Origin of the sequence: Agrobacterium tumefaciens (assembly GCF_013337285.1) — a bacterium.
Classification (GTDB): Bacteria; Pseudomonadota; Alphaproteobacteria; order Rhizobiales; family Rhizobiaceae; genus Agrobacterium; species Agrobacterium burrii.
The window spans coordinates 170,608-285,950 of sequence record NZ_SUPW01000005.1 but is presented as its reverse complement, the minus strand read 5'-3'; the positions used below and the strand labels follow the sequence as shown (position 1 = coordinate 285,950).

The 115,343-nt window shown below is 59.2% G+C and carries 95 protein-coding genes and 2 riboswitches (2 of these 97 only partly in view); of the genes, 57 read left to right on the top strand and 38 right to left on the bottom strand.

What is annotated here, in order from left to right:
* The 4 genes in view from cobG to FCH38_RS15955 are tightly spaced (each overlapping or abutting the next) and all read left to right on the top strand, a layout consistent with a single transcriptional unit that may run on beyond the window.
* Window positions 1-1,212, top strand: the 3' portion of a protein-coding gene (gene cobG, locus FCH38_RS15970; protein WP_174374388.1) for a precorrin-3B synthase. Its footprint begins 147 nt before the window's first position; only the last 1,212 of its 1,359 coding nucleotides appear in the window; the start codon falls outside the window, past its left edge; the stop codon is at window positions 1,210-1,212.
* Complete coding sequence (locus FCH38_RS15965) at window positions 1,209-1,841, top strand: precorrin-8X methylmutase (protein ID WP_149900383.1); 633 nt, start codon at window positions 1,209-1,211, stop codon at window positions 1,839-1,841. The genes cobG and FCH38_RS15965 overlap by 4 nt, the downstream gene beginning before the upstream one ends.
* Window positions 1,838-2,605: a precorrin-2 C(20)-methyltransferase gene (locus FCH38_RS15960; protein WP_174374335.1), complete on the top strand. Its 768-nt coding sequence runs from the start codon at window positions 1,838-1,840 to the stop codon at window positions 2,603-2,605. Before FCH38_RS15965 ends, FCH38_RS15960 begins: the two co-directional genes overlap by 4 nt.
* Window positions 2,602-3,363, top strand: a complete 762-nt coding sequence (locus tag FCH38_RS15955; RefSeq protein ID WP_174374334.1) for a precorrin-3B C(17)-methyltransferase — start codon at window positions 2,602-2,604, stop codon at window positions 3,361-3,363. Before FCH38_RS15960 ends, FCH38_RS15955 begins: the two co-directional genes overlap by 4 nt.
* On the opposite strand, the gene FCH38_RS15950 is transcribed toward FCH38_RS15955, so the two are convergent.
* Entirely contained in the window at window positions 3,330-4,112 is a 783-nt protein-coding gene (locus tag FCH38_RS15950; protein WP_174374333.1) for a cobalt-precorrin-6A reductase, read from the bottom strand. The genes FCH38_RS15955 and FCH38_RS15950 overlap by 34 nt on opposite strands.
* Here FCH38_RS15950 and cbiE point away from each other — a divergent pair.
* The 3 genes from cbiE to cobM are packed head-to-tail and all read left to right on the top strand — an operon-like array spanning window position 4,111 to window position 6,571.
* Entirely contained in the window at window positions 4,111-5,388 is a 1,278-nt protein-coding gene (cbiE, locus tag FCH38_RS15945) for a precorrin-6y C5,15-methyltransferase (decarboxylating) subunit CbiE (protein WP_174374332.1), read from the top strand. The genes FCH38_RS15950 and cbiE overlap by 2 nt on opposite strands.
* Entirely contained in the window at window positions 5,382-5,801 is a 420-nt protein-coding gene (locus FCH38_RS15940; protein ID WP_174374387.1) for a cobalamin biosynthesis protein, read from the top strand. The genes cbiE and FCH38_RS15940 overlap by 7 nt, the downstream gene beginning before the upstream one ends.
* Complete coding sequence (gene cobM, locus FCH38_RS15935; RefSeq protein ID WP_174374331.1) at window positions 5,798-6,571, top strand: precorrin-4 C(11)-methyltransferase; 774 nt, start codon at window positions 5,798-5,800, stop codon at window positions 6,569-6,571. The genes FCH38_RS15940 and cobM overlap by 4 nt, the downstream gene beginning before the upstream one ends.
* Here the strand turns inward: cobM and FCH38_RS15930 are convergent.
* Entirely contained in the window at window positions 6,526-7,656 is a 1,131-nt protein-coding gene (locus tag FCH38_RS15930; RefSeq protein WP_174374330.1) for a cobalt-precorrin-5B (C(1))-methyltransferase, read from the bottom strand. The genes cobM and FCH38_RS15930 overlap by 46 nt on opposite strands.
* Before the next feature lie 57 nt (window positions 7,657-7,713).
* On the opposite strand from FCH38_RS15930, the gene cobA reads away from it, so the two are divergent.
* The 3 genes from cobA to FCH38_RS15915 all read left to right on the top strand — a co-directional run bounded on the left by cobA (window position 7,714) and on the right by FCH38_RS15915 (window position 11,282).
* Complete coding sequence (gene cobA / locus FCH38_RS15925; RefSeq protein WP_174374329.1) at window positions 7,714-8,502, top strand: uroporphyrinogen-III C-methyltransferase; 789 nt, start codon at window positions 7,714-7,716, stop codon at window positions 8,500-8,502.
* Window positions 8,499-9,815, top strand: a complete 1,317-nt coding sequence (locus FCH38_RS15920) for a cobyrinate a,c-diamide synthase (RefSeq protein ID WP_174374328.1) — start codon at window positions 8,499-8,501, stop codon at window positions 9,813-9,815. The genes cobA and FCH38_RS15920 overlap by 4 nt, the downstream gene beginning before the upstream one ends.
* Window positions 9,816-10,031: 216 nt before the next feature.
* The gene (locus FCH38_RS15915) at window positions 10,032-11,282 is read left to right on the top strand and encodes a cytochrome-c peroxidase (RefSeq protein ID WP_174374327.1); all 1,251 of its coding nucleotides are present in this window, start codon (window positions 10,032-10,034) and stop codon (window positions 11,280-11,282) included.
* On the opposite strand, the gene leuB is transcribed toward FCH38_RS15915, so the two are convergent.
* The 3 genes from leuB to FCH38_RS15900 all read right to left on the bottom strand — a co-directional run bounded on the left by leuB (window position 11,263) and on the right by FCH38_RS15900 (window position 13,593).
* Complete coding sequence (leuB, locus tag FCH38_RS15910) at window positions 11,263-12,375, bottom strand: 3-isopropylmalate dehydrogenase (RefSeq protein ID WP_153515444.1); 1,113 nt, start codon at window positions 12,373-12,375, stop codon at window positions 11,263-11,265. The two genes, FCH38_RS15915 and leuB, sit on opposite strands and share 20 nt — an antisense overlap.
* Window positions 12,376-12,593: 218 nt before the next feature.
* Entirely contained in the window at window positions 12,594-13,199 is a 606-nt protein-coding gene (gene leuD / locus FCH38_RS15905) for a 3-isopropylmalate dehydratase small subunit (RefSeq protein WP_149900394.1), read from the bottom strand.
* 163 nt (window positions 13,200-13,362) lie between these two features.
* Complete coding sequence (locus FCH38_RS15900; protein WP_065114389.1) at window positions 13,363-13,593, bottom strand: hypothetical protein; 231 nt, start codon at window positions 13,591-13,593, stop codon at window positions 13,363-13,365.
* Window positions 13,594-13,702: 109 nt separating this feature from the next.
* On the opposite strand from FCH38_RS15900, the gene FCH38_RS15895 reads away from it, so the two are divergent.
* Both FCH38_RS15895 and FCH38_RS15890 read left to right on the top strand, forming a co-directional pair.
* The gene (locus FCH38_RS15895; RefSeq protein ID WP_174374326.1) at window positions 13,703-14,614 is read left to right on the top strand and encodes an HpcH/HpaI aldolase/citrate lyase family protein; all 912 of its coding nucleotides are present in this window, start codon (window positions 13,703-13,705) and stop codon (window positions 14,612-14,614) included.
* A complete protein-coding gene (locus tag FCH38_RS15890) occupies window positions 14,611-14,817 on the top strand; it encodes a DUF1737 domain-containing protein (protein WP_045020366.1) in 207 nt (68 codons plus the stop codon). Before FCH38_RS15895 ends, FCH38_RS15890 begins: the two co-directional genes overlap by 4 nt.
* A gap of 18 nt (window positions 14,818-14,835) precedes the next feature.
* On the opposite strand, the gene FCH38_RS15885 is transcribed toward FCH38_RS15890, so the two are convergent.
* Window positions 14,836-15,276 (bottom strand): metallopeptidase family protein, encoded by a 441-nt coding sequence (locus FCH38_RS15885; protein WP_046799659.1) that lies wholly within the window; start codon window positions 15,274-15,276, stop codon window positions 14,836-14,838.
* Between the two features lie 331 nt (window positions 15,277-15,607).
* Here FCH38_RS15885 and rplU point away from each other — a divergent pair, with 331 nt between their 5' ends.
* The 14 genes from rplU to FCH38_RS15815 all read left to right on the top strand — a co-directional run bounded on the left by rplU (window position 15,608) and on the right by FCH38_RS15815 (window position 27,914).
* Window positions 15,608-15,922 carry a 50S ribosomal protein L21 gene (rplU, locus tag FCH38_RS15880; protein WP_149900396.1) on the top strand — a complete coding sequence of 105 codons (315 nt, stop codon included), beginning with the start codon at window positions 15,608-15,610 and terminating at the stop codon, window positions 15,920-15,922.
* Window positions 15,923-15,962: 40 nt separating this feature from the next.
* Window positions 15,963-16,232 (top strand): 50S ribosomal protein L27, encoded by a 270-nt coding sequence (rpmA, locus tag FCH38_RS15875; protein WP_149900397.1) that lies wholly within the window; start codon window positions 15,963-15,965, stop codon window positions 16,230-16,232.
* 131 nt (window positions 16,233-16,363) lie between these two features.
* Entirely contained in the window at window positions 16,364-16,996 is a 633-nt protein-coding gene (locus FCH38_RS15870; RefSeq protein ID WP_153515446.1) for a GNAT family N-acetyltransferase, read from the top strand.
* A complete protein-coding gene (locus FCH38_RS15865; protein ID WP_149900399.1) occupies window positions 16,993-17,583 on the top strand; it encodes a GNAT family N-acetyltransferase in 591 nt (196 codons plus the stop codon). The genes FCH38_RS15870 and FCH38_RS15865 overlap by 4 nt, the downstream gene beginning before the upstream one ends.
* A 200-nt stretch (window positions 17,584-17,783) precedes the next feature.
* On the top strand, window positions 17,784-18,854 hold the full coding sequence (gene obgE / locus FCH38_RS15860; RefSeq protein WP_149900400.1) for a GTPase ObgE: 1,071 nt from the start codon (window positions 17,784-17,786) through the stop codon (window positions 18,852-18,854).
* Complete coding sequence (proB, locus tag FCH38_RS15855; RefSeq protein WP_153515447.1) at window positions 18,851-20,020, top strand: glutamate 5-kinase; 1,170 nt, start codon at window positions 18,851-18,853, stop codon at window positions 20,018-20,020. The genes obgE and proB overlap by 4 nt, the downstream gene beginning before the upstream one ends.
* A complete protein-coding gene (locus FCH38_RS15850) occupies window positions 20,013-21,299 on the top strand; it encodes a glutamate-5-semialdehyde dehydrogenase (protein WP_174374325.1) in 1,287 nt (428 codons plus the stop codon). The genes proB and FCH38_RS15850 overlap by 8 nt, the downstream gene beginning before the upstream one ends.
* A gap of 2 nt (window positions 21,300-21,301) precedes the next feature.
* Window positions 21,302-21,925, top strand: coding sequence for a nicotinate-nucleotide adenylyltransferase (locus FCH38_RS15845; protein WP_174374324.1), 624 nt, complete (start codon window positions 21,302-21,304; stop codon window positions 21,923-21,925).
* 93 nt (window positions 21,926-22,018) lie between these two features.
* Window positions 22,019-22,465 carry a ribosome silencing factor gene (gene rsfS / locus FCH38_RS15840; RefSeq protein ID WP_174374386.1) on the top strand — a complete coding sequence of 149 codons (447 nt, stop codon included), beginning with the start codon at window positions 22,019-22,021 and terminating at the stop codon, window positions 22,463-22,465.
* A gap of 157 nt (window positions 22,466-22,622) precedes the next feature.
* Window positions 22,623-23,105, top strand: a complete 483-nt coding sequence (rlmH, locus tag FCH38_RS15835; RefSeq protein WP_149900403.1) for a 23S rRNA (pseudouridine(1915)-N(3))-methyltransferase RlmH — start codon at window positions 22,623-22,625, stop codon at window positions 23,103-23,105.
* Between the two features lie 159 nt (window positions 23,106-23,264).
* Window positions 23,265-24,662, top strand: a complete 1,398-nt coding sequence (locus FCH38_RS15830) for a murein hydrolase activator EnvC family protein (RefSeq protein ID WP_149900404.1) — start codon at window positions 23,265-23,267, stop codon at window positions 24,660-24,662.
* On the top strand, window positions 24,652-25,980 hold the full coding sequence (locus tag FCH38_RS15825) for a S41 family peptidase (RefSeq protein ID WP_153515449.1): 1,329 nt from the start codon (window positions 24,652-24,654) through the stop codon (window positions 25,978-25,980). The genes FCH38_RS15830 and FCH38_RS15825 overlap by 11 nt, the downstream gene beginning before the upstream one ends.
* 165 nt (window positions 25,981-26,145) lie before the next feature.
* Entirely contained in the window at window positions 26,146-27,345 is a 1,200-nt protein-coding gene (locus tag FCH38_RS15820; protein ID WP_174374323.1) for a divergent polysaccharide deacetylase family protein, read from the top strand.
* Between the two features lie 56 nt (window positions 27,346-27,401).
* Window positions 27,402-27,914, top strand: coding sequence for an RNA pyrophosphohydrolase (locus FCH38_RS15815; protein WP_174374322.1), 513 nt, complete (start codon window positions 27,402-27,404; stop codon window positions 27,912-27,914).
* Between the two features lie 48 nt (window positions 27,915-27,962).
* On the opposite strand, the gene bfr is transcribed toward FCH38_RS15815, so the two are convergent.
* From bfr to FCH38_RS15795, 4 genes are all read right to left on the bottom strand, one after another.
* Window positions 27,963-28,448 carry a bacterioferritin gene (gene bfr / locus FCH38_RS15810; protein WP_046799648.1) on the bottom strand — a complete coding sequence of 162 codons (486 nt, stop codon included), beginning with the start codon at window positions 28,446-28,448 and terminating at the stop codon, window positions 27,963-27,965.
* Complete coding sequence (locus FCH38_RS15805) at window positions 28,414-28,725, bottom strand: (2Fe-2S)-binding protein (protein WP_080600126.1); 312 nt, start codon at window positions 28,723-28,725, stop codon at window positions 28,414-28,416. The genes bfr and FCH38_RS15805 overlap by 35 nt, the downstream gene beginning before the upstream one ends.
* A gap of 266 nt (window positions 28,726-28,991) precedes the next feature.
* On the bottom strand, window positions 28,992-29,717 hold the full coding sequence (gene phbB / locus FCH38_RS15800) for an acetoacetyl-CoA reductase (protein ID WP_174374321.1): 726 nt from the start codon (window positions 29,715-29,717) through the stop codon (window positions 28,992-28,994).
* A gap of 127 nt (window positions 29,718-29,844) precedes the next feature.
* Window positions 29,845-31,026, bottom strand: a complete 1,182-nt coding sequence (locus tag FCH38_RS15795; protein WP_174374320.1) for an acetyl-CoA C-acetyltransferase — start codon at window positions 31,024-31,026, stop codon at window positions 29,845-29,847.
* Between the two features lie 242 nt (window positions 31,027-31,268).
* Here FCH38_RS15795 and phaR point away from each other — a divergent pair, with 242 nt between their 5' ends.
* The gene (phaR, locus tag FCH38_RS15790) at window positions 31,269-31,844 is read left to right on the top strand and encodes a polyhydroxyalkanoate synthesis repressor PhaR (protein WP_003520279.1); all 576 of its coding nucleotides are present in this window, start codon (window positions 31,269-31,271) and stop codon (window positions 31,842-31,844) included.
* A gap of 60 nt (window positions 31,845-31,904) precedes the next feature.
* Here phaR and FCH38_RS15785 read toward each other — a convergent pair whose 3' ends face one another.
* Window positions 31,905-33,281 (bottom strand): MFS transporter, encoded by a 1,377-nt coding sequence (locus FCH38_RS15785; RefSeq protein ID WP_153515453.1) that lies wholly within the window; start codon window positions 33,279-33,281, stop codon window positions 31,905-31,907.
* A 109-nt stretch (window positions 33,282-33,390) separates the two neighbouring features.
* Window positions 33,391-38,151, bottom strand: a complete 4,761-nt coding sequence (locus FCH38_RS15780; protein WP_174374319.1) for an NAD-glutamate dehydrogenase — start codon at window positions 38,149-38,151, stop codon at window positions 33,391-33,393.
* A gap of 541 nt (window positions 38,152-38,692) precedes the next feature.
* On the opposite strand from FCH38_RS15780, the gene FCH38_RS15775 reads away from it, so the two are divergent.
* Window positions 38,693-39,262, top strand: a complete 570-nt coding sequence (locus FCH38_RS15775; protein ID WP_004444078.1) for a CarD family transcriptional regulator — start codon at window positions 38,693-38,695, stop codon at window positions 39,260-39,262.
* A gap of 73 nt (window positions 39,263-39,335) precedes the next feature.
* Here the strand turns inward: FCH38_RS15775 and FCH38_RS15770 are convergent, their stop codons facing one another.
* The gene (locus tag FCH38_RS15770; RefSeq protein WP_174374318.1) at window positions 39,336-39,884 is read right to left on the bottom strand and encodes a L,D-transpeptidase family protein; all 549 of its coding nucleotides are present in this window, start codon (window positions 39,882-39,884) and stop codon (window positions 39,336-39,338) included.
* Window positions 39,885-40,126: 242 nt separating this feature from the next.
* Between FCH38_RS15770 and FCH38_RS15765 the strand changes: the two genes are divergently transcribed.
* Entirely contained in the window at window positions 40,127-40,810 is a 684-nt protein-coding gene (locus tag FCH38_RS15765; RefSeq protein ID WP_003492637.1) for a response regulator transcription factor, read from the top strand.
* 135 nt (window positions 40,811-40,945) lie between these two features.
* Window positions 40,946-41,401 (top strand): cyclic nucleotide-binding domain-containing protein, encoded by a 456-nt coding sequence (locus FCH38_RS15760; RefSeq protein WP_046799641.1) that lies wholly within the window; start codon window positions 40,946-40,948, stop codon window positions 41,399-41,401.
* 21 nt (window positions 41,402-41,422) lie between these two features.
* On the opposite strand, the gene FCH38_RS15755 is transcribed toward FCH38_RS15760, so the two are convergent.
* The 6 genes from FCH38_RS15755 to tesB form a co-directional block, all read right to left on the bottom strand.
* Window positions 41,423-42,226: an exodeoxyribonuclease III gene (locus tag FCH38_RS15755; RefSeq protein ID WP_052818693.1), complete on the bottom strand. Its 804-nt coding sequence runs from the start codon at window positions 42,224-42,226 to the stop codon at window positions 41,423-41,425.
* A gap of 163 nt (window positions 42,227-42,389) precedes the next feature.
* Entirely contained in the window at window positions 42,390-43,115 is a 726-nt protein-coding gene (locus FCH38_RS15750) for an outer membrane lipoprotein carrier protein LolA (RefSeq protein ID WP_174374317.1), read from the bottom strand.
* 117 nt (window positions 43,116-43,232) lie between these two features.
* Window positions 43,233-45,908, bottom strand: a complete 2,676-nt coding sequence (locus tag FCH38_RS15745; protein ID WP_174374316.1) for a DNA translocase FtsK — start codon at window positions 45,906-45,908, stop codon at window positions 43,233-43,235.
* Between the two features lie 217 nt (window positions 45,909-46,125).
* A complete protein-coding gene (locus FCH38_RS15740) occupies window positions 46,126-47,475 on the bottom strand; it encodes an ammonium transporter (RefSeq protein WP_149900417.1) in 1,350 nt (449 codons plus the stop codon).
* Window positions 47,476-47,504: 29 nt separating this feature from the next.
* Window positions 47,505-47,855 (bottom strand): P-II family nitrogen regulator, encoded by a 351-nt coding sequence (locus FCH38_RS15735; RefSeq protein WP_019565993.1) that lies wholly within the window; start codon window positions 47,853-47,855, stop codon window positions 47,505-47,507.
* Between the two features lie 213 nt (window positions 47,856-48,068).
* On the bottom strand, window positions 48,069-48,953 hold the full coding sequence (gene tesB, locus FCH38_RS15730) for an acyl-CoA thioesterase II (protein WP_046799637.1): 885 nt from the start codon (window positions 48,951-48,953) through the stop codon (window positions 48,069-48,071).
* A gap of 56 nt (window positions 48,954-49,009) precedes the next feature.
* Between tesB and FCH38_RS15725 the strand changes: the two genes are divergently transcribed.
* The 4 genes from FCH38_RS15725 to fdxA all read left to right on the top strand — a co-directional run bounded on the left by FCH38_RS15725 (window position 49,010) and on the right by fdxA (window position 54,748).
* Window positions 49,010-50,254 carry a ubiquinone biosynthesis hydroxylase gene (locus tag FCH38_RS15725; protein ID WP_174374385.1) on the top strand — a complete coding sequence of 415 codons (1,245 nt, stop codon included), beginning with the start codon at window positions 49,010-49,012 and terminating at the stop codon, window positions 50,252-50,254.
* Between the two features lie 460 nt (window positions 50,255-50,714).
* On the top strand, window positions 50,715-53,831 hold the full coding sequence (locus FCH38_RS15720) for a helicase-related protein (protein ID WP_174374315.1): 3,117 nt from the start codon (window positions 50,715-50,717) through the stop codon (window positions 53,829-53,831).
* 4 nt (window positions 53,832-53,835) lie between these two features.
* Window positions 53,836-54,252, top strand: a complete 417-nt coding sequence (locus tag FCH38_RS15715) for an RNA-binding S4 domain-containing protein (protein WP_149900420.1) — start codon at window positions 53,836-53,838, stop codon at window positions 54,250-54,252.
* Window positions 54,253-54,409: 157 nt separating this feature from the next.
* On the top strand, window positions 54,410-54,748 hold the full coding sequence (gene fdxA, locus FCH38_RS15710) for a ferredoxin FdxA (RefSeq protein ID WP_149900421.1): 339 nt from the start codon (window positions 54,410-54,412) through the stop codon (window positions 54,746-54,748).
* A gap of 86 nt (window positions 54,749-54,834) precedes the next feature.
* Here the strand turns inward: fdxA and holA are convergent, their stop codons facing one another.
* The 3 genes from holA to leuS are packed head-to-tail and all read right to left on the bottom strand — an operon-like array spanning window position 54,835 to window position 59,052.
* Window positions 54,835-55,872 carry a DNA polymerase III subunit delta gene (gene holA, locus FCH38_RS15705; RefSeq protein WP_149900422.1) on the bottom strand — a complete coding sequence of 346 codons (1,038 nt, stop codon included), beginning with the start codon at window positions 55,870-55,872 and terminating at the stop codon, window positions 54,835-54,837.
* A gap of 11 nt (window positions 55,873-55,883) precedes the next feature.
* Window positions 55,884-56,429 (bottom strand): LPS assembly lipoprotein LptE, encoded by a 546-nt coding sequence (gene lptE / locus FCH38_RS15700; protein ID WP_052818700.1) that lies wholly within the window; start codon window positions 56,427-56,429, stop codon window positions 55,884-55,886.
* Window positions 56,422-59,052, bottom strand: coding sequence for a leucine--tRNA ligase (leuS, locus tag FCH38_RS15695; protein ID WP_174374314.1), 2,631 nt, complete (start codon window positions 59,050-59,052; stop codon window positions 56,422-56,424). Before leuS ends, lptE begins: the two co-directional genes overlap by 8 nt.
* Window positions 59,053-59,244: 192 nt before the next feature.
* Between leuS and FCH38_RS15690 the strand changes: the two genes are divergently transcribed.
* A complete protein-coding gene (locus FCH38_RS15690; RefSeq protein WP_174374313.1) occupies window positions 59,245-59,904 on the top strand; it encodes a YggS family pyridoxal phosphate-dependent enzyme in 660 nt (219 codons plus the stop codon).
* Window positions 59,905-59,964: 60 nt separating this feature from the next.
* Here FCH38_RS15690 and FCH38_RS15685 read toward each other — a convergent pair whose 3' ends face one another.
* The gene (locus FCH38_RS15685; protein WP_174374312.1) at window positions 59,965-60,666 is read right to left on the bottom strand and encodes a DUF1013 domain-containing protein; all 702 of its coding nucleotides are present in this window, start codon (window positions 60,664-60,666) and stop codon (window positions 59,965-59,967) included.
* 234 nt (window positions 60,667-60,900) lie between these two features.
* Here FCH38_RS15685 and acs point away from each other — a divergent pair, with 234 nt between their 5' ends.
* Window positions 60,901-62,856: an acetate--CoA ligase gene (gene acs, locus FCH38_RS15680; RefSeq protein ID WP_111807162.1), complete on the top strand. Its 1,956-nt coding sequence runs from the start codon at window positions 60,901-60,903 to the stop codon at window positions 62,854-62,856.
* A 96-nt stretch (window positions 62,857-62,952) separates the two neighbouring features.
* Here the strand turns inward: acs and FCH38_RS15675 are convergent, their stop codons facing one another.
* The 6 genes from FCH38_RS15675 to FCH38_RS15650 all read right to left on the bottom strand — a co-directional run bounded on the left by FCH38_RS15675 (window position 62,953) and on the right by FCH38_RS15650 (window position 69,567).
* Window positions 62,953-63,960: a TRAP transporter substrate-binding protein gene (locus FCH38_RS15675; RefSeq protein ID WP_149900426.1), complete on the bottom strand. Its 1,008-nt coding sequence runs from the start codon at window positions 63,958-63,960 to the stop codon at window positions 62,953-62,955.
* 39 nt (window positions 63,961-63,999) lie between these two features.
* Complete coding sequence (locus tag FCH38_RS15670) at window positions 64,000-65,277, bottom strand: TRAP transporter large permease (RefSeq protein ID WP_174374311.1); 1,278 nt, start codon at window positions 65,275-65,277, stop codon at window positions 64,000-64,002.
* Window positions 65,278-65,281: 4 nt separating this feature from the next.
* Entirely contained in the window at window positions 65,282-65,812 is a 531-nt protein-coding gene (locus FCH38_RS15665) for a TRAP transporter small permease (RefSeq protein ID WP_149900428.1), read from the bottom strand.
* 104 nt (window positions 65,813-65,916) lie between these two features.
* A complete protein-coding gene (locus FCH38_RS15660) occupies window positions 65,917-67,077 on the bottom strand; it encodes a fumarylacetoacetate hydrolase family protein (RefSeq protein ID WP_174374310.1) in 1,161 nt (386 codons plus the stop codon).
* A gap of 209 nt (window positions 67,078-67,286) precedes the next feature.
* Window positions 67,287-68,003 (bottom strand): FadR/GntR family transcriptional regulator, encoded by a 717-nt coding sequence (locus FCH38_RS15655; RefSeq protein ID WP_174374309.1) that lies wholly within the window; start codon window positions 68,001-68,003, stop codon window positions 67,287-67,289.
* Window positions 68,004-68,121: 118 nt separating this feature from the next.
* Window positions 68,122-69,567 carry an FAD-binding oxidoreductase gene (locus tag FCH38_RS15650; RefSeq protein WP_174374308.1) on the bottom strand — a complete coding sequence of 482 codons (1,446 nt, stop codon included), beginning with the start codon at window positions 69,565-69,567 and terminating at the stop codon, window positions 68,122-68,124.
* 217 nt (window positions 69,568-69,784) lie between these two features.
* On the opposite strand from FCH38_RS15650, the gene denD reads away from it, so the two are divergent.
* The 4 genes from denD to FCH38_RS15630 all read left to right on the top strand — a co-directional run bounded on the left by denD (window position 69,785) and on the right by FCH38_RS15630 (window position 74,563).
* Window positions 69,785-70,771, top strand: a complete 987-nt coding sequence (gene denD, locus FCH38_RS15645) for a D-erythronate dehydrogenase (RefSeq protein WP_046799622.1) — start codon at window positions 69,785-69,787, stop codon at window positions 70,769-70,771.
* Window positions 70,768-71,670, top strand: coding sequence for an NAD(P)-dependent oxidoreductase (locus FCH38_RS15640; protein ID WP_174374307.1), 903 nt, complete (start codon window positions 70,768-70,770; stop codon window positions 71,668-71,670). The genes denD and FCH38_RS15640 overlap by 4 nt, the downstream gene beginning before the upstream one ends.
* Before the next feature lie 9 nt (window positions 71,671-71,679).
* Window positions 71,680-73,464, top strand: coding sequence for an IlvD/Edd family dehydratase (locus FCH38_RS15635; protein WP_149900433.1), 1,785 nt, complete (start codon window positions 71,680-71,682; stop codon window positions 73,462-73,464).
* A gap of 124 nt (window positions 73,465-73,588) precedes the next feature.
* Window positions 73,589-74,563, top strand: coding sequence for a threonine ammonia-lyase (locus tag FCH38_RS15630; protein WP_174374306.1), 975 nt, complete (start codon window positions 73,589-73,591; stop codon window positions 74,561-74,563).
* 15 nt (window positions 74,564-74,578) lie between these two features.
* Here the strand turns inward: FCH38_RS15630 and FCH38_RS15625 are convergent, their stop codons facing one another.
* Together FCH38_RS15625 and FCH38_RS15620 are read right to left on the bottom strand one after the other, a co-directional pair.
* The gene (locus FCH38_RS15625; RefSeq protein WP_174374305.1) at window positions 74,579-75,682 is read right to left on the bottom strand and encodes an NAD(P)/FAD-dependent oxidoreductase; all 1,104 of its coding nucleotides are present in this window, start codon (window positions 75,680-75,682) and stop codon (window positions 74,579-74,581) included.
* A 448-nt stretch (window positions 75,683-76,130) separates the two neighbouring features.
* The gene (locus FCH38_RS15620) at window positions 76,131-77,309 is read right to left on the bottom strand and encodes a M20 aminoacylase family protein (protein ID WP_174374304.1); all 1,179 of its coding nucleotides are present in this window, start codon (window positions 77,307-77,309) and stop codon (window positions 76,131-76,133) included.
* 575 nt (window positions 77,310-77,884) lie between these two features.
* Here FCH38_RS15620 and FCH38_RS15615 point away from each other — a divergent pair.
* Window positions 77,885-86,380, top strand: a complete 8,496-nt coding sequence (locus tag FCH38_RS15615; protein ID WP_174374303.1) for a GH36-type glycosyl hydrolase domain-containing protein — start codon at window positions 77,885-77,887, stop codon at window positions 86,378-86,380.
* Window positions 86,381-87,079: 699 nt separating this feature from the next.
* Here the strand turns inward: FCH38_RS15615 and FCH38_RS15610 are convergent.
* Window positions 87,080-88,843 (bottom strand): glucan ABC transporter ATP-binding protein/ permease, encoded by a 1,764-nt coding sequence (locus FCH38_RS15610; protein WP_142842208.1) that lies wholly within the window; start codon window positions 88,841-88,843, stop codon window positions 87,080-87,082.
* Between the two features lie 338 nt (window positions 88,844-89,181).
* Between FCH38_RS15610 and FCH38_RS15605 the strand changes: the two genes are divergently transcribed.
* The 6 genes from FCH38_RS15605 (at window position 89,182) to FCH38_RS15580 (ending at window position 97,717) form a co-directional block, all read left to right on the top strand.
* Window positions 89,182-89,919 carry an autoinducer binding domain-containing protein gene (locus FCH38_RS15605; RefSeq protein WP_174374302.1) on the top strand — a complete coding sequence of 246 codons (738 nt, stop codon included), beginning with the start codon at window positions 89,182-89,184 and terminating at the stop codon, window positions 89,917-89,919.
* Window positions 89,920-90,025: 106 nt separating this feature from the next.
* Window positions 90,026-93,487: a pyruvate carboxylase gene (gene pyc / locus FCH38_RS15600; RefSeq protein WP_174374301.1), complete on the top strand. Its 3,462-nt coding sequence runs from the start codon at window positions 90,026-90,028 to the stop codon at window positions 93,485-93,487.
* 126 nt (window positions 93,488-93,613) lie between these two features.
* Entirely contained in the window at window positions 93,614-94,414 is an 801-nt protein-coding gene (locus FCH38_RS15595) for a DeoR/GlpR family DNA-binding transcription regulator (RefSeq protein WP_174374300.1), read from the top strand.
* Between the two features lie 12 nt (window positions 94,415-94,426).
* A complete protein-coding gene (locus FCH38_RS15590; protein WP_174374299.1) occupies window positions 94,427-95,617 on the top strand; it encodes an MFS transporter in 1,191 nt (396 codons plus the stop codon).
* A gap of 120 nt (window positions 95,618-95,737) precedes the next feature.
* Entirely contained in the window at window positions 95,738-96,988 is a 1,251-nt protein-coding gene (gene ispG, locus FCH38_RS15585; RefSeq protein ID WP_153515478.1) for a flavodoxin-dependent (E)-4-hydroxy-3-methylbut-2-enyl-diphosphate synthase, read from the top strand.
* Between the two features lie 66 nt (window positions 96,989-97,054).
* Window positions 97,055-97,717, top strand: a complete 663-nt coding sequence (locus tag FCH38_RS15580) for an OmpA family protein (protein ID WP_149900444.1) — start codon at window positions 97,055-97,057, stop codon at window positions 97,715-97,717.
* 32 nt (window positions 97,718-97,749) lie between these two features.
* Here the strand turns inward: FCH38_RS15580 and FCH38_RS15575 are convergent, their stop codons facing one another.
* A complete protein-coding gene (locus FCH38_RS15575) occupies window positions 97,750-98,664 on the bottom strand; it encodes a polyprenyl synthetase family protein (protein WP_174374298.1) in 915 nt (304 codons plus the stop codon).
* Window positions 98,665-98,898: 234 nt separating this feature from the next.
* Here FCH38_RS15575 and mtgA point away from each other — a divergent pair, with 234 nt between their 5' ends.
* The gene (gene mtgA / locus FCH38_RS15570; protein ID WP_236776628.1) at window positions 98,899-99,546 is read left to right on the top strand and encodes a monofunctional biosynthetic peptidoglycan transglycosylase; all 648 of its coding nucleotides are present in this window, start codon (window positions 98,899-98,901) and stop codon (window positions 99,544-99,546) included.
* Between the two features lie 14 nt (window positions 99,547-99,560).
* Here the strand turns inward: mtgA and FCH38_RS15565 are convergent, their stop codons facing one another.
* A complete protein-coding gene (locus FCH38_RS15565; RefSeq protein WP_174374297.1) occupies window positions 99,561-100,580 on the bottom strand; it encodes an aldose epimerase family protein in 1,020 nt (339 codons plus the stop codon).
* A 75-nt stretch (window positions 100,581-100,655) separates the two neighbouring features.
* A complete protein-coding gene (gene metA, locus FCH38_RS15560) occupies window positions 100,656-101,582 on the bottom strand; it encodes a homoserine O-acetyltransferase MetA (RefSeq protein WP_153515482.1) in 927 nt (308 codons plus the stop codon).
* 82 nt (window positions 101,583-101,664) lie between these two features.
* Window positions 101,665-101,741: riboswitch (SAM riboswitch) on the bottom strand.
* 89 nt (window positions 101,742-101,830) lie between these two features.
* Between metA and FCH38_RS15555 the strand changes: the two genes are divergently transcribed.
* The 7 genes from FCH38_RS15555 to FCH38_RS15525 all read left to right on the top strand — a co-directional run bounded on the left by FCH38_RS15555 (window position 101,831) and on the right by FCH38_RS15525 (window position 110,126).
* Window positions 101,831-102,484, top strand: coding sequence for a thiamine diphosphokinase (locus FCH38_RS15555; RefSeq protein WP_174374296.1), 654 nt, complete (start codon window positions 101,831-101,833; stop codon window positions 102,482-102,484).
* 4 nt (window positions 102,485-102,488) lie between these two features.
* Entirely contained in the window at window positions 102,489-104,315 is a 1,827-nt protein-coding gene (locus FCH38_RS15550) for an ABC-F family ATP-binding cassette domain-containing protein (RefSeq protein WP_174374295.1), read from the top strand.
* A 91-nt stretch (window positions 104,316-104,406) separates the two neighbouring features.
* Entirely contained in the window at window positions 104,407-104,799 is a 393-nt protein-coding gene (locus tag FCH38_RS15545; protein WP_149900451.1) for a VOC family protein, read from the top strand.
* Between the two features lie 45 nt (window positions 104,800-104,844).
* Window positions 104,845-104,955: riboswitch (TPP riboswitch) on the top strand.
* Window positions 104,956-104,992: 37 nt separating this feature from the next.
* Window positions 104,993-106,006, top strand: coding sequence for a thiamine ABC transporter substrate binding subunit (gene thiB, locus FCH38_RS15540; protein WP_174374294.1), 1,014 nt, complete (start codon window positions 104,993-104,995; stop codon window positions 106,004-106,006).
* A gap of 19 nt (window positions 106,007-106,025) precedes the next feature.
* A complete protein-coding gene (thiP, locus tag FCH38_RS15535) occupies window positions 106,026-107,645 on the top strand; it encodes a thiamine/thiamine pyrophosphate ABC transporter permease ThiP (RefSeq protein WP_174374293.1) in 1,620 nt (539 codons plus the stop codon).
* A complete protein-coding gene (locus FCH38_RS15530) occupies window positions 107,642-108,358 on the top strand; it encodes a thiamine ABC transporter ATP-binding protein (protein ID WP_174374292.1) in 717 nt (238 codons plus the stop codon). The genes thiP and FCH38_RS15530 overlap by 4 nt, the downstream gene beginning before the upstream one ends.
* Before the next feature lie 307 nt (window positions 108,359-108,665).
* The gene (locus tag FCH38_RS15525) at window positions 108,666-110,126 is read left to right on the top strand and encodes a M48 family metalloprotease (protein WP_236776626.1); all 1,461 of its coding nucleotides are present in this window, start codon (window positions 108,666-108,668) and stop codon (window positions 110,124-110,126) included.
* A 4-nt stretch (window positions 110,127-110,130) separates the two neighbouring features.
* On the opposite strand, the gene FCH38_RS15520 is transcribed toward FCH38_RS15525, so the two are convergent.
* Window positions 110,131-110,727 (bottom strand): TetR/AcrR family transcriptional regulator, encoded by a 597-nt coding sequence (locus tag FCH38_RS15520; RefSeq protein WP_174374383.1) that lies wholly within the window; start codon window positions 110,725-110,727, stop codon window positions 110,131-110,133.
* 97 nt (window positions 110,728-110,824) lie between these two features.
* On the opposite strand from FCH38_RS15520, the gene FCH38_RS15515 reads away from it, so the two are divergent.
* Window positions 110,825-111,334, top strand: coding sequence for a DinB family protein (locus tag FCH38_RS15515; protein ID WP_174374290.1), 510 nt, complete (start codon window positions 110,825-110,827; stop codon window positions 111,332-111,334).
* A 59-nt stretch (window positions 111,335-111,393) separates the two neighbouring features.
* Here FCH38_RS15515 and leuC read toward each other — a convergent pair whose 3' ends face one another.
* Complete coding sequence (gene leuC, locus FCH38_RS15510) at window positions 111,394-112,803, bottom strand: 3-isopropylmalate dehydratase large subunit (RefSeq protein ID WP_149900458.1); 1,410 nt, start codon at window positions 112,801-112,803, stop codon at window positions 111,394-111,396.
* Window positions 112,804-113,220: 417 nt separating this feature from the next.
* Between leuC and FCH38_RS15505 the strand changes: the two genes are divergently transcribed.
* Complete coding sequence (locus FCH38_RS15505; RefSeq protein WP_174374289.1) at window positions 113,221-114,498, top strand: MFS transporter; 1,278 nt, start codon at window positions 113,221-113,223, stop codon at window positions 114,496-114,498.
* A gap of 48 nt (window positions 114,499-114,546) precedes the next feature.
* Here FCH38_RS15505 and FCH38_RS15500 read toward each other — a convergent pair whose 3' ends face one another.
* Window positions 114,547-115,343 carry the 3' portion of an amino acid ABC transporter permease gene (locus tag FCH38_RS15500; RefSeq protein WP_371418888.1) on the bottom strand. Its footprint extends 37 nt past the window's final position, so only the last 797 of its 834 coding nucleotides appear in the window; its start codon lies off the right edge, out of view — the gene reads right to left on this strand; it ends in the stop codon at window positions 114,547-114,549.

Genomic DNA, 115,343 nt, shown 5'->3' with positions numbered 1-115,343 from the left:
GACCTTGCCGAGCGGCACGGCAATGGCCTGCTCGACATCACCGCACGCGGCAGCCTCCAGTTCCGCGGCCTGACGCCGGAAAGCGCATGCGCCTTGGAAAAGGATGTTCTGGCACTTGGTCTGCCGCTGCGCGAAGGGCTGGCAGTCGAGACTTCGCCTCTTGCCGGCCGGGATGACACGGAAATCGCCGACGGGCGTTTTCTCGCCGAACAGATAAGGAAAGAGGCCGACCGGCTCGCTCTTCATGAAAAGCTCGCCGCCAAGATTTCTGTCGTCATTGATGGTGGCGGATATCTCTCCATGGGGGAATTGCTGGCAGATATTCGCCTCAAAGCGATCCGGCTGGACAGCCAGACTTTCTGGCAACTGCTTGTCGGCGGGCCGGAAAGCAAAGCACTGAACGCGGGGTTGGTCGAAACGGCTGCGGCGGCGGATGTGGTCCTTTCGCTTCTCCTTTATCTCGCCGGCAAGGGGCCATTTGCACGTGGCCGCGATCTGGACCGATCGGCCATCCAAGCGGTTTGTGGTGACCGGCTGCTGGATCGGCTGCTAAAGAGCGAGGCCGTTCGGGCACCTTCTTCGCCGCTTGGATTGATGGCAGCGGGCACGGGCCTTTTTGCTGCCGGAACCGCGCCTGCCTTCGGGCAGGTTCGAGGCTCGGATTTATCGCATCTCTGCCATGAGGCCGATATGCTCGGCATCTGGGCTTTGCGGCCGTCACCAAACCATAGCATGCTATTTTTCGGATCGAAATCCGCTTGCGATGCATTGCTTGAGGCTGCGGGGGCATGTGGTTTCGTTACCGAAGCCGGTGATGCGCGCTCTTCCATCGCTGTCTGTCCCGGCGCGCCGGGCTGTGCATCGGCTTTTCTTCCAACGCATGAACTGGCCGCTTTTGCTTCCCGGGAATGCGCCTCATTGCTCGACGGTTCTTTCACGCTGCATATTTCCGGCTGTGGCAAAGGCTGCGCGCACCCTGCCCCGTCGCTTCTGGCCTTTTGCGGCACGGCCGATGGGCTGGCCTTTTCCGTTTCCGGCCGCGCCGGCGACCCACCCGACGGGATTTTACCTTTCGCACAGCAGAGGACGGCGCTTTCGCGGCTTGCCCGTCTCTACGAAAAAGAACATAAGCCCGGGGAAAACGGCGCCACCCTGCTTGCCCGTCTTGGCAGGCAAGCGATTGGTGCGGCGCTTCGACAGGATGACCGATGACCGACTATGACTATATTCGCGACGGCAACGCGATCTATGAGCGCTCCTTCGCCATTATCCGTGAAGAAGCGGATTTATCCGGCTTTACCGAAGAGCAGGCGGATATCGCCATTCGCATGATCCATGCCTGCGGGCAGGTGGAGGCGGCCAGCCATTTCCGTTTCTCGCCCGATTTCGTTGCCGCGGCGCGGGGTGCGTTGCTGGCCGGAAAGCCCATCCTCTGTGATGCGCAAATGGTTGCCCATGGCGTAACCCACGCCCGGCTTCCGAATGACAATGCCGTCATCTGCACATTGCGTGATCCACGCACACCAGAGCTTGCGAAAAAGATCGGCAATACGCGTTCGGCCGCCGCACTCGATCTCTGGGCGGAAAAACTGGACGGCGCTCTTGTTGCCATCGGCAATGCGCCGACGGCGCTGTTCTATCTTCTCGAGATGCTGGAAAAGGGTGCGCCGCGTCCCGCCGCCATCATCGGCATGCCCGTCGGCTTCGTCGGCGCGGCGGAATCGAAGGATGCGCTGGAGGCAAGCGCGCTCGGCATTCCCTATGCCATCGTCAAGGGACGTATGGGCGGTTCGGCCATGACGGCCGCTGCCATCAATGCGGTTGCGAGGGCAGGCCTGTGAGTGCGGCTCTTTTTGAACAAGCCAAGGGTAAACTGGTTGGTGTCGGCACCGGCCCGGGCGATCCCGAGCTTCTGACACTGAAAGCGGTGCGCGCCATCGAAAATGCCGATGTGCTTGCTTTTTTCTGCAAGAAGGGCGGTAGCGGTAATGGTCGCGGCATCGTCGAAGCCTTCATCCGCCCCGGTACGCTGGAAATGCCGCTGGTCTATCCGGTGACCGTCGAAAGCGACAAGAACGGCGAGGATTATCGCGGCGCGATTGCCGCATTCTTCGACCAGTCGGCGAGGGACATTGCCGCCCATCTTGAGGCCGGGCGCAATGTGGCCGTGCTTTCGGAAGGCGATCCGCTGTTTTACGGCTCCTATATGCACCTTCATCTGCGGCTGTCTCCGTCCTACGATGCAGAGGTGGTTGCGGGTATCACGGCCATGTCCGGCTGCTGGTCCATGGCCGGGCTGCCGTTGGTACAGGGTGACGATATATTGAGCGTGCTCCCCGGAACGCTTGCGGAAGATATTCTCGCGGAACGACTTTCCGGTACCGATGGAGCCGTGATCATGAAGGTCGGGCGCAACCTGCCGAAAATCCGCCGGGCGCTGGAAAAGGCCGGTAAGCTCAGCGAGGCGCTCTATGTGGAGCGCGGCACCATGGCAAACAGCCATGCGGTGCCGCTTATCGAGCGTGACGCATCGCCGGCACCCTATTTTTCGCTGGTTCTGGTGCCCGGCTGGAAAACCAGACCGTCTGCAGGTGAAAAGCCATGACCGGCAGGCTCGTCGTCGTCGGCCTCGGCCCCGGCAGTATGGCGCAGGTAACGCCGGAAGCGCTGGCTGCCGTCGAGGCTTCGGAAGATTTCTTCGGTTATATTCCTTATCTCGACCGCCTGTCGCTTGGTCCCCACCAACGCCGCCACGCCTCCGACAATCGTGAGGAAATTTCCCGCGCCGAACAGGCGCTGCGGCTTGCAGCCGAAGGTGGCAAGGTCTGCGTGGTTTCCGGCGGCGATCCCGGCGTTTTCGCCATGGCGGCGGCCATCTGCGAGGCGATTGAAAATGGCCCGTCCGAATGGCGTGGCATCGATTTTTCCGTCGTACCGGGTGTGACCGCCATGCTGGCGGTTGCCGCAAAGGCTGGCGCGCCGCTAGGCCATGATTTCTGCGCCATTTCGCTGTCTGATAATCTCAAGCCCTGGGGCATCATCGAAAAGCGGCTGATCGCGGCGGCGGAAGCCGGCTTCGTGATGGCTTTTTATAACCCCGTCAGCAAGGCGCGGCCGCACCAGCTCGGCACCGCTTTTGATCTTTTGCGCGCGCATCTGCCCGGCTCGGTGCCGGTGATCTTCGGTCGCGCCGCGGGCCGTGCGGATGAGTGCATTCGGGTCGTGCCACTCTCGGAAGCATTGAGCGACATGGCTGACATGGCCACCTGCATCATCGTCGGTTCGGTGGAAACCCGTCTGATCGAGCGTTCCGGCAAGGAACCGATCGCTTATTCGCCGCGGTTTTCGAAAAGGGAGAGCTGATGGCGGATGGCGGTGAGCGCAGACGCTATGTCCGGCACCGTCGTGCCCTTCAGGGGCGCGTCGCCGAGAGATCGCGGCCGCTCGATCATGATGACCGGCAGGCCAAGCCGTCTCGCCGCTTCGATTTTGCCGTAACTGGCGCTGCCGCCGGAATTTTTCGAAACCACAGTCTCGATGCGGTTTTCCTCCAGCATGCGGATTTCGTCGTCCAGCGCAAAGGGGCCGCGTGCGGTGATGTAGCGCGCATGCGGTACGTTCAGTGGCGGCTCCACGGGGTCGACGCTGCGGATGAGATAGCTGTGCCGGGGGGCGGCTTCGAAGGGAAGAAGCTCCTGGCGGCCGAGAGCCAGAAATACACGCCTGCTTTCATCTCCAAGCGCGGCAACAGCCTGTTCGGCAGTGTCGGCGCTCTGCCATCGGTCACCTGGCTGTCGCTGCCAGGCGGGACGCGAAAGCGCCACAAGTGGAACGTCGGCCAGTCTTGCCGCTTCAACCGCGTTGGCGGAAATTTTTGCCGCATACGGATGGGTGGCATCGACCAGAATATCGAAACCCTCGGTGCGAATGAAATCCGCCAGCCCTGCTGCGCCGCCAAACCCGCCACTGCGCATCGGTACCGGCTGTTCGACCGGCGAGAGCGTGCGGCCCGCCATGGACAGCAGAATTCGGTAGCCGGAGTCTTCTGCCAGCCTGCCGGCCAGAATGCGGGCATCCGCCGTGCCGCCAAGGATGAGTATGGAGCCTGTCATGACGTCTGAATATTCCGGAACGGGTAAGGCTTCTACTGAAAAGAGTGCTTCCACCGAAAAGAAAGAAAAGCCATGGCTCTCGATCGTCGGTATCGGCGAAGACGGGCTTGAGGGGCTGGGCCGCAACGCGGTTGCGGCAATAGAGGTGGCCGAGGTGGTTTTCGGCGGCAAACGTCATCTGGAACTGGCGGAAGCAGCCATTCAGGGGGAGGCACGCCCGTGGCCAGTGCCCTTTGATGTGGGCATGAGCGATGTTCTGGCGTTGCGCGGCAGGCGGGTTTGTGTGCTGGCCTCCGGCGATCCGTTTTTCTACGGCGTCGGTGTTACGCTTCTGCGGCGGATCCCCTCCGGGGAGACTGTCTGCTATCCCTCGCCTTCCGCCTTTTCTCTGGCCGCGGCACGCCTTGGCTGGGCGTTGCAATCGGCCGAATGCGTTTCGCTGCATGGGCGCTCCATCGATCTTTTGCGGCCGTATCTGCATCCCGGCGCGCGGATCATTGCGCTGACCTCGGATGAGCGTGACCCGGCTTTGATTGCGGGGTTGCTGTCTGAGTCCGGTTTTGGTCGGTCGGAATTCATCCTGCTTGAAGCGTTGGGGGGAGCGCGTGAAAGGCGGCGGCAAGCCAGGGCGGCTGATTTTGCCTTTGAAGATATTGACCCGCTGAATGTGGTGGCGATTGATGTCGTGGCGGATGAGGATGCGCGTGTCCTGCCGTTTACGCAGGGGCTCGATGACAGTCTGTTCGAACATGACGGGCAGATAACCAAACGGGAAATCCGGGCTGTGACGCTCTCCTCACTGGCGCCTCGACGGGGCGAGTTGCTGTGGGACATAGGAGCAGGCTCCGGCTCGATCGGTATCGAATGGATGCTGTCGCATCCCTCGCTGCGCGCCATTGCCATAGAGCAGCATCCGGAAAGGGCGGAGCGGATCACCCGCAATGCCGATGCTTTTGGCGTTCCGGGGCTGGAGGTCATGATCGGTGTGGCCCCGGCAGCTTTTGAAGGCTTGCCCACGCCGGATGCTATTTTCATTGGCGGTGGCGGCAGTGAAGCAGGTGTGCTCGAGGCTGCCATGGAGGTTTTGAAACCCGGCGGGCGGCTGGTCGCCAATGCGGTGACGCTGGAAATGGAAGCGGTTTTGCTGGCCGCCTGTGCGCAGCTTGGCGGTTCGATGATCCGGCTGGAGGTTTCTCGCGTAGCGGCTGTCGGCTCCATGTCAGGCTGGCGGCCGGCCATGCCGGTGACGCAATGGAGCTGGGTCAAGCCATGGTGACCGTGGCCGGTATAGGCTGCCGTAAAGGTGCTGCTTCGGATGCGATCATCACGGCCATACGCACCGCCGAGCTGACCCTTGGCATGACGGTTGACTCTCTGGCGACTGCGTCGCTCAAGGCCGGGGAAGCTGGCCTCGCGGAAGCGGCAAAAGCCCTGTCGCTGTCGCTTGAAATCGTAACGCAGAAGCGGCTCGAGGCAGTTGCCGCTGAGACGATGACATTTTCACAGGCCAGCCTTGATCATGCCGGAACGCCAAGCGTCAGTGAAGCTTCGGCGCTTGCGGCGGCGGGAGAAAATGCACGGTTGGTTTCGCCACGCCTCGTCGTCGGTGATGTAACTGTGGCTATCGCAACGACGGGCAACGTGCCACGTGGTAACGACTGCGCCATTGAATACGGAGAAGAAGAATGACGGTTCATTTCATCGGCGCCGGTCCGGGTGCCGCAGATCTCATTACGGTGCGCGGGCGCGATCTCATCGCTGCCTGCCCTGTGTGTCTTTATGCCGGTTCGCTGGTTCCGAAGGCGCTGATCGATTATTGCCCGCCGGGGGCGCGCATCATCGATACGGCGGCGCTCTCGCTTGACGAGATCGAGGCGGAATTCGCGGCGGCGGCAAAGGCAGGCAAGGATGTCGCGCGGCTGCACTCCGGCGATCTTTCCGTCTGGAGCGCCATGGGCGAACAGATCCGCCGACTGGAGCGGCTGGGTCTGGATTATACCGTCACGCCTGGTGTGCCCTCCTTCGCCGCGGCTGCCGCCACCTTGCAGCGGGAGCTGACGGTGCCGGAAGTGGCGCAGAGCCTTGTGCTGACCCGCATTTCCGGTCGTGCATCGAAGATGCCTGACGGTGAGACGCTGAAGGCTTTCGGTGCGACTGGCACGACACTCGCCATCCACCTCGCCATCCATGCCATCGGCAAGGTGGTGGAGGAGCTGACGCCGCTTTATGGGTCCGATTGCCCCGTTGCCATCGTGGTGCGCGCCTCCTGGCCGGATGAGCGGGTCATTCGCGGCACACTGTTCGATGTTGAGGGCAAGCTTGCGGCCGAGCCGGTGGAGCGCACGGCGCTGATCTTTGTCGGTCGCGGGCTTGCCTCCACGGATTTTCGCGAGAGCGCGCTTTATAGTACCGACTATGTACGCCGGTTCCGTTCTCCGAAAGAAGATGCGGCGGGTTGATGCGACGGCGTGGAGGCGGTGCGCCCCTTGAGCGCGCCCTGACGATCGAAAACCACAATATCGAGCGCGATGGCCGGCGTGTTCAGCGCCGCCGCAGCGGTTACCCAGGCTTTTTCCGCAACGATTGCCCCGAGGTCTATCCCCGCGTCTTCGGCCAGCTGAAAGGCGTGCGCGACCATGTTGGCCTGACGGATGGCAATGGCGAGATCATCATCGCCTCCCGCCTCCGTGGCCAAAGCCGCCAATGCTTCAAGATCGGCAAGGCCCTTTTTGGAATGCACGTCGAGCATGCCCTGGGCGAGCTTGGTCATTTTGGCGACACCGCCGGCGATCGTCACCCGCTCGACCGGGTGGCTGCGCAGATATTTCAGCATGCCGCCGATGAAATCGCCCATGTCGATCAGGGCAGTTTCCGGCAGGTCATACAGCGCCTGCCCGGCCTTTTCGGAGGTGTTTCCGGTTGCGCCGAGCACGTGTGTGCAGCCGGTTGCCCGCGCCACATCGATGCCGCGCCAGATGGAGTGAATCCAGGCCGAGCAGGAAAAGGGAATGACGACACCTGTAGTGCCGAGAATGGAAATGCCGCCGAGAATGCCGAGCCTGCCATTCAGGGTTTTTTCGGCCAGTTTCTCGCCGTCTCGAACCGAGATTTCCACTTCGAAATCGGCATTCGCTCCCGCCACTTCGCGAATGGCGGTCTCGATCATCTTGCGCGGCACGGGGTTGATGGCGGGTTCTCCCGGCGGCAGTGGCAGGCCCGGCCGGGTAACGGTGCCGACGCCCTTGCCGGCCTTGAAAGTGATGCCGCTTCCTGGCTCACCCCGTCTGACCGTGCTTTCGATCAGCGCGCCATGGGTGACGTCAGGATCGTCGCCGGCATCCTTGACGACGCCGGCGCGGGCGAAGTTTTCACCTTTTTCTTCCGTTGCAAGGGAAAATGCCGGCCTCGCACCGCTTGGAAGTTCGACCTCGACGGGGTAAGGAAATTCGCCGGTCAGAAGGGCGGCACAGGCCGCCTTCGTGGCGGCTGCCGCGCAGGTGCCCGTGGTCCAGCCGCGGCGAAGGGTCTTTCCATCCGTTTCCATATCAATTCCTATAGCCGGGACGGCTTTTTCCGTCATCGTTAAAAAGCAGCCAAGAGAATGTCGATACCGCAGATTTTGAACAGCATTGCCGCAAAAGGCCCGGTCTTTGAGGCCGGTCACGTCTGGCTCGCGGGCGCAGGGCCGGGCGATGTACGTTATCTGACGCTGGAAGTGGTGCTGGCGCTTTCTCAGGCCGATATTATCGTGCGCGATGCACTGGTAAGCGATGACGTTGTGTCTCTTGGCCCACAGGCCGAAATCGTCTTTGCCGGGAAGCGGGGCGGCAAGCCCTCGACGACGCAGGACGATATTACCGCCTCCCTGATCGATTTTGCACGGCAGGGTAAGAAGGTGCTGCGGCTGAAAGGTGGCGATCCCTTCATTTTCGGGCGCGGTGGCGAAGAGGCGGAGGCGCTTGTCGGAGCCGGCATTCCCTTCCGGATCCTGCCGGGCATGACCTCTTCGCTCGCCGCGCTTGCTTCGGCTCGCATTCCCGCCACCATGCGCGGCATCAGCCGCGCTGTGACGCTTGCCACCGGCCATGCGGCGGGCACCGAAGAGGATCTCGACTGGCTGGCGCTGGCGAAAACACAGGAACCCATTGTCGTCTATATGGGGTTAAAGAATATTGGCGCGATTGCAGCACTTCTGGTGCAGGGCGGACGTTCGGGCACGACGCCGGTTGCGGTCATCATGTCGGCGACGACGGAGCAAGAGCGCATTTTCATTGGTACGCTGGAAAGCATAGCTGACGATGCAAAGCGGGAAAATTTTGAAGCACCGGCGTTGATCGTCATCGGGGAGATCGTTTCGATGCGAAGCCGTCTCGGTGGGGTCGGTTCATGACGGTTCGGGCGATCATCATCGGTGCGCCGCGTTCGGGGTCGGGCAAGACCAGCGTGACCATCGGCCTGCTCAGGGCCTTTGCCCGGCGTGGCATCAAGGTGCGGGGGATCAAGACCGGGCCGGATTATATCGATCCCGGTTTCCACGCCTTCGCCACCGGCACGCCCGGTCTCAATCTGGATAGCTGGGCCATGCAGCCGGATTTGCTGCGGCATCTGTTTTCACAGCAAACCGAGGATGCGGAACTCGTTCTGATCGAAAGCGCCATGGGTCTGTTCGACGGCATTCCGGTGGCGGAAAACCGCACCGGTTCGGCGGCGGATCTGGCGCGGCTGTTCGGCATTCCCGTGCTGCTGGTGCTGGATGTGTCGGGCCAGTCGCAGACGGCGGCCGCTATCGCCCATGGTTTTGCTCATTACGATCCTGATGTCACCATGGCGGCAGTGGTGCTGAACCGAGCTGGTAGCGAAAGGCACCGGACCCTGTGCACGGAAGCCATCGAAAAAATCGGCCTTCCCGTTGCGGGCTGTGTCCTGCGCGATCCGTCGCTCATCTTGCCGGAGCGGCATCTGGGGCTGGTTCAGGCCAGCGAACATCCGGAAATCGATGCCCATATAGAACGGCTGGCGGATGCAATGGAAAAATCCATAGATCTCGACGCCTTGCTTTCACTCGCCGCGCCGGTGAATGTGCCTTCGGGTTCGGTGTCGGCGGCGATTGCACCACCCGGCCAGCGTATCGCGCTGGCTGAGGATGCGGCTTTCACCTTCCTTTATCCGCATCTCAGGAAACATTGGCATGCGGCCGGGGCCGAAATCGTGCCATTTTCGCCGCTGGCTGATCAGGCGCCTGACGAGAGCTGTGATATTTGCTGGTTGCCGGGCGGGTATCCCGAGCTTTTTGCCGGAAAACTCGCCGATGCGGGTGATTTCAAGGCCGGTCTTACCCGTTTTGCCGCGACGAAGCCGGTGCATGGTGAGTGTGGCGGTTACATGGTGCTCGGCGAGACGCTTGAAGATGCTGATGGGGCAACCCACGCCATGACCGGGCTTCTATCGCATGCCACCAGTTTTGCAACGCGTAAGATGAACCTCGGTTACCGGCAGGCAACGATCGCGGCAAGTGGTCCGCTCGGCTCGGCGGGCGATGTTCTGCGCGGCCATGAGTTTCATTATGCACGGGTCACCGATCCCGGCCGTGATGAGCCTTTTGCCCAGATCGCCGACGGGCAGGGCCGTCCGCTCGGGCCATCGGGTGGGAGAAGGGGTTTCGTCTCTGGCACCTTCTTCCATGCCATCGCGAGAGGCGGTTGACCGGGGTTTTCGTCGTGGTGCGGCAAAGTGGAGCAAGCTGCGAAAGTTTGTAGGCTCTGGCCATGGGAAAGTGCTATAGATCGCGTCAGGGAACACGGAAAAGCGGAAATAGCTCCTGCGATCCATGTTCCGTGAAGTGTGGTCGGCTTGAAAGCTGTTTCATATTTTCCGGCCCGAGCCTGCTATCGCGCATTTTTGTCCCGAGCGTGCCTACCGATGATAAAGCCCCGAATTTTTCTCTCTGCCGCTCTTGCTGCATCCATTCTGCTGGCTCCCTTCGGTGGGGGAATCAACGGCATGTCCGCCCATGGCGGCGAAGACTATGCGACGCTGGAAAAGCTGGGCGCAGCGCTATTCGATGATCCCAATCTTTCGATGAACCGCACCATGGCCTGTTCCACCTGCCATATGCAGGCTTCAGGTTTTTCCGATGCACGCGAGAGCGAGAAGGTTGGGCGGGATGTGTCGCTGGGTGATGACGGCATTTCGCTCGGTGACCGCAATGCGCCGACGGCAGCCTATGCCCGGTTCACGCCGCCTTTCGGCAAAAATGCGGCGCGTGAGTATGTCGGCGGGCAGTTCTGGGATGGCCGGGCCTCGCTGCTGGAAGATCAGGCGGGCGGCCCGCCGCTCAATCCGCTTGAAATGGGCATGCCGGACAAAGCCTCTGTCGTAAAACGGCTCAGGGAAAACCCGGATTATGTCGCAGCCTTCGGCACACAGTTCGGCAATGATGTCTTCCAGAGCGATGAGACCGCCTATGCCGCGATGACCAAGGCGCTGGCGAGCTTCGAGCGCTCGGATGAATTCTCAACCTTCGATTCCAAGTACGACCGCTTTCTGCGGGGCAAGGAAAAGCTGACCGATCAGGAGGAGCTGGGCCGAGTTCTCATCTCCTCGACGCAATTCACCAATTGCAATACCTGCCATGAAATCCGTGGTGCCAAGGGTCTGGAAGACGGCCTCTTCACCAACCACAAATATTTCAATATCGGTGTTCCCGCTAATATGGCGGTCAGGGCCGTAAATGGTTCGAGGCCGGATGCGGTCGATCTGGGTTTGGCGCAAAATCCTGAAGTGGCCGGTGATCCGGCTCAGCGTGGAAAATTCAAGGTGCCGACGTTGCGCAACGTCGCGGTTACCGGTCCTTATATGCACAATGGCGTGTTTCGGGATTTACGCACGGTGGTGCTGTTTTACGTGAAATATAAGAGCAAGAAGCCCAGCCGTCAGATCAACCCGGAAACTGGCAAGACATGGGATGTGCCGGAGGTGCCTGAGAATATCGCCATGACGGAACTGACATCTGCGCCGGCGCTGGATGACAAGCGGGTGGATGCCATCGTCGCATTTCTGAAGACGCTGACCGATAGGCGCTACGAGCATCTTCTCCCGAAGGAAGAAGGGCAGACGGCGGTGCCGCCTGCCCAGCCGGTTTCGGTGAGCGTTACGCCGAAAGCGCCTTGAATTCAGCGAGAACCGCGTCACCCATTTCAGAGGTGCTGACCTGGCGGCTACCATCGGCCATGATGTCGGCGGTGCGGATGCCCTTGTCCAGCACGTTGGCGATTGCCGTTTCGAGCTTCGTCGCCTCATCCACCATGTTGAACGAATAGCGCAGGCACATGGCGAAGGAGGCGATCATGGCGATGGGGTTGGCGATGCCCTTGCCGGCGATATCAGGGGCCGAGCCGTGAACCGGCTCATACATGGCCTTGCGCTTGCCGGTCTTGGCGTCCGGTGCGCCAAGCGAGGCCGAAGGCAGCATGCCGAGCGAGCCGGTGAGCATCGCAGCAACGTCGGAGAGCATGTCGCCAAAGAGGTTGTCGGTCACGATCACGTCGAACTGCTTGGGTTTGCGCACCAGCTGCATGCCGCCGGCGTCCGCCAGCATGTGTTCCAGCTGAACGTCCCTGTATTTGGCGGCGTGGGTTTCGGTGACGACCTGGTTCCACAAAACGCCTGATTTCATGACGTTGCGCTTTTCCATCGAGCAGACGCGGTTGTCGCGGGTGCGGGCCAGTTCGAAAGCGACGCCGGCGATGCGTTCGATCTCGAAAGTGTCATAAATCTGCGTGTCGATGCCGCGCTTCTGGCCGTTGCCGAGATCGATGATCTGCTTCGGTTCGCCGAAATAGACGCCGCCGGTCAGTTCGCGAACGATGAGGATATCGAGGCCTTCAACCAGCTCCGGCTTCAGCGAGGAAGCGGCGGCGAGCGCGGGGTAGCAGATGGCGGGGCGTAGGTTCGCGAAGAGTTCGAGGTCCTTGCGCAGGCGTAAGAGGCCGGCTTCCGGGCGATGTTCGTAGGGAACGCCATCCCACTTCGGGCCGCCGACGGCGCCGAACAGGATCGCATCCGCGGCAAGCGCCTTTTCCATATCCGCGTCGGAAATCGCTACGCCATGGGCGTCGTAAGCCGAACCGCCGACAAGGCCTTCCGAAACGGTGAAGCCGGCATTTTGCGCGCTGTTCATATAATCGATCAGCTTGCGGACCTCAGTCATGGCTTCAGGGCCGATACCGTCACCGGGCAGCAGGAAAAGCGAACGGACTGTCATGAGAACCCTCCTTGGGCGGCGCGCCGGAAAACATCATGAAGGGTTTTCGATTGCGGCGAGCGCGGCGTCAAACTCGTTTCCGTCCCAGTCAGGTCGTATCGCCAGCTGGACAGGATCGAGGGCTTCTTATCTCCGCCTCAAGGGCTTTTCAAGCAAAGCAAAAGCCGATCCGGTACGGTTTTGTACGGGATCGGCTTTTTTGAAGGGCGGAAATGTGGTCAGGCCCAGGGGCGAACCGAGGCGTTTGCCTTCTCGAACGTGTCGATGGCGCCGGCATGCTCCATGGTTAGGCCAATGTCGTCGAGGCCGTTCAGCATGCAATGGCGTTTGAATTCATCGATCTCGAAGGTGATCGTGCCGCCATCGGGGCCGCTGATTTCCTGGCGTTCCAGATCGATGGACAGAACGGCATTCGATCCGCGCGAGGCGTCATCAAGCAGCTTTTCGAGGTTCTCGGGGCTGACGACAACAGGCAGGATGCCGTTCTTGAAACAGTTATTGTAGAAAATGTCGGCGAAGCTGGTGGAGATCACGCAGCGGATGCCGAAATCGAGAAGCGCCCATGGCGCGTGTTCGCGCGAGGAGCCGCAGCCGAAATTGTCGCCGGCGACCAGAATCTGGGCGTTCTGGTAAGCGGGCTTGTTCAGCACAAAATCGGGGTTGGGCGAGCCGTCCTCAAGATAACGCGACTCGGCGAAAAGGCCCTTGCCAAGGCCCGTGCGCTTGATGGTTTTCAGATAGTCTTTCGGAATGATCATATCGGTGTCGATATTGACCACCGGCATGGGCGCTGCAACGCCCGTCAGCTTGGTGAATTTTTCCATCTGTCGCTTCCCGTGTTTCCCTTGAACAAATCCGGCGCGGGCAGAGCCTGCCGGATGTTCTTTCTCGGGAAATACTGCAAAACTTAGCGCTTTAGAAGCGCAAACCCGCGTTCTTCGGTACGCTGCGTGTGTCGCAATGGCATTTTGACCGGATTAAACGACCTCAGAGATCGATAATCGTGCCTTTGCCATCGTTCCAGACGCGCATGTCGCGCTGGTTGCGGGGCTTGACCGGAATGGGAGCCGGTTTCAGGCGCGCGGAAAGCATACGGGCAGCACTGAGAACGGCGAGCACGCCGATAAAAGCGACTGTGAGCGACGCCGTGAAAAGAGCGGCCATCGCCAGAATTGCGATGCCGGATGCGGCGATGAAAAATGAACGGATGCCTTGCATGATTCAACCTTTCTTTCCAGACGAATGTGGGCCTTCTTCTTCCGGCTTGCAAGAGGATTCAGTGGATTGTCAGCTTGCAGATGTCACAAAAGCTTGACACAAGTGCGGCATGGTCAATTTTTCCGAAAATATTCTTGTGAGACCGCGCCGTTCGCTGCTGTCGGTTCCGGCCATCAATGTCAGGGCGCTTGAAAAAATCCGCGATCTCGATTGCGACGGCGTGATCCTTGATCTTGAGGATTCAGTCGCGCCCGACATGAAGGGCAAGGCGCGGGAAAATCTCGAAAAACTGTTTTTAGAGGCACCCTTTGCCGGGCGCGAGGTGATTATCCGCATCAACCCGTTCTCCACTGCGGACGGGAAGGCAGATTTGCAGCTCGTGCTGTCCTGCCGGACGGATGCGGTTCTCCTGCCGAAGGTGGAGCAGCCCGCCGATATCAATGACGTGGCCGACCTTCTGGCGGAGGCGGACGCGCCGCAGGCCATGAAAATCTGGGCCATGATCGAAACGCCGCTAGGTGTCCTTAACGCTGCATCGATTGCCGATGCCGCCCACACGCCGGATGCCCGGCTTGCCGCTTTTGTCATCGGCCTCAACGATTTGCGTAAGGAAACGCGTGTTCCGGCCTTGCCCGGTCGCGCCTATCTTGTCCCATGGATGATGCAGGTGGTGCTCGCCGCCCGGGCCTATGGCCTCGATGTCATCGACAGCGTCTCCAATGATTTTCGCGATATCGCGGCTTTTCAAGTCGAATGCGAACAGGGTCGCGCCATGGGCTTCGATGGCAAGATGCTGATCCATCCGGCCCAGATCGAGCCGGCCAATTGCCGTTTCGGCCCGGATGAGGCGGCAGTTGTGGAAGCGCGCGAGATTATTGCCGCTTTTGCAAAGCCGGAATCTGTGGAATTGAACGTCATCAACATGAACGGGCGGATGATCGAGCGGCTGCATGTGGTTGAAGCCGAAAGGCTGGTCGCCATGGCCGATATCATCGCCCAAAGAAAGGCAGAAAAGACGTGAAAGTTTATCGTTTCATAACCGGCCCCGATGACGCGAAATTCTGTCACCGGGTCACTGACGCGCTGAACAAGGGATGGGAACTTGCCGGCTCACCGAGCTATGCCTTCAACGCGGCAAGCGGTGTCATGCATTGCGGTCAGGCCGTGACCAAGGTGGTCGAAGGCAAGGAATATCACCCGGATATGAAGCTCGGCGAGCAATAAGACGCAGCGCCGGCGGGGCTATCGCTCCGCCGCGGCCTCATCAGCGCTTTCTTCGATCCGCTCCATGTCGTCGTCCGAGAGGCCGAAATGGTGGCCTATCTCATGGATGAGGACATGGGTGATGATGTCGCCAAGCGTTTCCTCGTTCTCGGCCCAATAATCGAGAATGGGGCGGCGATAAAGCGTGATGCGGTTTACCATCTCGCCGGTTTCCATGGTGAAACGCTCGGAGATGCCGCGCCCCTCGAACAATCCGAGAAGATCGAACGGGGTTTCGAGCGCCATGTCCTCGAATACTTCGTCGGTCGGAAAATCCGCGATCTCGATGATGAGATCCTTCGTTAAGGCGCGGAATTCTTCTGGCAGGTGGCCATATGCCTCGATCGCAAGCGACTCGAAGGCGGAAATTGTCGGCGCATGGCGGTCCCGCCAATCGTCGGTCTGGTCTATGCGGGCCATTTCTGCTCCTTGTTGGTAGGCCCATATAAACACTTGCTGCGCAAATTTCGAGACCTGACTGCTGCACCCGCCAAAAAAGCATGAAATTCTTGGCGTTACAGTTACTTTTCAAGCCGTCGTCATCTTGACATAAACTGGCGTCTCGCGTAATCGGCACCCAAATTGATGGCGTAGTCCGCCTTCGATTTATTCCGCCCCTCAAAGGCGGCTTCACCGGCAGACATTCAAAGGGACATTCTGTCCCGACGGGTTTCTACCAAATTCCGACTGATAAAAAGACGGCGAGCTTGCTTTGGCGGGCAGAGCCGGAACGAACATGAAAGGATAAAAAATGTTCGCAGTCATCAAGACCGGCGGTAAGCAGTACCGCGTAGCGGCCGACTCCGTGCTGACCATCGAAAAGCTGGAAGCAGAAGCAGGCGCAACTGTAGAATTCACCGAAGTTCTCGTGATCGGCGAAGGTGCCGACGCCGCGTTCGGTGCTCCCTTCGTTAAGGGCGCTATCGTCAAGGCTGAAGTTGTCGAGCACAATCGCGGCAAGAAGGTCATCGCCTTCAAGAAGCGTCGTCGCCAGAACTCCAAGCGTTCGCGCGGCCATCGTCAGCATCACACTGTCGTCCGCATCACGGACATCGTTGCTGCCTGATCGGCGCGACACGGGAAACAAGGTTTAAAGGAGAACTCCAATGGCACACAAAAAAGCTGGCGGTTCCTCGCGTAACGGTCGCGATTCCGAATCCAAGCGCCTTGGCGTGAAGAAGTTCGGCGGCGAAGCCGTCATTCCAGGCAATATTATTCTGCGTCAGCGCGGCACGCAGTGGCATCCGGGCGCCAATGTCGGCATCGGCAAGGACCACACGATTTTTGCGCTGACCGCAGGTAACGTGAACTTCCGCGCGAAGGCCAATGGCCGCGTGTTCGTATCCGTGGCTCCGAAAGCGGAAGCCGCAGAATAAGCCGGTAAGCGTCATATGCAGCCGGTGTCCCATCGACCCGGCTGAGACGTATCAGGTTCAGTCAAGAAAACAGGGGAGATGGGGCACCACCCAACTCCCCTTTTTCTTTTACCTCATGGAGGGACTGAACCATGCAAGCTGAATTGTTAAGGGTCGACCAATCACGGTCACCCGAAGAGCGGCCGAGGCCCGATCGGTCGAGGAGCGATTGCCCCGTTTTACTGTCGCAGAGGCTGGTTTTACGCACGCCTCACGAAGAAGACATCGACGCCCTTGCCCATCTTGCCAACAATGCCAATATCGCGACCATGGTGTCGCGTATGCCGCACCCTTACACGGCCAAAGACGCCGCGGATTTTGTGCGACGCTCCAAAGCTGGCGAGATTGGCAAGTGCGTCTATGCAATTACCCGCATGGACAATGGCGAGTTCCTGGGCTGCTGCGCGCTTGAACCGCAGGAAGACGAAAAGACGCTGGAGATCGGTTACTGGCTAGGGGAACCCTACTGGAACCGGGGCTATATGACGGAAGCTGCGCATGCGCTGATCGACATGGCCTTCCGCACGCGCGAAATCGACCATATCGATGCCCGCTGCCGGGTTACCAACATCCCGTCGCGGCGCGTCATCCAGAAGTGCGGCTTCCAGTTTCAGGGTTCCGGCATGATCGGCTCGCTGGCGCTGGGCGGCATGGTGCCGGTCGAATGGTACAGGCTGGATCGCAAGACCTGGGTTTCGCTGAAGAGCTGGGGGGACATGGGATGAGCACGCTCGACCTTACCCGCCGCCGGACTGGCGCGACGGCCGCGCCGCCCGGCCCCTGCCCGACCATCGAGACCTCACGTCTGGTGCTGCGTCCGCAGCGGCTTTCCGATGCCGGCAGCATTGCGGAATCGCTTGGCGATTTTGCCGTGACCAGGATGCTGGCCCGTGTTCCTGCGCCCTATCACAGGCAGGACGCGCTGGAATGGCTGGTGTTGCGCACATCAGGCACCCTGCCCGATTGGGATTTCGCCATCACCAGTGGTGACGATACGCTCATCGGCGTCGTCTCCGTCGAATTGCGGCACGGCGAGTGGCATCTCGGCTACTGGCTGAACCGCTTTTACTGGGGCAAGGGTTACATGACCGAGGCGGTGGCCGCCGTGGTCGAACGGTTTTTCCGCCGCATGCCCGGAGTGGTTGTTCATTCCGGCGTGTTTGCGGATAATCCCGCTTCGCTGCGTGTGCAGGAGAAACTCGGCTTCCGGGTGACCGGCTGCCACCAGATCTACGCCACGGCGCGCGCCGCCATGGTGGCGCATATCGATACGGTGATCACGGCAGAAGATTTCATTCCGCCGCGCCGCTGACAATCAATACAAGGCCGGTTTCATCGTAAACCGGCCTTGTCCCGCTTTGGTGCTTGCTTCACGATAGTCTTTGACGTTGTGGGAAAGCGCTTGTATTCGAAACGACAGAACTTTTTACCGCAATGCGTAACGCGATATCGCAAGGCACTTTGGCCGGCATCGCTTCAGGTTGCGCCACAAGCTGACAGAACGGCAATCCGATGAAATTTCTCGATGAAGCAAAAATCTATATCAAGTCCGGTGACGGCGGCGCGGGCGCCGTGTCCTTCAGGCGTGAAAAATTCATCGAATTCGGCGGACCTGACGGTGGCGATGGCGGCCGCGGCGGCGATGTCTGGGTGGAGGTCGTCAACGGCCTTAACACCCTGATCGACTTTCGTTTCCAGCAGCATTTCAAGGCCTCGATAGGGCAGCACGGCATGGGCAAGACCCGCACCGGTGCCAAGGGTTCCGATGTGGTGCTGAAAGTGCCTGTCGGTACCCAGATTTTCGAGGAAGACAATGAAACGCTGATCATGGACCTGACCAAGGAAGGTCAGCGCTTTCGTCTTGCCGCCGGCGGCAATGGCGGTTTCGGCAATGCCTATTTCAAGTCGTCCACCAATCAGGCGCCAACCCATGCCAATCCGGGCCTTGCCGGTGAAGAAAAGACCCTCTGGTTGCGGCTGAAGCTGATTGCGGATGCCGGTCTTGTCGGTCTGCCGAATGCGGGTAAATCCACGTTCCTCGCGACGGTCACCCGTGCGCGGCCGAAGATCGCCAACTATCCCTTCACCACCCTGCATCCGAACCTCGGCGTCGCCACCATCGATGACCGAGAATACGTGCTGGCCGACATTCCCGGCCTGATCGAAGGTGCGCATGAGGGCGTCGGCATCGGCGACCGGTTCCTCGGCCATGTGGAGCGCACCCGTGTGTTGCTGCATCTCGTCTCCGCACAGGAAGAAAAGGTCGGTAAGGCCTATAAGACGGTCAAGGCCGAACTTGACGCCTATGGCGGCGGGTTGACCGAGAAGCCGGAAATCGTAGCGCTGTCGCAGATCGACGTGCTCGATGAAAAAGAGTTGAAGAAAAAGGCCAAGGAACTGGAAAAGGCCTGTGGCCGTCCGCCGCTGCTGTTATCCGCTGCCGCTCATATTGGCATGACGGAAGCCCTGCGTGCGCTTCGCGACATCATCGTTTCGGCAAGCAATGGCGGCGAAACCGCCCTTCCCGACCGGTCGATGTTGCATGAGGATAGCGAGGCCGAGGAAGAGGACGACCGCCTATGAGCCTGACGCGCAAGCCGCTGGCAAGCCACCACCGGGTCGTCATCAAGATCGGGTCGGCGCTGCTGGTGGATCGGAAAACCGGTCTGAAGAAAGACTGGCTGGATGCCATCTGTGAGGATATCGCTGCGCTTAAGAAAAACGGCGCGGATGTCCAGGTCGTGTCTTCGGGCGCTATCGCGCTTGGCCGCACCGTGCTTGGCCTGCCCTCCGGTGCGTTGAAGCTGGAAGAGAGCCAGGCGGCTGCGGCTGTCGGCCAGATTGCTCTGGCACGGGCATGGTCTGAAAGCCTGTCGCGGCATGAGATCGTCGCCGGCCAGATTCTGCTGACGCTCTCCGATACCGAAGAGCGCCGCCGTTATCTCAATGCGCGCGCCACCATCAACCAGTTGCTGAAGATCGGCGCCATTCCGATCATCAATGAAAATGATACCGTGGCGACCACCGAAATCCGTTATGGCGACAATGACCGTCTGGCTGCACGCGTGGCGACCATGACGGGTGCGGATCTACTGGTGCTGCTGTCGGACATTGACGGGCTTTATACCGCTCCGCCGCATCTCGATCCGGATGCGAAATTTCTCGAGACGATTACCCACATCACCCCCGATATCGAAGCCATGGCAGGCGGTGCGGCTTCCGAGCTTTCGCGCGGCGGCATGCGAACCAAGATCGATGCGGGCAAGATCGCGACGGCTGCCGGCTGCGGCATGATCATCGCCTCCGGCAAGACGCTCAATCCGCTGAAGGCGATCGAAAACGGCGCTCGTTCCTCATGGTTTGCGCCATCGGGCACGCCGGTGACGGCGCGCAAGACCTGGATTGCCGGGCAATTGCAGCCGGCCGGCGAAATCCATGTGGATGCGGGTGCGGAAAAAGCTCTTTATGCCGGAAAAAGCCTGCTTCCCGCCGGCGTAAAGGTGGTGAAGGGCAATTTTGGGCGCGGCGATGCAATCGCCATTATCGGTGTCGAAGGGCGGGAGGTCGCGCGCGGTCTTGCGGGCTACGATGCGGAAGAGGCGCGTCTCATTATCGGCCACAAGTCCAATGAGATCGAGGCTATCCTCGGTTATGTCGGCCGTGCGGCGATGATCCATCGTGACGATCTCGTCATGACCGGCGCTGCCGTCAAAGTGAAACATGCAAAAAAGGATGAGGTCCATGCCTGAACAGGCCGTGAAGCAGAGCCATGATATTGACGCGCTGATGATGACCATCGGCGCTCAGGCAAAAGCTGCTTCGCGACCGTTGTCCATTGCAGGGACGGACCAGAAGAACCGCGCGCTTCTTGCCATGGCCTCCGCTATCGAGGCATCGAGGGATGTGATCCTTGCCGCCAATAAGAAAGATCTGGCGGCGGCGGATACTGCCGGGCTTGCAGCGTCTTTCGTCGACAGGCTCACACTCAACGAGGCGCGGATTGCCGGCATTGCCGAAGGCATCCGCTCGGTTGCGGCGCTGGCCGATCCGGTTGGCGAAGTTATCGCCGCCTGGGATCGTCCGAATGGGCTGAAGATCGAGCGCGTGCGCACGCCGCTCGGCGTGATCGGTGTTATCTACGAAAGCCGCCCGAATGTGACGGCGGATGCCGGCGCGCTCTGCTTGAAGGCGGGTAATGCCGTTATCCTGCGCGGCGGTTCGGATTCACAACATTCATCGCGCGCTATCCATGCCTGCCTCGTGGAAGGTTTGAAGATTGCCGGTCTGCCCGAACATGCCGTCCAGCTGGTGCCGGTGACGGACCGCGCCGCCGTCGGCGCGCTTTTGGGTGGATTGAACGGCACTGTCGATGTGATTGTACCGCGCGGCGGCAAAAGCCTGGTTGCCCGGGTGCAATCGGAAGCGCGCGTGCCGGTCTTTGCGCATCTGGAAGGCATCTGCCATATATATGTCGATGCCTCGGCCGATCTCGATATGGCAAAGCGTATCGTCGTCAATGCCAAGATGCGCCGCACCGGCATTTGTGGCGCGGCCGAAACCCTGTTGGTCGATGCCGCTGCTATTTCCACGCATCTCGCGCCGCTCGTCAATGACTTGATCGCAGCCGGTTGCGAGGTGCGCGGTTCGCAGGCGGTTTGTAATATGGTTGAGGGCCTGAAGGCCGCGACGGAAGAGGACTGGCGCACCGAATATCTCGATGCGATCATTTCGGTTGCCGTGGTGGACGGTATTTCAGGTGCGATCGATCATATCGGCACCTATTCCTCCAACCATACCGAGGCGGTGATCGCCGAAGACCCTCAAGTGGTCGAGCGTTTCTTCAACGAACTCGATTCGGCCATTCTGCTGCATAATGCCTCGACGCAATTTGCCGATGGCGGTGAATTCGGCATGGGTGCGGAAATCGGCATCGCCACCGGCAAGATGCATGCGCGCGGCCCGGTTGGCGTCGAGCAGCTCACTTCGTTCAAATACCGTGTGCATGGCACCGGCCAGACACGGACCTGATCTTGCCGATTGAGAAGCGCCTTGACCGACGTTATCTCACCATGCCGCATGCGGAGCGCGGCATGGTCGTCGGCCTGTTCGGCGGCTCTTTCAATCCGCCGCATGCCGGCCATGCGCTGGTGGCCGAGATCGCGCTGCGCCGCTTGGGTCTCGACCAGCTCTGGTGGATGGTCACGCCCGGCAATCCGCTGAAAAGCCGCTCAGAACTGGCATCTCTGGAGGACCGCATCGCTGCCTGCGAAAAGCTTGTCAGCGATCCGCGCATTAAGGTAACGGCCTTCGAAAAATCACTGGGCATCAGCTATACGGCCAATACGCTTGCCAAGGTGAAGGCGAAAAATCCGCATGTTCGCTTCATCTGGATCATGGGGGCCGACAATCTGAAAAGCTTCCACCGCTGGCAGAAATGGCGAGAGATTGCCGAGACCTTTCCGATTGCGGTGATCGACCGGCCGGGTTCCACCCTGTCCTATCTTTCTTCCACCATGGCGCAGGCTTTCAGCCAGGCGCGGATAGACGAGGACGATGCGGGGGTTTTATGGAAAAAACGGGCTCCCGCCTGGGTCTTCATCCACGGTCCGCGTTCGACGCTCAGCTCCACGGCACTGCGCAATAATCACAAATGATGTATGCGGCGGTCGTTGAAGGGTCCATATCTTGAAAAGTTAATGCTTTGATGCCACCTTTATAAAGCGACGCAGAGAATCGCGTCGCCCAGTATCTGTTTTGTCATTCTTGGAAAGGGAAAACCTCTGACAACAGTACACAGCAAGGGAAAAGCATTTGTTGCTATCCCGAAGGGCCAGGACAGTGGCGACGATGCCGCCGATCATTCCCTCGAAACCGTCCTCGCGAGCCTCGAGGACTCCAAGGCTGAAGATATCGTATCTCTCAACATTGCCGGAAAATCGGCGCTTGCGGACTATATGGTTGTAGTCTCCGGGCGATCGAACAGGCATGTCTCGGCGATCTGCGAGCATCTTCTCAAGGATATGAAGGATGAGGGGTTCGGCAACGCCCGCGTCGAAGGTCTGGAGACCGGCGACTGGGTGCTGATCGATGCCGGCGATGTCATCGTTCATGTGTTCCGTCCGGAAATCCGCGCCTTCTACAACATTGAAAAAATGTGGGCGACGCCGGATATGCCGGAAGAAACGCTGCATTGATGCGGTGAGCCTTTGATCGAGTGCATCGTGTTTGCCGAAGGTCATATCTGACTTCGGTACGATGTCTCTGGCCGGAAATCGAACCGGCCGCATAGGAATCCGCAAGCTATGCTGTTAAGAGCGTGACCCTGTTTGTCACGACAGTCACAGGTTTGCGATGCGGATTTCGATTTTTGCGGTGGGACGGCTTAAATCCGGCCCTGAAAAGGATCTTGCGACCCGTTATATCGAGCGTCTTGCCAAGACCGGCCCGGCAATCGGGCTGGAGTTTTCGCGGGTGATCGAGGTTGCTGAAAGTCGGGCGTCGAATGCGGAGACACGCAAGCGCGAAGAAGCGGCGATGCTGGAAAAGCATCTGGCCGACGGTGCGGTGCTGGTGCTTCTCGACGAGCGCGGCAAGGCGCTGGACAGTCCGGCTTTCGCCACGTTTTTTGGCGACCTGCGCGACAGCGGCAAGCGCGACCTCATCATTGCCATTGGCGGGGCTGACGGTCTCGATCCCGCTCTTTACGACAGGGCGGCGGCCGTTCTCAATCTTGGCAAGCTTACATGGCCGCATCAGATCGTTCGCATCCTGATCGCCGAACAGCTTTACCGCGCCGTCACCATTCTTTCCGGTCACCCGTATCATCGGGTTTGAGCGGGTTTTTGGTGTAAAAATCGTCTCAATTTCAACATGAAGCTCCGCGACACGAAAAGGCGCAGACGCCTTTGCCGTTGTCCTCTTTCAGGCCTCTTGGAAGATCGCAGCAAAATCCCTAATATCAGTGCTTCTGCTTCGGCATCAAAGAAAGTTCAAATGGACAAGAGGTCTCAACGAAAACAGCGCGCTGCCCTTGCGGGTGCGGTTATTGCTGCTTTCGTCATTGGGGCCGGTCCAGGCTATTCGCGAGACGATGCGGGCGCGGCTCCGGCCGAGAACGGCGATTCATCGCCGGACGAACTGCAGACACTGGAAAACCGTCGTGACCAGAACCGCCAGGATCTGGAGGAATTGGTCGACAGTATCGGCCTTTCGGAGGACAAGACCCGCAATCTTGAGGAAAGCATTGCTTCCCTCAATCAGGACAGCGCCCGTATCCGGGAAGAGCTGATCGCATCTGCTGCCCGGCGCAAGGCATTGGAAACCAAGATCAGCGACGGTGAGGATCGCCTCGCCAAACTTTCCGTTCGAGAGGACGGCGTCAAAGCGTCGTTACGTGAAAGGCGCGGGGTGCTGGCGGAGGTTCTGGCCGCATTGCAGCGCATGGGTAGAAACCCGCCACCTGCCCTTCTCGTTTCGCCGGAGGATGCACTTGCCTCCGTGCGCAGCGCCATTCTTCTTGGTGCCGTCGTTCCGGGTATTCGCGGTGAAACCGACAAGCTGGTTTCCGCTCTCAAAGAATTGACTGATCTGAGGCAGGCAATCGCTCGCGAAAAGGACGATCTTACGGGTATGATGACGGCAAGTCTGGAAGAGGAAAAACGCCTCGACCTGCTGCTTGCCGAAAATGACCGTAGAAATACACAGACTGCGGCTGAGCTGGAGGCGGAACGCAAGCGATCCGAGGAGCTTGCGGGCAAGGCAACCAGTCTTGAAGGTCTGGTCAGCTCGCTCGAAGGCGAGATCACCTCAGTGCGGGAAGCAATGGAAAGGGCGCGGGCGGAAGAGCAGCGCGTGGCCCGTCTTTCGGAAGCAGAACGTGAAAAGGAGCGTGCCGCAGCGGCGGCTGGAATGCCCGATAAAAACCGCATTGCGCCCGCATATCCCTTCGCGAGTTTGAAGGGTAAGCTGGAGGTTCCGGTTGCGGGCGAGGTGCTTCGGCGCTTTGGCGATGCTGACGGTACTGGCCACTTTTCCAAGGGAATTGTCGTCGCGAGCGGACCGGAAGCCATCGTGACGGCGCCTGCAGACGGCTTTGTGGTGTTTGCCGGAGATTTTCGCAGTTACGGCCGGATGATCATCCTCAATACGGGTGATGGATATCACGTGGTGATGACGGGCATGGACAATGTGAGGACACGGCAGGGAATGTTTGTGTTCTCCGGAGAGCCTATCGCCTCCATGGGTGCAAAAAGAGTAGCGAGTGCAGCAGCATTGGCGCTGGAAACCGACCGGCCAACGCTCTACATTGAGTTCAGGAAAGATGGTGTGCCGGTTGATTCCCAACCTTGGTGGACCGCAAAAAATACCGGAAGGGCGCACAATGATTCGTAAGGTTTCGCTTCTCCTTATCGGTGGGCTTATGGGCGCCACGGCGATGAGCGTGATTTATTCGGCGAGCATGCCGGCACAGGCGGCCGGGCCTTCGACCTATAAGGAGTTGTCGATATTCGGCGACGTGTTCGAGCGCGTGCGCGCGCAATATGTGACGCCGCCGGATGACGAAAAGCTGGTGGAAAATGCCATTAACGGCATGCTCAGCTCGCTCGATCCGCATTCCAGCTTCATGAATGCCAAGGATGCCACCGACATGCGCACCCAGACCAAGGGTGAGTTCGGCGGTCTCGGCATCGAAGTGACCATGGAAAACGAACTGGTCAAGGTCATCTCGCCGATGGATGATACGCCGGCTTCCCGCGCGGGTATTCTTGCTGGCGACTTCATTTCGGAAATTGACGGTACACCGGTTCGCGGCCTCAAGCTGGAGCAGGCTGTCGAAAAGATGCGCGGTGCGGTCAAGACGCCTATCAAGCTGACGGTTATTCGTCAGGGTGCCGACAAGCCGCTCGACATCACCGTTGTGCGTGATGTCATTGCCGTTCGCGCGGTCAAGTCCCGCGTCGAGGGCGACAATGTCGGTTATCTGCGCGTCATCTCCTTTACCGAGAAGACCTATGACGATCTCGAAAAGGCGATCAAGAAGATCAAGGCGGACGTACCGGCAGACAAGCTGAAGGGTTACGTTCTCGATCTGCGCCTCAACCCCGGCGGTCTGCTCGATCAGGCGATCAATGTCTCAGATGCCTTCCTTGAGCGCGGCGAAGTCGTTTCGACCCGCGGCCGCAATCCGGATGAGACCCGCCGCTTCAACGCGACGGCGGGAGATCTGACCGACGGCAAACCGGTGATCGTGCTCGTCAATGGCGGTTCGGCCTCGGCCTCGGAAATCGTTGCAGGTGCGCTGCAGGATCTGCGTCGTGCCACCGTTGTCGGCACGCGTTCCTTTGGCAAGGGTTCCGTCCAGACGATCATTCCGCTCGGCGAGGCCGGTGCGTTGCGTCTGACCACGGCGCTTTATTACACGCCGTCGGGCAAATCGATCCAGGGCACGGGCATCGCGCCTGACATCAAGGTGGAACAGCCGTTGCCGCCGGAATTGCAGGGTAAGGTGACCACCGAAGGCGAATCCGGTCTTTCTGGCCACATCAAGGGCCAGAGCGAAACCGACGAAGGTTCGGGTTCCTCCGCCTATGTTCCGCCGGAAGCCAAGGACGATATCCAGCTCAACTATGCGCTGGATCTGCTGCGCGGCAGCAAGACCGATCCGTCTTTCCCGCCGAACCCGGACAAGGCTGTGGTCAACAAGCAGTAAGATAGATGCGCCGGCCAGCCGGCGCATTTTTTCGATTGCTTAAAGCGGGTCGCGATTTCCAGATTCGCTGCTTTTGCTTTAAGTCCCTGTTTTTTTGCATGTCGTTATCGCAAACCGCCGCATAGTTTTGCGTGACATGCTTTGACCGTTTGGACGGACCGTTCATTGCCTTCGGACCTGCGAAAACCGCTTCTGGGTCGTCAGAAAAAAAGCGTCGGCATCAACCGGCGCTTTTCCGTCATTATGGTTTTGTCCGTGCTTGCGGTTTTCTCAATCGGCGGGCTCTCCGTCTATACGGCGCTTTCGCCAGGCAACCTGCAGAAGACGGCGTTGGGACCAGATGTTCAGCTGCAGCGGCCCCAAAGCACGCCTGAAACGGCGGCTGTCGATGGGGTAGGTTCTGCTGGGACGGCCGGCCTGAAACCGGAAAGCGGCCGCTCCGGCGCCAATATCAACCGGGAAACCATGCCGGACGGCAATGTCGTATCGGTCTATTCTCCGAGGCCCCGCGATGCCAACGGGCCGGTGCTGATGAGTGGCCAGACCTATGGTCAGGACCCGCGCATGGCCACTCGTCCCAATGAGGAGTTGCTGGAAGAGTCCGCTTTCGGAAGACTGCCGGTCGTTGGCGCCGATGGCCTGCGGCCGATGGAGCAATATGCACGGCCCTGGTCGGGCGCCCGTGGCACTCGGGTGGCGATCGTCGTCGGCGGCCTCGGCCTCAGCCAGACGGGTTCGCAAAAAGCGATCCGGGATCTGCCGCCGGAGGTGACGCTTGGTTTTGCCGCAAGCGGCAATAGCCTGCAGCGCTGGATGCAGGAAGGGCGTCGCCAGGGCCATGAAATCCTTCTGCAGATACCGCTGGAGCCTTTCGGTTATCCCGGTACCAATCCCGGACCGGACACGCTGCTGGCCGGCGATCCTGCAAAGGTCAACATCGACCGGCTGCATCGCTCCATGGCGAAAATCACCAATTATACCGGCATCATGAACTATCTTGGCGGGCGTTTCCTCGCCGAACAGGCGGCGCTGGAGCCGGTGATGCGGGATATCGGCAAGCGCGGGTTGCTGTTTCTGGATGATGCTTCATCGGCACAGTCGTTGAGCGGCGGAATTGCCAAGGCGATCTCCGCGCCGCAGGGTTTTGCCGATGTTCTGCTCGATGGTGAAGTGACTGAAAGCGCCATCCTGCGCAAGCTGGATGAGCTGGAGCGAATTGCACGCCGCAACGGTCAGGCGATTGGTGTGGCTTCGGCTTTCGACGAAAGCATCGCCGCGATTTCCAAATGGTCGCGGGAAGCCGGTGGGCGCGGTATCGAGATCGTTGGCGTTTCTGCGCTTGTTTCGCAGCAGGCTGGGCAGTAAACCTTCTGCACGGCTATTTCATGCGCCTTTGCGGCGCTCAGCAATGCAGGTTCCCCATGACAATCAAAGCAGAAGATTTGCCTTATCGCCCCTGTGCGGGAATAATGGTTCTCAACGCCGAAGGCCTTGTCTGGGCTGGCCGGCGCATCAGCGAAGGTAATTCCGAATATGACGGCTCACCGCAATTGTGGCAGATGCCGCAGGGCGGTATCGATGATGGCGAGCGGCCTTTGACGGCCGCCATTCGTGAGCTTTACGAAGAAACCGGAATGAAGACGGTGACTTTGCTTGCGGAAGCGAGTGACTGGATCAACTACGATCTGCCGCCCGAACTGATCGGCATCGGTCTAAGGGGCAAATATCGCGGGCAGGCGCAGCGCTGGTTCGCTTTCCGCTTCGAAGGCGATGAAAGTGAAATCCAGATCGACCCGCCACCGACGGGCCACACGGCTGAATTTGATGCCTGGGGCTGGAAGCCGATGGAAAGCCTTCCGGATTTGATCGTGCCATTCAAGCGCGCGGTCTACGAGCAGGTGGTCGCAGAGTTCCGGTACCTCTCCGGCAAGTAAATAAAAAGGCGGCCATGGGCCGCCTTTTCTTTATCCAATGTCGAAAGCTTATTCCGCTTCGTTGGCGGAATCGGCGTTGAGCTGACCATATTTTTCCACGCCGATCTTGCCGAGCAGATCGAGCTGAGTTTCGAGGAAGTCGATATGGCCTTCTTCGTCGATCAGCAGGGCTTCAAACAGCTTCATGGAGACGTAGTCTCCGGCCTCGGAACAGATGTCACGCGACTTCTTGTAGGAGGTCCGCGCGTCGTATTCGCCCGCGAGATCAGCTTCCAGCACTTCCTTGACGTTCTGGCCGATGCGCAGCGGAGCCAGCGTCTGAAGGTTGGGATGACCTTCGAGGAAGATGATACGATCAATGATCTTGTCGGCGTGCTGCATCTCTTCGATGGATTCAGCGCGCTCCTTCTTTGCGAGCTTTGTGTAGCCCCAGTCGTTCAGCAGCCGGTAATGAAGCCAATATTGGTTCACCGCACCGAGTTCGAGAAAAAGGGCCTCGTTAAGCCGCTCGATGACTTTTTTGTCGCCTTTCAATGTCCGCTCTCCTGTTCTCTTCATGGAATCGCTTCAAGCGGGACATAAAATCAAAAACATCGGCCTCAGTCGAGTGGCGACGGGCGTGATATTCTTCGGTGGTTTTGATGATCAGGTCGACAACGGTCGGAAAACAGCCGCAACAGCGACCACGTTTTTCCATGGCGTGATACACTTTCGCAGGAACGATCAACTGCCAACAGTCCTCGTCGAGGAGTTCGTTGATGACGTCCCGGATATCGTGATCGGTGATGTAATTGCAGCTGCAAACCAGCATGATGGACTGCCTGTATGACGCAACACGTTGTTTTCGTTCTTAAACCAAAACAAGACACCAAATGTCAAGAAAAACCTCTTTTTGTATCAGCGCAGAATTTCTAGACTCATTCTAAACTATACAAAAACTATCGTATTTTCATTGGTTTAGCGCTTCGATCTTTCCAGTGCCTCGTGCTCAAGTTTTTGTGTGCGGCAAATTCGCCGGAGCAATTATCACAAAAAGTTTACTGATTTAGCTGCCACCGAAGTGACGGGTAACCGATCTCAGGCGAAATATTGCCCGCCATTGGCCGTCATGGTGGAGCCGGTGATGAAACCGGCGTCGTCGGAAACGAGAAACAGGACACAACGGGCGATTTCTTCCGGTTCGCCCAGCCGCCCGACCGGAATTTGCGGGACGATCCGTTCGGCAAGCACTTTTTCCGGTATCGCTCTCACCATCTCCGTGCCGATATAACCGGGGCAGATGGCGTTGACGGTGATGTTGCGGCTGGCGCCTTCCTGGGCGAGCGCCTTGGTGAAGCCGATATCGCCTGCCTTCGAGGCGGAATAGTTGGCCTGCCCCGCCTGCCCCTTCTGGCCATTGATCGAGGAAATATTGACGATGCGGCCGAAACCGCGCTCGCGCATGCCCGGCCAGACGGGGTGCGTCATGTTGAAGACGCCGGTGAGGTTGGTGTCGATCACCTCGCGCCATTGCTGCGGCGACATCTTGTGAAACATCGCATCACGGGTGATGCCGGCATTGTTGACGAGAACCTCGACGGGACCGAAGGCCTCTTCCACCTTTGCAATGCCGTCGACGCAGGCGTCGTAGTCGCGAACGTCCCACTGAAAAGCAGGGATGCCGGTTTCTTTCTGAAAGGCTTCAGCCCTGTCGGTCGTGAAAGCGTAGTTGACGGCCACCCGGTAGCCGGCCGCCTGCAAGGCGCGGGCAATTGCGGCGCCTATGCCGCTCGTCCCGCCGGAAATCAACGCAACCCGGCTCATATCGGCCTCCATGTCCTGAACTGCTTTTGCCGTGCTCAACGGCCACAGAAATACGGCCAATGGGAGGCTGCTTCTACCCTATTGTTCGCCGAACAGGAATTGATTTTTGGAAAGCCACGCAGCCGTTTCAGAGCGCCTCAATGCACATGGCGACGCCCATGCCTCCGCCGATGCATAGTGTTGCTAGGCCCTTGGACACGTTGCGGCGTCGCATCTCGAAAATCAGCGTATTCAGGACGCGTGCGCCGGAAGCGCCGATCGGGTGGCCGATGGCGATTGCACCACCGTTGACGTTGACGATATCAGGATCAAGGCCCAGTTCGCGCACGACCGCACAGGATTGGGCGGCAAAGGCTTCATTGGCCTCGACAAGACCAATATCGTTGATCGACCAGCCGGCCTTGGCCAGCGCCTTGCGGGAGGCGGGGATGGGGCCGGTTCCCATGATCTGCGGATCGACGCCCGCCGTCGCCCAGGAGGCGATGCGCGCCAGCGGTTTGATGCCGCGCCTTGCCGCTTCCTGTTCCGACATCAAAAGTGTGGCGGCTGCGCCATCATTCAGGCCGGAGGCATTGCCTGCTGTCACCGTGCCTTCCTTGTCGAAAGCGGGGCGAAGCTTTGCCATGGTTTCCAGCGAAGCGCCGGCGCGGATATGTTCGTCTGCATCAATGACGATATCGGCCTTGCGGCCTTTGACCGTGAAGGCGACGATTTCATCGGCGAAACGGCCGGCATTCTGTGCCGCTTCGGCCTTGTTTTGCGATGCGACAGCAAATTGATCCTGTTCATCGCGGGAAAGCTGCCATTGGCGGGCGATGTTTTCGGCGGTGATACCCATGTGATAGCCATAGAATGCGTCGGTCAGGCCGTCCTTCAGCATGGTGTCGATCATCTTGAAATCACCCATTTTCACGCCGCCGCGCAAATGTGCGCAATGGGGCGCCATGGACATGGATTCCTGACCGCCGGCGATGATAATGGCCGCATCGCCGGTAACGATCTGCTGCATGCCGAGGGCGACGGCGCGCAGGCCGGAGCCGCAGAGCTGGTTGAGGCCGAAGGCGGTCGCCTCCTGCGGAATGCCGGCTTTCATAGCCGCCTGCCGGGCCGGATTCTGCCCTTCGCCAGCCGTCAGCACCTGACCAAGAATGACTTCATCGACTTCGTTTGCCGCAACACCCGCGCGTTCCAGCACGGCATTGATGACGGTTGCCCCCAGCTCGTGGGCGGGTGTGTTGGCGAAGTGGCCATTGAAGGAACCGACAGCGGTGCGCGCGGCGCTGGCAATCACGATTGAAGGCAGGGTCATCTCTATTCTCCTCACATGCGGGCGGAGACTGGCAAAGCTTTCAATACAAGTCAAATGCCGAAGGTTGCTTTAAAAGATATTGCTAAATCACCCGGGAATCTTGCGGAAAATTGCTGCGCAAAAAACAAACTGTTGCGATGCACAAAACATTTGTCAGAGGGCTCGTTTTGCGCATACACTTTGCGCCGGGAAGAGCACTAAGACCAAAAAAAAGAAAATACCATCATCGCGAGGAGGCGGGCATGGCGAAACACGACGGCGAAACAATCATTAAAAAATACGCCAACCGGCGGCTCTATAATACCGGCACCAGCACCTATGTGACGCTCGATGATCTGGCGCAGATGGTCAAGCGCGGCGAGGACTTCAAGGTTCAGGATGCCAAGTCGTCCGAAGACATCACCCATGCGGTTCTGACGCAGATCATCGTCGAACAGGAAGCCAAAACCGGCAATACGTTACTGCCGACGGCGTTTCTGCGGCAATTGATCTCCTACTACGGTGATCAGATGCAGATGGTCGTGCCGACATTTCTCGAACATTCGATGAAGACATTCTCGGATCAGCAGAGCCAGATGCAGGAGCATATGGCTAAGGCGTTCGGCGACGGTTCGCTTGCCCGGAATTTTCAGGCGCCGCTGCAGATGATGGAAGAACAGATCCGCCGCAATACGGAACTGTTCCGGCAGGCGATGCAGGGTTTCACGCCTTTCGCAATGCCGCAGGCACCGAAGGAGACCCGCAAGCCGAACGCGTCCGAAATCGATGAGCTGAAGGCACAGCTGCGCGCATTGCAGCAAAAACTGGATCAGCTCTGATCTGTCTTGTGCGGGCCGATGTCGGGTTTGATCAACCGCATCGGCTGCTGCTTCGAACTTTCAGCCTGCCGTTCTTTCCGGCACGCGCAGCAACAGTAGAAATCCAGCCCCCAGAAATACGATGAGCGTGGCCATGCCGATATGGGCGGAGCCGCTTATATAGGTTGCTATGGAAAACGACAGCGTCGCCATGAAACTCGTGGCACGCCCGGAAAGCGCGTAAATGCCGAAATAACGGCCCGCTTCTGCCACGGTGATATTGCGCGCGAGATAAGAGCGGGACGAGGCTTGGACGGGGCCGAAGGCGAGGCCGATCAGGACGCCATACAGCAGATAGGCCTTTTCCGCGCCTGTCGCGAAGATGCCGCCATTGTCCGCCGTCGATAATTGTATCCAGCCAAACAGGGTCGAGCCCTTTTCCGTGGAGACGATGCCGAGCGTGGCGAGCAGCAGCAGCACCAAACTGATGAGGATGGTGATGCGCGATCCGAGTTTCTGATCGAGCCGCCCGGCGGCAAAGCAGCCTGCGATGGCGACGACGTTGAGGAGAATGCCGAAGAGGCCGATTTCCATCGTCGCCCAACCGAACATGCCAGCGGCGAACGCTCCGCCCAGAATGAGCACGCCGTTCACGCCATCCTGATAGAGCATGCGCGCGATCAGAAACCGCAACAGCGTCGGGCGGTAACGCAGTTCGCGGAGTGTCATCTTGAGTTCTGAAAGGCCCGAGCGGATCGCCGCTGCAAAGGGCAGGCCCTTTTCGGCGTCCGGGGTTAACAGAAACATCGGCAGAATGAAGATGAGATACCAGAGCGCAGCGAGCGGACCGGTTATTCTGGCGTCCTCGCCGGTTGCCGGGTCGAGACCGAAAAGTGGTTTGATGCCGGCGATGGTCAGCCCGGTCTGCGGGTTGGCGGCCAGAAGCGTCACCACCGCAATCAGCACCACCATGCCGCCCAGATAACCGAGCCCCCAAGCGAGATTGGAAATGCGCCCGACATTTTGCGGGTTGGTCAGTCGCGGCATCATGGAGTCGTTGAAGACGATAGAAAATTCTGCCGCGATGGAGGCGAGGATCATGCAGATGATCGGCAGGATAAGCGGTGAGCCTGGCGCTGCAAACCAGAGGAAAAAGAGGCTGACGATCTTGATGACGGCAAAAAAGGCGATCCACGGTTTGCGTGCGCCGGACTGATCGGCGATGGAGCCGAGGATGGGGGAGAAGAGGGCGATGATGATCGAGGAGACCGTCGCCATATTGCTCCATGTCGCCTGTGCTGAAATCGGATCATCGGTGAGACGGGCGACGAAATAAGGCCCGAAAACGAACGTGGTGACGACCGTGAAAAACGGCTGCGCCGCCCAGTCGAACATGACCCAGCCCCAGATGCCGCGTTTGGCAACCACTGTTTCCGCGTTTGGGGAGGGGACAGTCATTCATCGTCCTATCGGATAATCGGGGAGAATAGAGTGCGGGATGCCGGTCATCCGCTTCGTTTTTTGCCATCCGGGTCGGTAACCCGGATGGCGTTTTTAAGACTGCCGATCAGCGCGCCTGAACGATATCGGAAAGCAGCCCCGCCGCCACCGTCAGGCGAGCGAGGTTGGTATCGCCACTTTCGCTGAGTGCACCCAGCTCGGAAACGATGCGGTTCACCCGCACGCGGTCGGCGGCATACCAGGCCTGAACCGGATCTTTCTCCTTTGCATATTCCGTCAGCGCAGAGATGACGATCCGGCGTCGGGAGGAGGAGATCTGGTCCTGGCTGCGCAGAAGAGCTAGGCTCTCGTAATGATCGGCCGGTGCGATGCGCTGACTGGCGTCCAGCAGGCGTGCCACACGGAAGGTCGAGGAAACGGTGGCATAGCTTTCGGCGGCGCGGGCAAGCGTCGTGCCCGCACTTTCGGCGATACGCATGATCTCTGGCACATAGACCAGCAGGGAAAGCGTATCCAGCTCTTCCAGAAGGGTGGAAGGAACGCCGTCGATTTCCGTGACGCCAAGCTCGCGGCGATATTTTGCCGCTGCAGGCGACAGCGTCTTGATGGCGGTTTTCAGGCGCTCGATCTCGGTCGCCATGTCGCCTGTTGCAGCGCCTGCGCTTCGGGTCTGCAGGTAAAGCCTGCTTGCATCGGAGAAGATGCGGGCAATGGTGGCATAAAGCCCGTTCTGGACTTGTCCCCCGATCTTGCCATCAAGCGCGTCGACCTCACTCCACAGACGTTTGAGGCCGAAACCATCCTCGACGATGACGGCCGCCTTGACGACGTCAGCTGCCAGAAGACCGCTTGCATCGCCAAGTTTCTGCACGAAGCCCGGACCACCGCGGTTGACCACGGCGTTGGCGAGCGCGGTTGCAACGATTTCACGGTGCAGGCGATGCGCCTTGATATCGTCCGCATAGTTCTTCTGCATCTTGGCCGGGAAATAGTCGACGAGCAGATGCTGGAGATAAGGCTCATCCGGCAGCGGGCTTGCCACCAGTGCGTCGAACAGCGTCAGCTTGGCATAAGACAGAAGCACACCGATTTCCGGTCGGGTCAGCGGCTTGCCAGAGGCATATCTTTCGCTGAACTCGGCATTATCAGGCAGGGTTTCGACCTTGCGGTTCAGCTGACCGGTTGCCTCCAGCGCGCCCATCAGGCGGCCAAGTTCTTCGCGGTTTGCGAGCCCCAGCCGTTCCGTCAGCGAGATCGCCAGCGATTGCAGGTAGTTGTTGCGCAGCACCAGCTGCGCCACTTCCGGCGTCATGGAGGCAAGAAGCTGATTGCGCTTCGGCATCGTCAAGCGACCGGTATTGACGGCGGAGGCGAGGGCGATCTTGATGTTGACCTCGACGTCGGAGGAATTCACCCCGGCCGAGTTGTCGATGGCATCGGAGTTGCAACGTCCGCCCGAAAGCGCATAGGCAATGCGGCCCTTCTGGGTGATGCCCAGATTGGCACCTTCACCGATGACCTTGGCGCGCAGTTCGGTGGCGTTGACGCGGATGGGGTCGTTTGCCCTGTCACCCACCTCGGCATTGGTTTCCACCGCCGCCTTGATATAGGTGCCGATGCCGCCAAACCAGAGGAGATCGGTCGGCGCCTTCAGAATGGCGGTCATGATCTCGAAGGGCGTGGCGACGGACTTGTCGAGACCGATGGCGGCCACGGCTTCCGGCGTCAGTGTTACCGATTTTTCGGAACGCGAGATGATCATCGCGCCGCCGGAGAGGGTCGAGCGGTCATAATCCTGCCAGCTGGAGCGCGGCAGTTCGAAAAGCCGTTTGCGCTCAGTGAAGGACTTGTCGGTATCGGGATCCGGATCGATGAAGATATCGCGGTGATCGAAGGCGGCGATCAGCCTGATCTTTTCCGACAGCAGCATGCCGTTGCCGAAAACGTCGCCGGACATGTCGCCCACGCCGGCCACGGTGAAGGGTGTGGTCTGGATGTCGGTGTCCATTTCACGGAAATGGCGCTTTACCGTCTCCCAGGCGCCACGTGCGGTGATGCCCATCTTCTTGTGGTCATAACCGGCCGAACCACCCGATGCGAAGGCATCGTCCAGCCAGAAGCCGGCGTCGCGGGCAAGGCCGTTCGCCGTGTCGGAGAACGTCGCTGTCCCCTTGTCGGCGGCAACGACGAAATAGGGGTCGTCACCATCGAGCCGCAGCGTATCGGCAGGCGGTATGATGGCGTCATCGACGATATTGTCGGTGATCGAGAGCAGGGTGCGGATATAGGTCTTGTAGGCCTCGCGTCCGGCATTAAAGACCTCATCGCGGGAGCCGCCGGCGGGAAGGTTCTTCGGGAAGAAACCGCCCTTTGCGCCAACGGGCACGATCACCGCGTTCTTGACCTGCTGCGCCTTGACGAGGCCGAGCACTTCGGTGCGGTAATCCTGGCCACGATCCGACCAGCGCAGACCGCCGCGTGCGACCTTGCCGAAGCGCAGATGCACGCCTTCGACCTCGGTTCCGTAGACGAAGATTTCGCGGAAGGGACGCGGATCAGGCAGGCCGTCCAGATGTTTCGGATCGAACTTGAACGCCAGGAGGTCTCTTGGCGTACCGTCGCCATTTTTCTGGAAGTAGTTGGTGCGCAGCGTCGCGTCGATGGCGTTGACGTAACGCCTCAGCGTGCGGTCTTCATCGAGATTGGGAACGCCGCTCAATGCCGCTTCGATCGCCTTGTGTATTTCGGCAAGTTTCTTCAGCCGCTTCTTTTCGTCGATAGACGGGTCGAAGCCAGCCTTGAACAGCGCGAAAATATTACGGGAAATGGCCGGATATTTGAAGAGCGTTTCGGAAATATGCTCCTGCGAATAAACAATGCCGGTCTGACGAAGGTAGCGTGCATAGGCGCGCAAAACAGAGACTTCGCGCACGGACAGGCCGCAGGCGAGGATCAGCCGATTGAAGTTGTCATTATCAACCTTGGCCGAAAAGGCGGCAAGGAAGGCTTCCTCGAGTTTCGGTCCGTAATGCGGCAGGTCGAGTGTCGTGCCCGCCGCGACGGATAGCTCCATGTCGTGCAGCACGATGTCGCGCTTACCGTCATCTGAAACGACACCGATATCGAAGGTACGTTCGCTGATGACGTTGAAGCCGAGATTTTCGAGCAGCGGCACACGGCGCGAAAGCGGCAGATGGCCGTCGCGGTGGAAAATCTTCAGCGACAGCGTGTCGGCCGACTGCCCTTCCTGCTGGTAGAATTCAATGCGGACCGGCTCACCATTGGCGGCAGCCAGAATGTCCGGCATGTCGCCGATCGCCTCTTCAGGCGCGAAGGCTTCCTGATAGGCCTGATCGACCTCCAGCACCGGCGCACCCGGTTCGGACAGGGTGACGAGGTGGTCTATCCAGCGTGCCGCAATATCGCTGACGGCGTCTTCCAGCCTGTCCTGCGCGATGCGCGGTGTCTTGCCTTCCGTGCGGCCGACGATGAAGTGGACGCGGGCGACTGCACCTTCGGGGAAGGCGGGGTAATAGGCGGAAATATGCCCGTCATAGACCCTGCTCAGATAATCGCCGATCTTCTCGCGCACATAGGAATTATACTCTTCGCGCGGCACGAAGATGATGGCCGAGACGAAGCGGTCGAAACGGTCGATACGGGCAAGCACGCGCACGCGTGGCCGGTCGCTCAGTTCCATGATCTGCTCGATGAAGCGGATCAGAAGGTCCGTCTCGATCTGGAAGAGGTCGTCACGTGGATAGGCTTCCAGCGTGTTTTGCAGGATGCGGCCGGAGTGACTGTTCGGATCGAAGCCGAAGTGCCGCTCGACATCCGCGACCTTGGCGCGCAGCAACGGGATCTGCTTAACAGAACGCGTATAGGCGGTGGCGGTGAAAAGGCCGACGATGCGCAATTCGCCGATGACGTTGCCGTCCTCATCAAAGCGCTTGATGCCGATATAATCCATATAGGCGCGGCGATGCACGATGGATTTCACATTGGCCTTGGTGACGATGAGGAAATCCGGGCCATCCAGGAAGGCGAGAATTTCAGGCGTCGTCGTTACGGCGTTCTTGCCGAGGCGCAGCACGCGCACATCCGGATCGCTCAGGCTGCCGAGGCCGACGCCGTCACCGCGTTCGATCCTGGCGTTCTTCCCCTTGCCGGAATAGGTGTAATCCCGCATGCCGAGGAAGGTGAAATTGTCATTGCGAAGCCAGTTGAGGAATTCGACCGCTTCGGTACGCTCGGTCTTGCGCCGCGAGGAGCCGCGCTTCGATAATTCGTCCAGCGCCTCGTCAAGCTTCGCCAGCATGGGCCGCCAGTCACGATAGGCGGATTGCACCTGTGTGAGGACAAAGCGCAGCCGTTCTTCCAGCGCTGCGGCGGCCTGCTGTGTCAGCGGCGCGATATGCAGCTGGATGAGGCTGATATTCTCGGCGGGATCATCCTCGGGTTCCGCAAGGCGGTAGCCAGCCTGCGCGTCGTCATCATGCACGAGGATGGGGTGGACTGCCAGATAAAGGCCGCGATAGCTGCTGGTGACCTCACCCATGACCGAATCATAAAGGAAAGGCATGTTGCGGCCGATAATGGTCAGGACGGTTACCGGAATATCGCGCGGTGAAACGCCTTCCACCTGGGTGATGCTGATGTGGGGCGTCTCTCTGGTCCAGTGCGAAAGCGCCTGGAAACTGTGAGCCGCGCTGGCCGCCAGCATCTCGGCGGAATAATATTCTATATCGTCGGCACTTGCCCTTCCATAAAGAATACCTGGATCAAGAAATTGGACATTTTCGGCAATTGCCTGCTGGCGCGCTTTTTCGATCTGTTTTTCGCGTTTTGGATTATTTCTGTAGCCCATTTGACGTGGATTCCTCCAAAAATCACACTTTAATGTAAAAAAGCACCGTCAATTTACGGATTTTGCCTTTTCAGTCGAATCGGATATTGGCGTGGAATTACGAAGAGTTTAAGAGGCTTTCGTATTTCTTTGGTTGGTAAGTGAAATTTTTTTGCTTCTTTTGCCATGAGGGTCTGTCGCGAAGCATTTGACAGTATTTTAGCGACTAATTTTTAGGCGGTTATTGAGCCGCCATGTGATGTTGCGGCCACGGTCGAAGCAAATTATTGATTTGCGCCTATTTTTGTGGTACACCAACGACACTGATCCACAGCGTGGCATTTGTGTGCCCAAAAACACCACGAAAGCAACACCTCTTTTGCACGCGGTTTCCGTGACATATCGAGCGTTTACGTTATCGAACCCCGCAATGCGGGAAGGTGTTTTTTTGCGTACACGGCTGGACCAGTGCGGAGTCACTTGACGGTTCCCCCGTCTCATCAGGGCCTGACCGACCCAACCCCGGCATTGCCGGGTATGTAACAGGGAGTTTTTAGAACGAATGACGACCCAGCAGAAGAAATCTCCAGCACATCACGGTTTCAAGACCGGTGAAGCGATTGTGTATCCCGCTCATGGTGTCGGTACCATTTCTGCAATCGAGGAACAAGAAGTCGCCGGCATGAAGCTTGAGCTTTTTGTCATCGATTTCGAAAAAGACAAGATGCGTCTTAAGGTTCCCGTCGCTAAAGCCGTGAGCATCGGCATGCGCAAGCTTTCCGAAGGCGATTTTGTCGAGCGGGCGCTGAAAGTGGTGCAGGGCAAGGCACGTGTGAAGCGTACCATGTGGTCGCGCCGCGCCCAGGAATATGATGCGAAAATCAATTCCGGCGATCTTATCGCGATCGCGGAAGTGGTGCGCGATCTTTACCGTGCCGAAAATCAGCCGGAGCAGTCCTATTCCGAGCGTCAGCTTTATGAAGCTGCTCTCGATCGCATGGCGCGCGAAATTGCCGCCGTCAACAAGATGTCCGAAACCGAGGCTGTTCGCCTGGTGGAAGTCAACCTTGCCAAAGGCCCCAAGCGTGGCAAGGCTGTTGAAGAGGACGATTCTCAGGACGAAGCCGCTTAATAACCGGCCTCTTCCTTCTAAAAAAACCCGCCACGAATGGCGGGTTTTTTGTTGCCCGATTGCACGATGCGCTTCAAAGAATGCGGATTCTCGTGCCTTTGCGCATGTGGGGCAGAATACGCCGCATGTCTTTAGGGTGGAGGGCGACGCAGCCAGCGGTCGGCTCATATCCCGGACGGATCAAATGCATGAAGATCGCCGAGCCCCGGTTGCGGCTTCTTGAGGTGATGTTCCAGTCAAGCACCAGGCAGACGTCGTAGAGACCGTCCTTGCGCATCATTTCTTCATGGCTTGGCGCAAAGGGCGTTTTGACCAGCCTGTTGTAATTGGCGCTACGGGGTTCGTCACACCATAGCATGGATCTGCGCGTCCGCTGCATCGGCAATGTTGTGGTGATGCCGGTATTGCGGTCGCCGCGATAAAATCCATACAGCAGGCGGGTGCGGGAAATGGGTGATTTGCCGTCTCCCTCGCGTTTCATCGCGGTGCGGCCATTGCGCCCGATCGCGGCGGGAAAGGTGAGGTGCCCGAGCTGGACGATGGCACGGCTGGTTTTTGAGGGAGCCGGCCGAACCACGAGCGTTGATGCGCGTTTACGTTGTCTTGGCGAGGGTTTGCTCATGTTTTTCACGAGATTTTGCTTTGCAGGTTATTTAACGTGAAGTCATAGCACTTCGTTATATCATGGCAATGGGTTGACCTTTTACCGGCAAACCGCTGAATTGGCTGATAATTAGAGCGCCGTGCGTCACTATCGATGCACAGCGAGCGCTCTAACTCTTTTAAACTACGCCTCGTGCCTTCCTAAAATCGAGCCCGATTTTTTGAACCGAGGCGCTAAAGTAAGAAAGGCTGAGAATCCGAATGACGGCTCGCACAATCCTTCTGGTGGACGATGACGACGATCTTCGGGAGACGCTGACCGAGCAATTGTCTCCCTATGAGGAATTCTCGCTGCTGAGCGGTGCAAATGCCGCGCAGGCGATGCAGACCGCCAAGACCGCCCAGGTTGACCTCCTCATCATGGATGTAGGCCTTCCGGACATGGACGGCCGCGAGGCCGTGAAGCTGTTGCGCAAGGGCGGCTTCAAAGCGCCGATCATCATGCTGACCGGCCATGACACCGATTCCGACACGATCCTCGGGCTTGAAGCGGGTGCCAATGATTATGTGACGAAGCCGTTCCGCTTCGCCGTGCTTCTGGCGCGCATCCGGGCGCAGCTTCGCCAATATGAACAGAGTGAAGATGCGGTTTTCACCGTTGGTCCCTATCAGTTCAAGCCTAGCCAGAAGCTGCTGACGACCGAAGACGGCAAGAAAATCCGGTTGACGGAAAAGGAGGCGGCGATCATCCGTTATCTCTACCGCGCTGGCAGCGCCGTCGTTACCCGCGACGTCCTGCTGGAAGAGGTCTGGGGTTACAATTCCGGTGTGACGACGCACACGCTCGAAACGCATGTGTATCGTCTGCGTCAGAAAATCGAGCGGGATCCTTCCAATGCCGAAATTCTGGTCACCGAGAATGGCGGCTACAAGATCGTTCCCTGAACAGGGACCTGATGGCTTAGAGCCTGCCGGGCGCATCTGAAAAAACCGCGCGGCGCTCTAACGTCTTGTATTTTGAAGGCTGATATTGGAAAACCGCTATAGTGATGCAGGCGGTTTTCCGGAGTAACGAACGACATGGCCTTGACGGACGATATCATGCTGCTGGGGCAAGTGCCGTTGTTCGCTGGCTTCAGCGACGACCAGTTGCGGCTCATCGCCTTCGGTGCGGAGCGCCGCCGCGTATCGGCGGGCCAGACATTGTTCCGGGAGCATTCGCCGGCGGAATGCGCCTTTGCGGTGACATCGGGCCATTTCGAGCTTTTTACGGCGGGGCGAGACGGCAAACCCGAACTGCAGGCGACACCGGGCAAGGGAGCGCTGCTTTCGGAGCTTGCCCTTTTCACCCTCTGCGAACGGAAATTCACTGCCGTTGCGGCGGAGGATTCCGAAGTCATACGGATAACGCGCATCCTCTTTCACCGGCTGGTGGAGGAGTTTCCGGAGGTCGCCGATATCGTGTCGGCGCGCATCCGTGACAATATCGCCGCGCTCGCGGCGGGTGCGGCCCGTTTACAGAACCGCTTCGTCTGAGATCGTCCGGAAAATGCCGGTTCAGAACCGGAAATGGGCTGTAACCGGAACGTGGTCCGATGGTCGGTTCCAGCCGCGCGCCTCCTGCAATATGTCGATTTTTTCGAGCGAGGCGCCGAGATCCTGCGACGACCAGATATGGTCGAGACGGCGGCCACGATTGGCCGCTTCCCAATCCTTGGCGCGGTAGCTCCACCACGTATAGATCTTTTCCGTCTCCGGCACGTTCAGGCGCATCAGATCAAGCCAGTTGCCCTGCTTCATGATATCAAGCATGCCGTCGGTTTCGACAGGCGTGTGGCTGACGATCTTTAGAAGTTGTTTGTGTGACCAGACGTCATTTTCAAACGGCGCGATGTTGAGATCGCCGACGAGGATGGAGGAAGTGCCGGGCACACCATCGGCGCGCAGCGCCTTCATTTCCTCGATGAAATCGAGCTTGTGGCCGAATTTCGGATTGATCGACCGATCCGGCTCGTCGCCACCGGCCGGAACGTAGAAATTATGCAGCCGCACGCGGCGCGACCCGACCTGAAAAATCGCCGAGATGTGACGCGCATCGCCGATACCGCAATAGTCCTGCCGGTGGTCTTCGGTCAGCGGGATTTTCGAAGCGATCGCCACACCGTGATAGCCCTTCTGGCCGTGGATGATGACGTGCTCGTAACCCAGTGCCTTCAGCGGCTTCATCGGAAACTCGCCATTCGGGCATTTCGTTTCCTGCAGGCAGAGAATGTCGGGTTTGTAACGCACCAGAAACTGCTCAACGATCGGCATTCTCAGCCTGACAGAGTTGATGTTCCAGGTGGTTATCGAAAACGACATGCATGTGCTCCGCGTTTGCTGCCCCGAACCCCGTTGTTTCGAGACATGTTTCCGGGGCGCAGGCTTATAACATCGTGATGAAAACGGGAATGTATTTTAGCGGCAAAATGAAAAAGGCGACCGCGAGGCCGCCTTCGAACCGTTTTTCCAAAATAGACGGTGCTCAGCCGCGCTTGCGCACTTCCTCATAGTTGATGTTGAAGACGCGCTCATCGAGGTTCACGCCCGTCTGGACGTTGAAGATCATGACGGTGGTGTCCTTGTTCTGGGCGTCGGTCGTTGTCCATTGCCTCAGATCGAAGGTTTTCGGGTCGAACATCAGGGTGATGGTCGAATCGCCGAAGATGCTCTTGTCACCCAAAACGATGGTGGTCAGGTCTGACTCTTCCTTCACGTTCCGGACCTTCTGGTTGCCGAGATCGATCTTGTCGGACAGAAGCAGGCTGAGAGGGGTCTTGGACAGCGGATAGAGATCCCAGGTCTTCAGCTTCATGTTGCCGATAACCACATTCTTGCCATCGGCAATGACCCGCATGGGTGAGGGGTCTTCATAATTGAAGCGAAGCTTGCCCGGCCGTTCGATGTAGAATTTACCGCCGGTCTGTTCGCCGCGCGGGCCAAACTGCACAAATTCGCCCATCATCGTTTTGACCGACGAGAAATGATTGGCAATTTTCTGTGCGGTTGCGCCATTGCCGGCTGCCTGGGCAAAGGCGTCAAGCGGCGACAGGCCCGCCATGACCGCAGCCATGGAAAATGCCGTCAGCACGCCACGCCGCGTCATCCCTTTTTCAGGTGCGCTTGCGGTGGCCGTTTCGCCGGTAGTGAGGTCGTTCATTCTGTTCTCCTTCATCGCAGCGATTGTCCGCATAAAAGGCGGCGGCTTCATGACGTTGGACGCGTGTAATAACGCTTCTCAGCCCCGCTTGGTTGCCCGACGCGTCGGGCCTTTGCTTTGTGCATGTCGTTACCCCGAAACCGCTAAGCACTTTCGGGCGACATGTCATTACCGCTCGATGATGTCTGCTTCCGTTGGTACGAGGATTTCGCGTTTTCCAGCATGGTTGGCGGGGCCGATAATGCCCTCCTGCTCCATGCGCTCGATCAGCGAAGCGGCGCGGTTATAACCGATGCCAAGACGGCGCTGCACATAGGAGGTAGAGGCTTTTCCGTCCCTCAGCACGACGGCCACGGCCTGATCATAGGGGTCTTCGGAATCGGAGAAGTTTCCAGCGCCAGCAGGGCCGCCGCCATTGCCTTCCTCGTCGTCTTCCTCGGTGATCGCCTCAAGATATTCCGGCGAGCCTTGTGTCTTCAGATAGGCGACGATTTCCTCCACCTCGTTGTCGGAGACGAAGGGGCCGTGTACGCGCTGGATGCGTCCGCCGCCCGCCATATAGAGCATGTCGCCCATGCCGAGCAGCTGTTCGGCGCCCTGCTCTCCAAGAATGGTGCGGCTGTCGATCTTCGACGTCACCTGGAAGGAGATGCGGGTCGGGAAGTTCGCCTTGATCGTGCCGGTGATGACATCGACGGACGGACGCTGGGTGGCCATGATGACGTGGATGCCGGCGGCACGCGCCATCTGCGCCAGACGCTGCACCGCGCCTTCGATGTCCTTGCCGGCGACCATCATCAGGTCAGCCATTTCGTCGATGATGACGACGATATAGGGCAGGGGCTTCAGATCGAACTCTTCCGTCTCGTACATCGCCTCGCCGGTCTGGCGGTCGAAGCCGGTCTGCACGGTGCGGGTGAGGATTTCGCCCTTGTCGAGCGCCTGCTGCACGCGGCTGTTGAAGCCGTCGATATTGCGCACGCCGATCTTCGACATCTTCTTGTAGCGTTCTTCCATCTCGCGCACCGTCCATTTCAGGGCCACGACGGCCTTTTTCGGATCGGTGACAACGGGGGAAAGCAAATGCGGAATGCCGTCATAGATCGACAGTTCGAGCATTTTCGGGTCGATCATGATCAGGCGGCACTGTTCCGGCGACAGGCGGTAAAGCAGTGACAGGATCATGGTGTTGATGGCGACGGACTTGCCTGAACCGGTGGTGCCGGCGACCAGCAGATGCGGCATCTTGGCGAGATCGGCGATGACGGGCTCGCCGCCGATCGTCTTGCCGAGCGCCATGGCGAGCTTGGCCTTGCTGTTTTCGAAATCGCGGCTGCCGACCAACTCACGCAGAAACACCGTTTCGCGCGTCTGGTTGGGAAGCTCGATGCCGATGGCGTTGCGGCCTGGAACAACGGCGACACGCGCGGCAATCGCGCTCATGGAGCGGGCGATGTCATCGGCAAGACCGATGACGCGCGAGGATTTGATGCCCGGTGCGGGTTCCAGTTCATAGAGCGTGACGACCGGACCGGGGCGGACATGAATGATCTCGCCCTTGACGCCGAAATCTTCGAGAACGCCTTCCAGAAGGCGGGCATTCTGCTCCAGCACTTCCGCGCTGAGCGTATTATCGCGCACGACATTCTTGGGTTCGGCCAGAAGATGGACGGTTGGCAGCTGGAAACCGTCGGCGGCGATAAAGGAGGCCTGCGCCTCCCTTGCCACGCGTTCGCTGGGTTTGGGGCGTGCGGAGGCGGCGGCTATTCTGGGCTGCCCGCGTCCCGGCGCCTGTCTGGGAGTGAATTTCTGATCGGCTTCGTCGGCATTGTCGTCGTCCGAGAGGATGCCGCTCGGCAGACGGCGTCCGTCCGCATCGAAAGACGGCTCGTCATCCATGTCGCCGTCATGATCGAGAGCGATGGAAGGAGGCGACATCTGCCGACGCGATGCGGCGCGTTCCTCGAAAGATGGTTCGGCGCGCTGGTCGAGGCGGTTGATTGCGGTCTTCAGGCGGGAGGGTTCGTTCAGGGTGCCGAATTCATATTCGTTGAAATCGTAGGGGTGTTCGAATTCATCGTGCAGGGACTTCGACTTCAGGCCGAACAGGCGGCGCAAGCGCGCCTGGGTGGTATACCAGTAATGTGTGAGCGCGCCGAAGGCGAGAATGTTGGCGAAGAAGCCCTCACCGTCGTCTTCGTCATCCTCTTCGACCTCACGCGCGGCGCGAGCCTTGTTCGCAACCGGCGCCGGTTCTTCCCGCTCGAGTTCATCGTCCGAGCCGCCGACAACGCCTGCGGCAAACAGCATCAGCCAGGCGGCGGGTGCTGCAAATATGGCACCCAGCACGGTGGCAACGGTGCCGGTCGGGTAAGCGCCAATGAAAAGGGCGGGAAAGCGGAGAATCATGTCACCGATGACACCGCCGATGCCGTTCGGCAGCGGCCAGGTGACGGGGGCGGGAAAACAGCCGAGCGAGGCGGCGCAGACGATGGTACCTGCGACCCAGGCGACGAGGCGGACGGGTATCCGGCTGAATTTGCGGCCGGCGATCAGGGTGATTGCCCAGGCGATGACCGGGAGAAGGGAAATGATTGCGGAAAGCCCGAGGAACTGCATGACGATATCGGCGAAGATGGCGCCGCTGTAACCCAAGAGATTGGTGGGCTGGTTCCCCGTGGCATAGGACAGGCTTGGATCCGCCACATTCCATGTGGCGAGAGCGGCAATGCCCAGCGCGATCGTCGCGAGCAGAGCGAAACCGGCCAGAGCCATGATCTGACGCACGAAAAACGCCGTCAGCACGAAGCGCGTGTGACGACCATCGAATGTCGGAGAATGCATTCTGCCCATGTCCCTGAACCCGTCATTTTTGTGGTTTCGGCAAGATCCGGCCGTTGACCTGATCCCGGATTGACAGGGAAAACTAACCGCTTGCTGGTTAATGTCGTGTTAACCATGCAGTTTTTTGCTGTTTTCAGCAGATTTGCGGCAAAGAAAAAGGCCCGTCGAAACGGGCCTTTCTTTTGGGAAAGGGGATGGAGAACCCCTTGTCCCTAGATTACGAGTGGTAAGCGGCTTCGCCGTGGGTTGCGAGGTCGAGACCTTCACGTTCCGCTTCCACCGGAACCCGCAGACCGACGATCACGTCAACGATCTTGTAGAGGATCACCGAGACGACCGCACACCAGACGATGGTGATGGCGACGGCGACGAACTGCGTCCAGAGCTGCGAGGTAATCGAGAAATCAGCCTTGCCGGTGCCGCCGAGCAGCGGCGACGTGAAGATGCCGGTGCCGAGAGCGCCGATGATGCCACCGATACCGTGAACGCCGAAGACGTCGGCCGTGTCGTCATAACCGAACTTGTTCTTCACCACGGAGACGAAGAAGTAGCAGATCGGCGAGACGATGAGGCCGAGAACGATCGCACCCATCGGGCCAACGGAGCCGGCGGCAGGCGTGACGGCAACGAGGCCGGCAATCATGCCCGAGGCAGCGCCCAGCATGGAGGCCTTGCCGCGGGTGAAGCTTTCAACCAGCGACCAGGAAACGATGGCGGCGGCCGTTGCGAGGAAGGTGTTCATGGTTGCAAGAACCGCACCACCGGATGCTTCGAGGTTTGAGCCGGCGTTGAAGCCGAACCAGCCGAACCACAGCATGGCTGCGCCAACCAGCGTCAGCGTCATGGAGTGGGGTGCCATCATGTCCTTGCCGAAGCCGGTACGCTTCCCGACCATGATCGCGCCGATCAGGCCTGCCACACCGGCATTGATGTGAACGACCGTACCGCCGGCGAAGTCGAGAGCGCCCATGCCGAAGATCAGGCCGTTCGCATCCCAGACCATGTGTGCAATCGGGAAGTAGACGAAAGTGGCCCACAGGATGGTGAAGAGGATGACGGCAGAGAACTTCACGCGTTCGGCGAAAGCACCGACGATCAGGGCCGGCGTGATGGCCGCAAAGGTCATCTGGAAGGCGATGAAGGTGTATTCGTAGATCACCACGCCTTCGGAGAAGGTTGCCGACGTGCTGTCAAGCGAAACGCCCGACAGGAACAGCTTGCCGAAGCCGCCGAAATAGGGACCGGTGCCGCCGCCGAAGGCGAAGGAGTATCCGTAGATCACCCAGACGAGCATCATGACCGCGCCGACGACCGTGCACTGCATGAGAACGGAGAGCATGTTCTTGGTGCGGACGAGGCCGCCGTAAAACAGCGCCAGACCGGGAATGATCATGAACAGCACGAGGATTGTCGCGACATACATGAAAGCGGTGTCGGCTTTATCCGGAACGGGCGCTGCTGCTGCCACTGCCGGCGCGGCATCCTGGGCAAAGGCGATGGCCGGGGCCATCAGGGCTGCCGCACCGGCGCCCAGCTTGCCGAGTGTTGAAAACTTGTTGAATTGCATAGCGAGAAAACTCCCCTGTCAGCCGTGCTTCAAAGCGCTTCTGTGTTGGTTTCGCCGGTACGAATGCGCACGGCCTGTTCGATAGAGTAGACAAAGATCTTGCCGTCACCGATCTGCCCGGTCTTTGCCGCGGATGCGATCGCCTCGACAGCCTTGTCGACAACGTCGGATGCGACCGCGATCTCGATCTTCAGCTTGGGAAGGAAGCTCACCGCATATTCCGTGCCGCGATAAATTTCGGTATGCCCCTTCTGGCGTCCGTAACCCTTCACTTCGGTCACGGTCAGGCCCTGGATGCCGACGCCGGTGAGCGCTTCGCGCACCTCATCCAGCTTGAACGGCTTGATAATGGCCATCACAATTTTCATCTGGTTTCCCATCCTTTGTTTGTCCTCGGCACGGAGCCGACTCTCCTTGCCGCTGGCAGATCAGTAACAGCGACTGCGGACATACATTCAAAGGGCGTGCCAGTTTTGGATGGCGTGTCTAACTTATTGAAATATAAAATTTATATGACGGACGTCTGAAAAACGGGCAGGAAGTCGCGTAATTTTCGTCTATTAAATGTGCGGTTTTTGAAAAAAGCGCATTATTTAATCAATTGCCCTTTTGCGGATCAGACCTTCCTGCGCCACGGAGGCGACCAGTTCACCCTGTCTGGTGAAAATATTGCCACGGGTCAGGCCGCGGGCGCCTGAGGCGCTTGGGCTGTCCTGCGTGTAGAGCAGCCAGTCGTCCAGTCGGCAGGGGCGGTGGAACCACATGGCATGATCGAGGCTTGCCACCTGAATGGAAGGATCGAAAATCGTCGTGCCGTGGGCATAGAGCGAGGTGTCGAGCAGGGTCATATCGGAGAGATAGGCGAGAATGGCCGATTGCAGGCGCGGGTTATCAGGCACATCGCCAACGGCGCGCACCCAGATGTCCTGCTGCGGTTCCAGCTTTTCCTTCGAGATATAATGGGTCAGTGAAACCGGACGTATCTCGATCGGTCGCTTGTTGCTCCAGTAGTTCCGGATCGAAGCCGGCGCCTTGGCCAGAAAGGCTGCCTGCATCTGTTCTTCACTCATCAGTTTTTCGGGCGGCGTCACATCAGGCATTTTTATCTGATGATTAAAACCGTCCTCGAAGATCTGAAACGACGCCGACATGGAGAAAATCGCCTTGCCATGCTGGATGGCGACCACGCGGCGGGTACAGAAGCTCGCGCCGTCGCGAATGCGCTCCACCTGGTAGACGATAGGCACCAGCGGATCGCCGGGGCGCATGAAATAGGAATGCAGCGAATGCACTTGGCGGTTATCATCCACCGTTCTTTGCGCCGCAATCAGGGCCTGCGCGATGACCTGGCCGCCGAAAACCCGCTGCCAGCCGATTTGCGGGCTTTCGCCCCGGAACAGGTTCTCTTCCAGCTTCTCGAGGTCGAGTGTGGCGATGAGGTTGGCCATCGGGTCGGACGTTTGCGAGGGATGCGACATTTTTTCGACCTGCTCCGGCTGTAGGAAGATGTCATATGGTCTATAGTGCGCCGATGATGGGTGCACAAGATTTGAGGAGAAGCGCGATGCTGGACGTGGTGGTGGCAGGCGGCGGATATGTCGGCCTTTCGGTTGCTGTCGCAATCAAGCAGGCGGCCCCACACCTCAATGTGCAGGTGGTCGAGGCTGTTCCGGAGGATGTCTGGAAGAAGGATGTCCGCGCCTCCGCGATTATCGCGGCGGCCACACGCATGCTCGATGTTTTCGGCATATGGAACGAGATCGAACCTGAGGCCCAGCCGATCAACAGGATGATCGTCACCGATTCGAAGACCGCCGATCCTGTTCGTCCGGTGTTTCTGACCTTCGATGGAGCAGTGGAAGAGGGTAGGCCGTTTGCCCATATGGTTCCGAACGTCGCGATGGTCGGGGCGCTCAGGGGGCTTTGCGAGCGTCTTGGCATCGAAATTCGCCACGGCCTCAGTGTTTCCGGCTTTACCGCAGGTGCGCAATCGACGGCGATCAGCCTTTCCGACGGCTCATCGCTAGACGCGCGATTGTTGATTGCCTGCGACGGGGTTCGCTCAGCGCTGAGAGATATGGCCGGTATCAAGACTGTGCAATGGGACTATGATCAGGCCGGTATTGTCACTACCGTCGAACATGAGCGGTCGCATGAGGGCTGCGCGGAGGAACATTTCCTGCCGTCCGGTCCCTTCGCCATCCTGCCGCTGAAGGGAAATCGTTCCTCGCTCGTCTGGACAGAACGCAAGGCGGATGCCGACAGGCTGGTGGCCGCCGATGATCTGGTGTTCGAGGAGGAGCTGGAGCGCCGGTTTGGCCACAAGCTCGGCCATGTCCGTCCCGTCGGTCCCCGCCGCGCCTTTCCGCTTGGCCTGACACTGGCACGCTCCTTCGTTGCGCCGCGTGTGGCACTTGCCGGCGATGCTGCGCACGGAATTCATCCGATCTCCGGCCAGGGCCTCAACCTCGGCTTCAAGGACGTTGCGGCGCTGGCCGAAACCGTGGTCGAGGCCGACCGGCTTGGCCTCGATATCGGCTCTCTCAATGTTCTCGAGCGTTACCAGTCCTGGCGGCGTTTCGACACCTTGCGGATGGGCGTGACGACGGATGTGCTGAACCGGCTTTTCTCCAATGATGTCGGTCCCATCCGCATCATGCGCGATTTCGGTCTGGGTGTGGTCGATCGTTTGCCGGGTCTGAAATCCTATTTCATCGGCCAGGCCGCCGGTACGACGGATGCGAATGCGCCACGCCTGCTCACTGGCGAGGCGCTCTGATCCGGCCTTTTCCGCGTGTTCCGGACCGGCTTTCCTATGATTGTCGCTTGACAGCCGATTCCGGTATTTTCTGCCGGAAGGCTTCGCCATAAAGCTGAATCCGGCCAAGGACTTATCCGGATTCATAATCTGGTATGAGCTGTGTCTTCGCCAACCAGATGTTGCGGAGAACAAAAGCTGAATCCCGCTGAGTCAGCGATTCGTATTCGATTCGTTCGCAAACTGTTCCAAACCTCAATCGACTCTGTTTTTTGCCGGATTCTTTTTGTTCCTTTAACTGGCTGAATCTGAATGGAAAATTACGTGAAGAGAGCGCCACGCGCCACTTTGCGGGCAGGGCCTATTGCCTTTGCCGACGGGCATTGCCATGTGTGGTGCGTGCGGCCCGCCTTAGCGACGGCGGGCGGCGCGGCCAAGCAGATGAAGTCGATTCGCGGATAGTACGTTGAATTTTCGCCCCATGATCCTGAGCGGCCGCGGTGTCACGGCCGTTCTCGGCCCCACCAATACCGGCAAGACCCATTACGCGATCGAGCGGATGGTTGCCCATGGCAGCGGTGTCATCGGCCTGCCGCTGCGTCTTCTGGCGCGGGAGGTTTATACTCGTCTCGTGGAAAAGGTGGGGGCGCCGAATGTGGCGCTGATCACCGGCGAAGAAAAAATATCTCCGCCCAAAGCCAAATATTCCGTCTGCACGGTGGAAGCCATGCCGCGCGAGACGACGGCCGCTTTCGTCGCGATCGACGAGGTGCAGTTGGCCGGCGATCTGGAGCGCGGCCATATCTTCACCGACCGCGTGCTGCATTTACGCGGGCGGGAGGAAACGCTGCTTCTGGGTGCCGGCACGATGCGCCCGATCCTGCAAAAGCTGTTGCCGGGCATTACGGTGGTGGAGCGGCCGCGCCTGTCGCAGCTTTTTTATGCGGGCCAGAAGAAAATCACCCGCCTGCCGCAACGCACGGCGATCGTCGCGTTTTCGGCAGAAGAGGTCTATGCCATCGCGGAACTCGTTCGCCGCCAGCGCGGTGGCGCGGCCGTGGTGATGGGCGCGCTCTCGCCGCGCACGCGCAATGCCCAGGTTGGGCTCTACCAGTCTGGCGATGTCGAATATCTCGTGGCGACGGACGCTATCGGCATGGGCCTCAACCTCGATGTCGATCATGTCGCGTTTGCGCAGGACCGCAAGTTCGACGGTTACCAGTTCCGCAATCTCAATCCAGGTGAGATCGGCCAGATCGCCGGCCGCGCCGGCCGCCATCTTCGCGATGGCACCTTTGGGGTAACCGGCCGTGTCGATCCGTTCGATGATGAGTTGGTGGAACGCATCGAAACCCATCAGTTCGATGCGGTGAAGGTGCTGCAGTGGCGGACGAAAAATTTCGATTTTTCCTCCATTGCCAATCTGCGTCTCAGTCTGGATGCCGCGCCTGCGATCCAGGGTCTTTCCCGCGCCTTGCCGGCAATCGACCAGCAGGCGCTCGAATATTTGTCACGTTATCCTGAGATCAACGACGTGACGACGACCGATGCGCGGGTGGAAAAACTCTGGGAGGCTTGTGCACTTCCGGACTATCGCCGCATCGCACCCGCCCAGCATGCGGATCTGATCTCGACGCTCTATTTCGATCTGGTAAAACGTGGCACGGTGAACGAAGATTTCTTAAGCGAACAGGTGCGCCGCGCCGATCGTACCGATGGAGAAATCGATACCTTGTCTGCAAGGATTGCGCAGATCAGAACATGGACTTATGTATCGAACCGCCCAGGATGGCTTGCCGATCCGACACACTGGCAAGAAAAGACGCGGGAAATCGAAGATCGATTGTCCGATGCTCTACATGAAAGGTTGACGAAACGCTTTGTTGATCGCAGGACATCTGTGCTCATGAGGCGCCTGAGAGAGAATGCGATGCTTGAAGCTGAAATCAGTGTAAATGGTGATGTCTTCGTAGAAGGACATCACGTCGGCCAATTGGCCGGGTTCCGGTTCACGCCGGTGCCGGGAATGGAAGGGCCGGATCAGAAGGCCGTTCAAGGTGCGGCCCAGAAGGCGCTCGCTCTCGAATACGAGGCGCGCGCAGCGCGTCTGCATGCCAGTGGAAACGGCGATCTCGCTTTGAGCTCCGATGGTTTGGTTCGCTGGTTGGGCGAACCGGTGGCCCGCCTTTCGGCAGGTGATAACATTATGAAGCCGCGGGTGATCCTCGTCGCCGACGAGCAGTTGAGCGGCAATGCCCGTGATCATGCGCTGGCGCGTGTCGAACGTTTCGTCAATCACCAGATTGCGACCGTGCTGAAGCCGCTGGACGATATTTCGCGTGCCGAAGACCTTCAGGGTCTGGCGAAGGGGCTGGCGTTCCAGCTGGTGGAAAATCTTGGCGTTCTGTTCCGCCGCGACGTCACCGAAGATGTGAAGTCGCTGGATCAGGATGCGCGTGCCTCCATGCGCCGTTACGGTGTGCGTTTCGGCGCCTATCATGTTTTCCTGCCTGCGCTTCTCAAGCCCGCTCCGGCGGAGCTTGTCACGCTGCTCTGGGCGCTGAAGAATGACGGCCTCGGCAAGCCGGGTTATGGCGATCTCATTCCGGTTCTGGCCGCCGGCCGTACCTCGGTGGTGACGGACCCCGCATTCGAGCGGATGTTCTACAAGCTTGCCGGTTTCCGCTTCCTCGGAAAGCGCGCCGTGCGTATCGACATTCTCGAGCGCCTGGCCGATCTCATCCGTCCGCTGTTGCAGTGGAAGCCCGGCCAGCAGCCGCGTCCGGAAGGTGCCTATGACGGCCGCCGTTTCACGACGACGACTGCGATGCTTTCCATTCTCGGCGCGACGCTCGACGATATGGAAGAGATTCTCAAGGGTCTTGGTTACCGCGCCGATCAGGTGACAGCGGAGGAGGCGCAGGTCTTCCTCGCCAGCCAGACCGGTGCTGCCGCTCCGGCCGCCGCTGAGACGGTGGCGGAAGAGGAAAGCGCCGAGACCGAGCAGGATGAGCCGGCCGCCGAAGAGCAGGCGTCAGAGACGGCGGCTGTCGCGGAGAGCGAAGCTGTTGATGAGACGTCGGTTGTGGAAGCCGTCAGCGAAACCGCTGCGGAGACGCCTGTCGCGGAAGCCGTTGCCGAAGAGGCTGGTGCAAGCGAGGCCGTGTCCGCAGAAAGCACGGAGGCTGCAGAGCCGAAGCCTGTTCTTTTGTGGCGTCCGGGTGGCCGCAACGAAAATCAGCGCAGCGAAAACCGTCGTCCCGGCAATCGCGGTCAAAACCGTGAACAGGCTCCCCGTGAGCAGGGCGAACGTCGCGGCGAAGGCCGTCGTGACAACCGTGACGGCGCAAATCGCGAAGCTGCCAATCGTGGTGGCGAGGGCGAGCGCAAGCGTGATGGCGGACGTCCTGACCGTGGCAATCGCAACGATCGTCAAGACCGTGGTGAGCGCAAGGACAGGCCGGACCGTAATGACCGTGGCGGAAAGCCGCAGGGTCAGCAGCGTTTCGAAGCCAAGCCGCCACGCAAGGAGAAGCCGATCGATCCGGATTCGCCTTTCGCAAAGCTCGCTGCTCTCAAGGAGCAGTTGAAGAAATAAGCCCATGGGGAGCAACGAACAGCCACTGGAGAGCACGCGTCAGCGTCTGGACAAGTGGCTGTTCTTTGCCCGCATGGCCAAATCCCGCTCGCTTGCTCAAAGCTATATTCAGTCGGGCAAGGTCAAGGTCAACGGTGTCACTATCCGCCAGCCCAGCCATCTGGTGAAGGCCGCTGACCGGCTAGATATCGGTTTCGAGCGGATGGACAAGGTGCTTGTCATCAAATCCGGAGGGGAGCGACGCGGACCCTACGAGGAAGCCAGACTTCTCTACGACGATCTGACGCCGCCACGGGAGCCTTCCGACAGGTTGAGCCCGCTGGAGCAGGCGATGCGCGAGCCGGGCAGCGGCCGTCCGACAAAAAAAGAGCGTCGGGCGCTCGACAGGTTTTTGTCGGATAGTGACGGAAGCAAAGATTAGAATAAACCTCCAGGTCGGCCCCGTTTTCAGAATTGTTTATCCTTGCTATCTGAAGTCAAAGGCATTACCTCCTTTGCGAAATTGCCCTGTCTGAATTCCGGGCGTCGGCTTGTGTTCCGAAGCTCAAAGACCCGGTCTGCATATTCTGGAGTTCATCATGACATATGTCGTGACCGACAACTGCATTCGCTGCAAATATACCGATTGCGTTGAAGTCTGCCCCGTTGACTGCTTCTACGAGGGTGAAAATTTTCTCGCGATCAACCCCGACGAATGTATCGATTGCGGTGTGTGCGAACCGGAATGTCCCGCCGAGGCGATCAAGCCCGATACGGAGCCGGGTCTCGACAAGTGGCTGAAGCTCAATACGGAATATGCGGCGATCTGGCCGAATATCACCATCAAGCGTGATCCCATGCCCGAGGCCAAGGAAATGGATGGCGTTGAGGGCAAGCTGGAGCTTTATTTTTCCGCCGAGCCCGGTCAGGGCGACTGATTTTTCGACGATGCGCGTCTTTTGCGCCGTCATTTTTAAAGCCCTCGCAGCACAGGCGCGAGGGCTTTTTGCTGAATTTCAGCAGGTCATCCGCCGCGGCCGGATTGCAGGGTGGTCGATAGCAACGTCAAAAGAGCCACGCTGTCTTCCAGGCTTTGCCGCTGGCGACTTTGCAATATGGCTGCTTGCAGGCGGTTCATCTCGCGGGCGATCGCAGCCGGCTGCCACGTCCGCAGCGCCCTTTCGATGATCGGCTTTCGGCGAAAATGGATATGGCGTCCGAGTGTCTGCATGACCTGACCGGCCTGCTGCTTTTTCTCGTCCATCTCGGCGCGCATCTGGTCGAGCAGCTGGAATTGCTTGAGGCATCCCTGAAGCACGAGGAAGATCGGCGTCTTCGACGAGACGATCTTCTGGGTGGCGTGGAAAAAGGCGTTTCTGTCGCCTTTCAGGATGGCGTCAACGGCATCGTCAGCGGAAACCGTACTGGCATCGCCGATGATGGCCAGCACGTCTTCTTCTTCAATCACTTCCGCGCCACGGCAATAAAGTGCCAGCTTGCGGATTTCGTTGCGCGATGCGATGCGATCGCCACCCAGGGATTCGATCAGCCTTTGTCGTGCGGCGGGCGCGATGCGCAGATTGTCGTTGGAAAGCTCCTGATCGATCAATGCGTTCAAAGATCGCGCATCGTCCGCATAACAGGGGATCGCGGCGATGGAGCGCGCGGGTTCCGCGATCTTGCGCAGCCCCGTGCCCTTCTTGATGTCGCCAGCCTCTATAATCAGGAAGCTCGCCTCTGGCGGTGTCTCGGCCAGAATCTGGAGCGCGTCCACCAGTGCCTTTTCCGCCGCCGCACTTTTGATCCAGACGAGTTTTTCGCCGCCGAAAAGGCCGATGGCGTTCACCTCGTCGAGAAGGCGACCGGGATCGCCCTGCAGATCGGATGCGGTCAGCTTCAAAGATGCGAAAGCGTCATCCGGGTCGATGCCAGTCTTTTTGGCGATGAGGGTTGCCCGTTCCGACACAAGGCCGCGGTCCGGACCATAGAGCACGAAAACGCGAAAGCGCTCCGCCGGATTTTCGGCGAAGCGCTCAAATTCATGCGATTTTATCTCCGCCACGGCCTTGGCTCTCAGCGGCCGAGGGTGGCGGCGATATCAGTGCGGATGATTTCAGCCAGTTCCCGGGCCGCACGGTTTTCGGCGTCGCGGGTTGCCCTGATCTTGGCGAATTCCTGCTGCGGCAGGTCCACCTGCGCCGTCACGCTGCGGCGTGCGGAGCGCAGGATCTGGCCGTCGGAAATACGCGTCAGGACATATTGACCGCTCATCACCACGCGGCCGGGATAAGGGCCGTCATAGTTGTTGTTGGTGCGGGTCGTCAGGTCGTAATTCTCGACTTCCGTGGAGGTGGCGCTCGAGCTTACGGAAATCTTGACATTATACTGGGCCGTGGCCGGTTCACCCGCGCCGCCAGCCATCAGGAAGATCAGCTGGTTGCGGACTTCCTGCCCAACCCTGCCACCGACTTCGGAGACGCTGACAGCCGCCAGCCTCTCCTTGGTTCCGGAAGCCTCGCCATAAAGCGGGCGCACCTGGCAGCCCGCCAGAAGACCGGCCATCATCACGACGGAAATTGCTGCCGCGACGCGGCTCCATCTCGAAAAAACGTCAGACAACAATGTTCACAATCCTCTGCGGAACCACGATGACTTTCTTGGGCTCGCCACCGGCAAGAATAGATTTGACGGCATCCAGAGCAAGGGCAGCCGCACGGACCGCATCTTGATCCGCATCGCGCGCGATTGTCAATTCGCCGCGCTTCTTGCCGTTGACCTGCACGGGCATGACCACGTCGTTTTCCTCAACCAGCGAGGCGACGAAGACCGGCCACGGTGTCTGTGCAACGAGACCCTCATTACCCAGCGCCGACCAGCATTCTTCCGCCAGATGCGGCGTCATGGGGGCGATGATGCGGATGAGGATTTCGACGGCATCGCGAGCAGCTGCCCTGACGTCGTCAGACTTTCCGCCTGCTGCGACGTCCGCAAGTGGCCCGGCGAGCGCGTTGACCAGCTCATAGATGCGGGCGATCGCCTTGTTGAAGGCGAGCTTGTCCAGATCGTCCTGAACGGCCTTCAGCGTCTTGTGTGCCGCCTTGGAGGCTACCAGCCCTTCGCCCTCGGCCGCCGGCTTCGGCTTGACGCTCTTCAGCTCACTCGCGACTTCGCCGACAATGCGCCAGACGCGCTGGACGAAGCGGTTTGAGCCCTCCACACCCGCTTCGGACCAGATGACGTCACGATCAGGGGGCGAATCAGACAGAACGAAGAAACGTGCGGTATCGGCCCCATAGGATGCGATGATATCGTCAGGGTCGACCACGTTCTTCTTCGACTTCGACATCTTCTCGATGGAGCCGATCTTCACTTCTGCGCCGGAAGACAACAGGAATGCCCGGCGTGCGCCGTCGGTCTCTTCGATGCGCAGGTCGGCGGGGGCTATCCATTCGCGGCTCATGCCTTCGCCGTGGCTATAGGTCTCGTGAACCACCATACCCTGCGTGAACAGGCCCTTGAAGGGCTCCTTGACGCCGACATGGCCGGTTTCGCGCATGGCGCGGGTGAAGAAACGCGAATAGAGCAGATGCAGGATCGCGTGCTCGATGCCGCCGATATATTGATCGACCGGCAGCCAGTGATTGGCGACCTTGGGGTCGGTCGGCTGGTCTTCCCACGGTGCTGTAAAGCGGGTGTAATACCAGCTGGAATCGACGAAGGTGTCCATCGTGTCGGTTTCGCGCCGCGCGTCATGGCCGCATTGCGGGCAGGAAACGTGCCGCCATGTGGGGTGGCGATCCAGCGGGTTGCCGGGCACGTCGAAAGTCACGTCGTCGGGCAGCTTGACCGGCAGGTCCTTTTTCGAAACCGGCACCACGCCGCAGACTTCGCAGTGAATGACCGGGATAGGGCAACCCCAGTAACGCTGGCGGGAAATGCCCCAGTCGCGCAGGCGGAAATTGACCTTGCGCTCGGCCTGGGGTGCATTCCCCAGAGTCTCAGCGGACAGCTTCTGCACGACGGCTTCGAAGGCGTCAGCCGTCTTCATGCCGTTCAGGAAGCCAGAATTGATCATCACGCCATCATCGGTGAAGGCGGTGTCCTCAACGGTGAAGCTTGCGGCGTCGGGACCTTCGGGTGCGACGACGGCCACGACCGGAAGGCCGTATTTACGGGCGAAATCCAGATCGCGCTGGTCACCCGAAGGGCAGCCGAAGATTGCGCCGGTGCCGTAATCCATCAATACGAAGTTTGCGACATAGACGGGCAGTTCCCAGCTGGGGTCCAGCGGGTGCACGACCTTGACGCCGGTATCGATGCCCTTCTTTTCGGCGGTTTCCAGCGCTGCCAAAGAGGTGCCATGGCGGCGGCATTCGTCGCAGAACTCGGCAATATCAGAATTGTTCGCCGACAGTTCCCTTGCCAGCGGATGGTCAGCGGCGATCGCCAGGAAGGAGGCGCCGAACAGGGTGTCGGGGCGCGTTGTATAGACGGTGATATCGGAAAAACCTTGCGGCGCCGTGTCAGCGACGGTCTGCCAGCGCAGCGACAGGCCTTCGGAACGGCCGATCCAGTTCTTCTGCATCAGGCGCACTTTTTCCGGCCATTGATCCAGTTCGTCCAACTCGTCCAGTAGGTCCTGGCTGAAATCGGTGATGCGGAAGAACCATTGCGTCAGTTCACGCTGTTCGACCAGCGCGCCGGAGCGCCAGCCGCGACCGTCGATCACCTGCTCATTGGCCAGAACCGTGTGGTCGACCGGATCCCAGTTGACCTTGGACTGCTTGCGGTAGACCAGACCCTTTTCCATGAAATCGATAAACAGCGCCTGCTGGCGATGGTAATATTCCACATCGCAGGTGGCGAATTCGCGGGTCCAGTCCAAGGACAGGCCCATGGATTTCAGCTGGCCGCGCATGGTGGCGATGTTCTGGTAAGTCCAGTCCTTGGGGTGAACCTTGTTCTGCATTGCCGCGTTTTCGGCAGGCATGCCGAAGGCGTCCCAGCCCATCGGGTGCAGAACGTTGAAGCCGCGCGCGCGCTTGTAACGCGCAACGACGTCGCCCATGGCGTAGTTGCGGACATGGCCCATGTGGATGCGTCCCGATGGATACGGAAACATCTCCAGAACGTAATATTTCTCGCGCGGGTCGCTGTTGTCGGTGACGAAGACGTTGTCTTCGTTCCATTTCTGCTGCCAGCGCGGCTCGGCGTCGCGAGGATTGTAACGTTCGATGGCCATTGTGTAGAATTCCGGGTATCGAGGGGAAAAATTTGCGCTGACCTTCACCATGAAACGACCGGGGCGTCAAGTTTGGCGGGGCGTTCGGGCGTTCAATCTTGGCCAGCGTGCTTCAAATGGTGCTAAACCCGCTTGGCATCAAGGCAATCGGCGTCTAGTTAGCGGTTCGAACGGTTTAAAAAAGGTCTTGTGATGGAAATCGAAGCACGTCTTGAGGATGTCAGGCAGCGCATTGCGGATGTTGCGGAAAAATCCGGCCGCAAGGCAACGGATGTTGCGCTCGTCGCGGTCTCGAAGACATTCGACGCGGAGGCGATCCAGCCCGTCATCGATGCCGGGCAGCGCGTGTTTGGTGAAAACCGTGTGCAGGAGGCGCAGGGCAAGTGGCCTGCCCTGAAAGAAAAGACACCCGCTATCGAACTGCGTCTGATCGGACCGCTGCAATCCAACAAGGCTGCGGATGCGGTGGCTTTGTTTGATGTCGTCGAGAGCGTGGACCGGGAAAAGATCGCCCGCGCGCTTTCCGAAGAATGCGCCAAACAGGGCCGCAGCCTGCGGTTTTATGTACAGGTCAACACCGGCCTTGAACCGCAGAAGGCCGGCATCGATCCGCGTGAAACGGTCGCTTTCGTAGCTTTTTGCCGGGACGACTTGAAACTGTCGGTCGAGGGGTTGATGTGCATTCCGCCGGCGGAGGAAAATCCGGGGCCGCATTTTGCGCTTCTGGCGAAGCTTGCCAGGCAATGTGGCCTTGAGAAGCTTTCCATGGGCATGTCCGGCGATTTCGAAACCGCCGTAGAGTTCGGTGCCACCAGCGTCCGGGTCGGCTCGGCGATCTTCGGCACCCGGTAAAATCCTTAAAACAAAAAACCCGGCACTGCGGCCGGGTTTCAAATGTCGGAAAGACTTCGATCAGTATTGATCGTCCTCGTCTTCGTCCTTCGGTGCAGACTTCAGCGAGGAAAGCTTCTTGAAGACGGCGTCGGCGTCGATCTGCTGTTCTTCCTCGCGCTGGAAATTGTAATCCAGACCTTCCGTCGCCGTTGCTGGCTGCAGCGTGTTGCCGAGTTCTTCGGCTGTTGGCAGCGGGCGGCCGCGCGATGCGCGTTCGACTTCAAGGTCAAGATCGATCTGGCTGCAGAGGCCGAGCGTTACCGGGTCCATCGGCGTCAGGTTGGCCGAATTCCAATGGGTGCGGTCGCGAATCTGTTCGATGGTGGATTTGGTGGTGCCGACGAGGCGCGAAATCTGCGCATCCTTCAGTTCCGGATGGTTGCGAACCAGCCAGAGAATGGCGTTCGGACGGTCCTGACGCTTGGACACCGGCGTATAACGCGGGCCGCGACGCTTTGATTCCGGCACGCGCACCTTCGGCTCGGAAAGCTTGAGCTTGTGGTTGGGGTTGCCTTCGGCACGGGCGATCTCGTCGCGGGAAAGCTGTCCGGTCGCGATCGGATCCAGACCCTTGATGCCCTGCGCGGCTTCACCATCGGCAATCGCCTTGACTTCAAGCGGATGCAGTTTGCAGAACGTGGCGATCTGATCGAACGACAGCGCGGTGTTGTCAACCAGCCATACAGCCGTAGCTTTTGGCATGAGCAATTGTTGAGCCATAGATACAGTCCTTCTGTCCGTCCGCGCCGGGGTCGCGGGCGTGGTATCAACCACTGATTTCCGGGATATTGGCGCTCTATAACCGGATTGCATCATAATTGCAATTCTTTGCAAAACAAATGCCTTTGTCTAATTGCCGTCAGTCATTGACCTGCTATGAATTCACCACATGCCCGAGGTGGGAGTCTCTGGGCGCGCGCTAAAACAAGACATACTTGGTTTCAGGAGGAGTTCATGTCTGCCAAAATCTACCCGGTGCTCAAATCGGCGAAAGCCCGCACGCTCATCGATAATGAGCGTTACCAGAAATGGTATCAGGAGAGCGTCGAGGATCCGGAAAAGTTCTGGGACAAGCACGGCCGGCGGATCGACTGGTTCAAGCCCTATACCAAGGTCAAGAACACTTCCTTTAAGGGAAGAGTGCCGATCAAGTGGTTCGAGGACGGCCTGACCAACGTCTCCTACAACTGTATCGACCGGCATCTGAAGACGCATGGCGAGCGCACGGCGATCATCTGGGAAGGCGACAATCCCTATATCGACAAGAAGATCACCTATAACCAGCTTTATGACTATGTCTGCCGTCTGGCGAATGTGCTGAAGAAGCACGGCGTCAAGAAGGGCGACCGCGTCACCATCTACATGCCGATGATACCAGAAGCGGCCTATGCCATGCTCGCCTGCGCGCGTATCGGTGCGGTGCATTCCGTCGTCTTTGGCGGCTTCTCGCCGGAAGCGCTGGCGGGCCGTATCGTCGATTGCGAATCGACCTTCGTCATCACCTGCGATGAAGGCGTGCGCGGCGGCAAGCCGATCCCGCTCAAGGAAAATACCGATAAGGCGATCGATATCGCCGCCAAGCAATATGTCATCGTCAACAAGGTTCTGGTCGTGCGCCGCACCGGCGGCAAGACCGGCTGGGCGCCCGGCCGCGATATCTGGTACCATCAGGAAATCGCCACGGTTAAACCGGATTGCCCGCCGGCGAAGATGCGGGCGGAAGATCCGCTGTTTATCCTCTACACATCAGGGTCCACCGGCAAGCCGAAGGGCGTTCTGCACACGACGGGTGGTTATCTCGTCTATACGTCGATGACGCATGAATATGTGTTCGACTACAAGGATGGCGAGGTCTTCTGGTGTACGGCCGATGTCGGCTGGGTCACAGGCCATTCCTACATCGTCTACGGGCCACTTGCGAATTGTGCGACGACGTTGATGTTCGAAGGCGTTCCCAACTTCCCGGATCAGGGTCGTTTCTGGGAAGTCATCGACAAGCACAAGGTCAATATCTTCTACACCGCGCCGACAGCGCTTCGATCGCTGATGGGGGCTGGCGACCAGTTCGTCACGCGTTCGTCGCGCTCCAGCATCCGGCTTCTGGGCACGGTTGGCGAGCCGATCAATCCGGAAGCATGGGAATGGTATTACCATGTGGTCGGCGAGGACAAGAGCCCCATTGTCGATACCTGGTGGCAGACGGAAACCGGTGGCATTCTGATATCGCCGTTGCCAGGCGCGACCGATCTGAAGCCGGGTTCGGCGACACGGCCATTCTTCGGCGTGCAGCCGCAGCTTGTCGATGCTGAAGGCAATGTGCTGGAAGGGCCGGCCGACGGCAATCTCTGCATCACCGACAGCTGGCCGGGCCAGTCGCGGTCGGTTTATGGCGATCACCAGCGCTTTGTCGATACGTATTTCTCGACCTATAAGGGCAAGTATTTCACCGGCGATGGCTGCCGGCGCGATGAGGACGGTTATTACTGGATCACCGGTCGTGTCGATGACGTGCTGAACGTCTCCGGCCATCGTCTCGGTACTGCCGAAGTGGAATCGGCGCTGGTATCGCATCATCTCGTTTCGGAAGCGGCCGTGGTCGGTTATCCGCACCCTATCAAGGGACAGGGCATTTATTGTTATGTCACGCTGATGGCGGGGCAGAATGGCGATTATGCGCTGCGCGAGGAGTTGGTGAAGCACGTCCGCAACGAGATCGGGCCGGTTGCGACGCCGGACAAGATCCAGTTCGCGCCGGGCCTGCCCAAGACGCGCTCCGGCAAGATCATGCGGCGTATCCTGCGCAAGATCGCCGAGGACGATTTTGGTGCGCTGGGGGATACGTCGACGCTTGCCGATCCGGCAGTGGTGGAAGACCTCATCGCCAACCGCCAGAACCGCACGGCGTCCTGATTTTCTGGAAAGGCTGCTTCGGCAGCCTTTTTCTTTCTGCAAACGAAAACACCCGGAAGCGAACTTCCGGGTGTTTTTTATTCAATACAGACAGGCTTACTGGCCGCGGATCTTCTTCAGGTCCGCCAGAACGGCGTCAACGACATCGGCGCCGATTTCAGCCTTGTGCTTTTCGTAAACGACCATCGACTTCTCGCGGATACGGGTCTGTTCTTCCGGAGACAGCGAGTTGACCTCGAGACCGGCAGCCTTGATCTTTTCCAGCGACTTCTGGTTCAGTTCGCGGATGACCTTGCGCTCTTCGTCGCGGCCGACGACTGCACATTCGCGCAGGGCCGTCTGTTCTTCAGCCGTATAGCTGTCGAAGATGGGCTTGGAGAAGAGGAAGAGGAACGGCGTGTAGGCGTGGTTTGTCTCGGTGATGTACTTCTGCACCTCGTAGAACTTGGAGGTGTCGATCGTCACATAGGGGTTTTCCTGTGCGTCGATCGCGTTGGTTTCAAGCGCCGAGAAGACTTCGCCGAAAGCCATCGGCGTCGCATTGGCGCCGAGGTTCTGGAAGGTGTCGAGGAAGATGTTGTTCTGCATTACGCGGACCTTGAGGCCCGAGAAATCTTCCCACTTGTTCACGGCGTGCTTGGAGTTCGACAGGTTGCGGAAACCGTTTTCCCAGTAGGCCAGGTTGACGAGGCCCTGTTCTTCCAGCTTCTTGTTCATCATGTCGCCGAAGGCGCCGTCCATGACGGCATCGGCTTCCTTGTCGTTGGCGAAAAGGAACGGCAGGTCGAAGACGCCGAGCGACGGGATGAGGCCGACGAGCGGCGACGACGACGTCACGACGGCTTCCTGAACGCCAGAGCGCAGGGCCTGTGTTGCCTGAAGGTCGCCGCCGAGAGCGCCGCCCCAGAATGCCGTCAGCTTCAGCTTGCCGCCCGACTTGTCGTCGAGGCAGGCCTGCATGGCCTTGATGCCGTTGCCAACCGGGTGGTCCTGGTTGATGCCGTTCGAGACGCGGATGTTGCGGCTGTTGAATTCAGCCATTGCCGGGGCTGCCGCGCCAACGGCGAAAGCGATGGCGGTGGTGGTCAGAAGAAGCTTTCTCATAATATCCTCCCTTGGATTGTGGTCGAGAAAAAGTATCGATTAGCGAAGGTACTGCAGAGGCACCAGGACGATGTCCGGGAAAATCACCAGCAGCGCCAGGACGATGGTTTCGGCAACGAGGAACGGCCAGACGCCGACCGTGACCTTGCCGAGCGGGATGCGCCCGACGCCGCTGACGACGTTCAGTACAACGCCAACCGGAGGGGTAATCAGGCCGATGGCGTTGTTGATGATGAAGAGTACACCGAAATAGATCGGATCGATGCCCGCCTGCTTGACGATAGGCATCAGAACGGGCGTCAGGATGAGGATGGTCGGCGTCAGGTCGAGCGCCGTGCCGACGATGAAAACCAGCACCATCATCGCGGCCATCAGCAGCATCGGGCGATCGATCAGCGGCTCGATATAGCCAGCCACTTCGTTCGGAATATTCGCAGCCGTGATGAGCCACGCGGAGACGAGTGCTGCGCAGACGAGGAACATGATGATCGAGGTGCTCTTGGCAGCACGCAGGAGGACATGAAACAGGTCCGCCGGCTTCAATTCGCGATAGATCACCATGCCGACAAAGAGCGCATAGGCGGCGGCAACGACGGCAGCTTCCGTCGGTGTCATGATGCCGGCCTTGATGCCGCCAAGAATGATGACAGGCATGCCGAGCGCCCAGCCGGCGCGAGCGGTCACGAGCAGACGTTCCTTGCCCGAGGTTTTGGGCAGGGGCTTTACGTTGTCCTTACGCACCACGATCAGCCAGGCGACGATGAGCGATGTGCCCATCAGAATACCCGGAACGATGCCGGCGAGGAAAAGCTGGGTGATCGAGACGTTGGCGGCGACGCCGAAGACAATGAAGGCCATGGACGGCGGAATGACCGGCGCGATGATACCGCCTGCGGCAATGAGGCCGCCGGAGCGCGGGATGTTGTAACCGGCCTTCGCCATCATCGGAATGAGGATCGCGGCAAGGGCTGCGGTATCGGCTGCGGCCGAACCGGAGATGCTGGCCATGATGATGGCTGCGACGATCGCCACGATGCCGAGGCCGCCACGGATATGGCCGACGAGTGCGATCGCGAAGTCGATGATGCGGCGGGAGAGACCACCGGAATTCATCAGTTCGCCAGCCAGGATGAAGAAGGGGATGGCGAGCAGCGTGAAGGTATCGGCGCCCGAGATCATGTTCTGGGCGATGATCGCGGTGTTGAACATGCCCATGTACCACATGAGCACGACGCCGCAGAACATCAGGGAGAAGGCGACGGGAACGCCGATCGCCATGGCCCCCAGCAGAGAGCCGACAAAAACGAAAAGTGTCATGGTATCAGCGCTCCGAAAGCTGTTCGATCGTCAGGTTCTCGCCCGCGAACTGGGCGATTTCGTCTTCTGTGACGCGACCCGTCAGATAACGGTACAGGCGCTCCAGCGCGATGATGAACATCAGGCCGCCGGTGAACATGCCGATGCCATATACCCAGATCATCGAAAGCTTGGTGACGGGGGCATGCATGCTGGCATTGATGGCGGACTGCTTCCAGGTTCCCCAGAAGAAGATGGCGGAACAGGCCAGGATGATGATGTTCGATACGATCATGCAAAAAACGCGGGCGCGGCGCGACAGGAACATCACGAGCGTTTCAATGCCCATGTGGCTGTTTTCGCGAAAGGTCAGCACGGCGCCGATGAAAGTCAGCCACACGAAGAAATAGCGCGACAGTTCTTCAGAGATGTTGATGCCGGAATTCATCGTGTAACGCATGACGACGTTGACGAAGACCATGATCGACATGCCGGCAAGCAGCAGGACGAGAATGATTTCGAGAATCCGGTAAAAGAGATTGATGGTCTTTTGCATTTTCCCCTCCCGAAGAAATATCTGAAGCATTTTCGGCTAAGGATCGCCGCGAATGCTCCACCTATGGGTTTTTCGCAAAAACTGCACGCACCTCTGCTGATCGCTCAGAGTAGCCCGCGTTTCGCCAGATTGCGCATCAGGGCCGCGGTGCCGAATGTCCATTCCGGGCACTCGTCGGTTGTCGCGACCCAATTGATCAACTTGCCGAGCTTGGGCGAGGAGATTTCGACACGGTCGCCCCTGGAGTGGGTGAAACCGAGACCCGGCCCATGACGATCCTTCACCGGCGCGAACATCGTGCCAAGGAAAAAGACGGCTCCGTCAGGATATTGATGATTGCGGTTCAGAAGCTGGGATGCAAGGTTTTCCGGCGTGCGGCTGATCGCCTCCATGGGGCTTACACCCGTCATGGTGAAACCGTCTTCGCCTTCGACCAGAAGCGAAATCTGCGACTTCTTCACGTCTTCGATAGTGAAGCGTCCGTCAAACAGGCGGATAAAGGGGCCGATCGCGCAGGATGCGTTGTTATCCTTCGCCTTGCTGAGCAGGAGGGCGGAGCGGCCTTCGAAATCGCGCAGGTTGACGTCGTTGCCGAGGGTTGCACCGACAATGCGGCCGTCGGAGGCAATGGCGAGCACCACTTCCGGCTCCGGGTTGTTCCATTGCGACTTCGGGTGAACGCCGATCAGCGCGCCGCAGCCAACCGAGGCCATGGCCTGCGCCTTGGAGAATATTTCCGCATCCGGACCGATGCCGACTTCCAGATATTGCGACCAGAGGCCCATTTCCTGGAGCAGCTTCTTCACTTCCGCTGCTTTTTCTGAACCGGCCTCAAGTCCTTTGAGGTTGTCGCCGAGAACCGGAGCCAGCCTTCCGCGAATTTCCTGCGCACGAAGAGGGTCGCCCTTGGCCTGCTCCTCGATCACCCGTTCAAGCATGCTGTCGGCGAAGGTAACGCCTGCGGCCTTGACGGCCTGAATATCGTTGGGAGCGAGGAGTTCGCCGGCCGAGCCGTCGAGAAAGGCGTCGAGCGTGCCGAGTGCGATGAATGTTCCGGTATCGGCAAGCCGCTCCACCAGATCCGTCTTTTCCAGAAGTTCGGACATGGTGGGCGAGATAGAGGTGAGGTCATAAAGCACGCCATCCTTGAGCAGGACGGGGCAGGGGCCGCCTTCGCTTTTCGACCAGACGCGGCCGACGAGCAAAGCGTTTTCATAATCCTCAGGCAGAATTGCAGTAGCGTCGATGGACCTTTTGCCGGTCATATATGTCCTCCCCTTTCAGCCTTCCGACAGGCCGCCTCCTGCGGTCTTATTGTCTGGATGTCTGACAACCTAATCTTATTCTTCTTAGTATGACTTTTGAAGCGAGTCTAGCGGTCTCACCGACAAAATTATCGTCTTTTATCGCTGGTTATCCGCAAAGCCCGGAAACCTGTCCTATAGCTTTACGGTTTACGCGTTTATTTTTCTTTTCAGAAGATATCCAGTTCGAGATTGACCCGGCTTGCGGCGCCGATCAGGTGCTTGCGCATGGCGTTCTTGGCGGCTGTTGCGTCGGCCTTCCCGACGGCCTCGTAGATTGCCACATGTTCGGCGATCGTCACCTCGAGAATGTCACCAAAAACCGCGCGGGAGAAAGCGATGTTGATGGCCGAGCTGATGCGTTCCGCGATGAAACCGAGGAACATCAGAAAATATTCGTTCTGGGTTGCCTCCGCCAGAATGCGGTGAAAGTCGAGATCGGCGGCAACACCTTCCGTCGACCAGTCGTCAGCGGTCTTCATCTTTTCCAGCGCCGCCGCCAGCCGCGCCAGTTGCTGCGGACTGCGGTGCAATGCGGCCAGCCCCGCCGCCTCGATTTCGAGGGGCATACGAAGCTGGAAAAGATCGCGAAAATTTTCAGGGTCGTTCAGACGGGAGCGCTCGATGCGGATGGACAGCCTCTGCCGGGGATCGGTGACGAATGCACCCACGCCCTGGCGGGTTTCGACGAAACCTTCATTGCGCAATTGCGCGATCGCTTCGCGAATGACCGAGCGGCTGACACCGAAGGTTTTTGCCAGAACATGTTCCGTCGGCAGCCTGTCGCCCGGCCCGAGTTTCGAATCATTGATCTCGCGTGCGATCTCCGCGGCGATCCGGCCGGGCAGATGGTCGTTGCGATGTATCTGATTGAACTCCAGCGTCATGATTGCTCCCGTTCCGCAGAAACGATTGGTTCATCTTACCCGCTGCAGGCGACTTCCTCCTTCACCGTCAGCGGGTTTTAAAGGGCGGCGTATTCAGCCGCCCCGTGCCGTTCCTCGATTAGCTATCCGGTTGCAGGCTTATCTGGCAACCGGGATTCATCCGCAAATCGGGGTCGAAGGCATTTTTCAAACCCGTGATCATCCGGCGCTGCACATCCGATAGCCGGCTTTCGAAATCGGAGCGTTTCAGGCGGCCGATGCCGTGTTCGGCGCTGATGCTGCCGACGTAACGGTCGAGGACCTCGTTAACGAGTGTCTTGGACTTGTAGATGAACGCCTCACGCTCCTGCGGTGTCGCACCGTTGGGCGGCAAGACGTTGAGATGGACGTTGCCGTCGCCGACATGGCCATAGGAAACGGCAAGGCATTCCGGCAGTTTTTCCGCAAGTTCCGCTTCGGCCTCGGCCACGAAAGCCGAGAGTTTCGAAAGCGGCACCGAAATGTCGGTACGCATATGGCTGCCGCGCAGCGCCTGACCCTCGTTCATGCCCTCACGGAAAAGCCACAGCGACTGCGCCTGCGCACGCGAGGAGGCAATGACGCCATCCAGCACCAGACCGTCTTCCATGACGCCCTCAAGGAAGCGGCCCATTAGATCGGCGGTATCCACCAGACCGGAGCCGGAAATTTCCATCAGCACATAGGCCGGATAATCGCCGGCGATCGGCATTTTGAGATCGGGTATGGCTTCGATCGCCAGCGTGAAGGCGACGGGCGGCATGAATTCGAAGGCGGACATCAGATCGCAACATTCGCGGCGGGCGCGGCGGTAAAGCTTGATGGCGTCGTCAAGCGAATTGAGGCCAAGCAGCGCGGTTTCGACATGTTCTGGATTGGGGTAAAGCTTGACGGCAACGGCGGTGATGATGCCGAGCGTTCCTTCTGCGCCGATGAAAAGCTGCTTCAGATCGATACCGCGATTGTCCTTGCGCAGGGTCGACAGGCCGTTCCAGATAGTGCCATCCGGCAGGACCACTTCTAGACCCAGCACCAGTTCGCGGGTCATACCGTAACGCAGAACATTGATGCCGCCGGCATTGGTGGAGACGTTGCCGCCGATGCGGCAGCTGCCCTGCGCGCCGAGCGACAGCGGGAAGAACATGCCCTTGTCCTGAACGGCATCCTTGAATTCCGAGAGAATGCAGCCGGCTTCAACGACAGCGGAAAAATCGTCGCTGTCTATGGTGCGGATGGCGTTCATACGCTCAAGGCTCAGCACGACCTGATGTTTGGGAGCATCGGGAATGCCGCCGAGCACCAGTCCGGTATTGCCGCCCTGGGGGATGATGGCGAGGCCGAGTTCGGCGCAGGCGCGCACCGTGTCGGACACTTCCTGCGTTGAGCGGGGGCGGATGACGGCCACGGCCGAACTGGTGACATCCCCGTGCCAGTCGCGGCAATAGCGCAGCATGTCTTCCTGCGATGTCAGCAGCAGAGCTTCGCCAAGCCTGTTCTTCAGCGAGAACCGCAATTCCTCGATATCGTGTTCACTCACGATCGTCATTCCACCCTCTCCGTCCAATCCGCCCTAAAATATGAAGGCAAGGGTTTGTGGCCTTGCTTTTGCCGGCGCCCCTGCTTTTGTTAGTTTGTGAAAAAATACTATTTTCAATCGGATCATATAAGGTTATCAGACAACCTTACAAGCTAATTTATCGGTCCATCGGCCGATGATGTTTTTTCGGTCTCGGGAGAATGACCGGGACACAGAGGAGGAAGACATGCATATCGCAATCATCGGCGCCGCAGGCATGGTTGGCCGCAAGCTGACGCAGCGTCTCGTGAAAGATGGATCGCTCGGTGGCAAGCCGATCGAGAAGTTCACGCTTATTGACGTGTTCCAGCCCGAGGCACCCGCCGGTTTTTCCGGTGCTGTCGATGCGCGCGCAGCTGATCTCTCCGCTCCGGGTGAAGCTGAAAAGCTGGTGGACGCCCGTCCGGATGCCATCTTCCATCTCGCCGCCATCGTGTCCGGCGAAGCTGAACTCGATTTTGACAAGGGCTACCGCATCAATCTCGACGGCACCCGTTATCTCTTCGACGCCATCCGCATTGCCAACGGCAAGGATGGTTACAAGCCGCGCGTGGTCTTCACCTCGTCGATCGCCGTGTTTGGCGCACCGCTTCCCTATCCGATCCCGGATGAATTCCACACCACGCCGCTGACAAGCTACGGCACACAGAAGGCGATTTGCGAGCTGCTGCTGTCCGATTACAGCCGCCGCGGTTTCTTCGACGGTATCGGCATTCGTCTCCCGACCATCTGCATTCGTCCCGGCAAGCCGAATGCCGCCGCCTCCGGCTTCTTCTCCAATATCCTGCGAGAGCCGCTGGTCGGCCAGGAAGCGGTTCTGCCGGTGCCGGAAAGCATTCGCCACTGGCATGCCTCGCCGCGTTCCGCCGTCGGTTTCCTCATCCATGGTGCGACGATTGACGTCGAAAAGGTCGGTCCGCGCCGCAACCTGTCGATGCCGGGTCTCAGCGCCACGGTTGGCGAACAGATCGAAGCGCTGCGCAAGGTCGCCGGTGAAAAGGCCGTCGCCCTCATTCGCCGCGAGCCGAACGAGATGATCATGCGCATGTGCGAAGGCTGGGCGCCCGGTTTCGAAGCCAAGCGCGCCCGCGAGCTGGGCTTCACGGCTGAAAGCTCCTTCGAAGAGATCATTCAGGTGCATATCGAAGACGAACTGGGAGGTTCACTGAAATGAGTGTCGGTGGGGAGGAGAAAAAGCGGTCGGTTGCCTTTATCGGCACGGGCCTGATGGGCGGGCCGATGGCCCGGCGTCTGCTAGGCGCGGGCTTTGCGGTTTCCGTTTGGAACCGTAGCGTGGATAAGGCTGAAGCTCTTGTTGCTGATGGCGCAGTTCTGGCGGCATCGTCGGCGGACGCCGCCAAAGGTGCCGATATCGTCATCACCATGCTGAGCGATGGCAAGGCCGTGGGCGAAGTGCTGTTCGAGGCGGGCGTGGCCGAAGCGCTTAAAAAAGGTGCTGTCGTGATCGACAGCAGCTCGATTGCGCCGCCGATTGCGCGCGACCACTCCTCCCGGCTTGAGGCGCTGGGCATTCATCACGTCGATGCGCCGGTTTCCGGCGGCGTTCCGGGTGCGACTGCCGGTACGCTCGCCATCATGGCCGGCGGTGACGAGGCTCTGATTGCGGATCTTGCCGATGTCTTTGCGCCGATGGGCCGGCTGACCTATGTCGGTCCCTCAGGCGCGGGCCAGCTCTGCAAACTTGCCAACCAGCAGATCGTCGCCATCACCATCGGCGCGGTTGCCGAGGCGATGATGCTTGTGGAAGCGGGCGGTGCATCCCGCGAAGGTTTCCGCAATGCCATACGCGGCGGTTTTGCCGAAAGCCGGATTCTGGAACTGCATGGCGAGCGCATGGTGAAGCGTAATTTCGTGCCGGGCGGCCCGTCGAAGTTCCAGCTCAAGGATCTGAACGGCGTGCTGGCGACGGCGCAGGATCTGTCGTTGACGCTGCCTTTGACTCAGCAGGTAACGCGCGAATTCGATGACTTCGTCGGCGACGGCGGCGCAGATATCGACCATAGCGGCATCCTGCTTTACCTCGAAAAACTCAACAATCGGGAACAGGGCTGAGGCGATCTGATGAGCGACGACAAGACACCCATGCGCCGCCTCCGGTCCCAGGACTGGTTCGACAATCCTGACCATCTCGACATGACAGCTCTCTATCTGGAGCGCTTCATGAATTACGGTGTGACGCCGGAAGAGCTGCGTTCCGGTAAACCTGTCATTGGTATCGCGCAGAGCGGCAGCGATCTCACGCCCTGCAACCGCGTCCATGTGGAACTGGTCAAGCGGGTGCGTGACGGTATCCGCGATGCGGGCGGTATTCCCATCGAGTTTCCGACCCATCCGATGTTCGAAAACTGCAAGCGCCCGACCGCGGCGCTTGACCGCAATCTTGCCTATCTCAGCCTCGTGGAAGTGCTTTACGGTTATCCGCTCGACGGTGTCGTTCTGACGACGGGCTGTGACAAGACCACGCCTTCGGCGCTGATGGCGGCAAGCACGGTCGATATTCCGGCTATTGTGCTTTCCGGGGGTCCGATGCTCGACGGTTATCATGACGGCGATCTGGTCGGTTCCGGCACGGTGATCTGGCGCATGCGCCGCAAATATGGTGCGGGCGAAATCACCCGCGAGGAATTCTTGCAGGCGGCGCTCGAATCTGCTCCTTCCGTCGGCCATTGCAATACCATGGGCACGGCGTCCACCATGAATGCCATGGCGGAAGCGCTCGGTATGTCGCTCACCGGCTGCGGCGCGATCCCGGCCGCTTATCGCGAGCGCGGCCAGATGGCCTATCGCACCGGCCGACGCGCCGTTGAACTGGTTGTCGAAAATATCAAGCCTTCCGACATCATGACGCGCGAGGCGTTTTTGAACGCGATCCGCGTCAATTCGGCAATCGGTGGCTCGACCAATGCTCAGCCGCATCTCGCGGCGATGGCGAAACATGCGGGCGTCGAGCTTTTCGAAGAGGATTGGCAGGTCCACGGTTACGATATTCCGCTGCTGGCCAATGTCCAGCCGGCCGGAAAATGGCTGGGTGAGAAATATCACCGCGCCGGCGGCACGCCGGCGATCATGTGGGAGCTTCTGCAGGCCGGCAAGCTCGATGGAAACTGTCCGACCGTGACCGGCAAGACCATGGCGGAAAATCTGGACGGGCGGGAATCGACCGATCGCGACGTGATCCTTCCCTACGACAAGCCGCTGAAGGAACGGGCCGGTTTCCTCGTGCTCAAGGGCAATCTGTTCGATTTCGCCATCATGAAGACGAGTGTGATCTCGGCGGAGTTCCGGCAGCGTTATCTGAGCGAGCCGGGCCGCGAAGGCATTTTCGAGGGCAAATGTGTGGTGTTCGATGGTTCGGAAGACTATCACGCCCGTATCAACGATCCATCGCTCGGTATTGACGAGCGCACCATCCTTGTCATTCGCGGGGCGGGGCCGCTCGGCTGGCCGGGTTCAGCTGAGGTCGTCAACATGCAGCCGCCGGATGCCTTGTTGAAAAAAGGCATCACCAGCCTGCCAACAATCGGCGATGGCCGGCAATCGGGAACGGCGGACAGCCCGTCAATCCTCAATGCCTCGCCGGAAAGTGCAGCCGGTGGCGGGCTGGCCTGGCTTCGCACCGGCGACGTGATCCGCATCGACTTTAATGAGGGTGCATGCAACGCGCTGGTGCCGGAGGCAGAACTTGAAGCGCGCAAGGCTGATGGCATCCCGGCGGTGCCGGCGGATGCGACGCCCTGGCAGCGCATCTACCGTCAATCGGTGACGCAGCTTTCGGACGGCGCGGTTCTGGATGGGGCTGCGGATTTCCGAAGGATTGCCGAGAAGATGCCCCGGCACAATCACTGATTGGGCAATGATCAGACATGATGAAAATCCCCGACTATGGCCGGGGATTTTTCTTTTCCGGACGGTTTCGCATTTGATTGCGACCTCCTAATGTACCTGCAAATCCGCATCACAGGAGCAGGGCATGACAGATATTTCCATGATCGAGGCGGCGCGTCAGCGCATCGGCAATCAGGCGGTGCGGACACCGCTGCTGTCATCACCGTTTCTGGATGAGATTGCCGGGCGAAAGCTCTTCGTAAAGGCCGAGTGCCTGCAAAGGACGGGTTCCTTCAAGTTTCGCGGCGGCTGGTCAGCCGTCTCCGGCCTGCCTGCCGAGGTGCGTTCTAAGGGCGTGCTGGCTTTTTCTTCCGGTAACCACGCGCAGGGTGTGGCGCTCGCCGCCCGCCTGCACGGCGTTCCCGCCGTCATCATCATGCCCTCCGACGCGCCGAAGATCAAAATCGACAATACCCGCGCCTATGGGGCGGAGGTAGTGCTATATGACCGGGCCAACGAGGATCGAGACGCCATTGGCGACCGGCTGTCGCGCGAACGTGGGCTGACGCTGATCAGGCCTTACGACGAACCTTTGGTCATTGCCGGGCAGGGCACGGTGGGACTGGAGATTGCTGAACAGGGCGCGGAGTTGGGGATCGGTGCGGCAGAGGTTCTGGTGCCCTGCGGCGGCGGTGGCCTCACATCCGGCATCTCGCTCGCGCTTGCCGCGAAAGCACCGAACTACAGGGTCAGGACTTCAGAACCGGAGCGGTTCGACGATGTGGCGCGCTCCCTTGCTGCGGGTAAGATAGAGCGTAACGCCGCGACCTCTGGTTCGATCTGCGACGCTATCGTTACTCCGCAACCCGGTAACATCACTTTCCCGATCATGGCCGGGCTTTGCGGAAAAGGCATTGCCGTGACTGATGAGGAAGCGCTGCGGGCTGCGGTCCTCGCCTTCAACCGGCTGAAGATCGTTGTTGAACCCGGCGGTGCGGTGGCTCTTGCCGCGGCACTTTTCCATAGTGGTGAACTGGAGAGTGAAATGGTGATTGCAGTTGCATCCGGCGGCAATGTCGATCCCGGGATCATGGCGGATGCGCTGTCGCGTTTTGGCTGAGGCGGCAGCCTGAAATTAATACCTGAGCCGTGCCGCAATGTCTGCGGCGATCGCCAGCGAGGCGGTCAGGCCGGGGCTTTCTATGCCAAAAAGATTGACGAGGCCGGCAAGTCCGTGGGTTTCCGGTCCGTCGATGCGGAAATCCATGGCAGGTTCGTCGGGTCCGGAAATCTTTGGCCGGATGCCAGAATAGGCGGGTACCAAGGCACCCTCTGGAAGGCCCGGCCAATAACGCCGTATCGCGTCGCCGAAACCCTCCATGCGGCGGGGATTGACGGCATAATCGATGGTTTCGACCCATTCCACGTCAGGGCCGAACCGGGCCTGACCGGCGAGATCGAGCGTGAGGTGCACGCCAAGGCCGTGGGTATGCGGTGCGGGATAGATGAGCCGTGAAAACGGCGACTTGCCTGCCAGCGAAAAATAGCTGCCCTTGGCAAAACGCGCCTGAGGGATCGCTTGTGCCGACAGTCCCTCGATCTTTTTTGCCACCATCGGCGCGATGAGGCCGGCGGAATTGATGAGCAGGCGGCATGTCAGGCTCATCGGCTCTTTGCCGCCGACATGAACCCGGAAACCCCCGCTGATTGCCTGCGCCCCTTCGAAAGGGGCGTTCAAGGCAAGAGCGGCGCCATGGTCTTCCGCCTCACCGAGCAACGCCAGCATATAACCATGGCTGTCGATGATGCCGGTCGAGGGCGAAAGCAGGGCCGCCCTGCAGGCGAGAGCGGGTTCAAGCGAAAGCGCCTGTCGTTCATCGATCAGCTCCAGGTCTTCACAGCCATTGGCCTCGCCCTTGTCCTTGAGCCCGGCCAGCAGGGCCGTTTCAGCTTCATCTGCCGCCGCGATGAGTTTGCCGCAGCGGCGGTGTGCAACACCGTGGCTTTGACAGAAGGCATAGAGCTTCTTTTTTCCCTCGACGCAGAGGCGGGCCTTGAGGCTTCCGGCCGGATAATAAAGCCCGGCGTGAATGACCTCGCTGTTGCGGGAAGAGGTCGCGGAGCCGAATTCCTTTTCGCTCTCGAGGACGATGACAGAGAGGCCGCGCATCGACAGTTCACGGGCCGCCGCCAGCCCGATTACTCCTGCCCCAATGATGATGGTGTCGATATCCATCATGTCTCCCTGTCCGCAGATAGTTCATTTGAACGAACGCCGCCGCGCTGCGCTAATATTCCGCGATGGGTAGATTGATGCTTGTCGGGAGGCAAGTGGCGACCCCTATTTTTCCCAATTGGCGCTTCTTATGGAATTTTATCTCTACTGGAACAGTAGGGGATGACGCTATTCTCTGGGTGAGATTAACCATTGCCCGTTTGACGGGCCAGACAGGGAAGGGAGCGCACGATGTCTTATTCCAAGGCAGGAAAAGTAAAAGACTTTGTCTCGCAGCCCCAGTCGCCGCGAAGCTGGAGAGATTCGGTTCATGCGGCTCTTGTCGGTGTCTGCGTGGCGTTTGTCGCCGCCGTCATATTCGGTCTCGTTCCCTGATCCTCCCGTCTTTTCCATCAGGGTGCTTGAGAACTAAAGGCCGGTCGCTCCTCCGACCGGCCTTTTTCACGTCCACTCACGCCTTCAGGTAGTCCTCGGCGAGATCCACCCAGAAAGCCGTTCCAATTGGCAGGATGTCGTCGTTGAAGTCGAATTTCGGATGGTGCAGCGGCGGGTCGTTGTCGGTGCGCGCCGTGCCGAGGAAGAAATAACAGCCGGGCCGTTTTTCCAGCATATAAGCGAAGTCTTCCGCGCCCATCGACGGGCGCTGCATCTCGACCACCTTTTCAGCACCGGCAAAGCGGCGGGCGAGATCGGCAACATAGTCCGTCTCCGCCTTGTGGTTGACCGTTGCGTTATAACCGCGCTCGTAATCGAGCGTCACACTCATGCCGTAGCTTGCGGCCTGGCCTTCGGCTATCGCCCGAATGCGCTTTTCCAGTTCGTCGCGCACGCCGGCATCAAAGGAGCGGATGGTGAGCAGCATCTCCGCCGTTTCGGGAATGACGTTGCTGGCAACACCGGCATGGAATGCGCCCACGGTGACGACGGCCGACAATTGCGGATGAATGTTGCGGGACACCACGGTCTGTAGCGCCATGATGATGCTTGCACCGGCAACGATGGGATCGGCGGCATCCTGTGGTTCGGCGCCGTGGCCGCCATAACCGTTGACGGTGATCCTGCACTCATCGACGGCGGCAAGGATCGGTCCGTCGCGCAGCACGAATTGCCCGAAGGGCACGCCGGGATCGTTATGCAGGGCAAAAACCGCATCGCATGGGAAGCGGTCAAACAGGCCGTCCTCGATCATGATGCGGGCGCCGCCAAAATTCTCTTCCGCCGGCTGGAAGATAAGATGCAGCGTTCCATCGAAATTCCGGCGTTCGGCAATGATCTTTGCCGCACCCAGGAGCATGGCGGTATGGCCGTCATGGCCGCAGGCATGCATCACACCCTGATTGGCGCTGGCATATTCCGCACCAGTTTCCTCATGGATCGGCAGGGCGTCGATATCGGCGCGAATGCCGAGCGTGCGCTCGCTGTCGCCATTACGCAGCGTTGCGACAATGCCGGTGCCGGCAAGCCCGCGCGTCACCTCATAGCCCATTTCCATCAGCTTTTCGGCAATGAAATCCGAGGTCCTGAATTCGGAAAGGCCGATTTCGGGATGGCGGTGCAGATGGTGGCGGATCGCCACCACATCCGGCATATGGTTGGCAAAGGAGGTGACGTTGGCGGTCTGTCTGGTCATTTTCGAAGTCCCGGTTTGCGCCGCTTTTTTCCGACGTATTTTAGCAAGGACTTAGCAGCATATGTCTCTGCGCGGAAGAGGCGTTCCGGCGCCTGAAATGCCCTGAAATTCAGCGCTTGCATCGTGCTGCGACAGGTGGCATGGAACTATTGACGTCCTGGGGCATTAGCTTCTTTCGGATGTGGCGCGGGCCTTCTCGGCTTTGTGTTGCCTTTCAGGTTGTCAACGGGGGACTATCGGGCGTTGCGCGAACAATTTTCGCCCTTGCGGAGTGTGCGAAATCCGATCGGAACGGCTTTGCCGGGCCGCGGGAGGAAATTTTCCTGTCGCCGGAAATCCCCTGTTCGCACCGATCTTCCGCCTTGCAAATTTTTCGGAAAGATTGTGCCGCCCGATGTCGCGCCCACGGATATCCGTCATCGGATAATCCGATCCGCCCGGTGCCCGGTCCGGTTCACCGAAGGTTCAGGATAAGTCATAAATATAGCGTGGCCCGATTTCGTGTGTGTTCCCGCCGCGGACGAAATGACGGTCAAGTCGAACAACTATCCCTTAAAGTTCAGAATACGAGCCCGATGTCATTTCATATCACCCCGACCGCCGCCGCCCGTGATTCCGAGACGAAGCAGATCGACCATAATGATTCGATCCGTGCGTCCTATATGACGATCGAGGAACTGCATGATGCCGGTGCCACGCTTTCCCGCGATGGCGCCGATAGTCTTCCCGGCTTCATGGAATTCGATTTCTTCGAGCGTCACCGTGAGAACGAGAAGGAAATCCTGCGGGTTTACCGCACGACGGCTGTCGATTCGGAAAATGGCGCGACCATCACGCCGGCGGCGGAATGGCTGCTCGACAATCACTACGTCATCGAAGAGGCGATCCAGGAAGTGCGGCGCGATTTTCCGCGCAAGTTCTATCGCCAGTTGCCGACGATGACGGTTGGCGGCGTGACCATTCCGCGGGTCATGGCGCTTGGCTGGCTTTATGTCGCCTATACCCACAGCACGGTTTCGCGCGAGAACATGACGGCGCTGGTGGATGGCTACCAGACGTCGAAGACGCTGCAGATCGGCGAATTGTGGGCGCTGCCCTCGATCATCCGCTTTGTCCTCATCGAAAATCTGCGCCGCATCTCCATTCGTGTGGAACGCTCGCGCCGCATGCGCCAGAAGGCGAATGAGGTGGTCGATGAGATCATCCGGCTGAACGATGCCGAAGCCTCGGCAGCACTTCTGAAGCAGGTCGATTCGCTGGTCGACGATCCGACTTTCGCGACGCAGTTCCTCTATCGCCTCCGTAACGGCTCACAGACATCGGGCTTTGCCGTCGCGTGGCTCGAAGAACGTCTGCATGCCGCCGGCACCGATGCCGAAAACGTCATGATGTCGGAACATAATCGTCTGGCGTCCGGCAATGTGACGATGGGCAACATCGTCAAGAGCCTGCGGGAAATCGACGATACCGAGTGGTCGGTGTGGTTTGAGGAAGTCAGCCATATCGACAAGGTTCTGCGCGAGGAAACCGATTACGAAGTTCTCGATTTCGGTTCGCGCAACACTTATCGCAACACGATCGAGCTTTTGGCCCGCCGCTCTCCCAAGACTGAAGTGGAGGTTGCGCGCGCCGCCGTCGAAATGGCACGGGCCGATATGCCTGCCGGTGCTGACGAAAACCATCGCGTCAATGTCGGCTCCGTGCTTGTCGGCCAGCGCCGCTTCGAGCTTGAAAAGGCACTGGGTTACCGGCCGCTGGTGTCGCAGCACATCGTCCGATCGATGCGCAAGTTCAACTGGCTGGCAATCGCCGCGCCGGTATTTCTGATCACTGCGCTTGCAATGCTGGCGGTTGGTTGGTTCCTCGCGGAAGCGGGCATGCCGTGGTATGTCGTCACTGCCTTCCTGCTGATGTTTGCACTTCCCGCCTCGGAAGGGGCGACAGGTCTCTTCAACACGCTCGTCACCTTCTTCGTAAAGCCGTTCCGGCTGGTTGGATACGAGTTCAAGAACGGCATCCCGCAGGATGCCCGCACGCTGGTTGCCGTGCCCTGCATGCTCACCAGTCGCGACAGCGTCGACGAGATGATGCGCAATATCGAGGTGCATTATCTCGCCAATCCGCATGGCGAGATTTATTTCTCGCTCGTCAGCGACTGGCGTGACGCGCAATACGAGCAGTCCGATGAGGACCTTGAGATTCTCGACTATGCCAAGCGCGAGCTTGCGGCGCTGAACGGCCGTTATGCCTTTGACGGCAAGACTCGCTTTTACCTGCTGCATCGTCGCCGTATCTACAATCCGGCCGAAGGCTGCTGGATGGGCTGGGAGCGCAAGCGCGGCAAGCTGCATGAACTGAACATGCTGCTGCGCGGCGACAAGGACACGACGTTCCTCGGCGGCGCCAATGTCGTGCCGGAGGATGTCAAATACGTCATGACGCTGGATGCCGATACGCGCCTGATGCGCGATGCGGTGACCAAGCTCGTCGGCAAGATGCATCACCCGATCAACCGTCCGGTGATCGATCCTGTTTCCGGCCGTGTTGTCGAAGGTTACGGGCTGCTGCAGCCGCGCGTAACGCCCTCGCTCACGACCGGCAAGGACGCTTCCGTCTTCCAGCGTGTCTTCTCGATCAACCGCGGTATCGATCCTTACGTCTTCACCGTTTCCGACGTTTATCAGGATCTGACCTCCGAAGGCACATTCACCGGCAAGGGCCTTTACGATGTGGATGCCTTCGAGGCGGCGCTGAAGGGCCGGATCGAAGAAAACTCCATCCTCAGCCACGATCTGCTCGAGGGCTCCTTCGCGCGTTGCGCGCTGGTGACCGATGTGGAACTGGTCGAGGACTTCCCGACCCGCTACGAGGTGGAAGTGTCGCGACAGCATCGCTGGGCGCGTGGCGACTGGCAGCTGCTTCCCTATATTCTCGACCGCGCGCGTGGCGTTACCGCCATTGGCCGCTGGAAGATGGTCGACAATCTGCGCCGTTCGCTGACGCCGATCGCCTGGTTCTTCGCCTCGATTCTCGGCTGGTATTTCATGGATCCGCTCGGCGCGTTGATCTGGCAGATCCTGCTGATCTTCTCGCTCTTCGTCGCGCCCACGCTTTCCCTGCTGTCCGGCCTCGTGCCGCGTTCGACCGACATCGTGCCACAGGCGCATTTCCACACTATCTGGTCGGAAATCCGCGCCACCAATGCGCAGGTTGCGCTGCGCATCGTCTTCATTGCCGATTCCGCCTGCATGATGACGGATGCGATCGTTCGTTCGCTCTACCGTCTGCTCGTCAGTCACAAGCTGATGCTGGAATGGCGCACCGCCGCCAGCATGCAATCGAGCGCGCAGGGTGGCATCAGCTATTATTTCCGCCAGATGTGGCACGCGCCCGTGGTGGCCATGCTCGGCCTGCTGTTTGCAGCGTTGCCCGGTGATAATGCCTTCCTGATCGGCATTCCCTTCACGCTGCTCTGGGTTCTGTCTCCTGCCGTCGCCTGGTATGTCAGCCAGTCTGCCGAAACAGAGGATCGCCTGTTCGTTTCGGAACATGTCTCCTTCGAGCTTCGCAAGATCGCGCGTCGCACATGGCGTTATTACGAGGCCTTCGTGACGCCGCAGGAAAACCACCTGCCGCCGGACAACTTCCAGGAGACGCCGGAGCCGATCGTCGCCTCGCGCACCTCGCCCACCAATATCGGCGTCTATCTGTTGTCCGTCATTTCGGCGCGCCAGTTCGGCTGGATCAGCTTTGCCGATACGCTGGAGCGGATCGAGAACACGATCCAGACCGTTGAAAAGATGGAAAAGCATCGCGGCCATCTCTACAACTGGTACCATACGGACACATTGCAGACGCTTGGACCCCGCTATGTTTCTGCGGTGGACAGCGGTAATCTCGCCGGTCACCTGATTGCGGTTTCGTCCGCCTGCCGCGACTGGGCGGAAGCGCCATCCGCCCATCTTCAGGGCAATCTGGATGGTATCGGCGATGTTGCCGGCATCCTGCGCGAAACGCTGAAGGCCCTGCCCGACAACCGCAAGAACCTGCGCCCGCTGCATCGCCGCCTCGAGGAGCGCATCATCGGCTTCTCGAACGCGCTTGCCTCCGTTAAGCGTGAGCATGAATTCGCCTCGATCCGCGTTATCAATCTGGCGGTGCTTGCGCGCGACATCCAGAAGCTCGCCACCAATGTTGACCACGAGGTGAAGTCCGCGCAGAGTGCGGAAGTGACCCGCTGGGCGCAATTACTCGTCGAATCCTGCGAGGCGCATATTTCCGACAGCGCCATCGATCTCACCAATATGGAGCCACTGCGCCAGCGTCTTGCCTCGCTGCGCGACCGCAGCCGCAACCTCGCCTTCTCGATGGATTTCACCTTCCTTTACCGCAAGGATCGCCGTCTTCTGTCGATCGGCTACCGTGTTGAAAGCAAGGAGCTGGACGAGGCCTGCTACGACCTTCTGGCCTCCGAATGCCGCCTGACCAGCCTGTTCGCCATCGCCAAGGGCGATTTGCCGACCGAGCATTGGTACCGCCTCGGCCGCCAGGTGGTGCCGATCGGCGCGCAGGGCGCGCTGGTGTCGTGGTCGGGTTCTATGTTCGAATATCTGATGCCGCCGCTCGTCATGCAGGAGCGTCAGGGTGGCATCCTCAACCAGACCAACAATCTGATCGTCAAGGAGCAGATGAACCACGGCCGCCGTCTCGGCACGCCATGGGGCATTTCCGAAGCGGCGTTCAACGCCCGCGATCACAACATGAACTACCAGTACACCAACTTCGGTGTGCCGACGCTGGGTCTCAAGCGTGGCCTTGGTCAGAATGCGGTGATCGCGCCTTATGCCTCGATCCTCGCCAGCCAATATGATCCTGACGGTGCGCTGGAGAACCTCGACAAGCTGCGCAAGCTTGGCGCGCTTGGCCAATATGGCTTCCACGATGCGGTGGACTTCACGCCGACGCGTGTGCCGGATGGCAAGGTCTGCGCGATTGTCTACAATTATTATGCCCACCACCATGGCATGTCGATTGCGGCTGTCGCCAACGTTGCCTTTGACGGCGTGTTGCGTGAACTGTTCCACTCCGATCCGGTAATCGAGGCCGCCGAGCTTCTGCTGCAGGAGAAGGCGCCGCGCGAAGTGCCTGTCATGAGCGCCAAATACGAGCCGGAAACTCCCGGCAAGGAACAGGCGGATCTCTTGCGTGCGGAAGTGCGCTCCATCGCCGACCCGGCCGTGCGCGACCGCGAAGTGGTGTTCCTTTCGAACGGCCACTATTCGACCATGCTCACTTCTACAGGTGCGGGTTATTCGAAGTGGAACGGGCAGGCGATTTCCCGCTGGAAGGCCGACCCCACCGAAGATCGCTGGGGCACTTTCATCTTCCTGCGCGACACCACCAATGGACAATGGTGGAGTGCCACGGCCGAGCCGCGCGTTGCCGAAGGTGAAAAGACCAAAACCATCTTCACCGACGACAAGGCCGAGTTCCACAAGACCATCGGCGATCTGCAGAGCGTGGTCGAATGCATCGTCGCCACCGAGCACGATGCCGAAGGGCGCCGTATTACCCTGCTGAATGTCGGTTCCGAGGATCGCTACATCGAAGTGACCTCCTATATGGAGCCGGTCATTGCTTCCGAGGATGACGACAACGCCCATCCGCTGTTCTCGCGCATGTTCGTGCAGACGGAAATCGGCCGGCGTGGCGATGTCATCCGCGCCTGGCGCAACCGTCGCAGCCCGAACGAGCCGGGAACCGTCATCGCGCATCTGGCCGCCGACAATGCCGGCCCGTCGCGTCCGACGGAATTCGAGACGGATCGCGCCAAGTTCATCGGTCGCGGCCGGTCACTGCGCGAAGCCGCAGCCTTTGATGCCGGTGCGACGCTTTCCAGCGCTGACGGCTTTACGCTCGATCCGATCCTGTCGCTGCGCCGCACCGTGCGCGTGCCGGCGGGCAAGAAGGTGAGTGTGATCTTCTGGACGATTGCCGCGCCGAGCCGCGAGGAAGTCGACAAGGCGATCGACCGTTACCGTCACCCCGACGCTTTCGCCCATGAACTCGTGCATGCCTGGACACGCACGCAGGTGCAGATGCGCCATGTCGGCGTCACCTCGCAGCAGGCGGCCGCCTTCCAGCATCTCGGCCGTTATCTGACCTATCCGGATATGCATCTGCGTGCGGATTCGGAAACGCTGAAAACGGGTCTCGCCTCGCAGCGCGCCCTTTGGCCGCTTGCTATTTCGGGTGATTTCCCGATCTTCAGCTTGCGCATCAACGACGATATGGACATGGATATCGCCCGTGAGGCGCTGAGCGCTCACGAATATCTGCGTTCACGCGGCGTGATCTTCGATCTCGTCATCGTCAACGAACGGGCCGCGTCCTATGCGCAGGACATGCAGCATGCGCTGGATCATATTTCCGAGGCGCAGCGCCGCATCAACCCTGCCGATGGCGGCCGACCCCATGTGTTCTCCGTGCGTCGGGATCTGACGGACGAAGAGACCTGGAGTGCGCTTCTGGCGGCTTCCCGCGTCGTCCTGCATGTGCGCAACGGCAAGATCGTCGACCAGATCAACCGTGCGGTATCGCTGTTTGCGGCCCATCGCGGTCCAGATGGCACGACCGATGCTGCGCAGGCACGTTTGCCTGTTCCGGCCTTCCCCATCGCGGAGCCGGTCGAGGATGCGGGCGATCTCGATTTCTGGAACGGTTTTGGCGGCTTCGCCAAGGGCGGACAGGAATATGTCGTGCGCCTCAATGGCGGGCAGTCCACGCCGCATCCGTGGATCAACGTCGTCTCGAACGAGAATTTCGGTTTCCATATTTCGGCCGAAGGCGCAGGTTTCAGCTGGAGCCGCAATTCGCGCGACTATCAGCTGACGCCATGGAGCAACGATCCCGTCATCAACCGACCGGGTGAGGCCTTCTATGTCGCCGACGTGGAAACAGGAAAGCTCTATACGCCCTGTGCCGCACTCTCGCGTGATCCCGAAGCTTTGTTTGAAACCCGCCATGGTCTTGGTTACTCCGTATTTACTGGCGTGGCGGATACGCTCGAAGTCGAGGTAACACAGACTGTGGACCGCGAAAAACCAGTCAAGTTCTCGCAGGTCATCGTTCGCAACAAGGGCTCGAAAAGCCGCCGCCTGAAGGTCTATGCCTATGTGGAATGGGTACTTGGCAATAACGGCCAGAAGTCCGCGCCGTTCATTCTGAGCAGGCACGATGCCGCCAGCAACGCGATTTTTGCGTCGAACCCTTACAGCATCGACTATAGCGCCCGCACGTCCTTCCTGACGCTTGACAGCGAGGCGAGCGGTTTCACCACCAGCCGCCGGGAATTCATCGGCCGCTTTGGTTCGGCACAGGCACCGCAGGGCATCGTATCCGGTGCCGCACTCAGCGGCAGCACCGAGGTGGATGGCGATCCCTGTGCTGCGCTGATGCAGGAAATCCACCTAAAGCCCGGCGAAGAAAGGCACATGACCTTCATTCTCGGTGATGCCGATAATGCGGAAGAAGCCGAAGCGCTGGTGAAAGATGCACGCCAGGCAGACTTCCAGTCGGTGCTGGACGAGAGCAAGGCATTCTGGACGGGCTTTACCGGCCAGCTGCAGGTTTCCACGCCGGATGCCGGCTTCAACCATATGGTCAATAACTGGCTGCCCTATCAGGCGCTTGCCTGCCGTATTCTGGCGCGCACGGCATTCTACCAGTCGAGCGGCGCTTTCGGCTTCCGCGACCAGCTTCAGGATACGCTGGCCTTCCTGCTCTATCAGCCGGATCTTGCCCGCAAGCAAATCCTGCGTGCGGCAGGCCGCCAGTTCCCGGAAGGCGACGTACAGCATTGGTGGTTGCCGCTAACGGGTGCCGGTGTCCGCACGACCATCTCGGACGATGTCGTCTGGCTCGCTTATGCGATCAACCAGTATGTCTCGGCCACGGGCGATGCCGCCATCCTCGATGAAAGCATCCCCTTCCTGAAGGGGCCGGCATTGATGCCCGGTCAGCATGACGCTTTCTTCCAGCCGGAGACAAGCGACAGGTCCGTCACGCTTTACGAACATGCGGCGCTTGCGCTTGATCTCGCCATTCATCGCACCGGTGAAAACGGTCTGCCGCTGATCCTCGGTGGTGACTGGAACGACGGCATGAACCGCGTCGGTGTTGGCGGCAAGGGCACCAGCGTCTGGCTCGGCTGGTTCCTGGCTGGCGCTTTGCGCGATTTCATTGAGATCGCCGAAAAGCGTGGTGATACCGACCGTGTTGGCAAGTGGGCGTCGCATCGTGAAAAGCTGCGTAATGTTCTCGAAACCGCTGGCTGGGACGGCAGCTATTATCGGCGCGGTTACTTCGATGACGGCACACCGCTCGGTTCCGCCGAAAGCGAGGAATGCCGGATCGATTCGCTCGGCCAGAGCTGGAGCGTTCTCTCCGGTGAGGGTGAAGAAGGTCGGTCGCGCCAGGCAATGGATGCCGTGATGGAGCATCTGGTCGATGAAAAGACCGGCATCATCCGGCTGTTCACGCCGCCCTTCTCGCGTGCGCCGCATGATCCGGGCTACATCAAGGGATATCCACCGGGTGTGCGCGAAAACGGCGGACAATATACCCATGCGGCGACCTGGGTGGTTCTCGCCCTTGCGAAACAGGGCCGCGCGCAAGAGGCATGGAACTGCTTCAAGCTGCTCAACCCGGTCAATCATGCACTCGATGCGGCTGCATCGGAAACCTATCGGGTCGAGCCCTATGTGGTGACCGCGGATGTTTACGGTGAGGGCGCCTATGCGGGCCGCGGCGGCTGGAGCTGGTACACGGGTTCGGCCGGCTGGCTCTACCGTGCCGCGATCGAGGGTATTCTCGGCATCACCCGCACCAACGGCAAGCTTCATATATCGCCGTCGCTGCCGGATGACTGGGATGGTTTCTCGATCAAGATCACGTTGGATGGCAAGGCAAGGAACATCGCCGTCAGCCGCAAGGCAGATACGGCGGAGGTTTCAGTGTCCGTTGACGGCAAGGATCTGGCGGCGGGCGATCGGGTGATACCGTTCGATTGAGGCACCCAGCTCTTTTTACTTAAGATCAGGCTCCCGCGGTGACGCGGGGGCCTGAATTTTTATGGGCTACCTTTGCATCCGATTCAGCGTGTTGGCGGTGTCATGGCCGTGAAGCTCTACTGCTCTCGAAGTTGCCGGCTGAAAGCCAGCGGCGCCGAGAGGTCTTCATCTAGGAAATCCTCGTTGGATCGGACGGATTTGTCGGCTCTGGTGACGTTAACTGCTTTCGGGCAGAAGCAGTGCTTGCTGGCATTTTATTTGCGAATGGCAGGAAAGCTGTCATGGATGGCCGGTTTCAGAATGTACCCGTTGTGATTTGAAGTGTTCTTCGCGCGTGTCGCGATAATTTCGTTAGGCCGAAAGGGAGGTTATTTTGCAGTTCAACGTCTCTTTCACAGAAACCGCGCTGCTGGCATTCTTCGTGGTCCTGTCCTTGTCATTGTCGTGTTGGCTGGCGCGATACCCCTCGAAAACGAGCGTCGGAGTGACGCTCGGCGTGCTTCTCGGTGTTTTCTTAATCAATGCCACGGCGGGCCTCGTTGCCTTTCTGGGAAATGCCCTCCCATTCGGACAGATAGATTTTTGGCTGGCAAGTTCTTTGGCTGACATTCTCCGATAGGCCACCTGTGGGTGAAGCAGGCAAAGAAAAAGGGCGGACAATATGTTGTCCGCCCTTTCCGCATTTCGTTCGCCAGAGCGTCAGGACGCTATGGCTTTTGGCCGGGGTTGGCCCTCATCTTCCGTCAGCAGGCCGCTGGTGCGCAGCAGCGAGGTGAAGCGTCCGCCGCGTTGGCTCAGCTCATCGAAAGTACCCTTTTCAATGACCCGACCCTGATCGAGAAACAGCACGAGATCGGCATCGCGAACCGTGGAAAGGCGGTGGGCGATGATGAAGGTCGTGCGGTTCTTTCGCAGCGCATCCACGGCGGCCTTCACGCGGGCTTCCGTTTCCACGTCCAGCGCGCTGGTCGCCTCGTCGAGAACCAGAATGGGGGCGTTCTTGAGGATGGCGCGGGCGATGGCGATGCGCTGGCGTTCGCCGCCGGACAGGCGGTTGCCGCGTTCGCCGACCTGCGTCAGGTAGCCGGTAATGCGGCTGTCGATGAAATCCGTCGCCGCCGCTGCCGCCGCTGCCTCCACCACTTCGGCATCGGTGGCTGATTCGCGGCCGAGGCGGATATTTTCGCGGATGGAACGGTTGAGCAGGCCGGCATCCTGAAACACGGTGGCGATGGAGTTGCGAAGCGAGTTCTTCGTCACCGTCGAAATATCGGTTCCATCGATCAGGATCTGGCCGGAATCCGGGTCATAGACGCGCTGCAACAGGTTGATGAGCGTGGTCTTGCCGGCGCCGGTTGGTCCGACGATGGCGATGGTCTCTCCGGCTTTGGCCGTAAACGAGACGTCGTGAACGCCCTGCTTGGTGTTGGCAAAACCGAAATTGATGTTGCGGAACTCCACGGTGCCGGAGACATTCGACAATTCGCGGGCGTCGCCCGGCTCTTCCCGTTCCTTGACGGAATCCTCCAGCACGAAGAAGTCTTCAAGCTTGGCACGGGCTTCGAAAATCTGGGTCACGAACTGGCGCATCTGGTCCAGCCTGCCGATCAGGAGATTGGCGAAACCGATGAAGGCGATGACGTCGCCGACGCGCAATTCGCCGTTTTTCACCAGCACGGTGCCGATGACGAGGATGATCATCATCGAAACGGTGGAGGCCGTGCGGTTCAGCGCGCTGGCGAAGGCCCACCAGTCGAGCACCGGGTATTGGGCGCTCAGCAGTTTTTCGGTGAAGGATTTCAGTGCCTTCGTTTCAGCTTCGATGCGGTTGTAGCTGTGCAGCACCGATACGTTGCTGATGGAATCGCTGACATGGGCAAAAACACTGTGATAGTGCTCCTCGACCGAAGCCTGCCCGTCCTTGGTGCGGCCCATCACCCACTTGCCGATGAACCAGTAAACGATACCGAGGCCGATCAGCACGAAGCTGAGACGCAGGTCCATGGCCATGGCCGTTGGGATGAGCAGCACCAGCGCCACGAAGGTGGCCAGATGGGTGCGCATGAATTCCAGCCAGAGGCCGAACAGCGTCTCGCTGGCGCGCAGCAGGGTGTGCAGGGCGTTGGACGTGCCGCGCAGATGGTGCCAGGACAGCGGCATCGAAATGATGCGGCCGAAGGCTTCCGTCAGCAATGTCGCGCGCCGGCCATGCGCCAGCCGGTCGGCCTCGCGGGCGACGGCGACGTAAGCGACGGTGTTGAAGACACCGAAGCCCGCCCACAGAATGAGGATCGGCGTGACATTGGTGCCGGAGGAAATAGCGTCGATGATCCGGCCGAACAGTACGGGTTCGGCAATGGTGATCGCTGCAAGAATGACGTTGGCGATGACGACTACAGTCACCCGCCATTTATGAACGGTCAGATAGCGCAGAGCGCGTGTGTAAACCTGAAACAAGGTCAAATTTTCAATCCAGTCCGAGCGTCTTTTTCGAGCGGTTAATTGTTCGGCCTCAACGCCATGCTACTTTAGCAAGGTTGCATGAGACGGCGAAATTTGTGTAATTATCGCTCTTTCTGTCTGAATGGCGGCTTAACAAATCGACCGCGCGTACGAACCGAAAAAAACCGAACCCGATGTTTCTGGGGACGCCGTCACAAGATTTCGCATCTTCGTTTCAGGGATTGCTAACGACGATATGTTCAATCTGAACCGACCGGCGCCCGAGTAACATGACGTCATCGCGGGACCATGTCCTTCGTGCCATTCCTTTCAAGTCAAGCTCCGGACCCTGTGTCTTTATGCACGATATTCTTCATTTTATCTCTGCGTGTTACCAGGCGGGAAACGCCGATCGCGTTCGCGCCGAATTTGCCACGCTCATTCGCGAATATGGTTTCGAATATTTCCTCATCAGCAGGCGGATGACCGGGGAGATCGCCTCCACCGGCCAGGTTCTCGCACAACATCTGCCTGACGGCTGGCTCGAGGTCTACAGGGCCAAGAAATACAATCTCGTCGACCCCGTCCGCAAGGTGATCGGCATGGTGCACAAACCGTTTCAGTGGAAAGAAGCGCTTGAGGGCCTGCCCCGCGCGATGCATCGAAAAAGGGCGAGTGTCTTTTTCAATGATGCCGGCCGATATGGTCTGCAGGGCGGTTATGCTTTTCCAGTGCATGGGCGAGCGGGATTTATCGGCGCGGTGTTCATTGGCGGCCAGGACCGACAATTGCCTTCCCTGCAGGTGGAGTTGCTGGATGCTGCAACGCGCGCGGTGTTCTGGCGCCTGCTTGATCTTTCAGGTCAGTCCCATGGTCTCAGTAATGCCCCGGAGGTTTCCGCTCTCGATTTGACGAGGCGTGAAATGGAAGTGCTGACGCTGATGGCGGATGGCATGACCTCGACTGAGATAGGACGCCAGCTATCCATCTCCAACCACACGGTCGATTGGTATATCAATGGGATCCAGCGCCGTTTCAGCGCCAAGAACCGGCAGCATACCGTAGCGCTTGCTTTCCGCCATGGCCTGCTGAGCTAACGTCGACAGGACGGTTCTCTCCCGAATTGCCCTTTCCAAGACCGGGTTTTGCTGCTTAATTCCGCAGTGCAGCAGAAATTTTGTTTTGGCGTGTGGGGAGACCGTCTTGAAAATATCGAAAATACTTGTTGCCAACCGATCCGAAATAGCGATCCGCGTTTTCCGGGCAGCCAACGAGCTTGGGATAAAAACCGTTGCGATTTGGGCGGAAGAGGACAAGCTGTCTTTGCACCGCTTCAAGGCCGACGAGTCCTATCAGGTTGGCAGGGGTCCGCATCTCGCCAAGGATATGGGGCCGATCGAGAGTTATCTTTCGATCGAGGAGGTCATCCGCGTGGCCAGGCTCTCTGGAGCGGATGCTATCCATCCCGGTTACGGCCTTCTGTCTGAAAGCCCGGAATTCGTGGAGGCCTGCAATGCGGCCGGCATCACCTTCATCGGACCGACGGCGGATACAATGCGCCAGCTCGGCAACAAGGTCGCCGCCCGCAATCTGGCGATTTCGGTTGATGTACCCGTTGTTCCTGCCACCGATCCGCTGCCGGACGATATCGCCGAAGTGGAGCGCATGGCCGAGGAAATCGGCTATCCGGTCATGCTCAAAGCCTCCTGGGGCGGCGGCGGTCGCGGCATGCGCGCCATTCGCAAAAAGGAAGACCTTGCCCGTGAAGTGACCGAAGCCAAGCGCGAGGCGAAGGCCGCTTTCGGCAAGGACGAGGTTTATCTCGAAAAGCTGCTTGAGCGCGCCCGCCACGTGGAAAGCCAGGTGCTGGGCGATACGCATGGCAATGTCGTGCATCTGTTCGAGCGCGATTGTTCGATCCAGCGTCGTAATCAAAAGGTCGTCGAGCGCGCACCGGCGCCATATTTGTCCGAAGCCCAGCGTCAGGAGCTGGCCGCCTATTCGCTGAAGATCGCCGCCGCGACCAATTATATCGGTGCCGGCACGGTCGAATATCTGATGGATGCCGATACCGGCAAATTCTACTTCATCGAGGTCAATCCGCGCATTCAGGTGGAACATACCGTCACCGAAGTCGTGACCGGTATCGATATCGTCAAGGCGCAGATCCATATTCTCGAAGGGGCCGCGATCGGTACGGCGGAATCTGGTGTTCCGCGCCAGGAGGATATCCGCCTCAACGGCCATGCGCTGCAGTGCCGCATCACCACGGAAGACCCGGAACACAACTTCATTCCGGACTATGGACGCATCACCGCCTACCGCTCCGCTTCGGGCTTCGGTATTCGTCTGGATGGCGGCACGTCCTATACGGGCGCTGTTATCACCCGCTATTACGATCCGCTGCTGGTAAAGGTCACCGCGTGGGCGCCGCAGCCGGATGAAGCGATCAGCCGCATGGACCGTGCGCTGCGCGAATTCCGTATCCGCGGCGTTGCGACCAACCTCACTTTCCTTGAAGCCATCATCGGTCACGACAGTTTCCGCAACAATACCTACACGACACGCTTCATCGATTCGACGCCGGAGTTGTTCGCGCAGGTCAAGCGTCAGGACCGCGCCACCAAGCTTTTGACCTATCTTGCCGACGTGACCGTCAATGGCCACCCGGAAACCAAGGGACGCGCCAGACCGTCCGAAAAGGCGGCAAAGCCCATCGTGCCTTACATCGATGCGCCGACGCCTGACGGTACCAAGCAGCTGCTGGACAAGCTCGGTCCGAAGGGCTTTGCGGACTGGATGCGCAACGAAAAGCGCGTGCTGGTCACCGATACGACCATGCGTGACGGACACCAGTCGCTTCTGGCCACCCGCGTTCGCACACATGATATCGCCCGCGTTGCCAGCGTTTACGGCAAGGCGCTGCCGCAGCTTCTGTCGCTGGAATGCTGGGGTGGTGCGACGTTTGACGTCTCCATGCGCTTCCTGACCGAAGACCCGTGGGAGCGTCTGGCGCTCATCCGCGAAGGCGCGCCGAACCTGCTGCTGCAGATGCTTCTGCGTGGCGCAAACGGCGTCGGGTACAAAAATTACCCTGATAATGTCGTCAAATATTTCGTCCGTCAGGCCGCAAAGGGTGGCGTCGATCTTTTCCGTGTCTTCGACTGCCTGAACTGGGTGGAGAATATGCGGGTCTCGATGGATGCGATTGCCGAGGAGAACAAGCTCTGCGAGGCGACCATCTGCTATACCGGCGATCTGCTGAATTCGGCGCGTCCGAAATACGATCTCAAATATTATACCAGCCTTGCCGCCGAGCTTGAAAAGGCAGGCGCGCATATCATCGCCGTCAAGGACATGGCGGGCCTGTTAAAGCCGGCTGCCGCCAAGGTTCTGTTCAAGGCGCTGCGCGAGGCGACCGGTCTGCCGATCCACTTCCACACCCATGATACATCAGGTATTTCCGCTGCGACCGTTCTTGCAGCTGTGGATGCCGGTGTCGACGCCGTCGATGCCGCAATGGATGCCTTTTCCGGCAATACGTCGCAGCCATGCCTCGGTTCGATTGTGGAGGCGCTGGCGGGGTCGGAGCGTGATACGGGTCTCGATACCGAATGGATCCGCCGCATTTCTTTCTATTGGGAGGCCGTGCGCAACCAGTATGCGGCTTTCGAGAGCGATCTGAAGGGGCCGGCCTCGGAAGTCTATTTACATGAGATGCCGGGCGGCCAGTTCACCAATCTCAAGGAACAGGCGCGTTCGCTCGGTCTCGAGAGTCGCTGGCACGAGGTGGCGCAGGCCTATGCCGACGCCAACCGGATGTTCGGCGATATCGTCAAGGTAACGCCGTCCTCGAAGGTCGTCGGTGACATGGCGCTGATGATGGTCAGCCAGGATTTGACGGTCGCCGATGTCGAAAACCCTGATCGTGAAGTGTCCTTCCCGGATTCGGTGGTTTCGATGCTGAAGGGCGATCTTGGACAATCGCCGGGCGGCTGGCCGGAAGTCCTGCAGAAAAAGGCGCTGAAGGGTGATGCGCCGTACACGGTTCGTCCGGGTTCGTTGCTGGCGGATGCTGACCTCGATGCGGAGCGCAATGTCATCGAAACCAAGCTGGAGCGCAAAGTCGACGACTTCGAGTTTGCCTCCTATCTGATGTATCCGAAGGTGTTCACTGACTTTGCGCTGACCGCCGAAACTTATGGTCCGGTTTCCGTGCTGCCCACCCATGCCTATTTCTACGGCATGGAGGATGGCGAGGAGCTGTTTGCCGATATCGAACGCGGCAAGACGCTTGTCATCGTCAATCAGGCCTCGTCCGGTACTGATGATAAGGGCATGGTGACGGTGTTCTTCGAGATCAACGGTCAGCCGCGCCGCATCAAGGTGCCGGATCGCACCCATGGTGCTTCCGGTTCCGCCGTGCGCCGCAAGGCGGAACTCGGCAACGCGACACATATCGGTGCGCCGATGCCTGGTGTCATCAGCCGCGTCTTCATCAATCAGGGTCAGGATGTGAAGGCTGGCGATGTTCTGCTGTCCATCGAGGCCATGAAGATGGAAACGGCACTTCACGCCGAACGCGACGGCAAGATCACTGAGGTTCTGGTGCGCCCCGGCGACCAGATCGACGCGAAGGATCTGTTGATCTCCTACGCTGAATAACGTCGCATTACATCGGTAATAAGATCATAGACGCCCGCCTTTCGGCGGGCGTTTTTTATTGCGCTGCTGCAAAAACTCGAATATGCATGTTCGTGCACGTTTATTCCTGTTTATGCATGAGTCTCGATGAGCGATCATTTTGTCAGTGAGCGGCAGGCGCTCATCCTAGCGCAGTTGCGGCAAAGCGGCCGCGTGCTTGCGCAGGATCTTGCCCAGAATTTTGGTGTTTCCGAAGACACGGTGCGCCGCGACCTGCGCGAGATGGCGGCGCGCGGGGAATGCCTGCGGGTTTATGGCGGAGCGCTGCTTTCTGATAGCACGACGGTCCCGCTGAAGACGCGGATTGCCGAAGATGCCGATCGCAAGGCCCTGCTGGCGCGTGCCGTCATCCCGCTTCTGGAGCCGGGTATGGTCGTCTTCATCGACGCCGGCTCCACTAACCTCGCTGTCGCAAGGGCCATTCCCGCCGGTCTCAAGTTGACGGTAGTGACCAATACACCCGCCATAGCCGCCGAACTGACGGGGCGGGCCGATATCGATCTGGTGCTGATCGGCGGCAAGGTCGATCCGGCTGTCGGCGCTGCAATCGACGCCATGGCGCTCAGGCAGCTTGAGTTGATGCGGCCCGATCTCTGTATTCTCGGCGTCTGCGGTGTCGCGGCCGACACCGGGCTGTCGGCAGATGTTTTCGAGGATGCGGTGTTCAAGCGGCTTGCCTGCAGCGCCAGCCAGCGGATCGTCGCCGCAATCACGACGGAAAAGCTCGGCCATAAGGCAGCTTTTCACGTGCATGATTTTTCCCCACCGCTTTGCCTCGTGCTGGAGCAGGATGCCGACCGCGCATTGGTCGAGGCACTGTCGGCAAAAGGCGTAGACGTTCATTGCGGCGACGAAGACGCCGTTCGATTTTCCCACGGTCAAGTCTGAAGGATATTACCGATGAATGGCCCCACGACATTTTCGCAGACGGCTGCGCGCTCGTCCTATCTGACGCGGCACAGGCTGGGCGTTTCCCTGCTGTTCCTGATGAATGGTTTCATGATGGGGTCCTGGGCGCCCAAGATTCCGGAATTTGCCGCGCGCCTGTCGCTCAGTGAAAGCGCGCTTGGCCTGATCATTCTGGTTTTCGGCATCGGCTCGCTGGTTTTCATGCCGATTGCCGGTTCGCAGATCGCCCGTTTCGGCTCGCGCACCGTCAGCCTGGTCACTGCAGCGATCTTCTTGCCGACACTGCTTTTCATCTCCTGGGCTGGCACGATCTGGGCGGGTGTGATTGCGGTCTTCCTGTTTGGCGGTCTCACGGGGGCGATGGATGTCGCCATGAACGCCAATGCCGTGGCGGTGGAGCGGGACATGCGCCGGGCGATCATGTCGTCCTGCCACGCCTTCTGGAGCCTTGGCGGTCTGATCGGGGCCGGTCTTGGTGGTTATCTCATCACGGCAATCGGTGTGCAGGGCCATGCCATTGCGTTGACGGTCATCGCGCTTGTTTTGCTGGTCATTGCCTGGCCGCGGGTTCTCGCGGATCGTCCGCATGCCGAGGCCGAGCGTCCGAGAGGCGGCTTACCGCTGACGCCGCTGCCGTGGATCATCGGCCTGATGGCGCTGTTTTCCATGGTGCCGGAGGGTGCGATCCTTGATTGGGGTGCGCTTTATCTGCGCAATGAACTGGGGGCTTCCGTTTCGCAGTCCGGTTTCGCTTTTGCGGCCTTCTCCCTGACCATGGCGGCCATGCGTTTTGCCGGTGATCTGGTGCGCGACCGGTTCGGCGCGGTCAACACCCTGCGGTTCTGCTCGGTCATGTCGATCATGGGCCTTCTGATTGCCGGCCTTGCGGGAAGCTCCACTTTCGTGATTATCGGCTTTGCCATTGCCGGCATCGGCATTTCCAACATGGTACCCATCGCCTTTTCGGCGGCGGGCAACATGCCGGGGCTGGCACCGGGAATCGGGCTCTCCGTCGTGACCACCATGGGTTATTCCGGTATTCTGGTGGCGCCGTCCGCCATCGGTTTCATTGCCGAACATACGGGTCTCGCCAGTGTCTTCCTTGCATTGCCGTTGCTGCATGTGGTGGTTTTGCTGCTTTCGCGGCTCGCCCGGCATGCGGATGGCGCGGGGAAGGAATAGGCGTCTCGAATTTTGCCATGATTGCGGTAAAGTAGAAGCTCTTATGCGTTGGGTGTTGACAAGCAGGCCCCCTTGTTTCACCTCAATTGCCAGACCTTGCCGCAAGCTCCAGAGACCGCCATGACGTCACATGCCGATTACGATCCAAAGCCCCGCCGCGCATCCGTCGCCGTCGACGTGGGCGGCGTCATTGTGGGAGGTGGCGCGCCCGTCGTCGTGCAGTCGATGACCAATACCGACACGGCTGACATCGACGCCACTGTGCAACAGGTGGCAGCGCTTTTTCAGGCCGGTTCGGAAATGGTCCGTATCACTGTCGACCGCGACGAGAGCGCTGCCGCCGTGCCAAAAATCCGCGAGCGGCTGCTGCGTCTTGGCATGGATGTGCCGCTGATCGGCGATTTCCATTATATCGGCCACAAGCTTCTGGCCGATCATCCGGCCTGTGCCGAGGCGCTGGCGAAATACCGCATCAATCCGGGCAATGTCGGTTTCAAGGACAAGAAGGACAAGCAGTTCGGCGAAATCGTCGAAATGGCTATTCGTTATGACAAGCCTGTGCGCATCGGCGTGAACTGGGGATCGCTCGATCAGGAATTGCTGACCACGCTGATGGACAGGAACAAGGAGCAGGGGTTCCCGCTTTCCGCCCGTCAGGTGACGCGTGAAGCCATCGTGCAGTCGGCGCTGATTTCCGCCGAGCTTGCCGAAGAGATCGGCCTGCCGCGCAACCGCATCATTCTTTCCGCCAAGGTCAGTCAGGTGCAGGACCTGATCGCGGTCTATTCGATGTTGTCGGAGCGGTCCAACCACGCCCTGCATCTTGGCCTGACGGAAGCCGGCATGGGTTCCAAGGGCATCGTCGCTTCCTCCGCCGCCATGGGTTACGTTCTGCAACATGGCATTGGTGATACGATCCGCGTCTCCCTGACGCCGGAGCCGAATGGCGACCGGACCCGCGAGGTGCAGGTGGCGCAGGAGTTGCTGCAGGTCATGGGTTTCCGCCAATTCATTCCGGTGGTTGCGGCATGTCCCGGCTGCGGGCGCACCACGTCCACCGTCTTTCAGGAACTGGCCCAGAACATCCAGAACGATATTCGCAAAAACATGCCGGTCTGGCGTGAAAAATATCCCGGCGTCGAGGCGTTGAACGTCGCCGTCATGGGCTGCATCGTCAATGGCCCGGGTGAAAGCAAACATGCCGATATCGGCATTTCCCTGCCCGGAACCGGCGAAAGCCCGGCAGCGCCGGTCTTCATCGATGGGGAAAAGGCGCTCACTTTGCGTGGTCCCAACATTGCCGGTGATTTCGAAGCGCTTGTGGCCGACTACATCGAAAAGCGTTTCGGCCAGAAAGATGCGGCTGAATAATGCGTAGCGTGAAAAACCCGACATTCCACTGTCATATCTCCTGAACCTCTCGGAGCATAAAAAAACATGATCAAAAAAATCGCGATCGTTGCCCTTTGCGGAACGTACCTTTCCGCCTGCACCACCACCGACCCGTATACGGGTGAGCAGAAGATGTCGAACACGGCAGGCGGTGCCGGCATCGGTGCTGTCGTTGGCGCGCTTGGCGGTCTGGCTGTCGGCGGTTCGCCGGTCGGTCGCCGCAATGCCGCGCTTATCGGTGCGGGCATCGGTGCGCTCGCCGGCGGCGCTATCGGCAATTACATGGATGGTCAGGAATCCGAGCTTCGCGCTCAGCTTCAGGGCACCGGCGTTTCGGTCTCCCGCCGCGGCGACAGCATCGTTCTCAATATGCCGTCGAACATCACTTTCGCCACGGATCAGGATCAGGTCATTCCGCCCTTCTATCAGACGCTCGATTCTGTCGGCATCGTGCTGAACAAGTTCAACCGCACGCTGATCGACATCAACGGTCACACCGATTCCACCGGTAGCCCCGGTTACAATCAGGGCCTTTCGGAACGTCGTGCGGCGTCGGTTGCCAATTATCTCGGCGCGCGCGGCGTTGATCAGCGCCGTATTTCGACGCTTGGCTTCGGTGCTTCACAGCCGATCGCATCGAATGCAACGCCTGACGGTCGCGCTCAGAACCGTCGCGTTGAAGTGCTGATTTCGCCTCTCAAGGGCTGATTGGGTATAGGGGGCTGAGCGGGGAAACCGGCTCAGCTTTTCCGTTCGGCAATAAACCTTGCGGCCGCGATGAGAATCGCGGCTTTTTCGCCATAGGGGGCCAGGAGGTCACTGGCTTCCGCCACCTGTTCCTTGAGCTTGGTGCGCGCCCAGTCTTCACCGCGCAAGGCGACCAAGGTTCCCTTGCCGCGTGCGGCATCCTTGCCGGTTGCCTTGCCCATGGTGGCGGCATCGGCGGTCAAATCCAAAAGATCATCGGCGAGCTGGAAGGCGAGGCCGATTTTTTCGCCGAAGAGGCGCAGCCTTTGCCGCTCGGAGACGTCGCTTCCGGAAATGATCGCGCCTGCCTCGCAGGCGAAACGCAGCAAAGCGCCGGTTTTCATAGCCTGCAATGTAACTATGCCGGCTTCATCCGGAGCGTTTTTTTCCGCAGCAAGATCAAATGCCTGTCCGCCGGCCATGCCGCCGATGCCGGCTGCGCGGGCAAGTGAAAGCACGAGCGCGGCCTTGCGCTCGGCCGCGAGCGGGTTTTCATCCGAGGCGATAATATCGAAGGCGAGCGTCAGCAGGCTGTCGCCGGCGAGAATGGCGGTCGCCTCATCGAATTTACGGTGTACCGTCGGCTGGCCACGGCGCAGATCGTCATCATCCATGGCCGGCAGATCGTCATGCACAAGCGAATAACAATGCAGGCATTCCAGTGCCGCGCCGACATAAAGGGCGGCTTCGGCATCTCCGCCCAGAAGGGCGGCGCTTTCGATGACGAGGAAGGGCCGCAGGCGTTTGCCGCCGTTCAGCACACCATGGCGCATGGCGTCGAGCAGGTTTTGCGGACGCGTGATCTCGTCTGCGCGCGCTTCACCGGAGAGCAGGCGGCCAAGCAAGGCTTCGGTTTTTGCCGCGTTTTCGCGCAGCCTCGTTTCGAAATTCGTCATCTGAGCGTCCATGCCGCGCTCTTTGACATGCCGCGCGGGGCCAGGCAACCTTTTCGTGATTCCCGGGTGTAACTGTTTGACCAGACTCGCCTTGAAGACGGCAATGGACTATGAAAGGCTTCGATTGGCGCGGGGCTGGGACGGATATTGAGCAGTACGCCTGAAAGCGACGCAGATTACGCCGTGCTGGCGGAAGACCGGAGCAGTCCGAAGGTGGATTTTCGCACGTTGGCAAAGCGCATTATCATGACCTTGCTGGCTTTGCTGATCCTGCCCTATCTGCTGATTCCCGTCTATGCGCTGCCGTTCATGCGGCCTGTTTCGACCTTGATGCTTGCCGATCTGGTGACCCTGCAGGGCTATGACCGGCGCTGGGTGCCGCTTGAGGATATTTCGCCGCGTCTTGTGCAATCAGTGATGATGTCTGAGGACGGGCAATTCTGTTTCCATGGCGGCGTGGACTGGAATCAGATGCAGTCCGTCGTCAGCAATGCGCTGGACGGGGCCTCCACCCGCGGTGCAAGCACCATTCCGATGCAGACAGCCAAGAACCTGTTTTTATGGAACGGCCGCTCGCTCCTGCGCAAGGGGCTGGAACTGCCGCTGGCAATCGCGGCCGATTTTGTCTGGTCCAAAAAGCGGATGATGGAGATTTATCTCAACGTTGCCGAATGGGGGCCGGGTATTTATGGCATCGAGGCTGCCGCGCAGCATCATTTCAAGGTGCCGGCGGCAAAGCTCAGTTCCCGTCAGGCGGCGCTGCTCGCCGTTTCCCTGCCCAATCCGATTGATCGGGTCGCCAGCAAACCGGGCCGCGGCCTGCAACGGCTGGCAGGCCTTATTGAGCGGCGTGCCCGTGGCTCGGGCGCTTATGTCGGCTGCGTGCTGGACTGATCCAGCCTGCCCACTCAGCCCTTCGTGAAAATATAGTCCGTTTCCTGACGCAGGGTTTCGCCCGGCCGCAGGATCGCGTGTGGAAAATCCGGGTGATTGACAGCATCGGGCCAAATCTGCGTTTCCAGGCAGAAACCGGCAAAGGGACCGTAGTGGCGGCCATCGAGGCCGGGAACCGGAACGTTCAGCTTGAAGGCCGAATAGAACTGCACACCGGGTTCGGTGGTGTGAACCTCAAGTGCGATATCGGAGGCGGGCGAATAGGCGCGGGCGACCTTGCGCTTGGCGCGGCGCTCGGGCGAGAGGCAGAAATTGTGATCGTAGAGGACCTGCTCGCCATCTTCCTTGCGCCGCATCGGTGTCGGCTGGCGCAGGTCGAAGACCGTGCCTTCAACGGAGCGGATTTCGCCGGTCGGTATCTGTTTGTCGTTGGTCGGCAGGTAGAAGTCAGCGGCGATGCTGATCTCATGCCCAAGTGCGGTATCCGCGCCATCGAGATTGAAATAGGAATGCTGGCAGAGATTGGCGATGGTCGGCTTGTCGGTCACGGTTTCATAGACCACCGAAAGCACGCCGCCGTCGAGGATGGTATAGGTGGCTGTGACCGTGCAGTTGCCGGGATAACCGGCGCGGCCGTCAGGATCGACGATTTCCAGCACGACGTGGCTTTCGCCGTGTTCCATCAACATCCAGTTGCGTTTGCCCATACCGTCGCTGCCGCCATGCAGGTGGCTGACGCCCTTTTCGTTCAGCTCAAGCTGGTATTCGTGGCCGTCGATGGAGAATTTACCGTCACCGATGCGGTTGGCATTGCGGCCGGGGGTGGCGCCGAAATAGGAGGAATATTTGTAGTCCTCGAATTTATCGAAGCCTAGAACGAGCGGCGGCTGGTGGCCCTCAAGGCGCAGATCCTGAATGACTGCGCCCCAGGTGATGACCTTGGCCGTCAACCCGCCCTTCGAGATGGTGACGCGTTCGACCTTTTCGCCGGTTGCCGTGAAACCGAAATTCTCCCGTGCCGCACCGTCGCTCATTGCATCATTCTCCCGATTGCCATGAATTGCCGGGCGGACGTTGCGTCATTTTCCGGCAATTCGCAATCCCGCAATTTACGCGGCTAGTTCGCCGATGGCTTGCGGATCATAAGGCGTCGTCTGGTATATCTCATTGATCCAGTTGCCGAAAAACAGATGGGCATGGCTGCGCCAGCGGTTGAGCGGGGCAAGTTCCGGGTCGTTGTGCGGAAAATAATCATGCGGCAGCTTGATGGGCACGCCGGCATTCGCATCGCGGAAATATTCATCTGAAAGCGAGGTCGAGTCATATTCGACATGGTTGAACATGTAGAGCCGGTTGCCGGCTTTCTCATGCACCAGACACACGCCCATTTCCTCTGACTCCATCAGGATTTCGAGTTGCGGATGTTTTTCGATGTCGGCACGACGCACTTCCGTCCAGCGCGAGACGGGCACCTGAAAATCATCCGAAAACCCGTTCAGATAGATCGATGAGGGGGAAAGATTGCGGTGGCGGTAGACGCCGAACGCCTTTTCCTTCAACTCGTATTTCGGCACGCCGTGGAAATGGTAGATGGCCGCCATCGCGCCCCAGCAGACATTCAGCGTCGAATGGACGTTGGTTTGCGTCCATTCGAAAATCTTCTGCATCTCTGCCCAGTAGGTCACATCTTCGTAGTCCAGCATTTCGATGGGCGCGCCGGTGATGATGAAACCGTCGAACTTGCGGTGGCGCACTTCTTCCCACGTCTCATAGAAGGACAGAAGATGTTCTTCCGGTGTGTTCTTGGCGCGATGGCCGCCGATGCGTATCAGCGAAAACTCCACCTGCAACGGCGAAGCGCCGACAAGGCGGGCCATCTGCACTTCCGTTTTGATCTTGTTCGGCATCAGGTTGAGAAGCCCGATCTGGAGCGGGCGGATATCCTGCCGGATAGCTGCCGTTTCAGTCATGACCCGCACGCCCTCATGAACGAGGGTCTCAAAGGCGGGAAGCGTATCGGGAATCTTGATCGGCATGTCGAACTCTCTTTTCGGATGACGTAAAGAACGTTGCGAAAACAAAAAAACCGGCAGCGAAATCGCGGCCGGTCCCAGGAAATTGCCCTTTTCCTCGACCCTTTAGCGACTTCTTTAAAGTGGCTGCAAGCCGGTCGGCAAATCACCACTAAGGCGTTTCATAATCCCGAAGCCGGCGAAAATCAATATAGGCTGATTTCATCGGGTTTCGGCTTTCCCTTTTTGGCCGAGGTGCGATAAGGCAGGGCATGGATAAAGAGCGCTTCACCATTCTGCTTGGCGGCGATGTCACGGTGACCGACCGCCTGAAGCTGGCGGTTGCGGATAGCCGCGTGATCGCGGCTGACGGCGGGATGCGCCATGCAGAACCGCTTGGCCTTACGCCGGAACTATGGGTGGGGGATTTCGATTCCGCCAGCAACGACCTGCTGGACGCCTGGCCCGATGTGGAGCGGCAGCCATACCCGGCCGCAAAGGCCGTGACCGATGGCGAGATTGCGGTCTCCGAGGCCTTAGCTCGCGGCGCCCGTTCGCTGCTGCTGGTTGGCGCACTTGGGGGAGAAAGAAGCGACCACGCGCTTCAGCACCTTCTGTACGCTGTGGCGCTCGCCGAACGGGGTATCGAGGTAACGCTGACGTCAGGTGAAGAGGAGGCCCGGCCGCTGCTTCCCGGTTCGCTGGATGTCGATCTGCCACCCGCTTCACTGTTTTCGGTGGCCGGTTTTACCGCCCTTGCGGGGCTTGATATCGGCAATGTGCGTTATCCGCTCGTGGATTTTGCGCTTGCTTTCGGTTCCTCCCGCACTATTTCCAATGTCGCAAATGGCGGCCCTGTGCATTTTTCGCTGAAAAGCGGCAAAGCCATCGTGCTCGCTCGCCCCTATGATCTGACCGGAGCCTGACACCTTGGCACCCCCTATTTTGAAACTCGACGACATCAAGCTGACGTTCGGCGTAACCCCGCTGCTCGACGGCGCCAATTTTCAGGTGGAGCCGGGCGACCGCATCTGCCTTGTCGGGCGCAACGGTTCGGGCAAGTCGACCCTGATGAAGATTGCTGCCGGTCTGGTCGAGGCGCAGTCGGGCGAGGTTTTCCGCCATCCCTCCGCCACCATCCGTTATCTGGAGCAGTCGCCTGATTTTGCCGGTTACGACACCGTGCAAGCTTATGCCGAAGCGGGGCTTGGTCCCGGCGATGATCCCTATCGCGTGACTTACCTGCTTGAGCATCTGGGGCTGACGGGGCAGGAAAATCCGGCAAGCCTTTCCGGCGGCGAAGCGCGGCGTGTGGCGCTTGCCCGCGTCATGGCGCCGGAACCCGATATTCTGATGCTGGACGAACCGACCAACCATCTGGACCTGCCGACCATCGAATGGCTTGAAAGCGAATTGCAGCAGACGCGCAGCGCGCTGGTGCTGATTTCGCACGACCGGCGTTTTCTCGAAAAAGTCTCGACTTCGACAGTGTGGCTCGATCGCGGCCAGTCCCGCCGCCTCAATCGCGGTTTTGCGCATTTCGAGGAATGGCGCGACAAGGTGCTGGAAGAGGAAGAACTGGAGCAGCACAAGCTCGGCAAGGCTATCGAGCGCGAAGAGCATTGGATGCGTTATGGCGTAACCGCGCGGCGAAAGCGCAATATGCGCCGCGTCGGCGAGCTTCAGGCCATGCGTGCGGATTATCGCGGCCACAAGGGGCCGCAGGGCTCGGTGCAGGCGACCGTCACCGAAGGGCGCGAGTCGGGCAAGCTGGTCATCGAGGCAGAGGCCATCACCAAGTCTTACGGCGAGCGGCTAATCATCGCGCCGTTTTCACTGCGGGTGCATCGCGGCGATTGCATTGGCCTTGTCGGCCCGAATGGCGCCGGCAAAACCACGCTTTTGAAGATGCTGACCGGCGAGCTTCAGCCCGATAGCGGCACGGTGAAGCTCGGCACCAATCTGGAGATCGCGACGCTTGACCAGAAGCGCGAGGATCTCAATCCAACCGAAACGCTTGCGCATTACCTGACCGATGGCCGGGGTGACAATCTGCTGGTCAATGGCGAAGTGAAGCATGTGACGGGCTACATGAAGGATTTCCTGTTCCAGCCGGAACAGGCCCGCACGCCGATCCGCAACCTTTCCGGCGGCGAGCGCGCCCGGCTTATACTGGCGCGCATTCTGGCGCGACCGACCAACCTTCTGATCCTCGACGAGCCGACCAACGATCTCGATATCGAAACGCTCGATCTGTTGCAGGAAATCGTTGCGGGTTTTTCCGGCACTGTCATCCTCGTCAGCCATGACCGCGATTTCCTCGACCGCACCGTCACCTCCACCATTGCGCCCGCCAATCCGGACCAGCCGGACGGGCGCTGGATCGAATATGCCGGGGGTTATTCGGATATGATGGCGCAGCGCAAGGGTGCTGCGGAGGAAAAACGCAAGGCTGAGAGGCAGGAAAAGGCGAAGGCCACACCTTCCACTTCCGCCGCGCAGGATACGTCAAAGGCCAAGGGCAAGCTCTCCTTCAAGCAGAAATTCGCGCTCGAAAATCTGCCGAAGGAGATGGAAAAGACGCAGGGCGAAATCGCAAAACGCGAGCAGCGTATGGCCGACCCTGACCTCTTCGCCAAGGACCCGGCCGTCTTCAACACGCTGGCGCAGGAAATGACCAAGCTGCGCGAAAAGCTCGAGACCATGGAAGAGGAATGGCTGGAGCTGGAGATGCTGCGCGAGGAAATGGAAGGCTGATTGCGACGGGGTTTCTTGAACGAGGCGTCATCCGCCTTTGACAGGACGGCAAAATTGCCGTTTCCTGTGCCGGTTCGGAGGAGTTCAAAAAATGCGCATGATCTTCGTCAACCTGCCCGTGAAGAATATCGAGACATCGAAAAGCTTCTTCACGGCGCTCGGTTTCAGCTTCAATCCGGAATATTCTGACGATCGCACGCTCTGCATGATCGTGGAGGAAAACATCTTCGTGATGCTGCTTCAGGAAGAGCGTTTTCGCGATTTCATCAATGGCGACATTGCCGATGCGAAGCAGAGTACGGAAGTGCTGACCTGTCTTTCGGCAGGAAGCCGCGAGGAAATCGACCGGATGATCGCAACCGCGCTCGCTTCCGGCGGCAGCAGCTGGAAACCCGTTCAGGATCACGGCTTCATGTATGCCGGCAGTTTTCAGGATCCGGACGGTCACGTCTGGGAACTGGTGCATATGACGGCGCAGGGTTGACCGTAGCCATCTTGCCAATCGCTGACGGCGAGACTACATCTTCATCATGATCTAACGGGGTGTCTTTTGTGCTTGCGCGCAAAAGGCTGAGAGGCTTGCCAACCCGAAGAACCTGATCCGGTTCATACCGGCGGAGGGATTAGACGGCTTCAAGGCAGGCGGCTATTTCCCTTTTTGTTTTGAGGAGATACCCGTGCGCCGTCGTCTTTTCCTGAATTCCATCGTTGCCGTTTCGCTGTTTCTGCCCGCTCTTGCCACCGCGCAGGATCGACAGGAACTCACCGTCTATACCTATGAAAGCTTCGTTTCCGAATGGGGTCCCGGTCCCAAAGTGAAAGAAGCCTTCGAGAAGGTTTGCAACTGCACGGTCAATTTCGTCGGTGTGGCGGATGGCGTGGCACTGCTCAACCGCCTGAAGCTGGAAGGTGCGGGGTCCAAGGCGGATGTGGTGCTCGGTCTCGATACCAACCTTGTCGCGGAAGCGAAGCAGACCGGCCTTTTCGATGTCAGTGGCATCGATGCATCGGCGGCCAAGGTGCCGGGTGGTTACAAGGATGATGTTTTCGTCCCTTACGACTACGGTCATTTCGCAGTCATCTATGACACGCAGACGATAAAAAATCCGCCGACGAGCCTGAAGGAACTGGTGGAAGGCGACCCTTCGCAGAAGATCGCCATTCAGGACCCGCGAACCTCCACGCCGGGCCTTGGTCTGCTGTTGTGGGTAAAATCCGTTTACGGCGACAAGGCCCCGGAGGCTTGGGCCAAGCTCCGGAAACGCATTCTCACCGTAACGCCGGGCTGGTCGGAATCCTATGGTCTCTTCACCAAGGGTGAGGTGCCGATGGTGCTTTCCTACACCACCTCGCCCGCTTATCACATGGTTGCGGAAAAGACGGATCGTTATCAGGCAGCCTCCTTCTCGGAGGGGCATTACATCCAGATCGAAGTGTCCGGCCTGCTTAAAAACGCGCCGCACAAGGAGTTGGCGAAGCAGTTTCTTGCTTTCACGCTCACATCAGGTTTTCAGGACGCCATTCCGGAAAACAACTGGATGATGCCGGTTGCGGCAACGTCCAAGCCGTTGCCCGAGGCGTTTTCCAAACTCGTCGTGCCTGCCAAGACCTTCCTGATGGACCCGGAAGAGGTGGCGAAGAACCGCAAGGCGTGGATCGACGAATGGCTTGCCGCCATGAGCATGAATTGAGGAAGAGGCACGCCTGCGCATGATGCTGCGTCGCGATTACCGACGGTCGATTATTTTCGGGACGGCGGCCTTTGCCGCCGTTTTCCTGTTCATGGCGCTCGGCGTTGCGGCTCTTTTGTCTTTCGATGCCGGTGCATCGGTTGCGGGCATCATGGATGCCTATACGCTGCGCATCCTGCGTTTCACGCTTTATCAGGCAACGCTTTCCACTCTTCTTTCTATTGTTCTTGGTATACCGGTAGCGCTGGCGCTTGCGCGGCGACGCGACTTTCCGGGGCGGATCTGGATCATCCGGCTGATGGCGGTGCCGATGGGGCTGCCGGTCATTGTCGGCGCATTCGGCATTATCGCCATCTGGGGCAGGCAGGGTGTTTTGAATACGGCTCTTGTTTTTGCCGGCGCGGAGCAACCCTTCAGCATTTACGGTCTTTCCGGGATTCTTATTGCCCATGTGTTCTTCAATCTGCCGCTTTGCGTGCGGTTGATGCTGGTCGGGCTGGAACGTATTCCGGGGGAATATTGGCGCATGGCGGCAAGCCTAGGCATGGGGCCGGTTTCGACTTTCCGCTTCATCGAATGGCCGGCGATTTCGCGGCTTGTTCCCGGTATTGCCGGACTTGTCTTCATGCTGTGCGCCACCAGCTTTACGCTGGTGCTGCTGCTTGGTGGCGGCCCAGCGGCCACGACACTGGAGGTGGCGATCTATCAGGCGCTGCGGTTCGATTTCGATCCGCAGCGGGCGATTGCGCTTTCGGTCCTGCAGATTGTTCTCACCGGAGTTTTGCTCGGATTCTTGGCCTTTCTGCTATCGCCGGACGGGGAAATCGCCTCGCTTGGGCGGCCCCTTCGTCGCTTCGATGGCAGAGGGGTTGGCGCACGCATTTGGGATGGGGCGGCAATCGTTCTTGCCGTTCTGCTGGTTGGCCTGCCGCTTGTGGCCATAGCCGTCTCAGGCTTGAGCGCCGATCTGCCGCGGCTTCTGTCAGCATCGATCTTTATGCGCGCGGCGGCGACCAGCCTTGCCATCGCCGCGCTCTCCGCAACTCTCGTCGTGCTCTGCTGTTTTGCGATCATCAGTGCCCGTCAGGCCGTTGGTTCACGGCGGCAGGCGATTCAGCCGTTGCGCTTTCTGTCCGCCACGCTCGGCGCGGGGTCTTCGCTTGTACTGCTGGTGCCGCCTGTTGTGCTCGGAAGCGGATGGTTTCTGTTGTTGCGGCCCTTCGGTGACGTCAGCTTTTATGCGCCCGTTCTCGTAGCGATCATCAATATGCTGATGGCGCTGCCGCTTGCCATGCGGGTATTGGAGCCGGCCTTTACCAGCCATTTTCTGCGAACCGGCCGGCTCTCCGCCAGTCTCGGGCTTCAGGGGTTGACGCGGCTACGATTTGCCGATCTGCCGGTTCTGTGGCGGCCTTTGGTTATGGCGTTTTCCTTCGCCATGGCGCTGTCGCTTGGTGATCTCGGGGCGGTTGCCCTGTTCGGGTCGGAAAATTTCATCACCTTGCCATGGCTGGTTTACAGCAATATGGGCAGTTACCGCACCAATGACGCCGCCGGATATGCGTTCATCCTCGGTGTCGTCTGCCTGCTGCTTGCTGCGGGCGGCGTTTCACGGCAATCAGCAAAGGCAAGCACATGACTGGCGATGATTTCGCAGTTCAGCTGGACAAGGTCAGGCTGCGGCTCGGAACGCAGGATTTCGATCTGGATTGCACCTTTCCGCAGGGCCAGGTGACCGCCGTGGTCGGCGCATCCGGTTCGGGCAAGTCGACGCTTCTCAATCTGGTCGCCGGTTTCGAGGTGCCGGATTCCGGCCGCGTGGTGATCGGCGGGCGGGACATGACGGCGCTCGATCCTTCCGAAAGACCGGTCTCATCGATCTTTCAGGACAATAATCTTTTCGCCCATCTCGATATTTTTACCAACGTCGCGCTCGGCGTCAGTCCGGGGCTGAAATTGCAAGCGGAAGACCGGCAAAACATCGAGATGGCGCTGGCGCGTGTTGGTCTTGCGGGTTTTGACAAGCGCCTGCCGGGCACGCTTTCCGGCGGCGAAAGACAAAGGGCGGCGCTGGCGCGTGCGCTGGTGAGGAAAAAAACGGTCATGCTATTGGATGAGCCCTTCGCCGCGCTCGATCCGGGACTGCGGTCGGGCATGACCTCCCTGCTTCTCGACTTGCATGCTGAAACAAAAAATACGGTGATTATTGTCTCGCACCATCCCGACGACATAAAAAAACTGGCGCAGCTTGTGGTTTTTCTTGATCGCGGCCGCGTTGTCTACACCGGCCCGACCACGGATTTCTTCGCCACACAAAATGTGAAGGCGGTGGACAGTTTCCTGAAGGGCTGATCGCCTTATTTTCGACGCGTGCCGCTGGCAATCGCTTTAGATGACTTCAATGGCGCTAATTTGCACTTGCCAGTTTCAAGTTGTTGCCCGAGAAAAGACGGGAATTATTGCGTTCTTCAGGAATATTCCGGACTTGATGGATCGTTTTTACCGTATCGGCATTCATGGCTCGTTGGGGCGAATCTGTTATTCTGGTCTGCAATTAACGGATGATCAGGAACGTTAGGGGCAGGCATAGAGAATGAGAAATAGCATGACTGCACAGTGGAGGCTCTTCTCCCGTTCAGGCCTTCGCCGTTCGGGCAGGATGGCTGCTGCCTGGTCCTTGCTGACGGCGTCCGCCGTGTTCCTGTCGTCGTGCCAATCCCTGTTCAGCCCGGCTTACCAGTCCACATTGCGCCCGTCAGACAATCCGCAGACCGTGGAAGAGGTGCAGAAGAACGATCCCCGTGCGCAGATGGGCGCGCGCGAACATCCGCGCATCGTGGCGAGTTATGGTGGCGAATATCGTGACGCCAAAACGGAGCGGCTTGTTGCCCGCATCGCCGGCGCGCTGACGGCCGTGTCGGAAAATCCACAGCAGTCCTATCGCATCACCATCTTGAACTCGCCTGCCATCAACGCCTTTGCGTTGCCGGGCGGGTATCTTTACGTGACGCGCGGGCTTCTGGCGCTCGCCAATGACGCCTCTGAAGTGGCTGCCGTGCTTTCGCATGAGATGGGCCATGTCACCGCCAATCACGGCATCGAGCGCCAGCGCCGCGAAGAGGCGGAGGTTATCGCCAGCCGTGTGGTCGCCGAGGTTCTATCGAGCGATCTGGCCGGCAAGCAGGCGCTGGCACGCGGCAAACTGCGGCTCGCCGCTTTCTCGCGCCAGCAGGAATTGCAAGCGGATGTCATCGGTGTGCGCATGTTGGGCGAGGCCGGTTACGACCCCTTCGCATCGCCGCGCTTTCTGGATTCCATGGCGGCCTATGCGCGGTTTTCCTCGGCCGACCCTGAAAACGACCAGAGCCTCGACTTCCTTTCCAGCCATCCCAACACGCCGCAGCGCATCGAGCTTGCGCGCCGGCACGCCCGCGCCTTCGGCCAGGATGGTCAGGTTGGAGATCGTGGCCGCGACTGGTTTCTGGATGGCATAGACGGCCTGCTTTACGGCGACAGCCCGCAGGAGGGGTATGTCCGGGGCCAGACGTTCCTGCATGGAACACTCGGTATCCGTTTCGACGTGCCGGAAGGTTTTGTCATCGACAACAAGGTGGAAGCCGTTCTGGCGACGGGACCAGGCGATGTGGCGATCCGTTTCGACGGTGTAGCCGATCCGAAACAGACCACCCTTGCGAACTACCTGACCAGCGGCTGGGTTGCCGGTCTGCTGCCGGAAACCGTCAAGGAAACGCAGATCAACGGTCTGGAGGCTGCCACAGCCCGGGCGACGGCCGACAAATGGGATTTCGACGTGACCGTCATTCGTGTCGGCCAGCAGATATTCCGGTTCCTGACGGCGGTGCCGAAGGGCAATGCCCAGCTTGATTCCATCGCAAACGTGCTGCGCACGAGCTTCCGCAAGATGACGCCGCCGGAGATCGCGGCACTGAAGCCTCTGCGGGTGCGGGTGGTGACGGTGAAGCCCGGCGAAACCGTGGCGACGATCGCTGCGCGAATGATGGGAACCGAGCGCAAGCTTGACATGTTCCGCATGATCAATGCGATGAGCGCCACCGCCACGCTTCAGCCAGGCCAGCGGGTGAAGATCATTTCGGAATGAGGTCTCACCTGGCCGTTACGTCACACAGGTAGGCGTGAACGAGTGAGATCATTTCCCGCCTGATCCTGGGTGACTGCAATTCCCCGCGCCGTGCGGCGTTGTGAATGATGCCGTCAATGGCGTCGGACACGATCAGAGCGGCAGTCCGGCTGTCCGCCGTTGAACCGGCTGGCATGTAGGCCGTTATCGCTGCCGAATAAAGACCGAGATATTCCTTTTCGAAAGCGCTGTTGGGATCGTTTGTTCCCGCGTGGCTCGGCGCGTCATCCAGCAGGACTTTATGAAGGCCGGGATGGAGGCTGTGGACAGCAATCATGCCGGCCACCAGATCTTCAACGAATTTGAGGAGCGGCTGTCGTTGCTGAGTGACGCTCTTCATGACTGCGAGGCAATCTTCAAGGTGGCGACGGCGCACCGCTTCGACAATCGAAATCTTGTCCGGGAAATATTGATACAGCGAGCCGATGCTGACACCTGCGGTTTCCGCCACCCTGTTGGTGGTGAAACCCGCCCAGCCATGATCGCTTAAAATGCGAGCCGCCGCGTGGACGACGGCATCAACGGTGGCTTTTGAACGCTCTTGGCGCGGCTCTTTACGCATCGCAGTCTTCCGTTTTGCAATGCGAGTAGACAAGGCATCCTCCATGACGAAAATATAAACATAGTGCTCACATTTTCAGGATGTAAAGGATATTGTCATGAGGGATCTGCTCAGGAGTTTGCTCGGCTATCACGCATGGGCGAACAGGGATTTGTTCGAGAAGCTGCAACAGCTCGACCCCGAGCAAAATATATCCGAACGGCACACGGCAATTCGGTTGATCAATCACTACCATGTCGTCGCGAGAATTTTTGCGGGCCACCTCACCGGAACGGCGCATGGCTTTGTCTCTGACAATACCGAGGCAACGCCGGAATTGAATGATCTTGCAAGGGATGTCGCAGCTCTGGACGGCTGGTATCTCGACTATATCGAGAAAACATCGCCTGCATCGCTTGGCGAATTTGTCGCCTTCACCTTCACCGATGGCGACAGAGGTTACATGTCCCGTGCCGAAATGATCTCACACATAGTCTTGCATGCCGGCATTCACCGAGGCGAGGTTGCGCGCATCCTGAGCCAGCTCTCCATTACGCCGCCGTGGGATACGTTTGCCGTGTTCGTGCACGGAACGCAGCCACAACGGCGTTTGCAGGGCACACAATAAAAAGCCACCCGCCCCGGTTTGGGGGGCGGATGGCTTGTCTGATGAGTGGCTTCAGGCTCTTATTGCCACTCGCGCACATCAACGAAATGACCGGCGATGGCCGCCGCCGCCGCCATGGCGGGGGAGACGAGGTGGGTGCGGCTCTTGTAACCCTGACGGCCCTCGAAATTGCGGTTCGAGGTGGAGGCACAGCGTTCGCCGGGCTTCAGGCGGTCGTCGTTCATGGCAAGGCACATGGAACAACCCGGTTCGCGCCATTCGAAACCGGCGTCGAGGAAAATCTTGTCCAGACCTTCCTGTTCCGCCTGTTCCTTGACCAGACCGGAGCCCGGCACGATCATGGCAGAGACGGTCGAAGCTACCTTGCGACCATCGACGATCTTTGCTGCTGCGCGCAAATCCTCGATGCGGCCATTGGTGCAGGAGCCGATGAAGACGCGGTCGATGGCGATATCGGTGATGCGGGTGCCGGGTTGCAGACCCATATATTCCAGTGCGCGCCACTTGGACGTGCGCTTGTTTTCTTCCTCGATATCGTCAGGATTGGGAACGATGCCTTCAACGGAGGTCACGTCCTCAGGTGATGAGCCCCAGGAGACGATGGGCGGTAGATTGGCTGCGTCCAGCACCACGACCTTGTCGTAATGGGCGCCTTCGTCGGATTTCAGCGTCTTCCAATAGGCGATTGCCTGTTCCAGCGTCTCGCCCTTGGGTGCACGCGGCTTGTCCTTGATGTAATCGAAGGTGGTCTCATCAGGTGCGACCAGACCGGCGCGGGCACCGCCTTCGATCGTCATGTTGCAAACCGTCATGCGGCCTTCCATGGAAAGCGACCGGATCGCCTCGCCGGCAAATTCGATAACGTGGCCGGTGCCGCCGGCCGTCCCGATCTCGCCGATGATGGCGAGGATGATATCCTTGGCGGTCACGCCCTCCGGAACCTTGCCGTCAACACGCACCAGCATGTTCTTGGCCTTTTTCTGGATCAGCGTCTGGGTGGCCAGAACATGCTCGACTTCCGACGTGCCGATGCCGTGGGCGAGCGCGCCGAAAGCGCCGTGGGTGGAGGTGTGGCTATCGCCGCAGACGATCGTCATGCCCGGCAGGGTGAAACCCTGTTCGGGGCCGACGATGTGGACGATGCCCTGGCGCTTGTCGCGCTCGGAATAATATTCAACGCCGAAATCACTGGCGTTTTGCGCCAGTGTTTCCACCTGAATACGGCTCTCCTCGTTCTTGATGCCTTCCAGCCGATCGGCGGTGGTGGGAACGTTATGGTCGACCACGGCGAGCGTGCGGGTGGGAGAATGGACCGGACGACCGGCGATGCGCAGCCCCTCGAAGGCCTGCGGGCTTGTCACCTCATGGACCAGGTGACGATCGATATAGAGAAGACAGGTTCCGTCCGGGTCACGATTGACGACGTGGTCGTCCCAGATTTTATCATACAAAGTGCGGGGTGCGCTCATGGCTCTATGCCTTGTCATGGAAAAGGGTAATCAGGGTTCAGTAAGGCGATGGACAGCAGGTGCTGTCAGGCGAGCCTAAGTCGGCTGGTGAGCGCCCCGGAAACGCGCGCAAAGAACCGTGCCGGCAGACGCTTGTGGTCCTGCAGCACATAAACATTCTGAGCGAGACATCCGAATTTAGATCCCATGGCAACTTTAATAGCAGATCGACGGTTTTACGGCAATATGAATGCGCGCTGCCGTTCAAAGGATCTGGCCAGCGTTATTCATATGCACTGCGTCAAGAGTAGATAGCCTGTCTTAAAGCATGTCCCACTGGCTATGGTGCGGTGCAACTTGCGTATTTTGCGCTGCACATATAGATGGGTCCCCTTATCATTTGCATTTCGACGAGCAATCGAAGGGAGGGAAAAGCATATGGTATCCGAAAAAGCCCTTATCTCGAAGATCACCTGGCGGCTGATGCCGTTTCTAGGCCTTCTTTATCTCATCGCCTATATCGACCGGCAGAATGTCAGCTATGCCAAGCTGCAGATGGTCGATGCGCTCAGCCTCAGCGAATATGCCTATGGTCTTGGTGCGTCGCTGTTTTTCATCGGTTATTTTCTCTTTGAGGTTCCGAGTAACCTGTTCCTCAACCGTTTCGGCGCCAGCAAATGGTTTGCCCGCATTCTGGTTTCCTGGGGTGCGGTCACCATTGCGCTTGCCTATACGCAGAACGCGACGATGTTCTACATCCTGCGCTTCCTGCTCGGGCTTTGCGAGGCTGGCTTCTTTCCCGGCGTGCTGTTTTTGATGACGCTGTGGTTCCCGCGTGATTATCGCGGCCGCATGATCGGCCTGTTCATGATTTTCAGCGCGCTTGCCAATGCCATCGGCGCGCCGCTTGGCGGCATGCTGCTCGATCTCGATGGTTTCCTCGGTTATGCCGGATGGGAATGGGTGTTCCTGGCGACGGGCGTTCCCGCGGTCATTGCCGGCGTCGTTACCTTCTTTTATCTGGATGATACGCCGGAAAAGGCGAAGTTTCTGACGCAGGACGAAAAGGACTGGCTGAAGAACCGGCTGGCTGAAGAAAACAAGGGCATGGAAGAACATGCGGAGGATGGCTTCAAGGCACTGATCAATCCCCGCGTGCTGTTCATGGCCCTTTGTTATGTCGGCTTTCCGCTGGCGGCCTATGGTCTCAGCTATTGGCTGCCGACGATCGTGAAGAGCTTCGGCGTTTCCAACACCGCCAACGGTTTCATCAACATCATCCCGTGGGTGATCGTGGCCGTCGCCCTGTTTGTCGTGCCTAATGCTGCCGACAAAGCGAAGAACAAGACGCCCTACATCGTCGGCCCTGCTTTCGTCGGCTCGTTTTGCCTGCTGATGTCGGCGCTGCTCAGCGATCCGGTGTTGCAGTTCAGCTTCCTCTGCATCGCCGCCGCAGGCATCTTTGCCGGCCAGCCGGTGTTCTGGAGCCTGCCAGGTCGCTTCCTCAAGGGTGCTGGTGCGGCTGCTGGCATTGCCGCCATCAACTCTGTCGGCAATCTGGGTGGTTTCGTGGCGCAGAATGTGGTGCCGTGGATCAAGGATCAGACCGGCAGCACGATTGCGCCGATGTTCTTCCTTGCCTTCTGCCTTGCGCTTGCTGGTGTGCTGGTCATTATCGCCGCGCGTAAAATGGGTGATCAGGCCAAGGCGGCCTGATTTCCTTTATCAATACGACAGCCGGTTCGGCCGGCTGTCGTCTTTTTCTTATCCGCGTTTTGAGCGCATCGCCTTTTCGATCCGCCGCAACATCAGCGACAGGCCGATGGTCAGGATCAGGTAGATGTAGGCGACGATCGAATAGGTCTCGAAAAACCGGAAAGAACCCGCCGCATAGACTTTTCCCATTTGAGTAATATCGGTGACGCCAAGCACCGAGACGAGCGAGCTGTCTTTTACCATCGAAACGAAATCGTTCGAAAGCGGCGGAAAGATCGTCCGGATCGCCTGTGGCAGGATAATCAGCCTGAAACGTCGGTAACGGCTAAAACCCAAGGCCTTCGCCGCCTCGATCTGCCCTTCCGGAACGGCCTGTATGCCGGCGCGAAAAATTTCCGCGATGAAGGCGGCATAACCGATCGTCAGCGCGATGATCGCCCGCCAGGTCAGAGACACGTCCCGCACCATCAACGGCTCCAGCCAGCCATGGGTGACGAGTGGCAAGGTCAGCCAATTGTAGAGTGCCACCAGCCCCGGCGTGCCAACGAAGGCGATGTAGAATAGCAGGACGATGATCGGGATGCCACGAACGACCTCGATGTAAAATCGTGCAACCTGTCGCAGCACGATATTGTCGGCCATGCCGACCAGCGCGAGAGCAAGGCCGAACAGTGCCGCCAGCGTGAAAGCGGCGAGAGTGACGGAGACCGTGATGCCGATACCCTTGGCGACGGTGCTGAAAACCTGAGCGTAAATGCCGTTGATGGCGATCACCACGGCAAGGGCTATGCCGATCAAAACGATCGCCACCAGCCACCAGGGAAAATCTTCGCTCTTGCCGTGTG

Bases quoted from the DNA above. Each gene is read 5' to 3' on its own strand.
- FCH38_RS15965 (WP_149900383.1), top strand. From the start codon at position 1,209: ATGACCGACTATGACTATATTCGCGACGGCAACGCGATCTATGAGCGC.
- FCH38_RS15955 (WP_174374334.1), top strand. From the start codon at position 2,602: ATGACCGGCAGGCTCGTCGTCGTCGGCCTCGGCCCCGGCAGTATGGCG.
- cbiE (WP_174374332.1), top strand. From the start codon at position 4,111: ATGACGTCTGAATATTCCGGAACGGGTAAGGCTTCTACTGAAAAGAGT.
- FCH38_RS15950 (WP_174374333.1), bottom strand. From the start codon at position 4,112: ATGACAGGCTCCATACTCATCCTTGGCGGCACGGCGGATGCCCGCATT.
- FCH38_RS15940 (WP_174374387.1), top strand. From the start codon at position 5,382: ATGGTGACCGTGGCCGGTATAGGCTGCCGTAAAGGTGCTGCTTCGGAT.
- cobM (WP_174374331.1), top strand. From the start codon at position 5,798: ATGACGGTTCATTTCATCGGCGCCGGTCCGGGTGCCGCAGATCTCATT.
- FCH38_RS15930 (WP_174374330.1), bottom strand. From the start codon at position 7,656: ATGGAAACGGATGGAAAGACCCTTCGCCGCGGCTGGACCACGGGCACC.
- cobA (WP_174374329.1), top strand. From the start codon at position 7,714: ATGTCGATACCGCAGATTTTGAACAGCATTGCCGCAAAAGGCCCGGTC.
- FCH38_RS15920 (WP_174374328.1), top strand. From the start codon at position 8,499: ATGACGGTTCGGGCGATCATCATCGGTGCGCCGCGTTCGGGGTCGGGC.
- FCH38_RS15915 (WP_174374327.1), top strand. From the start codon at position 10,032: ATGATAAAGCCCCGAATTTTTCTCTCTGCCGCTCTTGCTGCATCCATT.
- leuB (WP_153515444.1), bottom strand. From the start codon at position 12,375: ATGACAGTCCGTTCGCTTTTCCTGCTGCCCGGTGACGGTATCGGCCCT.
- leuD (WP_149900394.1), bottom strand. From the start codon at position 13,199: ATGGAAAAATTCACCAAGCTGACGGGCGTTGCAGCGCCCATGCCGGTG.
- FCH38_RS15900 (WP_065114389.1), bottom strand. From the start codon at position 13,593: ATGCAAGGCATCCGTTCATTTTTCATCGCCGCATCCGGCATCGCAATT.
- FCH38_RS15895 (WP_174374326.1), top strand. From the start codon at position 13,703: ATGGTCAATTTTTCCGAAAATATTCTTGTGAGACCGCGCCGTTCGCTG.
- FCH38_RS15885 (WP_046799659.1), bottom strand. From the start codon at position 15,276: ATGGCCCGCATAGACCAGACCGACGATTGGCGGGACCGCCATGCGCCG.
- rplU (WP_149900396.1), top strand. From the start codon at position 15,608: ATGTTCGCAGTCATCAAGACCGGCGGTAAGCAGTACCGCGTAGCGGCC.
- rpmA (WP_149900397.1), top strand. From the start codon at position 15,963: ATGGCACACAAAAAAGCTGGCGGTTCCTCGCGTAACGGTCGCGATTCC.
- FCH38_RS15870 (WP_153515446.1), top strand. From the start codon at position 16,364: ATGCAAGCTGAATTGTTAAGGGTCGACCAATCACGGTCACCCGAAGAG.
- FCH38_RS15865 (WP_149900399.1), top strand. From the start codon at position 16,993: ATGAGCACGCTCGACCTTACCCGCCGCCGGACTGGCGCGACGGCCGCG.
- obgE (WP_149900400.1), top strand. From the start codon at position 17,784: ATGAAATTTCTCGATGAAGCAAAAATCTATATCAAGTCCGGTGACGGC.
- proB (WP_153515447.1), top strand. From the start codon at position 18,851: ATGAGCCTGACGCGCAAGCCGCTGGCAAGCCACCACCGGGTCGTCATC.
- FCH38_RS15850 (WP_174374325.1), top strand. From the start codon at position 20,013: ATGCCTGAACAGGCCGTGAAGCAGAGCCATGATATTGACGCGCTGATG.
- rlmH (WP_149900403.1), top strand. From the start codon at position 22,623: ATGCGGATTTCGATTTTTGCGGTGGGACGGCTTAAATCCGGCCCTGAA.
- FCH38_RS15830 (WP_149900404.1), top strand. From the start codon at position 23,265: ATGGACAAGAGGTCTCAACGAAAACAGCGCGCTGCCCTTGCGGGTGCG.
- FCH38_RS15825 (WP_153515449.1), top strand. From the start codon at position 24,652: ATGATTCGTAAGGTTTCGCTTCTCCTTATCGGTGGGCTTATGGGCGCC.
- FCH38_RS15815 (WP_174374322.1), top strand. From the start codon at position 27,402: ATGACAATCAAAGCAGAAGATTTGCCTTATCGCCCCTGTGCGGGAATA.
- FCH38_RS15805 (WP_080600126.1), bottom strand. From the start codon at position 28,725: ATGCTGGTTTGCAGCTGCAATTACATCACCGATCACGATATCCGGGAC.
- phbB (WP_174374321.1), bottom strand. From the start codon at position 29,717: ATGAGCCGGGTTGCGTTGATTTCCGGCGGGACGAGCGGCATAGGCGCC.
- FCH38_RS15795 (WP_174374320.1), bottom strand. From the start codon at position 31,026: ATGACCCTGCCTTCAATCGTGATTGCCAGCGCCGCGCGCACCGCTGTC.
- phaR (WP_003520279.1), top strand. From the start codon at position 31,269: ATGGCGAAACACGACGGCGAAACAATCATTAAAAAATACGCCAACCGG.
- FCH38_RS15785 (WP_153515453.1), bottom strand. From the start codon at position 33,281: ATGACTGTCCCCTCCCCAAACGCGGAAACAGTGGTTGCCAAACGCGGC.
- FCH38_RS15780 (WP_174374319.1), bottom strand. From the start codon at position 38,151: ATGGGCTACAGAAATAATCCAAAACGCGAAAAACAGATCGAAAAAGCG.
- FCH38_RS15775 (WP_004444078.1), top strand. From the start codon at position 38,693: ATGACGACCCAGCAGAAGAAATCTCCAGCACATCACGGTTTCAAGACC.
- FCH38_RS15770 (WP_174374318.1), bottom strand. From the start codon at position 39,884: ATGAGCAAACCCTCGCCAAGACAACGTAAACGCGCATCAACGCTCGTG.
- FCH38_RS15765 (WP_003492637.1), top strand. From the start codon at position 40,127: ATGACGGCTCGCACAATCCTTCTGGTGGACGATGACGACGATCTTCGG.
- FCH38_RS15760 (WP_046799641.1), top strand. From the start codon at position 40,946: ATGGCCTTGACGGACGATATCATGCTGCTGGGGCAAGTGCCGTTGTTC.
- FCH38_RS15755 (WP_052818693.1), bottom strand. From the start codon at position 42,226: ATGTCGTTTTCGATAACCACCTGGAACATCAACTCTGTCAGGCTGAGA.
- FCH38_RS15750 (WP_174374317.1), bottom strand. From the start codon at position 43,115: ATGAAGCCGCCGCCTTTTATGCGGACAATCGCTGCGATGAAGGAGAAC.
- FCH38_RS15745 (WP_174374316.1), bottom strand. From the start codon at position 45,908: ATGCATTCTCCGACATTCGATGGTCGTCACACGCGCTTCGTGCTGACG.
- FCH38_RS15740 (WP_149900417.1), bottom strand. From the start codon at position 47,475: ATGCAATTCAACAAGTTTTCAACACTCGGCAAGCTGGGCGCCGGTGCG.
- FCH38_RS15735 (WP_019565993.1), bottom strand. From the start codon at position 47,855: ATGGGAAACCAGATGAAAATTGTGATGGCCATTATCAAGCCGTTCAAG.
- tesB (WP_046799637.1), bottom strand. From the start codon at position 48,953: ATGTCGCATCCCTCGCAAACGTCCGACCCGATGGCCAACCTCATCGCC.
- FCH38_RS15725 (WP_174374385.1), top strand. From the start codon at position 49,010: ATGGGTGCACAAGATTTGAGGAGAAGCGCGATGCTGGACGTGGTGGTG.
- FCH38_RS15720 (WP_174374315.1), top strand. From the start codon at position 50,715: ATGATCCTGAGCGGCCGCGGTGTCACGGCCGTTCTCGGCCCCACCAAT.
- FCH38_RS15715 (WP_149900420.1), top strand. From the start codon at position 53,836: ATGGGGAGCAACGAACAGCCACTGGAGAGCACGCGTCAGCGTCTGGAC.
- fdxA (WP_149900421.1), top strand. From the start codon at position 54,410: ATGACATATGTCGTGACCGACAACTGCATTCGCTGCAAATATACCGAT.
- leuS (WP_174374314.1), bottom strand. From the start codon at position 59,052: ATGGCCATCGAACGTTACAATCCTCGCGACGCCGAGCCGCGCTGGCAG.
- FCH38_RS15690 (WP_174374313.1), top strand. From the start codon at position 59,245: ATGGAAATCGAAGCACGTCTTGAGGATGTCAGGCAGCGCATTGCGGAT.
- FCH38_RS15685 (WP_174374312.1), bottom strand. From the start codon at position 60,666: ATGGCTCAACAATTGCTCATGCCAAAAGCTACGGCTGTATGGCTGGTT.
- acs (WP_111807162.1), top strand. From the start codon at position 60,901: ATGTCTGCCAAAATCTACCCGGTGCTCAAATCGGCGAAAGCCCGCACG.
- FCH38_RS15675 (WP_149900426.1), bottom strand. From the start codon at position 63,960: ATGAGAAAGCTTCTTCTGACCACCACCGCCATCGCTTTCGCCGTTGGC.
- FCH38_RS15670 (WP_174374311.1), bottom strand. From the start codon at position 65,277: ATGACACTTTTCGTTTTTGTCGGCTCTCTGCTGGGGGCCATGGCGATC.
- FCH38_RS15665 (WP_149900428.1), bottom strand. From the start codon at position 65,812: ATGCAAAAGACCATCAATCTCTTTTACCGGATTCTCGAAATCATTCTC.
- FCH38_RS15660 (WP_174374310.1), bottom strand. From the start codon at position 67,077: ATGACCGGCAAAAGGTCCATCGACGCTACTGCAATTCTGCCTGAGGAT.
- FCH38_RS15655 (WP_174374309.1), bottom strand. From the start codon at position 68,003: ATGACGCTGGAGTTCAATCAGATACATCGCAACGACCATCTGCCCGGC.
- FCH38_RS15650 (WP_174374308.1), bottom strand. From the start codon at position 69,567: ATGACGATCGTGAGTGAACACGATATCGAGGAATTGCGGTTCTCGCTG.
- denD (WP_046799622.1), top strand. From the start codon at position 69,785: ATGCATATCGCAATCATCGGCGCCGCAGGCATGGTTGGCCGCAAGCTG.
- FCH38_RS15640 (WP_174374307.1), top strand. From the start codon at position 70,768: ATGAGTGTCGGTGGGGAGGAGAAAAAGCGGTCGGTTGCCTTTATCGGC.
- FCH38_RS15635 (WP_149900433.1), top strand. From the start codon at position 71,680: ATGAGCGACGACAAGACACCCATGCGCCGCCTCCGGTCCCAGGACTGG.
- FCH38_RS15630 (WP_174374306.1), top strand. From the start codon at position 73,589: ATGACAGATATTTCCATGATCGAGGCGGCGCGTCAGCGCATCGGCAAT.
- FCH38_RS15625 (WP_174374305.1), bottom strand. From the start codon at position 75,682: ATGATGGATATCGACACCATCATCATTGGGGCAGGAGTAATCGGGCTG.
- FCH38_RS15620 (WP_174374304.1), bottom strand. From the start codon at position 77,309: ATGACCAGACAGACCGCCAACGTCACCTCCTTTGCCAACCATATGCCG.
- FCH38_RS15615 (WP_174374303.1), top strand. From the start codon at position 77,885: ATGTCATTTCATATCACCCCGACCGCCGCCGCCCGTGATTCCGAGACG.
- FCH38_RS15605 (WP_174374302.1), top strand. From the start codon at position 89,182: ATGCACGATATTCTTCATTTTATCTCTGCGTGTTACCAGGCGGGAAAC.
- FCH38_RS15595 (WP_174374300.1), top strand. From the start codon at position 93,614: ATGAGCGATCATTTTGTCAGTGAGCGGCAGGCGCTCATCCTAGCGCAG.
- FCH38_RS15590 (WP_174374299.1), top strand. From the start codon at position 94,427: ATGAATGGCCCCACGACATTTTCGCAGACGGCTGCGCGCTCGTCCTAT.
- ispG (WP_153515478.1), top strand. From the start codon at position 95,738: ATGACGTCACATGCCGATTACGATCCAAAGCCCCGCCGCGCATCCGTC.
- FCH38_RS15580 (WP_149900444.1), top strand. From the start codon at position 97,055: ATGATCAAAAAAATCGCGATCGTTGCCCTTTGCGGAACGTACCTTTCC.
- FCH38_RS15575 (WP_174374298.1), bottom strand. From the start codon at position 98,664: ATGGACGCTCAGATGACGAATTTCGAAACGAGGCTGCGCGAAAACGCG.
- mtgA (WP_236776628.1), top strand. From the start codon at position 98,899: ATGACCTTGCTGGCTTTGCTGATCCTGCCCTATCTGCTGATTCCCGTC.
- FCH38_RS15565 (WP_174374297.1), bottom strand. From the start codon at position 100,580: ATGAGCGACGGTGCGGCACGGGAGAATTTCGGTTTCACGGCAACCGGC.
- metA (WP_153515482.1), bottom strand. From the start codon at position 101,582: ATGCCGATCAAGATTCCCGATACGCTTCCCGCCTTTGAGACCCTCGTT.
- FCH38_RS15555 (WP_174374296.1), top strand. From the start codon at position 101,831: ATGGATAAAGAGCGCTTCACCATTCTGCTTGGCGGCGATGTCACGGTG.
- FCH38_RS15545 (WP_149900451.1), top strand. From the start codon at position 104,407: ATGCGCATGATCTTCGTCAACCTGCCCGTGAAGAATATCGAGACATCG.
- thiP (WP_174374293.1), top strand. From the start codon at position 106,026: ATGATGCTGCGTCGCGATTACCGACGGTCGATTATTTTCGGGACGGCG.
- FCH38_RS15530 (WP_174374292.1), top strand. From the start codon at position 107,642: ATGACTGGCGATGATTTCGCAGTTCAGCTGGACAAGGTCAGGCTGCGG.
- FCH38_RS15525 (WP_236776626.1), top strand. From the start codon at position 108,666: ATGGCTGCTGCCTGGTCCTTGCTGACGGCGTCCGCCGTGTTCCTGTCG.
- FCH38_RS15520 (WP_174374383.1), bottom strand. From the start codon at position 110,727: ATGCGTAAAGAGCCGCGCCAAGAGCGTTCAAAAGCCACCGTTGATGCC.
- FCH38_RS15515 (WP_174374290.1), top strand. From the start codon at position 110,825: ATGAGGGATCTGCTCAGGAGTTTGCTCGGCTATCACGCATGGGCGAAC.
- leuC (WP_149900458.1), bottom strand. From the start codon at position 112,803: ATGAGCGCACCCCGCACTTTGTATGATAAAATCTGGGACGACCACGTC.
- FCH38_RS15505 (WP_174374289.1), top strand. From the start codon at position 113,221: ATGGTATCCGAAAAAGCCCTTATCTCGAAGATCACCTGGCGGCTGATG.